Genomic DNA, 115000 nt, shown 5'->3' with positions numbered 1-115000 from the left:
GCACAACATGCAGTAATTACAAATATGTAGTTATCCACGGGTTGTCCACCGGTTGTCAACAGCTCACGCCCTCGAGAGAGGCCATTTTCCGCGGCTCGTTGCGAAGTTATCCACAGGCAGACGATTTCAAACTATTTTGCTTGTGGATAACACTTCGGCGTGTCGGTAAACCACTACATGTTGTGTTGCTGGAGACAGTCTTGCACTAGCCACCGACATTCCAGCGGATGCGGCGCGCGGGTAATTTTCGCGCCGAAACCGCGCTCGACCTGCGCTAAACCCGAGGCGGCGCGGTGGACTCGCGAACGATCAACTCCGGTGCAACGGTCGGCGGATCAGGAGACTCCTCGTCCTGCAGGATCGCCAGCAGCGACGCCATGATGTCGCGCCCGAGTGCACTGAAATCCTGTCTCATGGTGCTCAGCGGCGGGGTGAAATGTTCGGCTTCCGGGATGTCGTCAAAGCCCATCACGCTGACGTCGCGCGGCACCAGGAAGCCCCGCTGGGTGAGGGCGTGCATGAATCCGAGGGCCATCTGGTCGTTGCCCGCCAGCACGGCAGTGAACCCGGCGCTGTCGGGAGCCGTGACAGAGTCCGCGAGGATCGCGCCGAACCGGTATCCGCTGGCCGGTGTCCAGTCGCCCCACATCGCCTCGCGTGCGATGAGGCCGCGCTCATTCAACTCGTCGCGCCAGCCGCGAACGCGCTCGGTGGCATCCATTGAATCTGCCGGCCCTGCCAGATGCAGGATGCTCGTGTGCCCGAGCTCTGCCAGGTACCCAACGGCCGTTCGCGCACCGTGATACTGGTCGATGCCCACGCTGTGGAATCCGCTGCGTCCACTCGACTCGACGACGACAAGCGGCACCCCGAGTTCCACTCCCCTGACGGCGTCAAGCGCTCCCCGGTGTGCGGCGATCAGCACGATGGCTTCGACATTCTGCCGCAGCAACAGCTCGACGGCCGAGCGCAGTGACTCTGGGTCAGACTCCAGCATGCTGGCCATGCTCACGGCATACCGCGCCTGCCTGGCAGCCTCGTTGAACCGAAGCACCGTGCTCGACGGCCCGTAGTCAGGACCGCCCGTCGTGATCAGTCCGATGGTGCGGGAGCGCCGGGTAACGAGGGCTCTGGCTGCAGGCGACGGCCGGTAGCGCAGCTGCGTGATGGCCTGTTCGACGCGGAGACGTGTGGCCGGGCGCACATTGGGCAGGTCGTTGAGCACGCGAGACACCGTCTGGTGAGACACCCCCGCCAGCCGCGCCACGTCGAAGATGTTCGCAACGCGTACCCGTTCGCCGTCCGTACTCACCTGACTCATTGGCTCCTGCCGTGGCGCATGACACTACACATTGATGGCCTATTCTCCCGTGTCCGGCGCCCGACTTCGTGCCATTTCACTACTGATGCCACGTCGCAACCAGCAATGTCGCAACCGGCAATATCGCACCCGACCACGTCGCATCCGCTATCGCCGCCTTTTCGTCAGCACTTTCTGCAGGATGATGAACACCAGCAGCAGCACGCCGATGAATATGCGGGTCCACCACGAGCTCAGCGTTCCTTCGAAGGTGATGATGGTCTGAATGGTGCCGAGCACGAGCACACCGAGCACAGAGCCGAGTACGAATCCGTAGCCGCCGGTGAGCAGGGTGCCGCCGATCACGACGGCCGCGATGGCATCCAACTCGGTGCCGACGGCGGTGAGGCTGTAGCCGGAGAGCGTATAGAAGGTGAAGAGCACCCCCGCAAGGCCAGAGCAGAAGCCACTGATCACGTAGACCAGCACCTTCGTGCGGGCGACGGGCAAGCCCATCAGCATGCCGGACTGCTCTCCCCCGCCGATCGCATAGACGGTGCGGCCGAGGCGCGTGTAGTGCAACACATAGAAGGCGACGGCCACGACGACGAGCGCGATGATGACGCTGGCGTTGATGCTCATCCTCGGCCCGACAGGAATCCGGGTCTGTGCGAGAGCGACGAAGAACGGGTTGTCGATGGTGATCGAGTTGTTGCTGATCACGTAGCAGAGGCCGCGGGCCAGGAACATGGCCGCCAGGGTGGCGATGAACGGTTGGATCTTGAACACATGCACCATCAGGCCAACCAGGAAGCCAAGAGTCGACGTGACGACGAGGATGAGCGGGATCACCACGCCGGCCTCCCACCCAGCTTGCAACAGGCTGGCCGCGATCATGGTCGAGAGCGCGACGACAGCGCCCACAGAGAGGTCGATGCCGCCGGTGAGGATGACGAAGGTCATCCCGACGGCGAGCACGATCAGGTACGCGTTGTCGACGAAGAGGTTGAGGATGACCGGCCCCGACAGGAAGCCGCGGTAGCGACTGCCACCGAGCGCGAAGATCAGGATGAGCAGCACCAGGGTGACGAGTACCGGACCGTACTTCGGACTGGTGAACAGGCCCCGCACCGCGCTGAGGAATCGGCTGACGGGGCTTGCGGTTGCCCGAGGCGGTCTCGGAGTCGGGCCCTGGGCCGGAGTGGGTGTCTGGGTCAGGGTGCTCATGAGGTGGCCGTCTCCTTCCGGGAGGATGTCAGGGCATGGCGCCATCGCGCGAACGCTGCGTTGGTGGTCGGCGACTGCAGCAGGCAGACGATGGTGACCACCGCGGCCTTGAACACCATGGTCGCGATGGGCGGGATGCCGACGGTGTACACCGTGGTGACCAGCGTCTGGATGACAAGGGCTCCCACCAGTGTGCCGACCAGCGAGTAACGGCCACCGGCCAGGGACGTTCCGCCGATGACGACGGCGAGGATGGCGTCGAGCTCGATGAACAGGCCGGTGTTGTTGGCATCCGCTGCCGTCTGATTTGAGGTGAGGATGAGGCCGGCGATCGCCGCGCACAGGGCGCTGAAGGTATAGACGGTGAACACGAGGCCGCGCGAGCGCACACCGGCCTGGCGACTGGCCTCCGGGTTGATGCCGACCGATTCGATCAGCATCCCGAGCGCTGTACGCCGAGTGAGGAGGGCGGCGAGAGCGAAGATCACGGCGGCGATGACCGCGGCGATCGGCAGGCCGAGCACAAAGCCGGTGCCGAGCACCTTGAACGGCGGACTGTTCACCGTGAGGATCTGGCCCTCTGTGATGAGCATCGCAACACCGCGACCGGCCGTCATCAGGATGAGGGTCGCGATGATGGGTTGGATGCCGAGCACCGCCACCAGAAATCCGTTCCACATACCGAGCACAAGCGAGATCAGGATGGCGACGGTCACCGCGACGATGACCGTCGTGATGCTGCCTGGATTGTCGGACCCCAGGATGATCGAGCACGCCACCGCACCGGCAATGGCGCAGATGGCGCCGACGGAGAGGTCGATGCCACGGGTCGCGATGACGAGCGTCATGCCGACAGCGATGATCAGCGTCGGCGCCCCGTTGCGCACGATGTCGACGAGGCTGCCGAACAGGTGGCCGTCCTTGACCGTGATGTTGAAGAATCCGGGGAACGCAATGAGGTTGATGGCGAACAGCACCAGCAGCATCACGACGGGCCAGAACAGGCGGCTGGCGAATACTTTGCTCACGTTGTTGCTCCTGTCAGAGAGGAATTGTCAGACCCGTTGGTCGATGCTCGTGGTGCTTCGTCGGCGACGGAGCCGTCAGCGATGATGGCGAGCAGGCTGTCAACGCTCACATCGTCGTTGTTGATGTCGGCCACGAGGCGCCGGTCGCGCAGAATGCCGATGCGGTGGCTGAGGCGGAGCACCTCCTCGAGCTCGGCGGAGATGAAGATCACGGACATGCCGTTCTCTGCGAGGTTCACGACGAGCTTCTGGATCTCTGCCTTGGCACCGACGTCGATACCGCGGGTGGGTTCGTCGAGGATCAGCAGCCGGGGCGCGACAGCAAGCCACCTGGCCAGCAGCACCTTCTGCTGGTTGCCGCCGGAGAGATTCTTCACGAGGGCGTCGGGGTTGGCCGGGCGGATGTTCAACGCCTGGATGTAGCTGGCCGCGAGTTCATCCTGCCGCTTCTTCGGAATCGGGCGGAACCAGCCGCGGTCAGCCTGCAGGGCGAGAACGATGTTGTCGCGCACCGTGAGGTCCTCGACCACACCCTCTGCCTTCCGGTTCTCGGAGGAATATGCGACACCGCGGGCCAGAGCCGAACGGGGTGTGCGGAACTTGCTCTGTCGGCCGCCGACGGCGAGGCTGCCGGCATCCGGTCGATCAATGCCCGCGAGGATGCGGGCCAGCTCGGTGCGCCCCGATCCAAGCAGACCGGCAAGGCCGACGACCTCGCCCTCGTAAATACGGAGGTCGAACGGCTCGATGGCGCCTTTGCGCCCGAACCCGATCGCCTGCATGAATGGCACTTCGCCCTCGTCGTCGGCAACACTCTGGTCGTGCGTCTTCTTCTGCAGGTCGTCGAGGAGGGCGATTTCCTTGCCGATCATCTTCTGCACGAGGTCGATGCGCAGGATCTCGTCGGTGAGGTATTCGCCGACGAGCTTGCCGTTGCGAAACACCGTGAGCCGGTCGGAGATCTCGTAGACCTGGTCGAGAAAGTGCGACACGAAGAGGATGGCCACTCCTTCTTCTTTCAGCGAGCGGATGACGCGGAATAGCTCAGTGACCTCGTCGGCATCAAGGCTCGATGTCGGCTCGTCGAGCACGAGCACCTTGGCCTGCACGTCGAGGGCACGGGCGATGGCGACGAGCTGTTGCACCGCGAGCGAGTGCGAGCCGAGCAGTGACCCTGGGTCGATGTCGAGGTGGAGTCGCGTGAGCAGCTCAGCCGCGCGCTTGCGGGTGGCACGCCAGTCGATGCCGCCGAAGCGTCGGGGCTCGCGGCCGAGCATGATGTTCTCGGCAACGCTGAGATTCGTGAGGAGGTTGACCTCCTGGTAGACCGTGCTGATGCCGGCCTCTTGCGCCTGCGCCGGTCCGGCGAATGACACGGACGTCCCGTCGAGCAGGATGGTGCCACTGTCGACGGAGTACACGCCGGTCAGCGCCTTGATGAGCGTCGACTTGCCGGCGCCGTTCTCCCCCATCAACGAGTGCACCTCGCCGGGGAACATTCGGAAACTCACCTCGTCGAGCGCCTTCACGCCAGGGAACGAGATCGAGATGTTGGTCATGTCGACAACGGGTGTCTCTACGGTCATACCGGTTCTGCTTTCTTCAGTGAAAACGGATGCGGCCGAGTGAAGCGGATGCGGCGGGAACGGGTTCCGCGGGCCGGATGGTCGTGGTTCGACCACTCGGCCCGCGATCTCGCTTAGCGCCTAGTACTGGCGGTCTGGGAGCGCCTCGATGGCCTGCTCCTGGGTGAATGTCGTCTCTTCGGTGATGATGCGCTTCTCCGGGGTTTCGCCGGCAACGACCTGCTTGACGATATCGACCAGCTGCTTGCCGAGGAGCGGTGAGCACTCAACGATGAAGTTGATCTTGCCGTCGGCCAGGGCCTGCATGCCATCCTTCACGGCATCAACGGTGATGATCTTGATGTCCTGGCCAGGAACAAGTCCGGCCGCTTCAATCGCTTCGATCGCGCCGAGTCCCATGTCGTCGTTGTGTGCGTAGATCACGTCAACGTCGGGGTTCGACTTCAGGAGTGCTTCCGTCACCTGCTTGCCACCGGCACGCGTGAAGTCACCGGTCTGCGATGCCACAACCTCGAACTTCGGGTCTGCCGAAATCACGTCGGCGAACCCTTCTGCGCGGTCGATGGCCGGGGCGGCGCCCGTTGTGCCCTCGAGCTGGATGATCTTCACCGGGTCGGTCTGGTCCTTGTACTCAGCGACCAGCCAGTCGCCGGCCTTCTTGCCCTCTGCGATGAAGTCGGATCCGAGGAAGCTCACATACAGCGAGTCATCCTTTGAGTCGACAGCGCGGTCGGTGAGGACCACCGGGATCTCGGCATCCTGTGCTTCCTTGAGCACGGCATCCCAACCAGTTTCGACGACGGGCGAGAACGCGATGACGTCAACGCCCTGGGTGATGTAGGAGCGGATCGCCTTGATCTGGTTCTCCTGCTTCTGCTGGGCATCCGAGAACTTGAGTTCCATGCCGGACTCGGCGAATGCGTCCTGGATGTCCTTGGTGTTGGCGGTGCGCCATCCGCTTTCTGCGCCGACCTGGGCGAACCCGACCACGATTTCGCTCGGGTCTTTGGCTTCACCTGTCGAGCCGGCGTCCGTGCCTGAGCAGCCCGCGAGGGCGATGATCATGGCACTGGCGGCAACCGCAGTGATGAGTCTCTTCATCTGACTAAACCTCCTTGTTCAGCGTTCCCGGCGAAGACTGATGCTGCGATGACCTGGGGCCGGGCGGGCAGTTCATTCTGACCGTGATGGCATGCTAGCGCCGAATTGTGAGCGCTCACAATGGGGAGATCACATTTTGCGCCACATTCGTTATCTGTTCGTTGCATAGCGGATGCCGGCGCATTGTGAGCGCTCATAAAACGGCAGCGGATGCCGCGCGCGGCCTGCCTGCGCCGTCGACCTCCCGAGCCGGGCTCGTCGGGGCGGGCGGGCGGGGCGCGCGCAAGTCTGGGCGCGCGAAATCCCGGCAGGCGCGCGATAAACCGAGCGCCCAGCGGAAAACCGCGCGCCAGGATGTCTGCACCCAGCGCCTCATCGCGCGCGCGGCACCCCATGCGCAACGAGGAAGGCGTGAAAGCGACGCGGGGAGATCACCGTGTCCCAATCCCACCTGTCAAAGCTGTCGCAACCTGGGTCATGGCGCAGCGCATCCTCTCGTGCCTTTTCGGCCAAAAGAACCTCAGCAGGGTCGCGGTCACCAAGCACCGCACCGCGCGTGTACTTGTGCGTGCCGTCGAACTCGCCAATCTTACGAATGCGCCGCCAGTAGTAGTCGACCCAGTAGGTATGCCCGCCGACATTCGGGAAGCACACCTGCAGTTCGGGCACCTCGAACCCCAGCTCATACATGCGAACTCGACCAAGTGTCTCCCCGGGATTCGCCGACAAATCCGTTGCGAAGCCGATGGCCCGTTCTGCTTTCGCGCGGCGGGCGACGGAAAGGCCCGGCGCCAGCTCTGCATGCAGGTCAGCTTTCGTCAGGGTCACCGGTGCGCGGATGCCGCGCTTCTGCGCTGCATCCGCTCTTTCTCTCTCGCCACGGAGCGCGTGGTCAATCATGGTGACGGCGACAAGGAAACTTGCCGTTGTCGCCACATCAACGAGGGTTCGCGCCAGTGACGTGACGGCGATCGCGCCGATCTGCACGGTGTCAGGCGCAGACACTCTGCGGTGCCTGGTGATGAATCGCGCATTGCTCCCGCCCGATGCCGTCGAGTCGATCACATGAACCGTCTTCGGCCAGGCGCCGATTGTTGGCAGCCCATGCAACACTGCCGCGGATTCGTGCGACACGACGACGGGTCGCTGTGCAAGGTGGTGCGTCGCGCCCACGAACAGTCGGTAGCGCTCGTCGGCTTTCGCTGATGCCCAGCGCTCTCCATCGACGTAGACCCCCTGCCTGACCCGCACCAGTTCTCCCCGCTCAACAAGCGACTCCACCGTGTGCGTCGAGACGCCCAATCGCTTCAATGAGGCGGCGGGAATCAGTTCCGCGTTTTTGGCGGCTGCAGTCTCAAGAAAATCACGCATGCCTCACGGTGCACTCGCTGCACCATGCCGAGCGCTTGCAGCGCACGATCTGTGGACAGATCGCATCGGCATCCGCTGTGCAGGACTCTGCGTCACCTCGGCGCGAAGGCTGGGCGCGCGAAAACGCGGTGGGCGCGCGATAAAGCGCGCGCCCACCGGGAAACCGCGCGCCAGGATTGCACGAGCCACGCCGGGCACAGGCACGGGCTAACCCGCGCGTCGTCCGCATGGCTGCTCCACTGACAGCGCATGACCGCCACAGACACACAGAAGCCCCGCGGCCCAAAGGCGGCGGGGCTTCTGACGCGAACGATTCCCCCGAATCGCCCGCGGTCTGTGGCTGGGCTTAGCGACCGCCTGCGCGACGCTTGTTGTAGACGTCGAACGCGACGGCCAGCAGCAGCACGAGGCCCTTGACGGCCTGCTGCCACTCGATGCCGATGCCCATGATCGACATACCGTTGTTCAGCACACCGATGATCAGACCACCGATGATGGCGCCGCCGATGGTGCCGACACCACCCGTTACTGCAGCGCCACCGATGAAGGCCGCCGAGATGGCCTCGAGTTCGAAGCCGTCACCGGCCTTCGGGCCAGCCAGGTTCAGGCGAGCGGTGAAGATGAGGCCGGCCAATGCGGCCAGCACACCCATGTTGACGAACAGCCAGAAGGTGACGTTGCGGGTCTTGATGCCAGAGAGCTCAGCGGCGTGCAGGTTGCCACCGATGGCGTAGATGTGACGACCGAAGACGCTGCGGTTCATGATGATGCCGTAAACGAGAACCAGCACGGCGAGCACGATCAGCGTGACGGGGATGCCCTTGTACGAGGCAAGTGCCCAGCCGAACAGACCGATGGCCACGGCGATCAGAACGAGCTTGGCGACGAACCACACGAGGGGTTCGACGTCCTGGCCGTACTTGGCACGTCCGGCACGGGTTCGTGCCTGCTGAACGACAAGCGCGATGATCGCGATCACGGCAATACCGAGGGTCAGCGGGTCGAGCTCGAACTCACCGAAGACGTTGTTCAGGAAGCCGTTGCCGAGTGCACGGTACTGCTCGGGGAACGAACCGATGTTGGCGTTTCCGAGTACCGCGAGCGCAAGGCCACGGAAGATCAGCATGCCGGCCAGCGTCACGATGAACGCCGGGATGCCGACATACGCGATCCAGAAGCCCTGCCAGACACCCACGAGGGCACCGACGAGCAGCGACAGGATGATTGACAGCCACCATGGCAGTCCCCAGCTCACCGCGAACACACCAGACACGGCACCGACGAAGGCGGCAACCGATCCAACCGAGAGGTCGATGTGGCCGGCGATGATCACCATGACCATACCGATCGCCAGTACGAGGATGTACCCGTTCTGCACGATCAGGTTGGAGATGTTCTGCGGACGCAGCAGGATGCCGTCGGTCAGGAACGTGAACAGTACGACGACGACGATGAGGGCAATGAAGATGCCGTTCTTGCCGAGGTCGCTGACCACGTGGCTGAACCACGATCCGACTTTTGAGGCACTCGGGTTGACGAGGGCACCCGCGGCCGTCTCAACAGCCGGCTTGTTCTCGAGATCACTCATTGGTGTTTTCTCCTTATGTCTCACTAGCCGCGGGCTAGCGAGCCTTTTCCATGGTCATGTGCTTGATGAGGGTTTCCGGCGTCGCCGTCTCGATCGGGAACTCGCCCGTGATCGCGCCCTCTGAGATTGTGTAGACGCGGTCGCTGATCCCGAGCAGCTCAGGCAGCTCAGACGAGATGACGATGATGCCCTTGCCCTGCGCCGCGAGCTGGTTGATGATCGCGTAGATTTCGTACTTCGCGCCCACGTCGATGCCGCGCGTTGGCTCATCCAGGATGAGGACATCCGGGTCTGAGTAGATCCACTTCGACAGCACAACCTTCTGCTGGTTGCCGCCGGAGAGCTTGCCGGTCTTGGCGAGTACAGACGGAGCCTTGATGTTCATGCTCTTGCGGTACTCGTTGGCAACCTTGAATTCTTCGTTGCTGTCGACCAGGCCGCCGCGGCTGAGTTTGCCGAGCGACGCCATCGAGATGTTGCGCTGGATGTCTTCGATCAGGTTGAGCCCGTACTGCTTGCGGTCTTCCGTGGCGTACGCCAGTCCGTTGTCGATGGCCTCAGCTACGGAACGGGTCTTGATCTCGACGCCGTTCTTGTAGACGCGCCCTGAGATCCGGGTGCCGTACGAGCGACCGAAGAGGCTCATGGCGAACTCGGTGCGACCTGCACCCATGAGGCCGGCGATGCCGACGATCTCACCCTTGCGCACGTTCAGGCTGACGTTGTCGACCACGACGCGCGTGACATCCTGCGGGTGGTGGGCCGTCCATTCCTCAACGCGCAGGATCTCGTCGCCGATGTTCGGCGTGTGATCCGGGTAGCGGTGCTCGAGGTCGCGCCCGACCATGTCCTTGATGATGCGGTCTTCGGTGACGTCCTGCTTGGCGATCGTCTCGATCGTCTTGCCGTCACGGATGACGGTGACGGAGTCGGCGACCTTCTTGATCTCGTTCAGCTTGTGGCTGATGATGATCGACGTGATCCCCTGCTCCTTGAGGTGCTGGATCAGGTCGAGCAGGTGATCTGAGTCTTCGTCGTTGAGCGCGGCGGTCGGCTCGTCGAGGATGAGGAGCTTCACTCGCTTCGACAGTGCCTTGGCGATCTCGACCAGCTGCTGCTTTCCGACGCCGATGTCGAGGATGCGCGTGGTGGGGTTCTCGCGAAGGCCGACGCGCGCGAGCAGTTTCGCGGCTTCGTGGTTTGTCTTGTTCCAGTCGATGAGGCCGAAGGCACCACGCTGTTCGTTGTTCAGGAAGATGTTCTCTGCAATAGAGAGGTACGGGCTGAGGGCCAGCTCCTGGTGGATGATGACGATGCCCTTGGCCTCGCTGTCCGTGATGTCACGGAATTCGACGACCTCATCTTCGAAGACGATGTCGCCGGTGTATGTGCCGAACGGGTAGACCCCGCTCAGTACTTTCATGAGCGTGGACTTGCCTGCGCCGTTCTCGCCACAGATGGCGTGAACCTGGCCGCGGCCGACGTTGAGCGTGACATCCTGCAACGCCTTGACGCCGGGGAACGTCTTGGTAATGCCGCGCATCTCGAGAATGTTGGTGGTCACTTGCGTGCCTCTCTCAGTAGTGCAGTAGAGCTGGGGAGTGAGATGACTCACCGGTGGGGCACTCGCGTGCCCCACCGGATTGTCGCATTCGGGTGTTAGCCGTCGATCTCGGCCTGGGTCCAGTAGCCGCTGTCAACCAGCTGCTCCGTGATGTTGTCCTTGACCACGATGGCCGAGTCCAGCAGGTAGGAGTCAACAACCTTGTTGCCGTTGTCGTAGTCGGTCGTGTTGTTGACCTCGACCTCTTCGCCGTTCAGCAGCGCGAGGGTCATGTTGACTGCGACCTCTGCGAGCTTGCGGGTGTCCTTGAAGATGGTGGCGAACTGCTCGCCTGAGACGATTGCCTTGACGGAGTCGAGCTCAGCGTCCTGGCCGGAGATGATCGGCCATTCTGCGCCCACCGAGTATCCGGCGTCGGTCAGAGCGGAGATGATGCCTCGTGAGATGCCGTCGTACGGGGACAGAACGCCGTTGACCTTCGAGCCGTCGGAGTACGTCGACGTCAGGATGTTCTCCATGCGCTTCTGGGCGGTTTCGCCGTCCCAGCGGAGCGTGGCAACCGTGTTGAAGTCGGTCTGGTTGCTCTTGACGACGATCGTCTTGTCGTCGATCAGCGGCTGGAGGACATCCATTGCGCCGTTGTAGAAGAACGTGGCGTTGTTGTCGTCGGGCGAGCCGGCGAACAGCTCGACGTTGAACGGGCCAGCAGGAGCATCGGCGGTTGCGGTGCCGTCGAGCTCGGTCAGGCCGAGTCCGTTGAGCATCGACCATGCCTGCTGCTGTCCGACCTTGAAGTTGTCGAACGTTGCGTAGTAGTCAACGTTGTCCGTGTCGCGGATCAGGCGGTCGTAGGCAATGACGGGGATGTCGTTGTCTGCGGCTTCCTGCAGCACGCTGGTGAGCGTGGTGCCATCGATCGAGGCGATGATCAGGGCTTCTGCGCCCTTGGTGATCATGTTCTCGATCTGTGAGACCTGGGTCGGGATGTCGTCTTCTGCGTACTGCAGGTCAACCTTGAATCCCTGTGCCTCGAGCTGGTCCTTGACGGCGTTGCCGTCCTGGATCCAACGCTCTGAAGACTTCGTGGGCATTGCAACGCCAACGAGTCCGCCGTCGCCGGCGCCGTCGGCTGCATCGCCGGAGCCTCCGGAGCAAGCAGCCAGTGACATGATCATGGCACCAGCGGCCAGAGTTGCGAGAAGTGCTTTCTTCTTCACTGTGGTTCCCTTTCGAGTTTTTCTATCAACATTGATTTGTGCGAGTGGGTGGACAGATGTGATTACAGGCCCGGTGCCAAGGCATGGCGGGCCGGGTTCCAACGCACCTGATGCGTGATGTCACGCACGGTGGTGGCTTTATCGTTCACGAGAGCGCTCCCTGCGGAGCTTGTCCGTAGACGTTCTGGTAACGATCAAAAAGTGAGTCAATGGCGCTCTGCGGCAGCGGAACGAGCTCGCCGCCCTGCCGGGCGATGTGCACCGTGCGGGCGACGTCTTCGACCATGACGGCGGCCTTTACCGCGTCTTTGGCGTCCTTGCCGATGGTGAACGGGCCGTGGTTGGCCATCAACACCGCACGCGAGCGGTGCCCGGTCAGCGTCTCAACGATGCCGCGGCCAATGGAGTCATCGCCGATGATCGCGAACGGGCCGACCGGGATCTCCCCGCCGAACTCATCGGCCATCGCCGTGATCACACACGGGATCGCCTCAGCCCGCGCCGCCCACGCCGTGGCGTAGGTGGAGTGCGTGTGCACCACCCCGCCGACCTCCGGCATGTTGCGGTACACATAGGCGTGCGCGGCCGTGTCGCTCGACGGCGACCGGTCAGCCCCTGGCGTACCGGCAATAACAGCACCGTCGAGGTCGCAGAGAATCATGTTCTCCGGGGCCAGGTCGTCGTAGCTCACGCCAGACGGCTTGATCACGAACAAGTCAGCGCCCGGCACCCGGCCGGAGACATTGCCGCCGGTCCAGACGACCAGGCCGTTGCGGGTCAGCTCGGCGTGCAGGCGGGCGATGTCGGCGCGCACTCTGGCGATGGCGACTTCGATCTGGGGGCCGTAGGTGCTCATGCGCGTGCCTCGGCTCCGGCAACAACGCCGACGCCATCAGTCGATCGGAGATACAGCGCACCGTCGTTGCGCCCAGCGAACTGGGACGAGCGGGCGGACGTACTCACGAAACGACTCCTTTGTCTGACGCGTGGTGGTTACCTGGTGCGACATTGCGGGTGAACTTGCTGTGGTGCTAGGCGATGCTGTGGTGCGGTCGATGCTGGTTCACCAGAATGTGACCGTTCACATTGGCCGCCTGCCCATGTTAGTCGCATGGGGCATTTGCCTGTCAAGTTGGAAATGTCTCGGTTGTGTAACTGCCGCCTGACTGACGGCGGCGAAAGGCCAGAATCAGGGTCGTTTGGCGTCGGCGGAGCCCGCCTGCCTACTGCACAACCGCTCTCGGCACCGTCGTCGTGAGGCCTGCGGCAGGGGTGGCAACGGTCGCGCGCCGGCCGGCCGCAATGCTCAGCAGCCAGAACAGCGCGGCCAGTCCGAAGCAGCCGACGAACGGCCAGACGCCGCCGAGCGGGGCGAGGGAAATGAAGACGATGGCCGAGAGGGCGAGCGATGTTGATGAGCCGATGGCATCCGAAATTGAAATGGCAGAGCTCACGAAGCCCTGGCTGTCTGGCGTCGACGTTTGCAACGCCATCACCGATGTGCGCGGGTACATGATGCCCATGCCGGCGCCGGCCACGCCCCAGCCGACGATGAGGATCCAGGCCGATATGCCGAGGATGGGGACAACGATCGCCACCACAAGGGCAAAGCCGAGCAGGACAGACCCGATGCGGAAGCACAGTCGGTGGGTGAGCCGTGTCGCATAGCGTCCCTGCACCTGCGAGCTGGCGCCCCACATGACGCCGCCGACGGTCAGCGCCAGTCCGGCCATGGAGGCCGACAACCCGTACTGGTCTGAGAGCAGGTACGGGATGTAGATCTCGGCGCCGAAGAATGCGCCGGCAATGAGCCCGCGCAGCAGCACGACGCTCGGCAAGCCTCGTGCAGCGCGCAGCGTTCCGGTCGGCAGCAGCGGGCGGATCACGACGGCGAGCAGCACGATCGCGACGACAGGGACAACCCAGGAGATCCAGCCCTGGAGTCCGGCTGACAGGTTGAGCGCCAGCACGGCGACCGCGGCGCAGGATGCCAGGGCAATGCGCGCAACGCTCCACGACGGCGCCTCTGGGCCGGGCTTCTCCCCCAGTCCTCGCATCGCCGGTGCCACCATCGCCACGGCGGGAACGACGAGCGCAACGACCCCGAGGAATACCCACTCCCACCCGAACGTATCCGCGACGACACCGGCAATGAACGGGCCGATCAGCGAGGGAACCACCCACGCTGCAGCAAAGCCGGCGAAGATCCGCGGCTGCAAGTGCTCCGGGTAGACCCGCGCCACGATCACGTACAGGGCGACAGTGAGAGCGCCACCGCCGAATCCGTGAATGAGCCGGCCGACCACCAGCACGGCCATTGAGCTCGCCGTTCCCGCGACGATCAGGCCGATCGCGAACAGGACAACAGAAGCCAGCACTGCACCACGCGGCCCGCGCCGGTCAGACCAGTTGCCGGCTACGACCATCCCGACGACACTGATCGCCAGCGGCCCTGCGAAGGCGAGCGCATAGAGGGATTCGCCGCCGAGTTCGGCGCTGATACCGGGCATCACCGTCGTGACGGCAAGCGATTCGAATGCTGCAAGCAGGATGAGTGCGCACATTCCGATGCTGATCCAGCGATACGTCGGACTGAGTACCCCACCTCCGCCGTCGGACGTGTTCGTGCCCGCTGTGTCGCCATCGCTCATAGTGCCATTCTGCACGGTTCTGGTGTCGTCGGTCACCGCCCATGGCACACGCCACTACCGCAGCGGATGCCGCGCGCAACCTAGAAGGCGGCCCGCCCTGTCGACGACCTGACAACCAGTTCCGGCATGATCGCGCCACGATAGGGTTCGGTGTCTTCGCCGTCGATCTCGGCCAGCAGCAGTGCGATGCTGCGACGTCCGAGTTCGCCGAAGTCCTGTCGCACGGTCGACAGCGGCGGCCAGAAATGCGGCGCCTCTGGGATGTCATCGAATCCGATGATGCTGATGTCCCCCGGGATGCTGAGCCCCGCATCATGGATCGCATGCATGAGACCGAGCGCCATCTGGTCATTGGACGAGAAGATGGCGGTGAAGTCCCGCACCCGCAGCAGCTCCCGCCCGGCGTAGTAACCGAACTCGGCCGTCCAGTCGCCGAGGATGGGTGCCGTCGTCGGCACGTCCTGGGCACTCATCTCGTCGAGGAAGCCGCGCATCCTGGCCTCGGCCTCGATCCAGTCCTGCGGGCCGGCCAGGTGGTAGATGTTGGTGTGGCCGAGCTCGATGAGGTGCCGCGTCGCGAGTCGTGCACCCGCAATCTGGTCAACGGAGAGGGCTCTGTCGTTTAGCCGGCCAGCCGACTGCAGTGTGACGAGAGGCACCCCGATCGATAGCCGCTCAAGCACATCGAAGACGCGCACCTGCGGTGCGATGACGATCAGTCCCTCGACAGACTGGTCCATGAGATGCGCAACAGCAGCCTCAATCGACGGCTGGTCGACACTCGTGAGGTTCGCGGTGTTCACGTAGTAGCCGGCATCCCGTGCTGCGTCCTGGATCGCGGCAATGCTGCTCGCCGGGCCATACTCCGAACCCGACGACGAGAGCACGCCGATGGTGCGCGAGCGCCCCTTGACCAGCGCCTGGGCTGCACGATTGGGGCGGTACTGCAGTTCGTCCATCACCTCGAGCACACGCAGCTTGGTCGACTCGCGGATGCTCGGGTGGTTGTTCAGCACCCGTGAAACTGTTTGGTGGGATACCCCCGCGAGGCGCGCGACGTCGCGAATGCTCGGCGCGCGGCCAGCTGGTGGTTCCAAAGTCATAGGAGAAGATTCCGCTGCAATGTGCACGGTCACAAATGTGAACGCGTGTCAATTATGCATGGCAGACGCGCACGAGTGGGATCGGATGTGACTGTCACATTCCCGGAGGGATCATTTGCCACAGCCCCAGCGGCATGCATGCCCGCTGCGGCATGTATCCGTTTACTCGGCGACTACGCGTGCATCACTGCCCGATCGCGCGCGCTTCACGACGGCGACGATCACGGCAGCCACAGCGAGCACGCCGGGCACCAGCAGGTTCGGCCCGGCAAGAACCAGCAGCCCAATGGTGAGTACAACCGACAATGCTGCGAGCCACCAGCCAAATGACCACGTCTCAAGCAGCCGCACCGCTGCGATCATTCCGAGCACATAGATCGCCACCATCGAACTCGTGTGAATGAGGATGAACGGCGTGAGCCCCTGCCCGTTCAGCATCATCATCGTGAAGTACATGGCAGTGATGACGGCGACCACTCCCAGCGCACGCCGGGGAACCTCGCCGGAGCCAACGCCCCGCGACATCCAGCGAGGCAGGTCTCCATCGCGGCCGAGCGATGCGCCCAGCTTGGCAAACGCGCCGAGATAGACATTCAGCACGCCGAGGGCGACGATTGCGGCGATGACAGCCACCAGCACAGGACCGATACCCAGAGTGGATGTCGACACCAGGTCGAGCAGGGGAACCTGGCCGTCGCCCGCGCCAGCGCCCAGCACCGCGACGGTCACCCACTGCAGGGCCAGGTACGCGACGCCCACAACAACCAGCGCGATCGCCGTCGCGATCGGGATGACGCGGCGAGGGTTCTTGAACTCCCCAGAGATGTGGGTGCCGATCTCCCACCCGGCGAATGCCCACACGAACAGGCTGACAGCGGTACCGACGCCGCCCCAGCCGTTCGGCAGGAACGGCTCGAAGTTCGAGGGCTCTGCCGCTGGGGCAGCAACGGCGACGACGCCGATCACCACGAAGAGCAGTGCGCCGGTGAGCACCAGCTGCACCACGCCGGAGACGCGCACCCCGAGGAAGTTGATCACGAGGGGCGGGACGAGGATGGCTACCGCCACCCACACCACCACAGAGCGGTCTGCGCCGACGATGGCCACCACGTACTCCGCGCCGAGCATCGCGACGACGGGCGCGCCTGCACCCACCCCGAAGAAGAACCAGTACCCGGCCATCCGCGCCCACGTTTCGCCGAGCGCCTTGCGCACGTAGCTGGCAACACCGCCCGGGTCTGGGTAGCGCGCCGCCAGCGCAGCGAATGTGCCGGCCAGCGGGATAGAGAGCACGAACACCACGAGCACGGCAACCATTGACGCGGGCCCCGCCGCACTGGCGGCAAGCCCCGGCAGCACCAGGATGCCGGTGCCGAGCACCGCCGCGATGTACAGCGCTGTGCCCTGGACGAGCCCGAGGGATCCGGTGTGCGCGCCAGCGGCATCCGCTGGGTTGCGGATGCCGACGGGTGAGGCGAGCGATCCCTCGCGCGATTGGGGTGTCTTGGTTGTGCTCATGTCACCATTCTGTCGGCCGGCGAGCGACGACGAAATGGCAGAGTTGACATCCTTCGTTCATAAACTGCCACTTTGGGGCACGGGTGCCTGGATGGCTCGCGGTGATTTCGAGACGGCCTGGCGGCCTCCTCAATCAACGGAGGGAGCTACAGCCGGGCCAGCGCCCCGTCGATGTCAGCGATGAGGTCGGTGACGTCCTCAATGCCCACCGAGAGCCGCACAATGTTGTCTGGCACTTCGAGGTCGGTGCCGCGCACGGAGGCGTGCGTCATCTCTGCTGGGTAGTTCACGAGTGATTCGACCCCACCGAGCGACTCGGCCAGCTGGAACAGCGTCATCGATTCTGCGAAGGCCCGAGCTGCTGTCGCACCGCCGGCAAACGCGAGCGACAGCATGCCGCCGAACCCGCTCATCTGGGCAGCAGCCAGCTCGTGGCCGGGGTGCGAAGCGAGGCCTGGGTAGTACACGCCATCGAGCGCGGGGTTCCCCTCAAGATGCTCTGCGATGGCCTGCGCGTTGCTGCAGTGGCGATCCATCCGCACCGACAGCGTCTTGATGCCGCGCGTCGTGAGCCACGCATCGAGCGGCGCAGACACCGGACCGGCAGCGAACTGCAGGAAGGAGGCCTTCTGGGCCAGCTCGTTGTCGCGGCCGAAGATGAGCGCGCCGCCCAGCACGTCTGAGTGCCCCCCAAGGTACTTGGTCGTCGAGTGCACGACGACGTCGGCGCCGAGTGCCAGCGGCTGCTGCAGTGCCGGTGACGCGAACGTGTTGTCGACGACGACGGTGACGCCGTGACGGTGTCCGATTTCGGCGAGCGCGGCAATGTCGCTGATCTTCATGAGCGGGTTGCTCGGCGTCTCCACCCAGAGCAGCTTCGTCACGCCGGGGATGATGGCCGCCTCGACGGCAGCAAGGTCACTCATCTCGACGGTGCTGTTGCGGACACCCCACGGCCCGTGCACACGCTCGATCAGTCGGTGGGTGCCGCCGTATACATCGTTGCCGAGCACGATGTGGTCGCCCGGAAGAAGCGCGGCGCGCAGCAGGGTGTCTTCAGCGGCCAGCCCGCTCGCGAATGACAGTCCGATCTCGCCGCCCTCAAGTGCGGCCAGCAGCGTCTGCAGCGAGTCACGGGTGGGGTTGCCACCCCTGGTGTATTCGTAACCGCCGCGCAGGCCGCCGATGCCGTCTTGCACGAACGTCGAGGTGAGATAGACGGGCGGGATGACCGCGCCGGTTGTCGGGTCAAAGGCCTGCCCGGCGTGGATGGCAACGGTGTCGAAGTTCTGTGAGTCTGTCATGGCGATCCTTGCTCTGGTCTGTCTGTGTGGCTAGCTGTCTGTGTGTCAACCGCTGTGTTGGTCAGGCGCTCAGGTAGGTGAGCAGGTCATGGCGGGTGATGACGCCCAGCGGCTTGCCGCCATCCGTCACGAGCAATGCATCACTCGTGGTGAACGCTGCCCTAGCCGTGGCGACCGGTTCGTTGACGCCGATCAGCGGCAGCGCATCTCCGACGACGGATGTCACCTTGTCGGCGAGCTTGACCTCACCGGAGAACACCAGGTCCATCAGGCGTCCCTCGCTGAGCGCACCGACGACTTCACCCATCACCACGGGCGGCTTGGCCGCCAGCACGAGCAGCTGCGACACGCTCGACGACGTCATGGTCTCGATCGCGTCGCGCACCGTGTCGCTCGGGTGCACGTAGACGAAGGGCGGCAACGTACCGGTCTTCGACTCAAGCAGGTCGCCGACCGTGTGCCCGGCCGGCGCGTTTGTGAAGCCGTAGCTGCGCATCCAGCCGTCGTTGAAGATCTTGCCGAGGTAGCCGCGGCCCCCGTCTGGCAGCAACACAACGATGGTGTCATCCGCTCCCAGTTTCTCGGCAGCGCGGAGGGCTGCCACCACGGCCATGCCACTGGAGCCGCCGACCAGGATGCCCTCTTCGAGTGCGAGCCTGCGCGTCATCGCGAAGGAGTCGGCATCCGACACGGCGATGATCTCGTGAGGGACGCTCGGATCATAGGCGGTCGGCCAGAAGTCTTCGCCGACACCCTCAACGAGGTACGGGCGCCCTGTGCCGCCCGAGTACACCGAGCCTTCAGGGTCTGCGCCAATGATCTGCACCCGGTCGTTCGAGACCTCGCGCAGGTAACGGCCGGTTCCGGTGATGGTGCCGCCGGTGCCGACGCCCGCGACGAAGTGGGTGACGGTGCCGTCTGTGTCGCGCCAGATCTCGGGTCCGGTCGTCTCGTAGTGGCTGAGGGGGCCATTCGGGTTGGCGTACTGGTTCGGCTTGAACGCCCCTGGAATCTCGCTGGCCAGGCGGTCAGAGACGCTGTAGTACGACTCAGGGCTGTCAGGGGCAACGGATGTCGGGGTCACCACAACTTCGGCGCCGTATGCTGTCAGCACATTGCGTTTGTCCTCCCCGACCTTGTCTGGGCAGACGAAGATGCAGTGGTAGCCGCGCTGCTGTGCGACGAGCGCCAGGCCGACTCCGGTGTTGCCCGATGTCGGTTCCACGATGGTTCCGCCGGGCTTCAGGAGTCCGTCGCGCTCAGCGGCATCGATGATGCGCGTGGCGATGCGGTCTTTCGAAGATCCACCAGGGTTCAAGTACTCCAGCTTCACGAGCACGGTGGCGGAAACACCCTCCGTGACCTTGTTGAGTTTCACCAGCGGAGTGTTGCCGATGAGGTCGAGCACAGACTGGGCGATCTTCATAGAGAGTCCTTCGTTGAGTGTCGCTGTCACGCAAGACCTCGCGATGAGATCTTCTGCTGTGATATGTCATTGATACCACTCTCAACTATCCTGTGAAGCATCTGTGAGAGCAGGCCCGGAGGAAGCGAAGCGTGCCCGCATGCGTTCGTATTGAACAAGGACAACTACGAGAGGCCATCCAGTGACCCCCGCCCCGCCCCCCGGATCGAAATCCGGCTCCCCAGACCTCACTATCAAGCAGCAGCGCCAGGTTCAGCGCGAGAAGAAGCTTGAAGCATTCCGGTTGCAGGAGAAGCGCACCAAGCGCAACCGCAAGATCGGCATCATCTCCACCGCTGTCGGGGTCGTCGCCATCGTTGGGATCGTGGTCGCCTCCATCGTGCTGACCCCACAGGCCGCCAGCTACTCAGCAGGGGGCACCGGCGCAGAGATCGACGGCGTTGAAACGTTTACCAACACCTCTGAGCACGTCGAGACCTCGGTGACATACCCGCAGACTCCCCCGGCCGGCGGTGCACACAACCCGATGTGGCTGAACTGCGGCGTCTACACCGAGCAGGTACCGAGTGAAAACGCGGTGCACTCCCTTGAGCACGGCGCCATCTGGGTCACCTACGACCCGGCGCTTGGCGCAGACGAGTTGAAGACACTGAAGTCGAAACTGCCGTCGACGTACATCGTTCTCTCGCCGTTCGACGGCCTGCCAACCCCCATCGTGCTGAGCGGCTGGAACTCGCAGCTGCAGGTTGAATCTGCCGACGACCCCCGCATCCAGGAATTCCTTGAGGAGTTCTGGAAGAGCAACAACGTTCCAGAGCCCGGCTCTGCCTGCACTGGCGCATTCAATGCCCCAGGAAAGGTCTCCTAAGCCAGGCGCCGGTCGCCTCGCGATCCTCATCACCGCACTCATCACCGCGGTCGTTGTGGGAGCAATCGCGTGGTCGGCCGGTCGCCTCAGCACCATCAACGATCCAACCCCGACCGCGACGAGCGCAGAGGCCGGATTCGCCAGGGACATGCAGGTGCACCACGACCAGGGCGTTGAACTGTCCATGATCATCCGTGACCGCACCGACGACCCCGACGTCCGGTTGCTCGCATACGACATCGCGACCACGCAGTCGCAGCAGTCTGGGCAGATGTACGGCTGGCTGAACGAGTGGAACCTCTCCCAGGCTGCCAGCGAGCCATCGATGACGTGGATGACGCGTCCAGGCTCGTCAGAGACGGGTCACGACCACACGACCGCGTCAGGCGGGGCCGGTCACGCCCCCGGCGATCCCATGCCTGGCCTGGCCACCGCAGACCAGATCGCAGAGTTGACGGCGGCCTCAGACGTCGACGCAGAACGCATCTTTCTCACGCTGATGATCGCGCATCACCAGGGTGCGATTGAGATGGCGGATGCCGTGCTGGATCGCAGTGAGAATTCTGTGGTTGTCGCCTTTGCGACATCCGTTGTACAGAGCCAGAAGTCAGAGATCGACCTGATGCAGAGCATGCTGGCCAAGCGCGCGTAGCGTTCCCGCTATTCGCCGGGGCCGGAAAGCCCGTCAACGAACGGTGACGGGCTGACGGCAACCGGCGACGGCGATGCCCCCTGCTGGGAGTACAGCCGCGCGTATACGCCCCCGAAGGCGAGCAGCTGCGCGTGCGTTCCGTGCTCAACAATGCGGCCTGCGTCGACCACGAAGATGACATCGGCAGAGACGATCGTCGACAACCGGTGTGCGATGGCGATGGTGGTTCGACCCCTGGATGCCGTGTCGAGTGCTGCCTGCACGACGCGCTCCGAAATGGCGTCGAGTGCGCTCGTTGCCTCGTCGAGGATCAGCACCTCCGGGTTCTTCAGCAGCACCCGCGCGATCGCAATGCGCTGCTTCTCACCGCCGGAGAGCCGGTAGCCGCGTTCCCCCACCACCGTGTTGTAGGTGTCGGGGAACGAGGCAATGGTGTCGTGGATGTTTGCGGCCCGTGCGGCCGTCTCGAGCTCAGCATCCGTCGCATCCGGTTTCGCGTACCGCAGGTTTTCGGCGATGGTCGCGTGGAACAGGTACGTCTCCTGGCTCACGATGCCGATGTGGGACACCAGCGACTCCTGGCTCAGGTCGCGCACGTCGGTCCCTGAGAAGAGCACTCGGCCGCCAGATGCCTCGTAGAAGCGTGGGATCAGGTATGACACGGTGGTCTTGCCTGCCCCAGACGGGCCGACGAACGCCGCGAATTCCCCCGGCGCAATCGTGAATGACACGTCGTCGAGCGTCGGACGGGCATCGGACGTCGCATCGGGGTACGCGAACGAGACGTGGTCGAATGCGACCTGCCCAAAGTCGGGTCCTCCCTCTGGCACCGGAATCGCCGTCGGCTTGTCGCTGATGGCGGGCTTCAGGTCGAGGTACTCGAAGATGCGGGCGAACAGCGCGCTCGACGTCTGCAGGTCGAGTGCGACGCGCATCAAGCCGAGCAGCGGGAACATGAGCCTGGCCTGCACGGTGGTGAAGGCGACGATGGTGCCGGCCGTGACATCCGTTGCCCCATTGGTGATGAGCAGTCCTGAGACGAGGTAGACGATCGCGGGGATGCTGGCGAGGAAGATGTTGACCATGGCGAAGAACCACTGGCCACTCATCTGCTGGCTGACCTGCAGGCGAATCTGGTTGGCGTTCTCGTCGGCGTAGCGACCGATCTCCGTCTTCTGCCTGGTGAAGCTCTTCGACAGCAGGATGCCGGACACGCTCAGCGTCTCCTGGGTGATCGCCGTCATGTCTGAGAGCGATTCCTGCGTCTTGGCGGCGATCCGTGCCCGCACCTGGCCGACGCGGCGCTGCGCGATGACCAGAATCGGCATCAGGATGACGGCCACGATGGTCAGCTGCCAGTTGAGCAGCAGCATGGCGACGAACGCGGCGATGACCGTGACGGTGTTGCCGAGCACGCTCGAGATCGTGTTGGTCAGCACGCTGGCCACTCCGCCGACGTCGTTCTGCAGGCGTGACTGGATGACGCCGGTCTTGGTCTTGGTGAAGAAGCTGAGTTCCATGGCCTGCAGGTGCGTGAACAGGTTCACGCGCAGCGCGCCCATAACCTTGTTGCCCACCGTTGCGGTGAGCCAGGTCTGCCAGACGCCGAGCAGCGCCGACGCGATGAAGACCACCATCATCAGCCCGACGAGCCAGGCCAGGGTCGACAGGTTGGGTGTGCCAGAGGCGGGGAAGAGTCCGTCGTCGAATGCCCGCTGCGTCAGGAGCGGCGGGATGACCGAGAGCGTCGCACCGATCAGCACCAGGATGACGGTGACGACCAGCTGCGGTTTGTACGGCACGAACAGCTGCCAGATGCGGCCAAGCAGGTTGGGGATGCGCGGCGCCTTGGCATTCTCCGCGCGCTGCGCCTTGGCGTCGCCGCCGCTGATCCGACCGGCTCGGCGTGCAGGGCCTCCGCCTGTGCCGCCGCCACCACCTCCGCGGCTTCCGCCGCCGTGCATTCCGCTCATGGTTTCACTCTAAGCTCCGCGACTGACGTGACCGCACACACGTAATGGGCCGCCCAGCTGTGCTCGTCGAAATGCCGAAGCACGAGCAAAACCGGGCGACCCATACAGGTGGAGCGTGTTATCCCTTCGTGGAACCGGCCAGCAGGCCGCGCACGAAGAACCGCTGAAGCGCGAAGAACACCAGCAACGGAACCAGGATCGAGATGAATGCGCCCGCTGTGAGCAGGTGCCAGTCCTGGCCACGGCTACCCGTGATCTCTGCGAGCAGCTTCGTCATGGGAGCCACAGCCCCGTCGGCGAAGATCAGGGCGACGAGCAGGTCGTTCCACACCCACAGGAACTGGAAGATCGCGAACGAGGCCAGTGCAGGCATGGTCAGCGGCAGGATGATCCGGAAGAAGATCTGGCCGTGGCCTGCGCCATCCACTCGTGCGGCCTCAATCACCTCAGAGGGGATCTCTGACACGAAGTTGTACAGCAGGAAGATGGCGAGCGGCAGAGCGAACATGGTGTGCGCAATCCATACCTGCGCGTATCCGCCACCAGCGTTCAGGGATTCGACGACAGGGAAGCCGAAGATCGTGCCCTGCGAGAAGAGCTGAAGCAGCGGCACAAGGGCCATCTGCAGCGGCACAATCTGCAACGCGAAGACCCCGATGAACAGGATGTCCTTGCCCCTGAAGTCGATCCAGGCGAATGCGTATGCGGCGAGGCTTGCGATGATCAGCGGGAGCATGGTCGCGGGAAGCGTGATCGCGATCGAGTTGATGAACGCGCCAGCCAGGTTCAGCTGGCTGTTGCCCGCTGCGAGGACGTCGGTGTAGTTGTCGAGGGTGACACCCCAGTTGGCGAACATCGTCCACCAGCCGGTAGTGCGCACCTGCTGTGCAGGGCGGAACGACGAGACGAACAGGCCGAACGTCGGAATCGTCCACACGATCGCGATGAGGAGAGCCGCGATAGTGGCGCCACGGCTGGTCAGTCGCTTCTTGGTGCGCTTGGCGACACCGAGTTCGCTCTTCTTCTCACCGTTCCGCAGTTGCGCTTCGGTTTCAGGATCGACCGGCAGGTCGATAGGCAGCACGGCGCTCATCGGATCTCCCTCTGCTTTTTGATCTGTCTGGCGTTGTAGACCACGATCGGCATCACCAGGAGGAACAGCACAACGGCGAATGCCGCTGAGCGACCCTGTTCGAAGTTCTTGAACTGGGTGTACATCTCGTTGGCGATGACGCTGGTGTTGTTGGAACCGGCAGTCATCGTACGAACGATGTCGAAGACCTTCAGCGATGCGATCGAGATGGTCGTCAGCACAACGATGAGGGAGCCACGGATGCCGGGCACGATCACGTTGACGAAGCGCTGCCAACCGTTGGTGCCGTCGAGCTCTGCGGCCTCCAGCTGTTCACCGGGGACGCCCTTGATTGCCGCTGACAGCACGACCATCGCGAATCCGGTCTGAACCCAGATCAGCACGACGATGAGGAACAGGGTGTTCCACGGTTCAACGGCGAGGAAGTCGACGGGGGTTCCGCCCAGCCACACCACGATCTGGTTCAGCAGGCCGATCTGGTTCTGGTCTGCGGGGCGAGCGGTGTAGACGAAGCGCCAGATGATGGATGCGCCAACGAACGAGATGGCCATCGGCATGAAGACCAGGATCTTGAAGTACTTCTCGCCCCTGCTCTTGTCAATGAAGACGGCGTATGCGAGCCCAGCGATGGTGGAGACAAGCGGCGCCACGAGCACCCAGACGATGGTGTTGCCCACCGTGCGGATTGCCTCAGGCTGCGTGAACACCCAGATGAAGTTGTCAAAACCGACGAATTCAGTTCCGCGCGAGTTCTGGAAGGCCTGAACTGCGGTCTGGATCGTGGGGATGACCAACCCGATGGCCAGCAACAGCACGGCAGGTGAGAGGAAACCGACCAGCTGGAAGAGGTAGCCGGCTCCCTTGCGTGAGCGGAAGTCGAGAATGAAGAACAGCCCACCGAGAACTGCCGCGACGATGACGGCCCAGTCATAGGAACCGACCAGGATCAGCACCAGGGCCGGAGCCGCAATGCACACAGCCAAGCGGATGCCGGTGTACAGGCGTCCGGACCGCGGCGCTATCTCGACGAAGAAGAGGATCGCGGCGACGACCACCACGAAGGCCAGGATGATGATGGGCACCTGGACCAGGGGCGGCATCTGTCCGAGCCAGGCGAAGAATGCTGACATTGGAACCCTTTCGAGTGCGGCAGTGAACTCAACGGACCGTAAGAGCAATCAACCCGAGGGCGATAATCGGTATCGCCACGTTATACCAGTAATCAAACGTGGGCTGCTTCGCAGCGCGAAGTCAGCCCACGTTCATTGTGATTTTTTGTTGCGCGAGCGCGTGTTAGCTGGACGGCCAGCCGGCTTCGATGCTCGTGAGCACCTCGTCCGTCGGTGTTCCGTTGGTCCAGTTGACCATGCCCTTCCAGAACGTTCCTGCGCCTACGGCACCCGGCATGAGGTCGGATGCGTCAAAGCGGAAGGTCGTCTTCGGGTCCTGCAGGATGGTGATGGCCTGCTGCAGGATCGGGCTCTTGGCGTTCTTCGCGTCGAGACCCTTGTTGGCGCTGATCACACCACCGAGAGCGACGCGGCTGTTAGCCCAGTCAGCGCTCGAGAGGTAGGCCTGAACCTTCTGGGTGTCTGCATCGTCGGAGAATGCACCGACGATTTCGCCACCACCGGTGACGGCTGATGCGCCGGCTTCTTCACCGGGGGTGATGAATGCCCACACGTCAGCGTCGGGGCCGACTTCTCCGCCGGCATCCGTGATGAAGCCGTCGAAGAACGAAGCCTGGTGCGTCAGCGCGCAGGTTCCGTCGGAGATCGGCGTTGCAACGTCACCGAATGCGGTGCTGTTGATGGAAGCGACGTCACCGAAACCGGCGTTGACGTATGCCGGGTTCAACAGGATTTCGCCCACGGAGTCGAATGCGCCCTTGATGGCCGCATCGGTGAACGGAATCTCGTTCTTCACCCACTTGTCGTAGGTTTCAGCGCCTGACTGACGGAGGACGAGGTCTTCGACCCAGTCCGTTCCCGGCCAGCCTGTTGCATCGCCGGAGCCGAAGCCAGCGCACCATGGCGCCTTGCCGGTCTTCTCCTGGATGGTCTTCGTGACGGCGAGCAGGTCGTCCCAGGTCTGGGGAACTTCTACACCCCACTCAGCGAAGTTCTTCGGGGAGTACCAGACGAAGCCCTTGACGCTGGCCATCAGCGGTGCGCCGTAGAAGGTGCCGTCGACAGTGCCGTAGGCCTTCCAGTCTTTCGACCAGCCCTCATCGACGTTGGCTTCGACATCAGCGGATGCCGGCTTCAGGTAGCCACGCGTTGCGAGGTCGGCCAGCAGGCCGGGCTGCGGGAAGATCGCGAGGTCAGGAGCGTTGCCGCCCTGGGCGCGAATCGCGATCTGCGCTTCGAATTCCTTCGACGATTCGTACTTGATGTCGATGTTGTTGTCTTTTTCCCACTGGGCCCATGACTGCTCAAGCAGGTCGGCCTCGGTGTCGGCAATCGTGCCGTAAACGGTGACTTCACCGTCTCCTGCCGCGCCAGATTCTTCAGTCGTGGCGCCAGGGCCATTTCCGCAACCGGTGAGCGCGAGTCCGATGACTGCTGCGACGGCGGTCGGGATGATGAGTCGACGGTGCAATTTCACGCTCATTCGGTTCCTCCTCGTTGAGATAAAGAAAGCGCTCGTACGGCGACTGCCGGGGGCAGCGGCTACGTAGCAAGCGTTTACAGACCAAAGATACGGGCGGATAGAACCGGGAGCAACCAAAGCCCCGTGAAAGCGCTCTCTGATACTAAATCGTTATGTCTTCTGGCCCCTCATTGGTGAGCCTGCGGCCACATCTAGTGGGGCGCGTCGAGCCGTTCGGCGACATCCGGCGGAAAGCCGCCCGTGGCGATCGGACCCCAGCGCGTCGGCGTGATCCTGATCAGAGACTTGCCCTGAATCACCATCGCGGCCCGGTACTCATCCCAATCGGGGTGCTCCCCCGCAATGCAGCGAAAGTAGTCGACAAGCCCGTCGACCGACTCCGGTAAATGAAGCACCTCGGCCTCGCCGTCGACCTGCACCCAGGCGCCGTCCCAGTCGTCGGAGAACACGGTGACGGATGCCCGCGGGTCGCGCTCAAGGTTTCGCACCTTGGCGCGCGCGGGGTACGTCGAAATGACGATCCGTCCGGCGGCATCGACGCCACCGGCGACAGGAGACATCTGGGGCCGGCCGTCTGCACGCATGGTGGCCAGCAGCATCCGGTGCCGCGGGCGCACGAAGTCGAGAAGTTTTTCGAGGTCGACGCTGGTGTTGGTTGCGATGCTTCTAGCCATGATTCGAGGCTAGGGCACCGGTGGGTCGGAGCAGCGCGATCGGAGCAGCGCGATCGGAGCAGCGCGATCGGATCAACGCTGCGAACCGGCCAGAAGTGCCGTCACGAAGTAGCGCTGGAAGGCGAAGAACACGATCAGCGGGATGATCATCGACAGGAACGCGCCAGAGGACAACACGTCGATATTCGCGCCGAACTGGCGAAGCTGGCTTTGAATCGCCACCGTCACCGGCTGTGAAGAGGCATTCGTGAAGATCAGCGCCACCAGCAGGTCGTTCCAGACCCAGAGGAACTGGAAGATGCCGAGGGAGGCGATGGCCGGCATCCCGAGGGGAACGATGAGCCTGGTGAAGATGCGCCACTCGCTCGCACCGTCGAGCTTGGCCGCCTCCATGAGTTCGCTGGGTATCTGGGTGAAGAAGTTGCGCAGCAGGAAGATCGCGAACGGCAGCCCGAACGACACGTGGAAGATCACAACGCCAACGACGGAACCGAACAGGCCGAGGCTGCCGAACAGCCGTGCGATCGGGATGAGCGCAACCTGCACGGGCACCGCCAGCATCACGATGACAATGATCAGGAGCCAGTCGCGGCCGGGGAAGTCGATCCACGCGAACGCGTAGCCGGCCAGTGCGCCAATGATGATGACCAGAAGCGTCGCCGGCACCGTGATGATGATCGTGTTGACGAACGAGCTCATGAACTGGCTGTTGCCGAGCAGGTTGCCGTAATTCTCCAGGGTGAGCTGGGCCGGTGCGGTGAAGATCGTCCACCATCCGCTTTGGCTGTTGTCCGTGCTGTTGCGGAGGGACGCCACGAACAGGCCGACAGTCGGCACCAGCCAGAAGATGGCGATGAGTGCAAGCACGACGTTGACGACGCCGCGACCGAGGAAGCTCACGATGCGCCCGGCCACCGTGCGCTTCGGCTTGACGATCGACAGGTTCGCGGCGCTGGTTGCGCTGGCCAGCGGCGCAGATCCTGGCAGGTCTGGCACATCCGTCGCGTGTGTCATCGCTCTTTGTCCATCCGGAATCGACGCACGTTGATGATCATGAACGGCAGCACGAGCACCAGCAACAGCACGGAGAGCGCGCTGCCGAGGCCCTGGTTATTGCCGCCGCCGAACGAGACCGTCCACATCTGCACGGCGATCACCGTGGCATCGGGCAGCGATGATGGCGGAGGTATCACGTAGACCAGGTCGAAAATCTTCAGCACGTTGATGATGAGGGTCACGAACACCACGATGAGCACAGGGGACAGCAGTGGCGCCGTGATGCGCCTGAACACCTGCCATTCGTTCGCGCCGTCCATGCGGGCGGCCTCCTGCAGCGACCTGTCCATCGCTGAGAGACCGGATGCGATCATCACCATGGCAAAGCCGGCCCAGATCCAGACATAGCTGAGGATCACCACCGCCGTCACAAGGCCGGGCCCCAGCCACGACACTCCGCTGTATGGAGCGACGAAGTTGGACGCCGGCAACGACACCGTGTAGCTGCCTGAGCTCAAGCCCGCGAGCGAGTACGTGCCGTCGATAGCGGTGTGGGCGGTTGCGATCACCCCGCCCGACGGGCCGAGAGCCACCACTTCGACACCCGGCAGCCCCTTCTTGCCGTCGCCAACGGTGGCCGGTGTGCCACCGCCGCCCGGCACGAAGTCGAGCCAGACCGTACCGGTGATGGCATCCGGTACCGTCGCGGCCGCGACAGCGATGGCCGCACCCGACGGCACGGAGTCTGGCGGGATGCCGATAATGGGAAAGTCCTGCGTGCCGCCTGGCTCAACCACTGCGCCGCCGGACAGCCCGCCATCTGAGACGACCAGCCCTGCCTCCTCCCTCGGCCGAGCATTGGGGAAGGCGGAATTGCCGCCGAAGGCGTCGTGAATGGCGACGAGGGAGGCGTTGACCACACCCAGTTGCGGGTTCTCCTGGAACGCGGTGCGGAAAATCACGCCGGCCGCGACCATGGAGATCGCCATCGGCATGAAGACGATCAGCTTGAAGGCCAGGCCCCACTTGATGCGGTCCATGAGAACCGCGAAGATCAGCCCGAGGATCGTGACGGTGACAGGCACGACGGCCACCCAGATCACGTTGTTCCTGATGGCGGTAAATGTCGCCGGATCGGTGAACATCGTGACGTAGTTGTCGAGCCCGACGAAGGCGCCCCCTGCAGCGTCAAAGAAGGATCGCCACACCGAATAAACCACCGGGTACGCGACGAGCACGATCAACAGGAACAGAGCAGGCCCGAGGAAGGCTGCAGCGATGAGAAAGCGGCGACGCCTCGCGGCGCGGGAACCCTTCGAATGTTCCCCACTGTGCGGAGGGCCATCCTGTGGCACCGCCGCTGGCACTGCCGCTGGCACTGCCGCTGTCGCGCTCATCACGCGTCACCTCCCTCGGTCCGCCTGTGACTACTGCGCCCAGGCCGCCTGCGCGGCGTCCTCCAGTTGCTGTTGAGTTCCTGCGACATCCGTTGGGTTCTCCAGGAAGTTGATCAGGATCTGCCATTCGCCTGCGCCCTTGGTTCCACCGAAAGCACTCGGCGCGAGGTCGGACATGTCGAAGCGGAAGATCTTCGCATCAACCAGCGCCTCTGCGATCTTCTGGCTGATATCATCCGGGTACGCGTTGACGTCCACCTCCTTGTTTGGAGAGGTGAATCCGCCTTCCTTCACCCAGATGGTGGCAGCCTCCGGCGTCGCCAGGTAGCTCATCAGCGCGGCGGCGCCCTTGTTGTCCTTCAGCTGCACAGCGGCGTTACCGCCACCGACAACCGAGGGCTCTGAACCGTTGATAGACGGGAAGTCATAGAACTGCGCCGTCTTGCCAACCTCTGCCTTGGTGTCACTCTGGATGTTCCCGATCACGAAGTCGCCCTCGTACACGGTTCCGGCGGCCGGCGGGTCACCGAACACGGCAATCACGGAGTCACCGAAGGTGCGTTGCGCAGCCCCTGGCTGCATGATCGTGGTGTTTCCCCACAGCGTCCCGAGCATGGTGAGTGCCTCGGTGACGGATGGATCTGTCCACGGGATCTCGTGGGTGGCGAGCTTGTCGTACATGTCAGCGCCGGCGGAGCGCAGGTACACGTTCTCGAACCAGTCGGTGAGGGGCCAGCCGGCATCCGCTCCCACAGAGAGGCCGTAGACACCAGAATCTGAGACCAGCGTGAGCTGCTTGGTGAAGTCGTCCCAGGTGGCCGGTGCCGTTGCACCCGCCGTGTCGTAGACATCGGTGTTGTACCAGACAGTCGATTTGTTCGTGCCCTTGAACCAGACGCCGTAGAGCTTGCCGTCTGACGAGCCGAGGTCAACCCAGTCCTGGCTGTAGTTCGCCTTGACGGTGTCTGACGTTGCACTGTCCAGCGGGATCAGGCTGCCGGCCTTCGCCAGCGCGTCCAGTTGACCTGGCTGCGGGATGACGGCGACATCGGGCGGGTCACCGCCCTGAATCTTGGTGTTCAGCGTGGTGGCGACATCGGTGCCGTAGCTCGTGTAGTTGACGGTGGCACCGGTCTCCTCGGTGAATTGGGCGAGCACCTTCTCGAAGCTCGTCTGTTCGGCTCCCGACCAGTCTGCGGCCACATTCAGTGTGACGCCGTTCAAGTCGACCGCCGTAGCGCTCGTGGAGTTCGTGCTCGTACCGCTCGTGCATCCGGCGAGTACGAGGGCGGCTGACGCCGCGACGACCAGCGGGACGCTGAGGCGGCGAGTCCGTGTGGATCGCATTATTCCTCCTCGTTCAAAGCACGCGTTCAGGGTGAGAACGCGCACGGTCTGGAGGCCGGTTCACCGGGGTGAGCCGGTTTCCGTTTCCCAAATTAGGCGCGTTTTTCGCGTTCGACAACGGGGAGTGATGAGCCAGACATCCGGTCGGTTTGGCGCGCGGTTAAACGCCAAAAGGGCGCCGTCCCCGTAATGGAGACGACGCCCTTTTCTGGTGCATGCCTGCGCTTATCGAATCAACGACAAGCGCCGATCACGCCTCAAGAAGCACCCCTTGCGGGGCGAGATTACTTGAGGGTAACGGTTGCGCCGGCTTCTTCGAGAGCAGCCTTTGCCTTCTCGGCAGCTTCCTTGCTTGCGCCTTCGAGGACAGCCTTGGGAGCGCCGTCGACGACTGCCTTTGCTTCGCCCAGGCCGAGGCTGGTGAGCTCACGCACGGTCTTGATGACCTGGATCTTCTTGTCGCCAGCTGCTTCGAGGATGACGTCGAAAGCGGTCTGCTCTTCGACCTCTTCAGCTGCGGCAGCGGGGCCAGCAGCGGCTGCAGCAGCAACCGGAGCAGCGGCGGTGACCTCGAAGGTCTCCTCGAATGCCTTGACGAACTCGCTGAGCTCGATGAGGGTCAGACCCTTGAACTGCTCAAGCAGCTCTTCCGTTGAAAGCTTTGCCATGATTTTCTCCTTAGTTTTCGTAAATTACTCACCGCGAGACGAGGCTGATGCCTAGTTCGCGGACTCCTGCTTCTCACGCAGCGCGTCGACCGTGCGAACGGCCTTCGACAGCGGTGCGTTGAACAGATATGCGGCTCCGAACAGCGAGGCCTTGAAGGCGCCGGCAAGCTTGCCGAGCAGAACTTCACGGGACTCGAGGTCGGCGAGCTTGCCTACCTCTGCGGCGGTGAGCGGGCTACCGTCGAAGTAACCGCCCTTAATCACCAGGAGAGGGTTTGCCTTGGCAAAGGCACGCAGAGCCTTCGCGACGTTGACTGGGTCACCGTGCACGAAAGCGATAGCGGACGGACCAGCAAGCTCATCGTCAAATGACGTGATGCCCGCGTTGTTCGCCGCGATCTTGGTGAGCGTGTTCTTTACCACGGCGTACGTGGCGTCCTCACTGATGGATGTGCGCAGCTGCTTGAGCTGGGCAACAGTGAGACCGCGGTACTCGGTGAGCAGAACGGCGGTCGAGCTCTGGAATTTCTCCGTAAGCTCGGCGACCGATGCTTCCTTGTTCGCCATGGCGCTCCTCTTGATCTTGATCTTGAATTTGCATTCAGTGCCGGTAGCCCTTGGCGCAGACATAAAAAAAGCTCCAGCGCAAGGCCGGAGCGGTGAGCAGTTCTACAAGAACTGCTCTCAATACTTCGAATCCTGCGCGGGCCGTTCATGTACATGAACCTTCGATTGCTTCACTCATTTCTGAGCACGGCAATAACCGGCGGTCTTTGGCTTTGTCATACGCTACCGGATGCCACGCCGTTTGTGCAAATCGACCCCGGTGGGGCGGTTCCACGTGGGCGGCGGGCCGGTTAGCGCGCGAAGGGCAGCAGGTAGGTCGGCGAGCCGACGGCCACCGTGTCAACAATCGTCGCGGGGACGCCGGTCTCGGCATCGAGCGCGAACGTCACGACGGTACTCGACGCCTGGTTCGCCACCAGGAGCAGGTTGCCAACGAGCAGGTGATGGCGAGGGATGTGTCCGCCACACGGCGTGTCGGTCAAGGACTGCAGCTGGGCGCCGTCGGCGTACACGGTCAGGGTGGAGACGATGTCAGAGCCGCGTACCGTGACGTAGACGTGGCGGCCGGCGTCGTCCAGTGAGATCTCGGCTGCGGTGTCTCCGTCCTGGGCGCCACGCACGCTCGCTGGGACGCGGTCGATGACACTGAACCCGGCAGCGGCATCCGGTGCGAGCACGACGACCTCAACGGAGTATTCGGTCACGACGTACACGTGTCCGCTCTGGTGCAGCACCAGGTGACGGGGGCCGCTGCCGTACCCCAGCGGAATATCGGCGACGGCAACGAGGCCGGTGCCCGGCGTGACGGTCCATGTTCGAACCAGGTCGAACCCGAGGTCGGTGGTGATGAGCGAGCCATCCGGCAGGATCAGGGTTGCATGCGCCCGTGAAACGCGTGGCTCTGCGCCTGGCTGCACTGGGTACGGGTCGGTTGCGGCCGGCGCGACACTGCGACTGGCGAGTGCGCCGTCGGCGGTGAGCTCGTAGTAGAGAACGTCACCGCTCCCCCAGCACGTGACGACAAGGTATGCCCCGGCCGGATCGACGGCAACGTGGCAGGCTGCTTCGCCAGCCGGCCATGCGTCGCCGACCGGTTCGAGCCGCGGCGTCGCAGCGTCTGGCTCGACCACTCGATAGGCCTGCACCGTCGCGGTGACCTCACCGACGCCATATAAGAGGGGAAGCGTTGGGTGCCTGGCGAGGAACGAGGGCGAGTCCGCCTGCACGGCAACGCCGGCCCACCGGGTGCGCCCTGCGTCATCGATGCTCAGTGAGCCGATGCCATCACCCGCACCGGCCGTGCCCGTGTACGAACCGACCCAGACACGTTCGCGACTCGCGTTCATCACTCCCCCGATTGTCTTAGGCTGCGGCGGCGGCCAGCTGAGGAATCAGCCGCTCAACGACGGATGCCGTGTCTTCCCAGCCGGTGACGGCGATGCATTCGACGCCGAGCGCCTTCACCGGGTAGTCATTGCCGTCGGGGTCGAGGCGGTCGCCCACGAACAGCATGTCGCCCAGTGGAACGCCGCTCAGCTCTGCGAGGCGGCGCATGCCGTAAGCCTTGTCGATGCCGCGACGGGTGATATCAACGGACGTTGAGCCGCCAGATCGCACCTCGAGGTCGGCCAGTTGTGCCTGCACCGCTTCGCGAAGGGCGTTCTTCTTGGAGCCAGTCGGGTCCCATGCCACCTTCGAGGCGACGGGAGCAGCCTGGCCGAGTGCGGAGAACGTGATCTGTGAACCGCGGTCTTCGAGGATCGGACCCCAGGTCTCGCTCTCCCAGTAGCCCAGCTCGCGCGCAGACGCCTCAACGGCGGCCAGGGCGCGGGATTTCTCGTCATCAGTGAGGTTCTGGGCGTAGATCTGGGCCCAGTCACCCTGGGAGTGGCGGTAGTACTGGGTGCCACAGGTGGGCATCAGGTGCAGGCGACCGAGGGCTGCGCCATCGACATCCGTCAAGTTGTCAATGAGCTGCATCTGGAACTGGGCGATCTGGCCGCCCGAAATCACGCACACCTCAGCTACATCGAGCAGGCGCACCAGCAGTGCGGCCATACGCGGGTCCAGAGCGGACTTCGACGGAGCGAGGGTATCGTCCAGGTCGAAAGCAACAAGGCGGGGAATCGTAGTCACGTGGGTTCTTCCTCTTACTAGTACACAACAGCCACCCACCATACGGGTCAATGCCGAGAAGCACCAGAAAAGTAGTTGACACCTATCCACTATCGGTTTATAGTTGATATCTATCAATTACTAGCAGGAGTCAGATGTCACGCGCCACGCGCACTACAGAAGCACCACAACGCAAGGGCAAGAAGCCCCCGAAGTCCACCGTTTCCGCCGATGGAACCATGAGCAACCGCCAGGTTCTGGAATCCCTCTCCGGGCTTCTCCTGGGCATGTTCGTGTCGATCCTCGCCGGTACGGTCGTATCCACCTCATTGCCGCTGATCATTTCCGATCTGAACGGAAACCAGTCCGCGTACACCTGGGTCGTTACAGCGACCCTGCTCGCCACGACGGTCTCAACGCCGCTGTGGGGAAAGTTCGCCGACCTCTTCAACCGCAAGCTGCTCATCCAGCTCGCGCTCGTCATCTTTGTTCTCGGCTCGGCGCTTGCCGGCTTCTCGCAGAGCACAGACACACTCATCGTGTTCCGCGTGATGCAGGGACTCGGCGGTGGTGGCCTCGCCGCACTCAGCCAGATCATCATGGCCGACATCATCAGCCCGCGTGACCGCGGAAAGTACGCCGGCTTGTTCGGTGCCGTCATGGCCATCGGTACCGTTGGTGGCCCGCTGCTCGGTGGTCTCGTCACCGATGCAATCGGATGGCGCTGGAACTTCTTCATCGCACTTCCGGTGGCCGTTCTCGCGATCATCATGCTGCAGCTCACCCTGCACCTGCCGAAGCACCCCAAGCGCAAGGTTCACATCGACTACCTCGGTGCTGTGCTGATCGCTGCCGGAATCTCGCTGCTGCTCATCTGGGTCACGCTGGCTGGGAGCCAGTTCGAGTGGGCATCCGTTCCGTCGTTCCTGATGGTTGCCGGTTCTGCGATCCTCCTGATCGCCGCCGTTATCGTCGAGTTCAAGACGCCTGAGCCGATCATTCCGCTCACCATGTTCAAGAACCGCACGTTCACGCTCTCGGTCATCGCCAGCATCTCGGTGGGCGTGTCCATGTTCGGCACCTCGGTCTTCCTGGCGCAGTACATGCAGCTGGCCCGTGGCGCAACGCCGACGCAGTCTGGCCTGCTCACCATCCCGATGATGGGTGGATTGCTCATCGCGTCGACCTTCTTCGGAAACCTGATCAGCCGACGCGGTAACTGGAAGGCCATCATGGTCTCCGGTGGCGTTCTCATCATCGCCGGTACTGCACTGCTCAGCACACTCGACGCCGAAACCAGCCTCGTGCTCGTCGGTATCTACATGGCAATCCTTGGCGCAGGCCTCGGCATGCTCATGCAGAACCTGGTTCTCGTTGTGCAGAACTCCATTGAGGTCAAGAACCTCGGTGTTGCAACCAGCGCTGTGACGTTCTTCCGCAGCCTCGGTGGCACCATCGGCGTCTCAGTGCTCGGCTCCGTACTCGGCACCGCTGTGGCCCAGCACATCAAGGACGGCATTGCGACGCTCAGCCCAGCCGACCAGCTCACTGCGGCACAGACGCTCGGCAGCGGAACGATCCCCCAGATCTCGCAGCTGCCTCACGCCATTGCCGCCGTCGTTGAGGGTGCATATGGCTCCGGCGTCGGAACAGTGTTCCTCTGGAGCGTTCCGCTGGCGATCGTCACGCTCATCGCGGTGATCTTCCTGCCGAACGCAAAGCTCGGCACCAAGAACGCCGTGCAGCTGAAGGCCGCCAAGACGGGCGGAATCCGCACGATGACCGCCGGCATCAAGACGAAGACGGGCGCCGTAGGCACCGTTGGCGCTGCAGGCGCAGTCACGACGGCGACCGGTTCGGTTGCGACGCTTGACCGCGAGCGAGAGATTCAGGACATGGAGGACATCCTCATTGACGTGAGCACGGCCGCCGTTGGCCTGACTCCCGTTGGGCTGGCACACCCGACCGGGTCGATCAACGTGATCGACGCGGACGAGTTGGCAGCGACTGAGTTGTCAGCGGATGCCTCGGCATCGACATCCGCTGACCAGCCAGCAGACGACACTCACCGCTAATGGCAACGGTCGAAGAGCTCAGCACGGCTGAGGCAGTCCTCATGGTCGAAGAGCAGATGAGCATTCTCGCCGGACAGATCCGGTTGAGCGTGCGCAATGCGGCCCTGGCTGTCGATCCCGCGCTGCAGCCCTTCGGCCTGAAGCTGCTTCGGCTCATCATGCGATGCGGCCCGAAGCATGCGAGCGCTGCCGCTGAGTCGCTCTGCGTTGACCGGAGCGTCATCAGCAGGCAGGCAAAGCAGCTGGAAGAGCTGGGACTCATCACGAACCATGTCGATCCGTCAGATGGTCGTGCTCGGTTTCTCGAGATCACTCCCCATGGAACCGAACGGCTCTCAGAGGCTTTGATTTCCAACCCGATTGCACTGCACGAGCGTATGGCCAGTTGGTCGGCAACGGATCTGCTCGCCTTTTGCGGGTACATCGCTCGGTTGAACGAGTCGCCGTCGGCCTTGCCCTCAGTTTCGGCCTTGCCCTCGCAAGACGCCGCGTTGGTGTGAGGTGTCGCCCGCATGTGGTGTCGCCAGCTGTGGTGTCGTACGTGCGGCGACATACAGGCGGCACCGCCGGATTTCAGTCGTTACCAATCTTCATTTCAGTAGTCTGTGACTATGAGCGATGCAGCATCCGATGCGACGGAGAGAGTAAGAGGTCGCTCGGTGAACGACGAGGATGAGATTCAGCGGGCTATCGCCGATCTCGAAGAGCAGATGGCAACCCTGGTCGGCCGCGTCAGGCTGAACGTGCGAGATGCAGCCCTCGCGATTGACCCGATGCTCCAGCCGTTCGGGCTGAAGATGCTGCGCATGCTGTCTAAGTGCGGCCCCATGCACGCCGGAGCCCTCGCTGATGCTCTCTTCGTCGACAAAAGCGTCGTCAGCCGTCAGGCAAAGGCGCTGGAAGAACTCGGGTTCATCGACATTCAACCCGATCCGCATGACGGACGAGCCCGCATTTTCACCCTCACCCCTGAGACCGCCGGACGCATCGCAGCGGCACGAGCGAGCGACAAGGCAAAGACCTCACAACGCCTGAGGCAGTGGTCGGCGGATGACCTGCACCAGTTTGCGGAGTACATCGGTCGGCTGAACGCCGACTAGCTGCGCTTCTGGCTTCTGGCTTCTGGCTTCTGGCTTCTGGCTTCTGGCTGCGTACTCTGCCTTTTGGCTGCGCCTTCCTCGTCGCACCAGCTCCTCCACAGGCGTGTGTTGTCGCGGTCTGTCCACAGATTGCCTCCTTCCCGAGAATAAACTTTCGGTACTTGGGAAGATTGTGGTATGCGAAATTCGATCACAATTCTTCCCCCGGAGGCCATCTCGGCAGCCAGGGCAGCGGCCTTGTCGGCGGTGACGACATGACTCTGCTCACCGAGGATCCGCCTCCGACCGAACCCGCCGAGCTGCCTCCCCTCGTGGCAATCGCCGAGGCTCGTGAAGCGTTCGCCACAGCCCTGGCCAGACTCTCGCACTCCCAGCTCACCGACGAGGACGCGATCGCGGCCAGCTGCGAGATCGAAGCCGTCGGCCGCCTCGCCGACGGGGCCCGCGTCAGCTCCGCCGCCGACATCGAACACCGCTCGGAGAAATGGCTCGGCAAGGACTCGCTCGCCCGGAAGCTCGGCTGCAGCGACGGCACCGGGCTCCTCACCCTGGTCACCCGCGCATCCCGGCAAGACGTGAGCCGACGGCTCAAGCTCAGCGCCCAACTGATGCCCCGCCACGACCTGACCATGGTGCTGCCGCCGCTGTTCCCGGCTGTCGCCGACGCACTCGCCGCCGGGGACCTCGGACTGGAGGCTGCCGAGGCCATCGTGACCGGGCTGAACAGCATCCGCGCCCGCGTCGACCCGGCTGACCTGCACGGCGCCGAAGCAGCCCTGGTCGCCGCCGCAACCGGCGCAGTCACCGCTGAGACCGCTGACCTACCGAATGCAGGGTTTGCGTTCGACACGGACTGCATCAAGGGACAGGTCCAGGTATGGATTGCCCGCCTCGACCCCGACGGCGCAGCCCCGTCGGATGACAACCACGAGGCCCGCAGCAGCTTCGGCTTCGGCCGGCTCAAGAACGGCCTCTACCCACTCCGCGGCGGCGTCACCCCGGATCTTCGCGGTGTGATGGACGGCATCTTCAACACCTATCTCTCCGCCCATACCGAGACCCCCGGCAACGCCGGACCCGCCTACGACGCGAGGCACGGAATCTCTGGCGCGGGCACGGGCACTGGCCCTGGAACGGGCGCGGCCGAACCTGTACCCGGCGCGACCGCAGTCCACGCCTCCGGCCCGACGTTCCCGTCCGCCGCCGAACAAGCCGCGGAAGCTGCCGTCGACGCGGAACGGCAGGCCCGGATCGCTGCCGGCGAGGTCATCCCCGGTGCTGAACTTGGGTTTGACGACCGGTCAGGGGCCGAGAAACGCGCCGATATCCTCCGCGCCGTCTTCGACCACACCGCCCGCGACCCGCGCACCCCGACGATGGGCGGTGCGGCCCCGACGGTAATGGTGCACGTGAACGCAGCCGACCTCGCAGCAGATATCCGCGACGATAGCGGCAGCGGCAGCGGTGCGGACAACGCCCGCAACGGTGATGGCCGCAGCGTCGGTGTCGGCTGGATTGACGGCATCGACGCCCCGATCTCAATGCGCACCGTGAAACAGCTGATCTGCGCGGGAGGCTCCCAAACCATCGTCCTCGGAGCCCGCAACGACGTCCTCCACCTCGGCACCACGGAACGTTTCTTCACCCGGGCACAACGCAGGGCCATGGCCGCCCGTGACGGAGGTTGCGCGATCCCGGGATGCACCGTCCCACCGGCCTGGACCGAAGCCCACCACGTCATCCCCTGGTACCTCGGCGGCAAAACAGACATCGACAACGGAGTACTGCTCTGCTGGTACCACCATCACAGCATCGACACCTCGGGCTGGCAGATCCGCATGGTTAACGGGTCCCCAGAGATCAAGGCCCCAGCCTGGCTCGACCCGGATAGACGATGGCACCCCGGCGGACAACACCGCGCAACAACTCCCAGCACTCGCACTCGCACACGCACTCGCAACGCCGCGTAGCCGACCCGCGCTCACTCACGCCGGCGTTGCTACTCGAGCGGTAACTCCACCCGGAACTGCGTGTTCCCCGGCTCGCTGGTCACGGTGACACGTCCGCGGTGCGCTGCAACGACGGCCTGCACGATGGCCAGACCCAGGCCGCTGCTGCCGGTTCCCACACCGCGATACCGCGACGTGTCACCCCTGGCGAAACGTTCGAACAGGCGCGACTGGAGGTCCTCCGGAATGCCGGGCCCGTCATCCGTCACCGTGATGACCGCCTGGCTGTCCTCGGCATGCAGTGCGACGGTGACCGTGGTCCCTGCCGGGGTGTGCACCCGAGCATTCGCCAGCAGATTCGTGAACACCTGATGCAAACGCGCCGAATCGCCGACGGCCTGAATCGGTTCCTCTGGCAGGTCAAGATCCCAGGTGTGATCGGCGCCAGCTGCATGAGCGTCGCTGACGGCATCGATGAGCAGAAGGGTGAGGTCAACCGGTTCGCGCTCAAGTTCACGGCCCTCATCGAGGCGTGCGAGCAGCAGCAGGTCTTCGACCAGCCCCGTCATGCGCACCGACTCCGACTCAATGCGGTCGAGGGCGTGCACGGCATCCGGTGGCAGGTCCTGCCCTGAGCGGCGGGTCAGCTCTGAGTACCCACGGATCGAGGCGAGCGGCGTGCGCAACTCGTGACTGGCATCCGCTACGAATTGGCGAACCTTGCGCTCGCTCGCGTGCCGAGTTTCGAGCGCGATGTCCACATGATCGAGCATCCGATTGAGCGCAGCACCCACGCTGCCGACCTCGGTGCGTGGGTCGGCATCCTCGGCAGAGACACGCTCGACAAGTTCGACCTCGCCGCGGTCCAGCGGCAGTTCGGCAACCCTGGTTGCCGTTTCAGTCACCCGTGCGAGCGGACGCAGCGCAAGACGAACGATCCAGGCAGCGAGCACCGCAACGACCAGCAGGCCTACCAGTGATACGAGGGTGATGATGGTTGCCAGCTCGGCGACAGTGCCGTTGACGCTCGCCAGCGGCAATCCGATGATGTACGCGGTACCAAACGGCGTCACGCCGACTTCGATCCGGTAGTCGCCGAGGTCTCCCCCGAAGTTGACGCTGACGGGATGCGCCTGTCTGGCGTGGTCGATGAGTAGGTTGATCTGCGCCGCGGTGAGATCGGTAATCGCCCCCGTCTCGTCGGTGTACGCAGCCGTGATCGTCGCCCCGTCGAAGACGAGCGCGAGAGTTCCGAGCTGTTGAGACCGCCCGTTGAGGATGTCGTCGGCAGATGGCGCGGTAAATATCTCATTCTGGCTGCCAGGAACTGGCCCATCGAGCACGGCGCGAGACCGTTCAACGGCCGAATCAAGCTGGGAATCGAGCCCATCCAGCAGCGACGCTCGCAGGATTGTCACGCTCACCGCTCCGATCGACAGGCTGACCAATGCGAGCAGAGCCACGACGGCGACGACGAGGCGACGACGCAGGGTCCACGGGGCGCGCCGCCGACGCGTGGTTGTGGGCGTCGCTTCAGTCGCGGCAGGGGTGTCGTCGGTCACAGGCGTATCCGACTCACGCGCCTCGCCCGATGCCGGCTCATTCCGCTCGTCCTTGTCGATCACACCACTGCTTTCAGCATGTAACCCGCGCCCCGCACGGTGTGAATCATCGGCTCCCGACCCGCATCGATCTTCTTACGCAGATAAGAGATGTAAATCTCGACAACGGATGATTTGCCACCGAAGTCGTAGCTCCAGACTCGATCGAGAATCTGGGCCTTGCTCAGCACCCGTCGCGGATTGCGCATGAGGAATCGCAATAGCTCGAACTCCGTCGCCGTGAGCTCAATGGGTTCACCGGCGCGGCTCACCTCGTAGCTGTCCTCGTCGAGGGTGAGGTCACCGACGGTGATGATCGGGTCTGACGAGTCGGCCACCGCGAGCGTCGACCGGCGGATGAGTCCGCGCAGACGTGCCACGACTTCCTCCAGGCTGAACGGCTTCGTGACGTAGTCGTCGCCGCCAGCGGTCAGCCCCGCGATGCGGTCTTCGAGCGAATCCTTGGCGGTCAGGAAGAGCACCGGCGTCTCCTGGCCGTCTTCCCGCACGCGCTGCAGAACCTCAAGGCCGTCGATGTCGGGAAGCATGATGTCGAGAACGATCGCATCCGGTCGAAACTCGCGGGCTGCCTTCACCGCGTGCTGGCCATCGGCCGCCGTCCGGATCTCCCAGCCCTCGTAGCGCAGCGCCATGGAGAGCAGATCACGCAGCGTCGCTTCATCGTCGACGACGAGCACGCGCACGGCACTGCCGTCAGCCTTGGTCAGCTTGGGGGCGTGTCCTGGGCGTGATGCTGCTCGACTTGTCATGTCTCCAGTATCTGGATGTTCCTATGAAAAGCCTATAAGCAGGCCCTGCGCCTCCTGTGGGCCATCGATGGTGGGCGACACCCGAACTGAACCCCTTAGCCAACTCATAGGAATTCAATAGTGTCCCGATAAATCGCGCCCCTACCTTTGCTCGTGGCCGCCGTCATCCGGTCATAGCCAGCACTACTCACAGTTGGAGCGCAATGTTCATCACCTACCTACGCCGGGAGCTCGCGGGTCGTCGCAAGCAAACAGCAATCGTCGCGATTGGCATGGCCCTGGCCATCGCCCTCGTCATCATCGTGAATTCGGTCTCCAGCGGTGTCCAGGCTGCGCAGGCACAAGTTCTTGAGTCCGTCTACGGCGTCGGCACCGACATCACCGTGACGCAAACCCCGGCCGCGCCAACAGAGGGCGGAGCGAACACCGGGGGGCCGCAGCAGTTCGATTTTGGCGCCGCTGACGGTGCAACCACCGATGGCACCACCTCGGTCAACCAGTCGCGTCTTGAGGTTGCCAGAGGCACCGAAACCATGGCGGCTACCGCGCTGGGTACCGTGCAGGAACTCGATGGCGTCACGGCTGCCGCAGCTACCCTCACCCTCAACAACACGACGTTCGACGGCCAACTGCCCGATTTCTCGCAGATGCAGCAGGGCGGCGCACCGGGTGACGGCCAGACTCCTCCGACCGGTGGTCCAGACGGCGCGGGCGGTAGCTCATTCAACGTCGACTCATTCACGGTTCTCGGACTGGATCCCGCGCAGGATGCTGTCGGCCCCCTCTCGGCTGTCTCACTCACCGACGGACGCACGCTGAGCGAAGCGGATGCCACATCCAACGTCGCCGTGCTCGACTCCAGCTACGCCGCCACCGAGTCACTCGCGGTCGGCGACACCGTCGCGATCGCCGGCACCGACTTCTCGGTCGTCGGACTCGTCACCGCAAGCTCGTCATCGGCTGCAACGGCATCGAACGTCTACATCCCGCTGGCCGTTGCACAGTCCCTCTCCGGACTCACCGACCAGGTCTCAGACATCTATGTGCAGGCCGCATCCTCGACCGACATCGGTGCGGTGCAGTCGGCCATCGAGACAGCGCTTCCGGATGCCACAGTGAAGACCCAGGCCGACCTGGCCTCCAGCGTGTCAGGGTCACTCTCCAGCGCCGCGGACCTCGTCAAGAACCTCGGCCTCTGGCTCTCACTCATCGTGTTGGCTGCTGCCTTCCTAATCGCCATCCTGTTCACCATCTCCGGCGTCACCCGCCGCACGCGTGAATTCGGAACCCTGAAGGCAATCGGCTGGTCCAACGGCCGCATCGTGCGCCAGGTTGCCGGTGAGTCAGTGGTGCAGGGTCTGATCGGCGGTGTCATCGGCATCGCAGTCGGCCTGATCGGCATCCTGGTCATTAATGTGATCGCCCCCACGCTCACGGCGGGAGCGGCTGTGGCAACTGCCGGCGGCCCCGGCGGCGGCGCAGGTGGCCCAGGCGGAGCGGATGGCGGCGGCTTCGGCGGCGGCGGATTCGGCGAGGCCGCCCAGGCCGCAGCCACCTCAGACATCACGCTCTCGGCTCCCGTCACCGTCTCAGTGATCCTCATCGCTGTGGGACTCGCGGTGCTTGGCGGTCTCCTTGCCGGTGCCATCGGCGGCTGGCGCGCTGCGCGCCTTCGTCCGGCAGAGGCGCTCCGCAGCGTCGCATAAGCAGCAGATCCGACCGTCAAATTTCGCATCCATGCCAAGGAGCACGAATCATGTATGAACTGACCAATGTGAGCAAACGATACGACCAGGGAAAGCGCCAGGTCACCGCCCTCAACGGGGTCAACCTGTCGATCGCCGACGGCCAGATGGTCGCCATCCAGGGACCAACCGGCGGCGGCAAGTCAACGCTGCTGCAGATGCTCGGTGCGCTCGACCGCCCGACGAGCGGCTCCATCGAGCTGGGCTCAGCCAATCTGAGCCAGCTCGGCGACCACAAGCTGGGCGACATCCGGGCGAAAGAGATCGGTTTCATCTTCCAGGGGTTCAATCTGATCCCCACGCTGACGGCGCAGGAGAACGTGGAAACCGCGCTGGCGCCGCTCGGCGTCAGCAACGAGGAACGGAAGGCCAGGGCAGCAGCCGCCCTGGAATCCGTGGGCCTCGGCGAGCGCGGATCCCACCGACCGGCGGAACTCTCCGGCGGCCAGCAGCAGCGCGTCGCCATCGCACGGGCGATTGTCAAGGAACCGACCGTTCTGCTGGCGGACGAACCCACCGGCGCCCTCGACGAGGACACCCGCGACGAGATCATGGACCTGCTCGAACGCCAGTGGAGCGAACGCGGCCTCACCCTGATCGTGGTGACTCACGACTCTGCCGTGGCGAAGCGGGCCCAGCGCCGGCTGCACATCAAGCACGGCACGGTGAAGGAACTCGTCTAGAAACCGGCTTCACAACCCATGAGTCGCCCATTTTTGCTAGTGCGGGATGCCCGCCAACTAGCAAAAATGGGCGAGGTGAGCCGTTGAGTCGTCACATCAACCAGAAGGCCGGTATGTCCCCCCACCCCGACGTCGCCACCAGCCGGCTGACCGTCAGCCGACGCAGGGCGCTCAGCCTCGGTGGCTCGATCGGCCTCGGAGCGTTCCTCGCTGCCTGTTCGAGTGCAACGGATGTCGGATCAACAGACGCATCCATGGGCGCCGCGACACCCACCCCCTCATCCGGCGACATCGTCGCCAAGCTCGACTCCATCGGAACGTGCGGCCTGAAGACAGAAGAAGTAGCTCAGGGACCGTATTACTTCGACGTAGACACCATTCGCAGCAACCTGCGCGACGATCGGCCAGGCTCCCGGCTCGACCTTGCATTCCGCGTCTGGGATGCTGACTGTGCCCCGGTTCCGAACTGCGTCGTCGAGATCTGGCACTGCGATGCCGCTGGTAATTACTCCGGTTTCGAGAGCGCGTCCCTCGGCGCCGACACGGGTGGATCTGGCGCCACGGACAGCGCTCCAGCGTCTGTGATCGCCGCATTGGCCGCAATCCCTGCAACCGCGACACCTGGAGCGCCTGGCGGAACACCTCCCTCCGGAGCACCACCCGCCGGAGCACCCGGCCCCGGAGCAGGAGTCCCACCCTCCGGAGCACCCACTGCTGGCAACGGCGGCGGATTGTTTCCGTCCGCCGCTCCCGCCGCGCCCAGCGCACCCGCCGAGCCCAGCGTGGGAAACGACGCGGGCGAAGAAGCGCAGCCCACCTCCGGCGAGACCTCCAATGGCAACTACAGTTCTGGCGACGTCGAGGCCACACCAACGGATGCCGGCACCTACTTGCGCGGCGCCCAGGTCGCCGACTCAGATGGCATCGTGCAGTTCACCACGATCTGGCCCGGTTGGTCCGTCGGCCGCACTGTCCACATCAACCTCAAGGTGCATATCAATAAGAGGACCGTGCTCACCGGACAGGTTGGCTTCGATGACGACTTCACCACCGGCCAGGTATTCACGGCATTGCCGTACAGCACCCACATCGGCCGCGACACGTTCAATGGCGGCACCGCGGGGACCGGCACCGACACCGGCATCACGACCAAAGATCAACTGCTCACCATCGACGTGACGCCAGCGGGCTACCTTGCCTACATCAACCTGGGGGTAGGCGCGGTCTAGCGCTGACCGTCTCCACCGTCTGCCCGTTCCCGGGCGTTGGGATGAGAACTAACGTGGTTGGTCATAGTTGATTCTTTGGTTGCCGTCAGGCCTCTCAAAGGACGCAGCCGCAGTGTGGAACAAGCAAACAAAACAAGCAAGACTGCTGAAGGTTCGGGTCCCCTTCAGCCCCGTCCGAGGCCGACACTCCCGGCGTAGGCACTCCTGGTGTCGGCCTCGCGGCGCTTGCTTGTTTGCGTGCTGACTAGACCCGTTCCCAGATCGCAGCGAGGCCCTGCCCGCCGCCGATGCACATGGTTTCGAGCAGGTAGCGGCCATCCTGGCGGTGCAGCTGCCTGGCGCCGGTGGCCAGCATCCGTGCGCCCGTTGCGCCAACCGGATGCCCGAGCGAGATCCCTGAACCGTTCACGTTGGTGCGTTCCCAGTCAGATTCGGTGAAGCCCCACTCTCGGCCGACGGCGAGCACCTGGGCCGCGAACGCCTCGTTCAGCTCGATGAGGTCGATGTCGGCCAGCGCCAGCCCTGCTCGCTCCAGTGCTTTCGCTGTGGCGGGAACCGGTCCGATGCCCATGCGCGACGGTTCGACGCCGGCACGCGCCCACGAGACCAGGCGAACCAGCGGCGTGAGGCCGAGTTCGGCGGCACGCTCCGGCGTCGTCACGATGCAGGCAGCAGCGGCGTCGTTCTGGCCGCTGGCGTTGCCGGCCGTTACCGTGGCTGCGGCATCCGCTGAGAGCAAGACGGGTCGCAGGGCAGCAAGCGCCTCGAGCGAGGTCTGGCGCGGGGTTTCGTCGGCGTCGATGACACTCACCTGGCCCTTTCGGCCAGGCACCGACACGGGAACGATCTCGTCAGTGAAGCGACCCTCTGCCACGGCGCGTAGCGCGCGGTCCTGCGACCTGACGGCGAGCACATCCTGTTCCTCACGGGAGATCGAGTACTCGCGGCGCAGGTTCTCCGCCGTCTCGAGCATGCCACCGGGCACCGGATAGTTCTTGCCCCCTGCGGTCTCGCGTCCGCGGCCCAGGGCATCGCGCAGCACGAGCCCTGCGGTGCCACCGATCCCCCAGCGCGAATCAACGGTATAGAAGGGAGCCTGGCTCATGGAGTCAACGCCGCCGGCGATCGCCACATCGCTGATGCCGGTCTGCACCTGCATGACCGCGTCGAGCACGGCCTGCAGGCCAGCGCCGCAGCGGCGATCGACCTGAAGGCCACCGACCGTGACGGGCAGGCCTGCGTCGAGGGCAGCGACCCTGGCGATCGGCGGCGCTTCTGCCGTCGGATAGCCCTGGCCAAAGATCACGTCGTCAATGACAGAGCCGTCGATACCCGTGCGCGAGATCAGCGCGGCGATCACCGTGGCGGCGAGGTCGGCAGCAGGGACGTTCTTGAACACGCCACCGAAGCGGCCAATCGGGGTGCGCAGCGGCTCGCAGATCACCACCTCCCTCATGAGGCGACCACTTCGCTGAGCAGGGTCGTGATGGTGAGCGGCGCGTCGGTGACGATGAGGGGAACACCCGTTGCCGCCTGTACATCGGTCACGCTGAGTCCTGGCGCGATCTCGCGCAGCACCAGGCCGTCCGGCGTCACGTCGATGACGGCGAGGTCGGTGATGATGCGGGTGACGACGCGCTTGCCGGTGAGCGGCAGGCCGCACTCCGTGACGATCTTGTGCTCCCCGGTCTTGGTGGTGTGCTCCATGACGACGATGACGTTGTCGGCGCCGTGCACGAGATCCATGGCCCCACCCATGCCCTTGATCATCTTGCCTGGGACAGCCCAGTTGGCGATGTCGCCGGTGGCGGAGACCTGCATGGCCCCCAGCACGGCAACGTCGATGAGGCCGCCGCGAATCATCCCGAAGCTGGCCGCAGAGTCGAAGTACGCAGCCCCTGGATTCACGGTGATGGTCTCTTTGCCCGCGTTGATGAGCTTGGGATCCGCCTCCCCCTCCCACGGGTACGGGCCGACGCCGAGCACGCCGTTCTCAGAGTGCAGGATCACGTGCACCCCTGCGGGCAGGAAGTTCGGGATGAGCGTCGGCAGGCCGATGCCGAGGTTGACGTAGCTGCCGTCGGTCAGTTCCTGCGCGGCCCTGGCCGCCATTTCGTTCCTGGAGAGTGCCATGTCAGTTGCCTTCCGTGGGCTTCGGCCTGGTCGTTGTCTTTTCGATCGGGAGGTCTGCTGCTTCGTCCGGCGTGAGCTCGATGATGCGATTCACGTAGATGCCGGCCAGGTGGATCTCGTCTGGGTCGAGTTCGCCTGGCTCGACGAGTTCGTCGACCTCGGCGATGGTGATGCGCCCCGCCATGCCGGCCGGCGGGTTGAAGTTGCGTGCCGACTTCTCGAACACGAGGTTGCCGTGCTTGTCACCGCGCGCGGCGCGAATCAAGGCGAAGTCGGTGACGATCGCTTCTTCGAGCACGTATTCCTTCTCGGCGCCGAGGCCGGAGAACAGCCGGGTCTCCTTGGGTGGCGACTGCACGGTCACCTCGCCGTCGGGACCGTAGCGCCATGGCAGGCCGCCCTCAGCGACCATGGTGCCAACGCCACTCGCGGTGTAGAAGGCGGGGATTCCGCTGCCGCCTGCGCGCATCCGCTCTGCGAGCGTGCCCTGCGGCGTCAGCTCGACCTCGAGTTCGCCGCCGAGGTAGCGGCGGGCGAAGTCCTTGTTTTCGCCGATGTATGAGGCGATCACGCGGCTGATGCGCCCAGCGGCCAGCAGCTCACCGAGCCCCCACCCGTCAACGCCGCAGTTGTTCGACACCACCCGCAGGTCATCTGTGCCCTGGGCAAGTAGCGCGCGAATCAACACGATCGGCACGCCGACGAGACCGAAGCCGCCGACGGCCAGTGAGCTTCCGTTGGGGATATCGGCGATCGCTGCCGCGGCCGACGGATAGGTCTTGTCCATGGTCATGTGGTTTCCTCTTCTGGCAGTTGCAGTGCGGCGTCAGGGGCGGGTTCGACCGCCGCGTCGAGTGTTGCAAAGGTATCGCTGGCCACACTGAAGGCGGCGTTGGCAGCGGGCACCCCGGCGTAGATGCCGGTGTGCAGGATCGCTTCGCTGATCTCGGCACGCGATAGCCCGTTGGTCAGCGCAGCACGCACGTGCATGGCGAGTTCGTGCTGGTGGCCGCCGGTGATCAGGCTGGCGAGGGTGAGCAGGCTGCGACTGCGCCGGTCGAGGCCGGGACGCGTCCAGATCTCACCCCAGGCATAGCGCGTGATGAAGTCCTGGAAGTCAGCAGTCTCCGGCGTGATCGCGGCAATTGCACGATCGACGTGTGCGTCGCCGAGCACGGCCCTCCGCACCGCCAATCCGTCGTCGAAAACGGATGCCGTCGCGCGGGTCCTTCCCGGCCGCACGCCGGCCAGGTGCTCACCGAGCAACGCGGCGAGAGCATCCGGTCGCTCATAGGCCGGCAGGTGCGCCACCCCTGTCATGGTGACCAGCCGGGATCCCGGAATAGCCGCGGCCAGCTCGGCGAGCACGAGGGTCGGCGTCGGCAGGTCGAACTCGCCGGACACGCAGAGCGTCGGCGTCGTGATGCCGGCAACGGCATCCGTCTCGTCGAATTCGGCCAACGCCTCGCAGCAGAGCGCATACGACTCGTCGTCGACGTCGACCAGCTTCTTCAGTGCGCTGCCACCCGCCGCTGCATCACGCTCCAGGAAGCCGGGGGCGAACCAGCGCGCTGCGCTCCCGGCGACCAGCGAGGCCGTCCCGCTGGCACGCACCTGGGCTGCGCGGTCGATCCAGCCGTCGGCCGCGCCGATCTTGGCGCCTGAGCAGATGACGGCCAGGCTCACCAGGCGCGATGGGAACGCGAGGGCCAGCTCGAGCCCGATGGTGCCGCCGAATGAGATACCGGCGTAGTGGAACGAGCCGCCACCGACGGAATCGACGAGGGTGACGACGGCCGCGGCGAGCTCGGCGATGGTGAACGGCTCGCGGGTGGCCGGGCTCACGCCGTGACCGGGCAGGTCGAAGCACAGCACCCGATAGTTCGCGGCCAGCTGGTGCGCGACCTCTGCCCAGAGCGCCGTTGTCGTGCCGAGCGATGGTCCGAGTACGACGAGCTGCGCACCGGCGGCGCCGCTTCGAACCGGCAGCATCGTGCCGTGAATGGTTGGGATCGTCATGGCGTGTGGCTTCCTTCGCCGGTTGGGGAATGGGGTGCCGTCACGCATCGGTGACGTGCGAGAACGCGATCGATGGCGGCGTCTGACGCGCCGGTGTCTCCGCCGGCTTCGCAGGCCGCCCAGACGCGGGTGCGCAGTTCGTCGGACGAACCGTTGGCGGCGAGCTGGCCAGACAGCACGACCTTCAGCGGGCGGTGCGTCGCGACAGCCTCCGCTGCTGCTTTCTCGACCAAGGTGAATGCGGCCGATTTCCCCAGGGCATCGGTGAGGATGGCCGTGACCCGCTCGCTGTAGATGAGGCCATCCGTCGCCTCGAGGTTGGCGGCCATCCGTTCGACGTCGACATTGAGCCGCGCGGCGAGGGACGCCGCCGCTGTCACTGCAGAAATGGCGTGCCGTTCCAGGTCGCGAAGCGGCAGCCACTCGGCGTGCCATGCTCCCGATGGGCGCTGGTCTTCGGCCAGTAGGCTGCCGTGCACCGTGGCAAGCAGGCCGGGCACCTGGCGTGCGGCCGACACGATGAGCACTGCCGTCACCGGATTGCGCTTGTGCGGCATGGCACTTGAGCCGCCCTCCCCCGCTCCAAGCCGCTCGGTGACCTCACCGATCTCGGTGCGCGAGAGCACCGTGATGTCGAGGGCGATCTTGCCGACGACTCCCGTCACCTCCGCAAGCAGCGCCGCGAGTTCGGCGACGACCAGCCGGTTCGTGTGCCACGACAGCAAGGGAGTCGCGAGACCGAGCCGGTCGGAATAGGCGTTCACCACGGCCTCGACGCGTCCAGCCCCTGCCGCTGCCACCTCGCTGAGAACGGCCAGGTTTCCGACCGCCCCGCCGAGCTGGGCCGGCAGTTCTGCCCGCAGCGCCGTTGTCTTCTCGAGTGCCCTGAGCACCGCAGCGAGCCACCCGACAACGACGAAACCGAAGGTCGTCGGGGAGGCCTGCTGGCCCAGGGTGCGGCCGGCCATGGGTGTGGCACGGTGTTCGACTGCCAGCCCAGCGAGGTGCTGGGCGAGCGCACGCAGCTGGGTGCCAACTTCGTCGAGCACCCCGGCGGCGATAACCATCGCTGCACTGTCGAGGATGTCCTGGCTGGTCGCGCCAACGTGGATGTGATCGGAGGCTCCGGCGTGAGCTGCATCAGCGGCCGCGCTCAGGTGCTTCACCAGCGGGATCACCGGGTTGCCCCCGCTTCGCCCGCCGGTGGCGATCGCCGCAGCGGCGGTGTCGTTCAGCCAGGCGCGTTCAGCAAGCATGTCGCAAACGGCATGCATCCAGTCGGGTGCCAGACCCGTGTCGACAAGCGCCATGCTGAGAGCTAATTCGGCATCCACCATCGCGCGCAGCCAGGCCACGTCGCTCGTGAGCTCACTCTGACGGGTGCCGTGGCTCAGCGGATCGAGCAGGCTGTATTCCACTTCAGGCATGTTCACGTCCGGTGGCCGGACGCTCGGCCGGATGGTCTGCCGGCTCGATGCCATTGGCCGAGTCGAAGTCGAGGAACACCGTCTCGCCCTCACCCTGCATCCGAATATCGAAGCGATACGACGGCGAGCCAGCCACCAGGCCCTCCGCCGTTGCGATCAGCGTTGCGCTGCGCTCTGGCCCGACGGCCGACAGGACGCGGTCGTCGCGGTGCAACTCGGCATCCTCGGGGAAGTAGATGCGCGTGAACAGGTGGTGGGTGAGTCCGCGGGCGAAGATCGTGGCGAGGATGTACGGCGCTCCCCCGGCCACCGACCCCGGCTTCACCGTGGTGAATGTGTAGTGCCCGCCGAGAGTGAGAGGCGTGCGGCCGAACCCGGTGAAGGTGAAGCCATCGCGGTCGAGACTGCCGCGCTCCTGAACCAGTTCGCCAGCGGCATCCGCTTGCCAGATCTCCAACAGGGCATCCGGAATGACCGCACCAGCTCCATCCGTCACCGTGCCGTGCAGGCGAATGGCCTGCGGGTGATGGCCTGGCACTAAGTCAGGGCCACCATCGTATGGCAGGGCATAGCCGAAGAAAGGGCCAACGGTCTGCGACGGGGTCTGGATGAGCCTGGCTGTCGTTTCGCTCGTGTCACTCGGGCTGTCACTCATGAGCGTCCTCGCTTTCCATCCAGGTCGACTTGGAGCCGGTGAGCACGATGTCCCAGTTGTAGCCGAGTGACCATTCAGCGACGGTGTCATCGTGGTTGTAGGTGCCGATCAACCGCTGCCGGGCGGCGGGGTCCGTAATGGACTGGTAGATCGGGTCGAGGGCGAAGAGCGGGTCGCCGGGGAAGTACATCTGCGTGATCAGACGCTGCGTGAACTCGGTGCCGAACAGCGAGAAGTGGATGTGCGCAGGCCGCCAGGCGTTCTGGTGGTTCTTCCACGGGTATGGCCCCGGCTTGATCGTGGTGAAGCGGTACTCGCCGTTCTCGCCGGTGATGGCGCGGCCGACGCCCGTGAAGTTGGGATCGAGCGGGGCAGGGTGCTGGTCACGCTTGTGCACGTAACGCCCGGCGGAGTTGGCCTGCCAGACCTCGATAAGCTGCCCGCGCACCGGGCGACCTTCACCATCGAGCACCCGGCCAGACACGGTGATGCGCTCCCCGAGCGGTTCTGCCGCGTGCTGGATGGTCAGATCGCTCTCTAGCGGATTCACGTCGGTGTGCCCGAACGCCGGGGAAACCAATTCGATCTCCTCCGGGTCGGCGCGCACCAGCTCATGCGTCGGGTGCCGGAGCACCGAGCTGCGATACGGCGCGTAGTTGCGGCGGGGATGGATCTCCGGCGAGTGTCCGGCGAGGACGCGCGCACGCGCATCCGCTTCGATCGCGGTGATCTCCGCGCTGATCGTGTGCTGTGACTCCAGTGTCATAACTCTGCTTCCGGAAAGGACGGTCGTTGAATGGTGCGCGCGGGAATCGAGCTAGATGGGCAGGCCGGTGTACTGCTCGGCGAGCGAGCGCTGGGCGTGCAGCGAGTGCGTGACGTAGTCGAGCTGGCCGAGCTGGCTGCGGTAGTCGAAGGCGCTTGACTGCAGGTCACCGGGGTGACGGTGCAGCATCTCGGTCATCCACTGCGAGAACTGCTGGGTGCGCCACTGCCTGGCCAGCGCGGCGGCGCCGTAGCCCGAGAGCTCGGCGTCGTCGCCCGCATAGTGGTCGATGAGGCCGGCGGCGAGTTTGGCGACGTCTGAGATGGCCGAGTTCAGGCCCTTCGCTCCGGTCGGCGGCACGATGTGACCGGCGTCGCCCACCAGGAACAGCGAGTGGTAGTCGAGGCGGGAGGCGACGAAGCTGCGCATCGGCGTGATCGATTTCTCGGTGATCTCGCCTTCGTGCAGCGTCCAGCCCGCAATGCCGAGGCGCCGGTGCAGCGCATCCCAGATGCGTTCGTCTGACCAGTGGGTGATGTCGTCTGCCGGGTCGACCTGCAGGTACAGCCGAGACACACTCGGCGAGCGCATCGAGTGCATGGCGAAGCCCTCGTCGTGCAGGGCGTAGATGAGTTCATCGGTCGACGGGGCGACCTCTGCCAGGATGCCGAGCCAGGCGAACGGATAGCTGCGGTCGAACAACGTGATCGATTCGCGCGGAATGGCCGCGCGGCAGACGCCGTGGAAACCATCTGCGCCGACCACGAAATCGGCCTCGATCACATGCGCATCGCCGTCGTGGACGAAGGAGACGCTCGGGTGACTGGATTCGAGGTCGTGCACCGCGACATCCGCTGCCTCGTAATAGATGGTTGAGCCGGCGCTGGTGTGCGCGTCGGTCAGGTCTTTGACGACTTCCTGCTGGCCGTACACCGTGACGGTGCGTCCGATGAGGGCGTTGAAGTCGATGCGGTGTCGCTCCCCAGCAAACTGCAGGTAGATGCCGTCGTGCACGAGGCCCTCGGCAGCAAGGCGGTCGCCGAGGCCGAGACGGGTGAGCGTCTCGACGGAGCCCTGCTCGAGCACGCCGGCGCGGATGCGCGCACGCACATACTCCTCGGAGCGATTCTCGACGACGATCGCATCGATGCCTGCGTCGCGGAGGGCCCAGCTGAGCAGCAGGCCAGCAGGACCTGCGCCGACGATCGCGACACGAGTGGTTTCGTTCGGCACGGTGGACCTTCCTAGCAGCAGTGACAGGGTGGTCCCAGTGTGCGCGTGCACGCCGCGTCGTGCCTACCCTTTTCCACTGAGTGGAATATTGAGATGAGAAACGAGGAGAAGATTCCTACTGGCCAGCTCGCCGGTAGCCGAGCGCACGGCTCACGCCATGGGCGGCCGTGCGAACTGCCTGCTCCTGCTCTGGCCCGCGCGACGAGTGCGATGAAGCCGGCTCTGCGAGGTCCGCGGTTCTGGTCACTGTCGACACCGCGGCCACGACCTGCCCCGTGCGATCCCTGATCGGCGCAGCCACCGAGCTCGATCCCGCCGTCATCTCCTCCGACATGTGCGCGATGCCATGGGCGCGGATGCCGGCCAGTCGGTTCCGCAGGTCCTGCGGCGAAATCACGGTCTGCGGCAAAAAGCGCTGCAGCGGCGTGGCCAGATACGCCTGGACGACCTCGGTCGGCGCAAACGCCAGCAGCACCAACCCGACTCCCGTCGAGTGCAGGGGCAACCGCCCGCCCACCCTGGAGATGATCGGCACCGCACTGTGTCCAGAGAGTTTCTCCAGGTAGAGGGCGTCGTGGCCGTCGAGAATCGCCAGGTGCACGTGCTCACGCGAGCTCTCGTAGAGGTCTTCCAGGTACGGCAGGGCGATGGTGCGGAGGTTCCGCGCCGTCGGCGTTTGCACACCGAGCTCCCAGAGCCGCATGCCGAGCGCGTATCGCCCATCGTCCTGCCGGGTCAGCCCACCCCAGGTCACCCATTCCGCCACGAGCCTGTGCGTGGTCGAGAGCGGCAGGCCAGCCCGCTCTGCGATCGCACTCAGGCTGAGGGAGGTGGCGACAGTCGGCGTCGCGAACGCATCGGCGATCGCAAACAGGCGTGCAGCCACCGAACGGTCATCGACCGGGAGCGCAGCTTCGCCCTCGGGGACTCGTCGCTTCGCTGGCTTCCCTGACATCGCCACCACGCTACTGGAACTCTCGCCTCGCGGCCGGCGCGGCGAACCAATCATCCGGCACAAGGCACAATAGAGAGGTGACTGATTCCATGCTTACCCTCTTCGACGAGGGTGAGCTCCCGTCACTGGCCTACCTGCCCAGCGCAGTTGTGGCCCCTGCTGCCCCTGTTCCCCCGGCCGCCATCATCCCGCCGGCTCCCCGTCGCCTGGTCACGCGCACGCCACACGTGCAACGCATCGTCGCCGACTCCACCGACCGCGTCGCCTGGCTCCGCGCACGCAGCCAGGGCATCACGGCAACGGATGTCGCCAAGCTCGCGACCCCCAAATCCGTCCAGAACGCGGCGTACGACAAGATGCACGGCACCAGCTTCGGCGGCAACAGCTACACCGACCACGGGCGGGCCCGCGAACCGGAGATCGCCGCCTGGGTGCTGCGCAATTACGGCATCGAACCGAGTACCGCCCTGTTCCGCTCCGAATCCCACGCGCGGCACCTGGCCACGCCAGACGGGGTCGTGCTCACGCCGACCGGCGAGCTTGAACTCGCCGAGATCAAGACGACAAGCAAGGCGTGGCGCAGCATCCCGCGCTCGTATCTGCGCCAGGTTTGGTGGCAGCAATACGTACTCGGCGCCGAGCGCACCCTGGTGGTCTGGGAGCAGCACACCGACTTCGTGCCGGTGGGCGACGAACCAGAATGCCAGTGGGTCGACCGCGACGACGACCAGATCGCCATCCTGGTGGGGTTCGCCAACCAGCTGATCGATATCCTCGATCGCCAGGCGACGAGCAACGCCCGCACGCCCATGACCACCCAGTACCCGCCGCCAGACGACTACGACTACGGGTACTGAGCCCGGCTGAGCGGCAGCCAAGCTCGGCGGCACCCGCACTACGCGGGCGGCTGCAGCTTTCGGGTACGACTGGTCGCAATAAGCCCTGCGCCAACGGCCAGGATCACCACCGTGATCAGCAGCACGTAGAACACGACCCCGCGATACCCGCCAGGCTGGTCAGGGTTCAGGAACGGGTACGGATACCAGTCGACCAGCGCACCGCGGAACATCGTGTACACCGCCCACACCACAGGGAAGATCGCGATGATCCACAGTCGTCGCCAGTCAATCGGCGTGCGCCCAGGCGCAAACAGCCAGTCGAGCAACAGGTACAACGGCGCCCACAGGTGCAGTATCTCGTTCGACCAGCCGAGCGTCGTCTCCAGGTCGAGTGACACATCACGCAGCAGCAGGTTGTAGACGATCCCCGTCGTCACCATATAGGTGGCAACGGATGCCCGCACGAGCGTGAACCAGTCAGGGTCAATCCGCAATCTGAAGCAGAACCACCCGCCGACCAGCAGCACGATCACGGCGATGCAGTTGGACAGCACCGTGAAGAAGCTGAAGAAGTTCGTGAGGAACCGGCCGACATCCGCTGGCTGAAACGACAGGCTGAAGCTGAGCTGGGCGATCACCGCGACGGTGATACCGAGAGCCGCGATGATGCGTATCGATCCGTACGTCCGTCTCACGGGTCCAGAATAGTCCCATGGGAATCATGTCTGACCTGCCAGAAACCATGCGTGCGCTCGTCATTTATCGCACCGGTTCACCCGACGAATTACGCGTGGCTGAGGTACCCATGCCCGCTGTCATCACCGACGAGGTGCTCGTTCGCGTTGTGGCGGCCGGCATCAATCCCATCGACGCCAAGACGCGGGCAGGGTCTGGCGCATCCGCTGCCATCAGCGCGTTCCCCGTCGTGCTCGGCAACGACTTCAGCGGCGTCGTGGTGAAGTCCCCCTATGAGACGTTCCCCCTGCAGCCGGGCGATGCCGTCTACGGCATGGGTCGCACGCCCCGCACGCCGGGCACCTACGCAGAGTACGTGCCTGTGACAGGCATGAGCGTCGCGAAGAAGCCGGCCAACCTGTCGTTCACTGAGGCAGCCGGAGTTCCCCTGGCCGCGATGACCGCGTGGGGCATGGTGTACACCGTCGCCCAGGTGCAGCCGGGTCAGCGCGTACTGGTGCATGCCGGCAGCGGCGGCGTCGGACACTTCGCGGTGCAGTTCGCCCGCATCATCGGCGCAGAGGTCATCGCCACCGGCTCCGCAGGCAACCGTGACTTTCTCCGCGAGCTCGGCGCGACCGAGGTCATCGACTACACCGCAGAGCGCTTCGACGAGGTGCTCGCCGACAACAAGGTCGACGTCGTCATCGACCTCATCGGCAACGTGCACGACAACACCGGCAGCCGCTCACTCAGCGTCATCCAGCCCGGCGGCATCCTCGTGAATGCCCCGACCGGCAGCTGGCCGACGATGGCCGCAGAGGCTGAGGCAGCCGGCATCCGTTCGAGCAGCTTCAAGGTGCCAGCGGATGCTCGCACGCTCGAGAAGATCACCGCCCTCATCGAGGCCGGCGCCGTGCGCGTGAACATCGACCAGGTCTTCGACCTGGCAGAGGGAGCGGATGCCCATCGCGCGCTCGAGGCAGGTCACACCAGGGGCAAGATCGTGCTGCGGGTGTCGTCTGGCGCCTAGTTCGTGCCGCCAGCCTTGTCGTGCGAGCTGAGCGCTGCCGCGACGTCCGGAACATACCGACTGAGCTCCCGCGGCGGCCGCTCATAGTCCGTCGCCGGTGGCCGCTTCGGGATCTCAACGCGCGGAGGCTGGATGGCCTCGTACGGCACCTGTGACAGGAAGTGACTGATCATGTTCAGCCGCGAGGCCCGCTTGTCTTCGCTCTCGACGGTCCACCACGGTGCCTCAGGGATATCGGTGTGCACGAACATCTCATCTTTGGCTTTGGAGTAGTCCACCCACTTGGTGATGGAGAGCACGTCGGTCTCCGACAACTTCCAGCGACGCATCGGGTCGTTCAGGCGTGAGCGAAACCGCGCTTCCTGTTCGACGTCGGAGACGGAGAACCAGTACTTGAGCAGGATGATGCCGTCTTCGACGAGCATCCGCTCAAAGATCGGCGTCTGGTGCAGGAACTCGCGGTACTGGTCTGGCGTGCAGTAGCCCATCACGCGTTCCACCCCTGCCCTGTTGTACCAGGAGCGGTCCATGAGCACGATCTCGCCCTTCGTCGGCAGATGCTCGATGTATCGCTGGTAGTACCACTGGCCGCGCTGCCGCTCAGTGGGAGTGGGCAGCGCCACGATCCGCGCGAGGCGCGGGTTGAGGTATTCGGTGACCCGCTTGATCGCAGACCCCTTGCCTGCGCCGTCCCTGCCCTCGAAGATCACGACAACCCTGGCGCCCGATTCCTTGACCCATTGCTGCATGGTCACCAGATCGGCCTGCAAACGACGGAGCTCGGCCTCATAGAGCGCCTTGGGCACCCGCTTGAGGTGCTTGAGGTGCTTAGGCTTCTCCGGCTTCTTGGATTTCTCCGCCATGCTGAACTCCCTCGTTCGCGCCCAGCCTAGTTCGGCGCCGCATGTCAGAGGACGCTCAGCATGACGTGGTCATGGTGCAGCTCTGATCCGACAGCGAATGTCTTTGCCCCGACGACGGAGAATCCACTCTTCTCGTAAAAGCGGATTGCCCGGGAATTCTGCTGGTTGACGCCGAGCCAGACGCTCACCGCCTGCCGGTCACGGGCCACCTCAAGGGTTGCCGCCATCAGGGGCGCGGCAACCCCTGACCCATGGCGGTCGCCGAGCACGTAGACCTTGCTGAGCTCAACCGTTGGGCGGGCGGTGACGGCAGCTGCGGCATCCGCGCTCGAGGGTTCGCCGAAGACAAGCATCGTGTAGCCGGCGGCCACACCGTCGTGAATGGCCAGGCGGATGTCGCGCTCAGGGTCTGCCAGGTAGTGCTCGAACCGCTCCTCGCTGAGAGTGCTGGCAATGAAGTCTTCGATGTCTTCAGGGGTGGTCCCCGGAGGGCACGCCAGCGCGAAGGTTGCGGCGGCGACGGCGGCGAGCTCCGGGGCATCGGCGGGCACGGCCTGGCGAATCGTGACGGTCATGCTGCCAGCCTAGTTACCCGCTCAGAGGAATCGGGCGTACGCCCCGACGGTGAGGAATGTCGGGAATTCCGGCTCAAGTGCGGCAGCACGGAACACCTCCAGTGCGTCGTCGAAGCGATCACCCTCGGTGCGGGGCAGCGATTCGAATACCTCTGTCACCAGCGTCTCAACATAAGGCAGGTCTATCCGGCGGCCATCGGCCGTCTGGGAGTCGTTGTGGATCCACTGCCAGATCTGCGAGCGAGAGATCTCTGCCGTTGCCGCATCCTCCATCAGGTTGTCAATCGCTGCCGCGCCGACGCCGCGCAGCCACGATTCGATGTACCGCAGCGCGATCACGACGTTGCCACGCACCCCGGTTTCCGTGATGGTGCCGCCGATCGAGACGATATCGAGCAACTGGGCCGGCGAGACTGTGACGTCGCCCCTCAGTCGGTCGAGTTGGTTGGGCTGCTCCCCGAGAACCGCATCGAACTCGGCCTGCGCTGTTGGGATGAGGTCGGGGTGCGCCACCCAGGTGCCGTCGAAGCCGTCACCGGCCTCACGGTTCTTGTCTGCCGCTACCTGCGCCAGGGCGTTGGCCGTCACCAGCGGATCACGCCGGTTGGGGATGAACGCGCTCATACCGCCAATCGCGAATGCACCCCTCTGATGACAGGTCGACACGAGAAGCTCTGTGTACGCGCGCATGAACGGCACGGTCATCGTGATCTGCGTGCGGTCGGGGAAGACAAAGCGACTTCCCCGTGCCCTGAACGCTTTGATGATGCTGAAGATGTAGTCCCAGCGACCGGCGTTCAGCCCTGCGCAGTGATCCCGCAGTTCGTAGAGGATCTCCTCCATCTCGAACGCCGCGTGGATGGTCTCGATCAGCACGGTGGCCCGGATGGTGCCGCGCGCAATGCCGATCCGCTCCTCAGCGAAGCTGAAGATGTCGTTCCAGAGGCGCGCCTCGCGGTGGCTCTCAAGCTTTGGCAGGTAGAAGTACGGTCCGCTGCCCTGGTCGATGAGCGCCCGCGCGTTGTGGAAGACGTACAGGCCGAAGTCGACCAGGCTGCCTGACGCGGCCATCCGTCTGTTCGCCCTGTCGACGAAGGTGATGTGTTTCTCGACGAGGTGCCAGCCACGCGGACGCATCACGATCGTCGGCGTCGCTTCATCGGGGCCAGAACCGGTGACTTCGTAGTGCTTGCCCTCTGGGCTGGTGAAGCTGAGCTCCCCTCGCACGGCGTCGCGCAGCGTCAACTGTCCCTCTATAACGTTGGCCCAGGTAGGGCTGGTGGCATCTTCCTGGTCGGCCAACCAGACCTTCGCGCCAGAGTTCAGCGCGTTGATGGCCATCTTCGGGTCGGTGGGCCCGGTAATTTCAACGCGGCGGTCCTCAAGCCCTGGGCCAGCGCCGGCGACGCGCCACGACGGGTCGTTCCGAATGTGCGCGGTCTCCGGCAGGAACTTCGGGTCGCGACCGTTGGCCGCATCGACCCTGCTCTGCAGCCTGGCGGCCAGCAGGTCGTGACGGATGCCGGCGAACCTGTCATGCAGTTCGGCCAGGAAGTCGAGCGCCTCTGGCGTCAGGACCTGTGCGTATCGCTCACCGACATCACCGGTGACCTCGAGGTGTGGGCGAATGGTCTGGAAGCTGCCCGTAGCCGGGCGTTCCAGAGTCTCGGTTGCTGATTCAGTCATGATCTGTTCTCCTTCGAAAGTTGGGGTTCAGTGCCGCGTGCCTGGTTCTGTCTAGAACTGTTCGGACTCCGTGGAGCCGACCAGGGCGAGCGTTGCGCTGTTCGGGTTCAGTGCTGTTGCAATCCGGTCGAAGTAGCCGGTGCCGACCTCTCGCTGGTGGCGGGTCGCGGTGTAGCCGGCGCTCTCTGATGCGAACTCGGCTTCCTGCAGGTCGACATAGGCACTCATCTGGCGCTCGGCGTAGTCGGCCGCGAGCGTGAACATTGAGTGGTTGAGCGCGTGGAACCCGGCCAGCGTGATGAACTGGAAGGTGTATCCCACTGCCGCGAGCTCCCGTTGGAAGGCGGCGATCTGCTCGTCATTCAGGTGGGATTTCCAGTTGAACGACGGTGAGCAGTTGTAGGCGAGTTTCTTGCCTGGGAAGTCCTGGTGGATCCGTTCAGCGAAGCGGATGGCGAGCTCAAGGTCTGGCTCGCTGCTCTCGACCCAAAGCAGGTCGGCATACGGCGCATACGCGAGGCCGCGGGCGATGACGGTGTCGATGCCGTTGTTCACCTCATAGAACCCCTCAGCCGTGCGGGTGCCGGTGAGGAACTCCTGGTCGCGTGGATCGATGTCGCTCGTGAGCAGCGTGGCGGCGAGCGCGTCTGTGCGGGCGATGATGATCGACGGCACGCCGGCGACATCCGCTGCCAGCCGGGCTGCGTTCAGGGTGCGGACATGCTGGCTGGTCGGCACGAGCACCTTGCCGCCCATGTGCCCGCACTTCTTCTCGCTGGCCAGCTGGTCTTCCCAGTGCACGCCGGCCGCCCCAGCCTCGATCATCGACTGCATGAGCTCGTAGGCATTCAGCGGCCCACCGAACCCTGCTTCGGCGTCTGCGACGATCGGGGCCAGCCAGTCGCGAACGACCTCTGCTGTTCGGCCCTGCTGACCCTGCTGGCCCTGCTCGCTCTGCTCGATCTGGTCTGCGCGCAGCAGCGCGTTGTTGATGCGGCGCACGACCGCCGGAACCGAGTTCGCCGGGTAGAGCGACTGGTCTGGGTAGGTCTGACCGGAGAGGTTGGCATCCGCTGCCACCTGCCAGCCAGACAGGTAGATGGCCTTCAGGCCGGCCCGCACCTGCTGCACAGCCTGGTTGCCGGTGAGCGCTCCGAGCGCTGACACCCAGTGCGGGTCTTCAGGGGTGCCGCTGTCGTTGATCAGCTCCCACAGGTTCTCGGCTCCCCGGCGAGCGAGGGTGCGCTCCTCGCGGACGGTGCCGCGGAGCGCAATGACGTCTTCTGCGGTGTAGTCGCGACGGATGCCGTTCCAGCGGGGGTCAGCCGCCCACTCGAGTGCGAGCTCTGCAGCGGTCTGCGTCTGGTCACCTGGACGGGTGGTGTTCTGTGTGCTGCTGGCGTTTCGGTCCATGAGAGTGCCTCCATTGGCTTCGGTCTGAGTCCACTGTGCGGGCGGCCTGGAGGTGTTGATCCGGATTGGTCTGCAGAAATACCCGGCTATTTCTGTTTGCCAGAACAACCGGGCCATGTGAGCATGAATCATGATCATCGACGATCGATCCGCATCTCCCACGACGGATGCCGCGAATGGGCCAGCAGAGACCGACGCGCTCACGCTGGGCCGCCGCATCCGTGAACTGCGCACAGTGCGGGGTATGACGCTGGAGGAGCTGTCGAGCGCGGTCGAGCGCGCACCGTCGCAGGTGTCGATGATTGAGAACGGCAACCGCGAACCCCGGCTCGACATGCTGCGCTCCCTCGCCGCGGCACTCGGCACCACCGTTGACGACCTGGTGAAGGCCGAAGCACCCTCTGAACGTGCCGCCCTGGAGATCGCGGTCGAACGGGCACAGCGCGGACCGGTGTTCGAGGCGCTGCGCCTGCCGAAACTCCGCGTGAATAAAGGACTCAGCGACGAGAACCTGCAGACCATCCTCGCGCTGCACGGCGAGATCGAGCGGCTGCACCGCGAACGCGCTGCGACGCCGGAGGAAGCCAGACGGGCGAATGCAGAGCTCCGCGCCACGATGCGCGCACGCGACAACTACTTCCCAGAGCTCGAGGCAGAGGCACTGAAGCTGCTGACAGCCGTCGGGCATTCCGGCGGGCCGGTCTCGCAGCAGGTGGTTGCCGACATGGCGACGCACCTCGGCTATTCACTGCACTACGTCGGGGATCTCCCACATTCCACGCGCTCTGTGACAGATAAGAGGTATGGCCGCATCTACCTGCCGATGGAACGGTCGGAGTCCCGCGACTCGCGCTCCCCGATCGTGCAGGCGTTCGCCAGTCATCTCTGCGGCCACGAAGAGCCGAGAAGTTATGCCGATTTTCTGCGACAGCGTATCGAGACCAACTATCTGACCGCCGCCATCCTGTTGCCGGAGAAAGATACGGTGAAACTGCTCACCGAGGCGAAGAACCTCCGCCGCATCTCCATGGAAGACCTGCGGGATGCCTTCTCCGTGTCGTATGAGACAGCGGCGCACCGCTTCACCAATCTCGCCACGGCCAGGCTCGGCATCCCGGTGCACTTCATGAAGGTGCACGAATCGGGCACCATCATCAAGGCGTACGAGAACGATTCGGTCCGATTCCCGAGCGACGCCCTGGGAGCCGTCGAGGGCACGACGGTGTGCCGCAGCTGGACAGCGCGAACCGTGTTCGACGTCGAAGACCGCTTCAGCCCCTGGTACCAGTACACCGACACTCCCTCTGGCACGTTCTGGTGCACCTCACGGGTGGAGAAGGCCAGGGAAGGTGAGTACTCGGTGAGTGTTGGCGTGCCATTCGCCCACGTGAAGTGGTTCCGCGGGCGGGAGACAATCCATCGCGCCGTGTCGACGTGCCCCGACGAGCGCTGCTGCAAGCGGGCGCCCGACGATCTCGCCGAGCGCTGGGCCGGCCAGTCGTGGCCGGCGGCACGCACCCCAACCAGCCTGCTCGCTGCCGTGCGCGCACAGGTCAACTCGCCCACCTACCTCGCCGCCGTCTGGAGCAAACGCTCCTCTGCGCTCGTGCATCCGGCAAAGCTCGCCGCTGAACTCGCGCGCGCCGCCACGGAACTCGGTGTTGAGATCTTCGAGCACTCCCCCGTCAGCGCCCTCGACACGTCAGGCCTGAGCCCAGCGCAGGGCACGGCGGTGCGAACGGGCACAGCCCGCGTTCTGGCGAAGAAGACCGCGCTGGCGACCAACGTCTTCCCGTCACTGCTCAAGCGCAACCGCCTGTCGACGGTTCCGGTCTACGACTATGCGCTGATGACAGAGCCGCTGGATGCCGCGCAGCTCGCGGACATCGGCTGGGAGAACCGGCAGGGCCTTGGCGACCTGGCCAACCAGTTCCACTACTACCGGTTGAGCCGCGACAACCGCATCCTGTTCGGCGGCTATGACGCCATCTACCACTACGGTCGCCGGGTGCGCGCAGAGTACGAAGACCGCCCCACCACCTACAACACCCTTGGCCACCACTTCTTCACCACGTTCCCGCAGCTGGAAGGCCTGAAGTTCACCCACCGCTGGGCCGGCGCCATCGACACGTCGACCCGCTTCTGCGCGTTCTTCGGCACGGCACGCGGCGGACGCATCGCGTACGCGGCAGGCTTCACCGGCCTGGGTGTTGCCGCAACGCACTTCGCCGCAGAGGTGATGCTCGACAAGATCGAAGGAAAAGACACCGAACGCACTCGCCTGGCCATGGTGCGCGAGACCCCGCTTCCGTTCCCGCCTGAGCCTCTCGCATCCGTTGGAGTGCAGGTCACTCGGTGGTCACTCGACCGAGCCGACCACAACAAGGGAAAGCGCAACCTCATTTTGAAGACCCTGGATGCCGTCGGCCTCGGTTTCGACTCCTGAAGAAACGAAGGACAATGCTTGACACCTCGCTGAAAATCACCGCGACAGAACTCGGCATCGAGCTCGAGCCTGTTGCCGCGGAGCAACGCCTTGCGGGACATCCGCACACCGGGTCGGCCACGCTGGGTGAATTCGGCGGCAGCGAGATCGGTGTCTGGGAGATGACCCCAGGAGCCATGAGCGACGTCGAGGCCGACGAGATCTTCATCGTGCTGTTCGGCACCGGTTCCGTCGAGTTCGACGAGACCGGCGAAACCGTGCAGCTCGCTCCCGGCGACGTGATGCGCCTGCGCGCTGGCCAGCGCACGGTCTGGACGATCACGCAGACGCTCCGGAAGATCTACGTCGCGTAGCTGCGGCAGCACTGGCCTGTGCCTGGGCGCCGCGTCATAACACCGCCGCGTCATAACACCGCCGTGTCATAACAGGGATCGAAGCGGAGTCCACCCGATCGGCAACGGACCGCGAATATCGGCCCGTGCCCTGTCAGACGCGGCCGACCAGCCCTGGGCATCGTCGGCAGCGGAGTGGCGAACGGCCCCTCGAGCGACGCGGAAGCCGACATCCTCAAGGATCGCGTCTGGCGCACTTCCTCGGCGAACCGAGGCGCGGCAGCTCCACGATTGATCAGCCCAGCCTCCGCCCCTGAGCGCGCGGTAGTCGCCGTACCGCGCGGTGTCGGCATAGTCCCAGCACCACTCCCAGACGTTGCCGAGCGTGTCGTAGAGCCCCCAGGCATTCGGTGATTTCCGGGCAACCACCTGAGGCCCATCGACACCATCGGCGGCCGTCCATGCCACCTCACTCAGGGGCCCGTACGTTGGCGTGTCCGTGCCGGCCCTGCAGGCGAACTCCCACTCGGCTTCGGTGGGCAGGCGGTAACCATCTGAATCGACGTTCCACCGCACGCTGCGGCCGCCGATCGAGTACGCAGCGGGGATTCCGGCCGCGGAGGACGCGGCATTGCACCACTCGATCGCGGCGAACCAGGACACGGCGTGTGCGGGAACGTTGGATGAGCCGAAGCGCACCGGTGTCGTGCTGATCGTGAATGACCGGAGTGCAACGTCTCGCGAACCACCGGTGCGGGCGTCCCGCATCGTGATGAGCCCACCAGGAACCGGGGCGAAACTCACGGAATCGACGGTCATCAGTCGAGCGTACTGGCTTGTAGCGGTCGGTCATCGAAGCTAACCTGAGCAAAACTCGCATGCGCCAGGCGTGAGCCAGCGATGCGAGTCTTCCTGTTCCGTGACGCTTGGGAGGATCGCCCATGCCGCTGTATGACTTCCGCTGTCCAGACGGAACGTCGTTTGAAGCCGCGTTCCCCATGGCCACAGTGCCGGATGCCGCGGCGTGCCCAGAGTGCCATCAGCAGTCGCCCCGCCAGATGAGTTCGCCGCGGCTGTCGATTGCCACGAGCGCCGAATTCAAGCTCATCGACTCCACGCAGCGAAGCGCCCACGAACCGGAGGTGGTCTCCGGCCGCACCGGATCCTCCAGGCAGGGCACCAGGTACACCAGCAACCCGTTGCATCGAAAGCTCCCGCGCCCATGATCGGGCGCAAGATCCAATCCAAGTACAACGTCGTTTAAGGAGAAAACACCATGCCAGAAGTGATCTTCCCGCTCGATTCGACCAAGAAGTTCGAGGATCAGGCGAAGCTCGGCCACAACCGGTGGCACCCCGAAATTCCCCCCGTTGCCACGGTCAAGGCCGGGGACGTGTTCCGCGTCGATTGTCGGGAATGGTTCGACGGGGCCATCAAGAACGATGATTCGGCGCAGGACATCCTCGACGCACCGCTGCTGACCGTGCACAAGCTCTCTGGCCCCTTCGCTGTGGAAGGTGCCAGGCCAGGCGACCTGTTGATTGTCGACATCCTCGATGTTGGTCCGATTCCCCAGGAAGACACCGGCCCCCTCGCAGGGCAGGGGTGGGGCTACACCGGCATTTTCTCCCGCAACAATGGCGGCGGCTTCCTCACCGAACAGTTCCCCGATGCCTACAAGGCAATTTGGGACTTCACCGGGCAGGTCGCAACCTCCCGACACATTCCTGAGGTGTCATTCGAAGGCCTCATCCACCCCGGCCTGATGGGCACGGCGCCCTCTGCAGCGCTCCTCGCAACCTGGAACAAGCGCGAAGGCGATCTCATCGCCACCGACCCACACCGTGTGCCGCCACTTGCCCTGCCACCAGAGGCTGAGCATGCCGTGTTGGGCGGGGTGCCCCGCGAGCATTGGGCCCGCGTTGGCGGTGAAGCCGCTCGTACCGCACCGCCGCGTGAGAACGGCGGAAACCAGGACATCAAGAACCTGTCGAAGGGCTCCCGGATCTTCTATCCGGTATTCGTCGACGGCGCGAACCTGTCGCTCGGCGACCTGCACTTCTCCCAGGGAGACGGGGAGATCACCTTCTGCGGCGCGATCGAAATGGGTGGCTTCATAGACCTGCGGGTGGACATCATCAGCGGTGGCATGGACACCTATGGGGTTTCGGAGAACGCCATCTTCCTGCCGGGCAGGGTCGACCCGCAGTTCAGCGAATGGATTGCGTTCTCTGGCACCTCTGTCACCCTGGGCGGTGAGCAGCGCTACCTGGATTCGCACCTGTCATACCAGCGTGCCTGTCTCCATGCGATCGACTACCTCACGAAGTTCGGATACTCCCCAGAGCAGGCCTATCTGCTGTTGGGCGCAGCGCCGATCGAGGGCCGACTTTCCGGCGTGGTTGACATCCCGAACTCCTGCTCGACGGTCTACCTGCCAACGGCAATCTTCGACTTTGATGTCCGGCCGTCGGCCAGCGGTCCACATCAGGTGAAGTCCGGAATGGCTGCGCCTCGGGCGTCGAACAAGTAGGCCGCGGCGCTCGCGCCTAACCAGCGAATCAGGCTAGAGCCGGTGCGTCCTGATGCGCCGGCTCTTCCTGCTGTTCCGGCGCGTCCTCATCCACCAGCTCTGGCGACTTCCGAATGAAGAACGCACCAACGATCGCGAACAGCGAGATGATCGCTCCGACGAGGAATGCCATCCGCACCCCGCCTGCCGCCGCGACGTCCGGCGCAGCGCCCGCTACGAGCAGCGACGCGCTCTGCGACGCCATGATCGTGATGAAGACCGCCGTCCCAGCGGCACCGGCCACTTGCTGGACCGTGCCGAGAATCGCACTGCCGTGCGAGTAGAGCTTCGGCTGCACCGCTCCGAGCGCCGACGTGAAGAGCGGCGTGAACACGAGGGCAAGGCCGAGGCTCAGCACGATGTGCGCGCCGAGCACGTAGAACTGCGACGTGCTCTCGCTCACAATCGTGAGAGCCCAGAGCGCCGCGCTCACGATGATCGAGCCAGGGATCAACAGCGGGGCCGGGCCAACCCGGTCGTAGATCCGCCCGACGAACGGGGCAAGCACACCCATCAGCAGGCCACCGGGCAAGAGGAGCAGACCCGTGTTGACCGCTTCGAGGTGCAGCACCTGCTGCAGGTAGATCGGCAACAGGATGATCGTGCCGAACAGCGCCACCATGCTCACCGCCATCATCGCGATCGACACCGCGAAGGTCGGCGACCGGAATGTCCGGAGGTCGAGCAATGCCTTGTCAGTACGTTGCAGGATGAGCTGACGGATCACGAAGGCCGCGAGTGCCACAACGCCAACCCCAATGGATGCCCACACCTGTGTGACTGCCATGGCATCCGCTGCAGGCTGGCTGAGTTCGCCGACGCGGCTCAGCCCGTAGATCAGCCCACCAAAACCGAACGCAGACAGGATTACAGAGAACACGTCGATCGGCACCTTCTGCGGCACCGTGACATTCTCCACCCGACGGATGCCGATGATCAGCATCACGATGGCGATGGGCAGCACGAGCCAGAACATCCAGCGCCAGGTCAGGGTGTCGAGGATGATGCCGGAAATGGTCGGTCCGATTGCGGGAGCCACGGAAATGACGATGGAGACGTTGCCCATGGTCTTGCCGCGCGACGCCACAGGCACGAGCGTCATGATGGTCGTCATGAGCAGCGGCAACATGATTGCCGTTCCAGATGCCTGCACGACGCGGGCAAGCAGCAACATGCCGAACCCTGGCGCCAGCGCGGCCAGCAGCGTACCCACTGAGAACAGCGACATCGCGGCGATGAAGATCGGGCGGGTGTTGAACCGTTCGAGTAGGAACCCGGTGATGGGGATGACCACCGCCATGGTGAGCATGAATGCCGTCGAGAGCCATTGCGCCGTGGCAGCTTCGATGTCGAGATCGAGCATCAGGTCGCGCAGCGCCACGCTCATGATGGTCTCGTTGAGGATTACCACGAAGGATGCCGAGAGCAGCAGCCAGATCACCCGGCGGTTTCGCCGTGTGTGATCCAGCTGAGCGGTGGCGCTGGCCTGGGTCGATTCACGCTGGGTCGATTCACGCTGTGTCGATTCACTCACTGGCGATTCCATTCGTCGTCGGCGCGGCACGCTTTGCCACGTATCAGGGACGAAGAGAAGTAACCGAGAGCCAGCTCGGAGTATTCCGAGAAAATCCTGTTCTCTGACTGGTCGTTACGCGAACGCGTTCAGTCCGGTCAGGGCGCGGCCAATGACCAACTGGTGGATTTCATCCGTTCCCTCATAGGTGCGCACCGACTCAAGGTTGGCCAGGTGGCGCATCACGGGGAACTCACTCGTGATGCCGTCGCCGCCGAGGATCGTCCTGGCCTGCCTGGCGATCTCGATCGCTTCGCGCACACTGTTGAGCTTGCCAACGCTGATCTGTGCCGGGGTGAGTGCGCCCCGCTCCTTGAGCCGTCCGAGGTGCAGTGCCAGCAGTGTGCCCTTCTCGTACTCGACGAGCATGTCGGCCAGCTTCGCCTGCGTGAGCTGCATCGCTCCGATCGGCTTGCCGAACACGCTGCGCGTGCGTGAGCGTCCGATCGCGGCCTCAAGACATGTCCTGGCTGCGCCCATCGCTCCCCACACAATGCCGAACCTGGCTTCGTTCAGACAGCTGAACGGCGCCGACAAGCCGCGCGCCGCCGGAAGCTCTGCCCCTGCAGGCACCCGCACTGCCTCGAGGGTGACATCACACTGGATGGAGGCCCGCATAGAGAGCTTGGTGTCGATCGGCGTCGCGGTGAAGCCCGCCGCAGTGGTCGGCACAAGGAACCCGCGGATGCCGTCCTCGGTCGCAGCCCACACCACCGCGACATCCGCGATGCTGGCCAGGCCAATCCAGCGCTTTGAGCCGTCGATGATCCAGTCGCCGCCCTCCCTGCGCGCAACGGTCTGCATGGCTGACGGATCGCTGCCGCCCGTTGGTTCGGTGAGTGCGAAACAGCCCACGATCTGGCCGGCCGCCATGCCGGGCAGCCAGCGTTCCTTCTGCTCCTCTGAGCCGAATTTGGCGATGGCCGTCATGGCGAGGGATCCCTGCACAGACACGAAGGTGCGCCATCCGCTGTCTGCCGCTTCCAGCTCCTGGCAAACCAGCCCGTAGCTCACCGCGCTCGCCCCTGCTGCGCCGTAGCCGGTGAGGTGCATGCCCAGGAATCCGGCCGCCCCGAACTCGGCGACGAGCTCCCGGCGAAAGTGCTTGTCGTCGTAGTCCTGCTCGATGGTCGGCAGGATGCGCTCTGTCGCGAAGGTACGTGCCTTCTGCTGCCACGCGCGTTCCTCGTCGCTGAGCAGGGCGTCGAGGTCGAAGACCTCATTGACGTACAGCTCTGTGCCGGTGCCGGCACGGGTGAACTCGGTTGTGGTGGTGCCTGTTTCCGTCACTGCACGTCTGCTTTCAGGTGGGGGTGGTGGGCTGGGTGTGGTTGGGAAGCGCTGGACTGCGTGGGCTCGTGCCAGTCGGCGCCCGCGTGCTCACCGAGCGTTGGGGGCACCGATCGATACGCGGCAGGGGCACCAGACAGGTGGATCGGGTTGGCCACCTGCCGACTGACCTGGCCGCTGGCGTCCTGCAGGTCGACGACGGCAGCCAGTCCGAGGTCGGCGGCGAATGCGAATCCTTCGTCGATGGTGTTCACGACACCGGCTGGCACCCCGGCATCGGTCAGGGCTGCGACCCACGACGCGGCGGTGGCGGCAGCCAGGCATCCGTTCAGGGTGTCGCGCAGCTCTTCCCTGTGTGCGACCCTGCGCTCGTTGGTCAGATAACGCGGGTCGTCGGCGAGCGTCGGCGCACCGATGAGCCGAGCGAGGGTGCGGAACTGCCGGTCGTTTCCGACGGCGATGATGAGCTCACGATCCGCGGCTGAAAACGATTCGTACGGCGCAATGCTCGGGTGAGCGTTACCGTGCCTGGCCGGTGAGACGCCGGTGGCGAGGGTGCTCGATGCCTGGTTGGTGAGCGCGGCGAGCAGGGTGGTGAGCAGGTCGACCTCAAGGTGCTGGCCGGTTCCCGTCTGGTCTCGGGCACGCAGTGCGAGCAGGATCCCGCTGAACGCGTTCTGCCCCGTGAGCACGTCGACGAGTGCAACACCCACCTTGCTCGGCTCACCGTCGACCGGTCCCGTGATGCTCATGAGCCCGCCGACACCCTGCACGAGCAGGTCGTAGCCGGCCAGGTGCGCGCCTGCCCCGCTGCCGAATCCGGTGATCGAGCAGTACACGACGCCGGGGTTCTCGGCGCGGAGCGTGTCGAAATCAAGGCCGAAGCGTTCCATCACCCCCGGTCGGAAGTTCTCGACCACCACGTCGGCGCTGGCAGCCAGGCGTCTGGCCTCTGCCAGCCCCGCGGCTGTCGCCAGGTCGCACACGACAGAGCGCTTGTTGCGGTTGAGCCCCGCGAAGTACGTCGACCCGCCATGGGCATCGACGGGCGGCAGCCAACCCCTGGTCTCGTCGCCAGACGGGCTTTCGATCTTGATGACGTCGGCACCGAAATCGGCCAGCATCATGGTGGCGTACGGGCCGGCCAGCACTCGGGAGAAATCGGCGACGCGAATGCCGGCAAGCGGGCCCGCTGCTGCATCGTTGCCCTGTTCACCCCGCACTGGCTCGCCTCCTCGCGTCCAGTGCGATCCTATACCGGATGTTTTCCCCGATAGATTGGCACCATGGCGGCTGAGCGACTCCCCGGTGCACGCGAAGCCGTCTTCGCGCAGTTGAACGAGGCCGGCCGCTCAGAGCAGGTGGCACAACGACTCTCCGACGCGATCATCCTGGGCGTCCTGGCCTCCGGAGAGCGCCTGCCGACCGAACAAGATCTTGCGAAGCGCTTCGGCGTCGCCCTCATCACCGTGCGCGAGGGCCTCGGAATCCTGCGCGACGCCGAACTCATCGAGACCAGGCGCGGCCGCGAGGGCGGCAGCTTCATCACGACGAACCCGGCCCCGCACGGTGCGCTGCTCGCGGCGCGACTCCGCACGCTGGCCAGGGTCGACATCAGCGATATGGCCGTGTACTTTGCCACGATCGCGGCCGGGTCAGCGGAACGCGCAGCAACGCGGGCATCCATCGACGATGCGGCGCGCCTGGCCGCCTGGCTCGCCTCTGCGGACTTCAGCACGGCGGCTGCCGCCCGCACCAATGCGGGAGGATTCCACCTGGAACTCGCGGTACTCAGCCAGTCCCCCCGCCTGGTGCGCGAGCAGATCAGCCTGCAGGCAGATTTCGGGCCCCTGCTGCTCATGTCGATGATGGATGCGTCAGCCAGGGAGCGTCTCGCCGCCGAGAACGCCGCCATCGTCGCCGCCGTGGCTGTCCAGGACGCCGGGGAAGCGCGCTCACTCGTCACCGCCCAGATCCAGCACCTTGCCGAGTGGTTGCTCGCCGCCAAGTCAACGATCGAACGAGGAGGCCACCTCGATGACAGTGCCTGACCAGCAGATGACAGTGCCTGACGAGCACACGACGCCGACGATGGTGGCCGCCGATGTCGGCGAGCTCTTCGGGCGGATCTTCTCCCAGCTCGATGAGTGGCGGGATCGCATCAGCACCAGCGACGTGACCGGCGCGCCCGGCGACCTCGATGCGCTCGTCGAGACGCTGGTCGTTCCCGAGCTCGCGGGATCGGATCCACTGTTCATCGGTGCTGGTTTCATCGGTGCTGGTTTCGCACTCACCCCCGATGTGCACTTCTCCTGGTGGCTGGGACCGCAGGGTGGCAATCCGGTCATTGCCCGTACTCTCGAACCGACGAGACTCGACCTGGCTACCCGCATCCATACCGAGTACCTGCGCGATTTCCGCTCGCTCGAGTGGTACAGCATCCCGGAGTCAACCCGGCGCGCCCACGTCACAGGACCGTACGTCGATCACCTCTGCACCTTCGAGTACATCCTGACCATCACCGTGCCGGTTCCCGCGCAGGGCGACGACCGCATGGTCGGCGTCGTCGGAGTGGATGTCGCCGTGCGAACCCTCGAGGACCGCCTCCTCCGCCGCTTTCTCGACTGCAATGCTCCCCTCGCGTTGCTCAGCCACAGCGGACGGGTCATCTTGTCGACACACCCCGCTGTCGTACCTGGGTCGCTACTTGACTCCGCTGTCGGCGAGCGTGTCCCCTGCCAGGGGACCCCGTTCACGCTGGCGACACTGCAGCCGAAACTGTACGGCTCGTCCATTCCTACCGGAAGCTAAGGCCCCTAAGCTGGTGGCTCAATCTGCGTCGCATGAAGGAGCCCCCATGAGTGACTATGCCGTCATCAACCCCGCGACCGGGGAAACGGTCAAGACTTATCCCCTGATCACCGATGAGCAGCTCGACGCTGCGATCGCGTCCGCGGCGGCAGCTCATCGCGATTGGTCACGGGCCAGCACCGTCAAGGACCGTGCCGCACTCATCCGCCGGGTCGGCGAGTTGCACACAGAGCGTCGCGACGAACTGGCCGCGATCATCGTTCGCGAGATGGGCAAGCCCATCGAACAGGCTCTCGGCGAGGTCGACTTCAGCGCCGACATCTATTCCTACTACGCAGAGCACGCCGTCGACCTGATGAAGGATGAGGCGATCACACTGCGCGACGGTGATGGGTCAGCGCTCATCCGCCGCAGCTCACTCGGCGTGCTGCTCGGCATCATGCCGTGGAACTTCCCGTACTACCAGGTGGCCCGATTCGCCGGCCCCAACCTCATCGTCGGCAACACCATCCTGCTCAAGCACGCCTCACAGTGCCCGGAATCCGCCGCGGCCATCGAGCAGATCTTCCACGACGCCGGCTTCCCCGTCGGCGCATACGTCAACATCTACGCGAGCAACGACCAGGTCGCCAGGGTCATCGCGGATCCCCGCGTGCATGGCGTCTCCCTCACCGGCTCTGAGCGCGCAGGGGCCGCCGTCGCAGAGGTGGCCGGCCGCAACCTGAAGAAGGTCGTTCTCGAACTCGGCGGCTCTGACCCGTTCATCCTGCTCAGCACCGACGACCTCGACGCCACCGTCGAAGCGGCCGTCGCTGCTCGCCTCGACAACAACGGCCAGTCCTGCAACGCGGCCAAGCGGTTCATCGTGGCCGACAGCCTCTACAACGAGTTCCTGGAGAAGTTCACGGCAGCGCTCGGAGCGGTGACCCCTGCCGACCCCACCTCGCCGGACACCGTGCTCGGCCCACTGTCTTCAGAGCTGGCCGCTGAGCGCCTGCAGGACCAGGTCGATCGTGCTGTCGCCCAGGGCGCAACGGTCGCCGTCGGTGGCGAGCGCAACGGCACCTTCTTCCCGTCGACAGTGCTCACGAACCTCACCCCTGACAATGACGCGTACCACGAGGAGTTCTTCGGCCCAGTGGCCTCCGTGTTCCGTGCCACGTCGGAGGACGACGCGATTCGTCTGGCCAACGACACCCCGTTCGGGCTCGGCTCCTACGTCTTCACAACGGATGCCGACCAGGCAGAACGCGTCGCCAACCGCATCGAGGCCGGCATGGTCTTCATCAACCTCGTCGGAGCTGACGGTGCAGAACTTCCGTTCGGTGGTGTCAAGCGTTCGGGTTCCGGCCGCGAGCTCGGCCGTTTCGGCGCAGACGAATTCGTCAACAAGAAGATGATCCGCATCGGCTAAGGACCAGATGCCCGAAACCGGACGAAAAACCAATCATCCGGTTCTATAGCTTTACCGACACACCTTTCGCTATGTTTGGCTCACCACTGAAGGCTCCTGGCCGTACTGGCCGGGAGCCTTCTCGGATCCTTCCCCGAAAGGTCAGCCATGTCAGTAGATGTGCCAGCGCAGAACGGGCTCGAAGACAGCGAACACCTCAAGGTGCTCGGCTACGACAACTCCTTCCACCGATCTATGTCCCTCTGGGGCAACTTCGCTCTCGGATTCACCTATCTCTCCCCGCTCGTCGGCGTGTACTCGCTCTTCGCCCTTGCCATGGCGACGGGTGGTCCGCCCTCCATTTTCTGGTTGTTCATCGTGGGTGGCGGACAGCTGCTCGTCGCGCTCGTCTTCGGCGAGGTCGTTTCCCAATACCCGATCGCCGGCGGCATCTACCCCTGGACACGGCGACTCTGGGGCAAGCGGTACGCCTGGATGGCCGCGTGGGTCTACATCTGGGCGATGCTCGTGACCATCACGGCCGTGGCGGAGTTCGGCAGCGGCTTCCTCGCCAGCCTGGTCGATGCCCCGATCACGAAAGAGGTCACACTCGTCCTGTCGATCGTCTTCCTGGTCGTCGCGTTCGCCTTCAATTTCTCCGGCACGAAGATGCTCGCCAGGGTCGCCAGGATCGGCCTCGCTGCCGAGTTGGTCGGTGTCATCGCCGTCGGCCTGTACCTGCTCATCTTCCAGCGCCAGCAGGAGTTCAGCATCTTCTTCGACTCGATGGGCGTCGAGGGCGATGGCAGCTACGGTGCTGCGTTCCTTGGTGCAGCCCTCGCAGGGCTGTTCCTGTTCTACGGGTTCGAGGCCTGCGGTGACGTCGCCGAAGAGGTGGCAGACCCGGCCAGGCGCATTCCGAAGGCCATGATCATGACGATCCTCGTCGGCGGCGTCTCCGCGCTGTTCGCCTTCGCCGGCTACGTCATGGCAGCCCCCGATCTCCAGGCCGTGGTCGACGGAACGGATGCCGACCCGATCCCACTCATCCTCGAATCGACGCTCGGCACTGTCGGCGCGAAGATCTTCCTCGTGATCGCCATCACCGCGTTCCTCTCCTGCGTGCTCAGCCTGCAGGCCGCGGCCAGCCGACTGCTGTTCTCGTTCGCACGCGACGGGATGATTCCAGGGCACCGCTGGCTCTCGCACGTCTCGCCGCGCACCGCGGTGCCGATCAACGCGCTGATCGTCGCCTGCTCGATCCCGCTGCTACTCTGCCTGCTGATCTACATCGGCTCCGACGCCCTGCTCACCCAGATCACGGCGTTCGCGGTCATCGGCATCTACGTCGCATTCCAGGCGGTCGTCCTCGCCGCCCTCCGGCAGCGGATCAAGGGCTGGAAGCCCGCCGGCCCGTTCAGCCTCGGTACCGCCGGGTACATCGTGAACGTTGTCGCCCTGCTCTACGGCATCTTCGCGATCATCCTGCTCGCACGCCCAGGAACATCCGGTGTCTTCCTCGACGACTGGATCGTGCTGATCGGTCTCGGCATTGTCATGATCAGCGGCCTGGCCTACTTGCTGCTCGCCAAGCCAGACCAGCAGTCGAATGCGCCAGAGGGCGATGCCATCGAGGTCGCGGAGCGGCTGCGGTCGCACGCCACGAACACCAGAGTCTGACCCACGTCGCCATGGAGATTCTGCAGGTTGCCCAGCACGCCGACGATCTCGATCGGGCGGCGGCGTTCTACACCGACCTGCTCGGCAGTCCCCCTGCGGCTCGCTTCGAGCCGCAGGGGCTGCTGTTCTTCAACGTCGGCATCTCCCGGCTGCTGCTGGAGAAGGCCGCGCCATCCGCTCTGATCTACCTGCAAGTCACTGACGTGCGTGACACCGTCGAGCGACTCCGCGCGCGGGGCGTCGCCATCGTCGACGAACCGCACGTGATCTTCAGCCACACCAACGACACGCTCGGGCCGGCAGGAACAGACGAGTGGATGGCGTTCATCACCGACAGCGAGGGCAACACCGTTGGCCTGGTGAGCCACGAACCACGGCACGACCCGTAGCCAGCGACCCCTGAGCACTATCCCCCGCGCTGCTCCATGCCCATCCGGCGCAGCACGAGGTTCTCGGCCAGCTGGGCGAGCCCGTAGAGCAGCAAAGACACGATGGTGATCACCACGACGGATGACCACACCTCGAAGTTCTTCACCTGTGCGACGGCTGTCACGATCCCGTTTCCGAGCCCCTGGCCGGTGGCCAGCCACTCGGCGAGCAGGGCTCCGGTGATCGCGCCGGGAATCGAGATCTTGACGGCGGCGAAGAACGACGGCAGCGACCCGGGGAACGCCACCTTCCGCAGCACCGTGAATGCGTTGCCGCCATACACGGTCACCACGTCGGCGATCTGCGGCGACGGGCTCCGCAGGCCGAACGCGATATTCACGAGAGCAGGGAACAGCACGACGATTCCGCCCATTACAGCGGCAACGGATGCCCCGCGCCCGACGATCAGGATGATCACCGGCGCCAGCGCCACCAGTGGCACCGACCGCAGCAGCAGCGCCAGCGGCATGAGTGCACTCTCGATGCCGCGCGACAGCGTGAACACGGTGGCAAGCACCGTCGCCGCAAGGATGCCGGCGACGAACCCGATGAACGCGTCGTTCAGTGTGACGATGAGGTTGTCCCAGACGCCGGCCCGATTGTCGGCGGCGGCCGGCACCGTGAACAACCAGTTCCAGACGTCGAGCGGTCCCTTCGCGATGAACGGTGAGATGTTCAGCAGCAGGAGCAATCCCTGCCACACCGAAAGCACCACCACGAATGTGACGAGTCCGGTCAGCAGGCCCCTGGCCAACACAACGCCCATGCTCCGTGTTGCGTTCATCGTGCGCTCCCACCGCGTGACCACGGCGCCGCCGCGCGGGCGATGAGCCCGAAGAGAAGGTAACCGAGTCCGGCGACCAGGCCGGACACGATGGCGAGCCCCCAGACCCGATCCACGTTGGCCGACGATCCGGCGGTCAGCAGTGCGACGCCGAGGCCGCGTTCTGCCCCGCCCATGTACTCACCGAGCACGGCACCGAGGAAGGCGGCCGGCGCCGCGATCTGGAGGGCGGACAGCACGCTCGGCAGGCCGGCGAAGAGTCGAACTTTGCGTAACTGGGTAAGCCGGGTACCGCCGTAGACGGTGATGATGTCGAGACTGGCGGCATCCGCTGCCTTCAGGCCGACGAGGGATCCAACCACCGTCGTGAAGAAGACGGAGAGCGCGGCGAGGAAGACCGCGGTGCCGGAGATGCCACCGGCAGACGACGGGCCGATGACGATGTACGCGAGGGGCCCGATCGCGACGATGGGGACGCAGTACGTGATGACGGCCACCTGCATGGCCGTCTTCTCGATACGCGGAAAGATGAGCACGAGCGCGGCGAGGAGCAGCGCGAACGCGTTACCCCAGACGAACCCGATGCCGGCCTCTGTCGTGGTCGCGACGATGTGTGGCCAGTAGTACGCGAAACCATCGGTGACCAGCTGCCTGAGCACAGCACCCGGCGTGGGGATCGCGCCCCCTGGCACAGCACCAACGTTCTGGAAGACCGTGACGGCACCGCTCCACCACAACGCGATGATGACGATGCCGCCGATCGCTCCCGTCGCCCACTGCGGCAGGCGCCCGAGTGCGGCCATCAGTGTGCCACCGCCGCCTGGGCATCTCCGAAGAGCAGGTCGGACGCGCGGTCGTGCAACGCGTGAAACTCCGGCGTTCGCATGATGTCCGGATGCCGCGGGCGTGGCAGATCGACGTCGATGACCTCCTTGATACGTCCGGGCCGCGGGCTCATCACCGCCACCTGGTCTGAGAGGAAGATGGCCTCTGAGATGCCGTGCGTGACCATCAGCGTCGTGGCAGGCTTCTCCGTCCAGATGCGCAGGAGCTCGACATTCAGGCGCTGCCGCGTCATGTCGTCCAGCGCGCCGAACGGTTCATCGAGCAGCAGCACAGACGGCTTCAGCACCAGCGACCTGGCGATCGACACCCGCTGCCGCATCCCGCCGGAGAGCTGGGCCGGCTTGGCCTTCTCGAAGCCCTCCAGGCCGACGAGCGCGATCAGCTCTGTGACGTAGTCCTGGTCGACGGGCAGACCTGCGACCTCGAACGGCAGCTGAATGTTGGCGCGGACTCCACGCCACGGCAGCAGAGCTGCGTCCTGGAACGCGATTCCGAGTTCATGCTCTGAACGCAGTTGCTCAGGAGTCTTGCCGTCGACGAGCGTCGTGCCACTCGTCGCCTTCTCCAGGCCGGCCAGGATGCGGAGAATCGTGGACTTGCCACAGCCAGACGGCCCGAGCAGCGACAGGAAGCTGCCCTTCTCGGTGTGCAGGGTGGCGTTGTCGAGCGCGACCACCTGCTGCCGGCCAACCGTGAACGTCTTGTGAAGCTCGGAAATGTGGAGGCCGGTACCCGAGGTCGCCCCTCGGATACCGGCATCTGTGGTGCTCATTACTTGCTGTAGGCAATCAGGTCCGGGTTCTCCTTGTAGACCTCTGCGAGCAGGCTCATGTCGAAGAGCTTGTCTGCCGCAACGGTGATACCGGCAGCCTTCAACGTTGCGATGCTCTGCTTCTGCAGCTCAGTGGTGATCGTGAAGAGACCGTTCTTGGCCGTGTCTGCGCTGACGACGAGGTCAGTTGACTGCACGGAGGCCTGCTTGGATTCCTTGGCCATCGTCAGTCCGAGCTCGGTGCCATAGGTGTCTACGACGTAGGTCGCGGCGGCCTCAGGGTCGTTGATCGCGTCCGCCCAGCCCTTGATCTCTGCAATCAGCAGCGCTTTCAACTTGTCGCGGTCATTCGCGATGGAGTCATCCGACGCGATGAACGTCTCTGCGACGAACGGCAGGCCGTTGTCAGCCAGCGGGAGGTTGACGGGATCGAGGCCAGCCAGGTCGGCGTCAATTGCCTCGTTGGTCAGGTAGCCGAACCAGCCATCGACTTCACCGTTGAACAACGGGGTCGGGTCGTACTCAACGGGCACAGTTGTCACGTCACTGTCGGTGAGGTCGTTGACCGCAAGGAAGGCTTCCCACAGGTTCATGTTGCTGGCCTGTACGCCAACCGTCTTGCCCTTCAACGCGTCGACGGAGCTGATATTGCCGACGCCCTTCAGCGACAGGATGGTGAAGGGGTTCTTCTGGTACGTCGCGCCGATGATCTTGATGGGAGCGCCCTCGTTGGCGATGACAGTGCCCGTTGAGATGGCGTTGCCGAGTGCGATGTCGACGTTGCCGGCGATGACGGTGGCTTCAGCGGATGTCGGAGGCCCTGCGACCAGATCGACGCTGCCGAGTCCCGCCTCTGCGTAGTAGCCGTTCTTCTCCGCCAGGAATTCACCCATGAACTCGGCGTTCTTGATCCACGAGAGCTGAATGCTGGCATCACCCAGCGCTTCCTTGCCACCGTCTGCCCCAGAGGTTGCGCTGGTGTCTGCGGCGCAGGCGCTGAACGCCAGGGCGGCAACCGCTGCAACGGCCGCCAGCTTCCCGATGCGGAATGCCGACGAACGGGCGGTCTTCGAAGCTGATCTCATAGTCCAGTCTTTCTGTGTCGTATCCGATGTGTCGGCAGGGAGGTATCGCTGGTGCCGCCGCGCATCACACTATGAGGCTCACGTCACGCCATTGAATCGATCATGTTTCAGGCGCGTTGCGTGACCAACTCGTGACAATTACGGGCCCCCATCTGGGCTTTATCACCGCCATGAGCCGCCTGTGAACCACCGCGAAACACGCGAGAAACCCCGGCTTGCTAGAGTCCAATCCACGTACGAGAAAGGTGTCACCACCCATGTCACAGACTGTTCCGGATCGGGATTTCGTCACCGGCCTGCCCAAGAGCGAGCTCCACCTTCACCTGGAGGGCACGCTTGAGCCCGACCTGAAGCTTGCCCTCGCAACGCGCAATGGCGTGGACATCGGCCAGAGCACCGTCGCCGACGTGCAGCAGACCTATGTCTTCGATTCGCTCGCGAGCTTCCTGGCCGTGTACTACCCGGCCATGAACGTGCTCGTCACTGAGCAGGAATTCTATGACCTGGCCAACGCCTACTTCCTGCGCGCAGCCACCGACGGGGTTCGCCACGTCGAGGCATTCTTCGACCCGCAGGCGCACACCTCGCGCGGCGTGCCGATCGAGACCGTCATCACCGGCTACGCACGCGCTGCAACGGATGCCGCGAACTTCGGTGTATCCGCCGATCTGATTCTCTGCTTCCTCCGTGACTTCACCGCTGAGAGCGCCCTGGCGACCCTGCAGGAAGCGCTTCCGTACAAGGACCTCTTCATCGGTGTCGGCCTCGACTCTGATGAGCGGGACAACCCGCCGTCGAAGTTCGCAGAGGTCTTCTCCCTCGCACGGGCTGAGGGCCTGAAGCTCACCATGCACTGCGACATCGACCAGGTGGGCAGCATCGAGAACATCCGCCAGGTGCTCGAGGACATCAAGGTCGACCGTATCGACCACGGCACGAACATCGTTGAGAACCCCGCGCTCATCGACCTGGTGCGTGAGCGCGGCATCGGCCTCACCTGCTGCCCCGTCTCGAACAGCTTCGTCACGAGTGACATGAAGGCGTCCGAGATCATCGAGTTGCTTGCCAGCGGCGTGAAGGTGACCATCAACTCCGATGACCCTGCGTACTTCGGCGCATATGTGACCGACAACTACCTCGCACTGATCGAGGCCGCTTCCCTGGGCATCGACGAGGTCGTGACGCTGGCGAAGAACTCGTTCGAGGCGTCCTGGCTGCCAGAGAAGGACAAGGCAGAGTATCTCGCAGAGATCGACGCCTACGTCGCGGCATACACGGCATCCGCTTAAACACAAAAGGCCCGTCCAATGGACGGGCCTTTGCGTTGTTCCGAAGAACGGTGTTACGAAATTAGATGCTGTTCACATCGAGGGGGATGCCAGGACCGAACGTGGTCGAGACAGCACCCTTCTGGATGTAACGGCCCTTGGAGGAGCTCGGCTTCAAGCGCACGATCTCTTCGAGGGCAGCAGCGATGTTCTCCTGCAGCTGCTCTGCGTCGAACGAAGCCTTGCCAACGACGAAGTGCACGTTGGAGTGCTTGTCAACGCGGAACTCGATCTTTCCACCCTTGATGTCGGAGACGGCCTTTGCGACGTCAGGCGTCACGGTGCCGGTCTTCGGGTTGGGCATGAGGCCACGCGGGCCGAGTACCTTTCCGAGACGGCCAACCTGGCCCATGAGCTCCGGGGTCGATACGGCGGAGTCGAACGAGGTGTAACCAGCGGCTACCTTCTCGATCAGCTCTGCGCCACCGACCTCGTCTGCACCGGCTGCGATTGCAGCGTCGGCAGCGGGGCCCGTTGCGAAGACGATGACGCGGGCGGTCTTACCGGTACCGTGAGGAAGAATCACGGTGCCGCGGACCATCTGGTCTGCCTTGCGGGGGTCAACACCAAGCTTGAGGGCAACCTCAACGGTGGAGTTGAACTTGGCTGAACCGGTCTCCTTGGCGAGGGCGACTGCATCTGCCGGGGTGTAGAACTTGTCGGTGCCGATTTTCTCGGCCGCGGCCCGGTAGGCCTTTGACTTCTGTGCCATTTGATTCTCCTGTAATGCTACTGAGACTGTGGTGCGAGCCTGGCAGGCTCTTCCACGTGATGCCTGCGACTACTGTCGCCGGCTTTAGTTCTAGTGAACTCGTTCTGGTGAACGGGGAAGGACTAGCCCTCGACCGTGATTCCCATTGAACGAGCGGTGCCCGCGATGATCTTCGACGCTGCGTCGAGGTCGTTCGCGTTGAGGTCAACCATCTTGGCCTCGGCAATTTCGCGGACCTGAGCCTGCGTGAGCTTGGCAACCTTGACGGTGTGCGGGGTTCCTGAACCCTTTGCAACACCAGCTGCCTTCTTGATGAGCTCAGCTGCCGGCGGGGTCTTCAGGATGAACGTGAACGAGCGGTCCTCGTAAACGGTGATTTCAACCGGAACAACGTTTCCGCGCTGGGATTCTGTCGCAGCGTTGTACGCCTTGCAGAACTCCATGATGTTGACGCCGTGCTGACCGAGCGCCGGACCAATGGGCGGTGCTGGGTTGGCGGCGCCGGCCTTGATCTGAAGCTTGATCAGACCAGTAACCTTCTTCTTCGGTGCCATAGTTCTATTCCTTTTCGGTGATCGAGCCTGTCGAGATGCCTCGACGAGGTTCTCCCGCATCCCCGGCGAATCCGAGGCGCGGTAGTTGAGGGGAGTTGTTAGAGCTTGGTGACCTGGTCGAAGCTGAGCTCGACCGGGGTCTCACGCTCGAACAGGGAGACGAGCACGGTGAGCTTGCCGCTCTCCGGCTTGATCTCGCTGATCGAACCGGGAAGGCCAGCGAACGAGCCTTCCTTGATCGTGATGGTCTCGCCGATTTCGAAGTCGACCTCTGCGGGGATGACACGGGCCTGCGCCTTGCCAGGCTGTCCGCCACCTGCCTTGGTGACCGGAACGTCCTTGGGCTCGACCAGGCTCTTCAGCATGCCGAATGCCTCTTCGAAACGAAGCGGTGTCGGGTTGTGCGAGTTGCCGACGAAGCCGGTGACGCCAGGCGTGTGGCGAACCACTGACCAGCTGTCTTCGTTCAGGTCCATGCGCACCAGCACGTATCCGGGGATACGAACGCGGGTGACCATCTTGCGCTGGCCGTTCTTGATCTCGACGACATCTTCCATCGGAACCTCGACCTGGTAGATGAAATCTTCCATGGCCATCGACTGCTTGCGGTTCTCGATGTTCTGCTTGACGCGACGCTCGAAGCCGGCGTACGAGTGGATGACGTACCACTTGCCAGGCGCGAAACGAAGTTCCTTGCGGAACTCGTCGTAGGGGTCTTCAGAAGCTTCTTCTTCTTCGGCTTCTACAGCTTCAACAGCTGCTTCGGCTTCTTCGACGGAGTCGATGTCGAGCGCGTCGTCGACGAGTGCGTCGGCTTCGGGGTCGGTCGAGTCCGCGAGTGCATCCAGAGCGGCATCGAGGTTGTCTTCGACATCCTCGTTCTCGTCTTCGATGTGCAGCGCGACGTCTTCTGCAGCCTTGACTGCGTTCTCTTCGGCAGCCAGAACGTTTCCGGACTGGGCTTCGTCGTCTTCAGCGGACTGCTCAGCAGCGGTTGCCCAGTCGGCGTCGCCGTAATTCGTCTCAGACACTAAATCTCAATCCTTCTCTGTTGCATGGGCACGAAATCTTTACCCGTGCAGCGTTGCCATGTATGTCGCGCAGGTGCCAGCCCGACGGTGACGGCGGACTTAGCCGCCTGGCGTTCCGAACACCCAGGTGACGGCGAGTGCGAACACCCAGTCGAATAGCGATACGAGAGCCATCATGATGACCACGAAGACCAGCACGACGCCGGTGTAACTCAGGAGCTCCTTGCGGGTCGGCGTGACGACCTTCTTGAGCTCCGCAATAACCTGCTTGATGAACAGGGACATCCGAGCGAACGGGCCGCGCTTAGAATCGCGCGCCTGCTTCGCGTTGGCGACGATTTCCTCACTGGGTTCGTCGAGAACTTTTCGGGCCACCTATTACACCTTTCATGGGCCGGAGGAAACCCACCGACTTGCAGGGCGGACAGGACTCGAACCTGCAACCTGCGGTTTTGGAGACCGCTGCTCTACCAATTGAGCCACCACCCTATGGGCGAAATCTAAATGCTTCCTCGCACGTACCTATTCAATCAAATCACCTGGCATTTCACCAAAACGAGAAGCAAAAAAGGGCGCAAAAAAGCATGGCAGATTTCACTACCTGGATCTAGTGTAGGTCACTCAGGGGTGGCTGTAAAGCTGGGCCCCTGGCATCCGTTCACTCGATCATTTTCTTTCGGCGTACGTATTACAGAGTAGTCGCTCTGTGCACCAAACGTGTGCCCCCGTATGCTCGTACCGTGACCCACGAACTTCCACGAATCTCCCACCGCGTCGGCTCAATTGCAGAGTCGGCAACTCTCAAAGTCGATGGCAAGGCCAAGGCCCTGCAAGCTGCCGGACGCCCTGTCATCAGCTATGCAGCCGGCGAGCCGGATTTCGCGACGCCTGAGCACATCGTTGAAGCCGCCCTCGCTGCGGTGCGCGACCCGAAGAACTACCGGTACACCCCGGCAGCAGGGCTTCCTGAACTGCGTGAGGCTGTGGCCGCCAAGACTCTTCGTGACTCCGGTCTTGAGGTCTCCCCCAGCCAGGTGATCATCACCAACGGCGGCAAGCAGGCCGTCTACCAGGCGTTTGCCACCCTGCTCGACCCTGGGGACGAGGTTCTCGTACCCACGCCGTACTGGACCACGTACCCGGAGGCCATCAGGCTCGCAGGCGGCGTGCAGGTCGACGTCTTCGCCGGCAGCGACCAGGGCTACCTCGTCACGGTGGAGCAGCTCGAAGCCGCCCGCACCCCTCGCACGAAGGTTCTGCTGTTCGTCTCCCCGTCGAACCCCACCGGTGCCGTCTACTCGCCAGAGCAGACGAAGGCCATCGGCGAGTGGGCCGACGAGCACGGACTCTGGGTCATCACCGATGAGATCTACCAGAACCTCACCTATGACGGTGTGCAGGCCATCTCCATCGTCGAAGCCGTTCCCGCGCTGGCCGACCGCACCATCCTGGTGAACGGCGTCGCCAAGACGTACGCCATGACCGGATGGCGCGTTGGCTGGATGGTCGGCCCCTCCGACGCCATCAAGGCCGCAGGCAACCTGCAGTCGCACCTGTCGTCGAACGTGTCGAACATCTCGCAGCGCGCAGCGATCGCGGCGCTGAACGGCCCGCAGGATGCGGCCGCCACCATGCGCGACGCCTTCGACCGCCGGCGCAAGCTGATCGTTGCCGAGTTGAGCAAGATCCCCGGCATGATCACGCCGACACCACAGGGCGCCTTCTATGTCTACCCGGATGTCACCGGCTTGCTTGGCAAGACGTGGGGCGGAGTCACGCCGACCACCTCCCTTGAGCTGGCCGACCTCATTCTCGACCAGGCAGAGGTTGCCGTCGTTCCTGGCGAGGCATTCGGCCCGAGCGGCTACCTGCGCCTGTCGTACGCACTCGGCGACGCTCCCCTGCTCGAGGGCGTTGAACGCCTGCAGCGACTCTTCTCGTAGGACTGCAGATCTGACGGTCCGGCACTCGTGCGGCTCAGGAGTCAGGTATCCACCGATCAGTGGATACCTGACTCCTCCGTTTGGAGGCTTCACACTCGAGTCGCCGACTGAGAGGCTGAGACCATGAACGAGACATCCGCTTCACCGGTCGTGCGAGTACGCGACCTGCACAAGAGCTACGGCGGCGCTGTCGCCGTCGACGGCATCAGCTTTGATATTCAGGCTGGCGAGACTTTCGCTCTTCTCGGGCCGAACGGTGCAGGCAAGAGCACCACCATCGAGATCCTCGAGGGCTACCGCGATCGCACCAGCGGCGAGGTCAGCGTGCTCGGCGTCGATCCGGCCAGGGGCGGACTCGACTGGAAGGCGCGTCTCGGAATCGTGCTGCAGTCCAGCGGCGAGAGCGGCAACGTCACGGTGATCGAACAGCTCACGCACTTCGCCGGCTTCTACCCGCACCCGCGGAGCGTCCGTGAGGTGATCGAGGCCGTCGGCCTCACCGAGAAGGCCAAGACACGCATCAGCAAGCTCTCTGGTGGGCAGCGTCGGCGAGTGGATGTCGCGCTCGGCATCATCGGACGCCCAGAGTTCCTCTTCCTTGACGAACCGACGACGGGCTTCGACCCGGAGGCCAGGCGCCAGTTCTGGGACCTCATCCGCTCGCTCAAAGCCGAGGGAACCAGCATCCTGCTGACCACGCACTACCTCGACGAGGCCGCGCAACTCAGCGACAGGGCCGGGGTGATCGCGGGTGGTCGCCTCATCGACATCGGAGCCATCGACGAGATCGGTGGAGCGGATGCCCGTATCCCCGTCGTTCGCTGGCGCGACGCGTCTGGCACGGTGCGGCAGGAACGCACAGAGTTGCCAGCTATGCGCGTGGCCGCACTCGTGAGCGAGTACGGCGGAGAGCCCACCGATCTTGAAGTGATCCGGCCGAGCCTGGAGGACGTGTACCTCGACCTCGTGAGAGCCGCCAATGGTTCGCACGACACGACCAGCATGACGACCCAGGAAGAAGCCCGCGCATGAGCACCATCGCCCTCGGCGCATCGCGCATCGGCTACGAGACCAAGGTCTACTTCCGCGGCTTCGACACGCTCTTCTTCACGTTCCTGTTCCCCGTTGTCATGCTCGCGATCTTCACGAGTGCGTTCAGCACGGCCGGTAACGTCGGCACGGCGGCCGATGGCTCAGGCGGCATCAGCGTCGGTGCGTACTACCTGCCAGGCATGTTGGCTGCCGGCATGCTGCTGTCCGGCCTGCAGAACCTGGCCGTCGACATTGCGACAGAGAAGGGCGATGGCACGCTCAAGCGCCTGGGGGGCACCCCGCTGTCTCCGTTCAGCTACTTCATGGGCAAGATCGGGCAGGTGTTCGTAACCGGCGTGCTGCAGGCTGCGTTGCTCCTGGCTGTTGCCCACTACGCCTTCGACGTTGCACTGCCAACAGAGCCAGAGAAGTGGCTCACCTCCGCATGGGTGTTCGTGTTCGGCGTCATCACCTGCGCGTTCCTCGGCATCGCGCTCTCCGCGCTGCCCCGCTCCGGCAAGAGCGCGACGGCCGTTGTCATCCCCACTGTGCTGGTGCTGCAATTTATCTCCGGCGTTTACCTGCAGTTCTACCTGCTGCCGGAGTGGATGCAGAACGTGGCCAGCCTGTTCCCGCTCAAGTGGATGGCGCAGGGCATGCGCGGTGTCTTCCTGCCGGAGAGCTTCGCCGCGCTTGAGCCGTCTGGCAGCTGGGACTACGGCCTCATCGCGCTGAACCTCGTCATCTGGCTGGTCGTCGGTCTGGTCCTCAGCCGGGTGACGTTCCGCTGGATCCGCAAGGACGCCTGAGTCGGTGAGACACGGCGCCGGTGGGACACTGAGCACATGACGATGAAGCGCTGGTGGGACCTCGCCGTCGGAGGCGGACTCACCGTGATGGCGCTTGTCGCCGTGTTCGGCCACTCGGCGTCGACCGCGAACCGCATCGGAGCGGTCGTCACCCTTGCGGCGATCGGCCTCTGTTACGCACTGTGGGGTCGTCGCCGACTGGGCAGTGACCGTCCGTCGGTCGTGTTCTGCATCGTCATCAGCATTGGTTGCGGCGTCGCCACGTTCTTCGTTCCCAACATGGCGACCCTGCAGGCGTTCGTATTTCCGCTGATCTGGGTGCTGTCCGGCTCGGCTGCCGCCGGTATCGCACTCAGCGTGTTTTTCGCGACATCCATAGCGGTCGGCTTCGCGCTGGGTCTCGGCGGCGGGGCGGCCGTCATCCAGCAGGCCATCGCGATCGAGGGCATCTCGCTGGTGTTCGCCATCTCGCTCGGCCTGTGGATCAGCCGCATCATCGGTGACGGCGAGAAGCACCGCACGCTACTCGCCGAACTCACCGCGGCCCAGGGCGAGTTGGCTGCCATGCACCGGGAGGCCGGCAGTGCGACAGAGCGGGAACGGCTGTCACGCGAGATCCATGACACCATCGCGCAGAGCCTCACCAGCCTGGTGATGCTGGCTCAGCGCACGAGATCCGAGCTGGCTGCCGCAGGCGCAGAGGCATCACCAGCGGCCGAGACGATCGATCTCATCGAAGACACCGCGCGAGATGCCCTGACCGAAGCCCGCGCCCTCGTCGCTGCCATGTCACCGGCGAGCGTCGGAGACTCCACGCTCACCGAGGCCCTGCATCGGCTGGCCGAACGCTTCGAGCGTGAAACGGGCATCCAGGTGGATATGACCGTTGCCACACGCGAGCTCGATCGGGAGATCGAGGTTGTGCTGCTGCGGTGCACCCAGGAGGGTCTCGCCAACGTGCGGAAGCACTCACGGGCGGGAACGGCATCCATCTCCATTGCGCTGGCCGGTGACGATGACAGCATTGGCAATAGTGTGATCCTCACCGTGCTCGACAACGGGCGCGGACTCGGCGCGTACTCCCCAGACACTGCGACCGGATTCGGCCTGTCTGGAATGCGTGACCGCGTCGGATTGGTCGGTGGCGACCTGCGGGTCGGCGCTGGGTCTGCCGGCACTGGCACGGAACTGCGCATCAATATTCCGTTGGGAGAACCTTCGTGATCCGTGTGCTCGTCGCCGATGACCATCCCATCGTCCGCAGCGGCATCGTCGGCCTGCTCGGGGTAGCAGAGGGCATCGAGGTGGTCGGTGAAGCCTCCGACGGCCGCGAAGCTGTTGACCGTGCGGCCGCGCTCTCCCCAGACGTCGTGCTCATGGACCTGCGGATGCCTCATCTCGATGGCGTCGCTGCGACGGCACAGATCCTTGCGGCGACGCCCGGCATCCGCGTGCTGATCCTCACCACCTATGAGACGGATGACCAGATCCTCGGCGCGATTGAAGCCGGGGCAAGCGGCTATCTGCTGAAGGCAGCGCCGCAGGCGGAGATCATCGAGGGCGTGCGCTCGGTGGCCGGCGGCCAGACCGTGCTCGCACCCTCGATCGCCACCAAGCTCGTGCAGCGAGTTCGAACGGATGCGACGCCCGCGCCACGCCTGTCGGCCAGGGAACTCGAGGTGCTTCGGCTGGTGGCCGCCGGCAACAGCAATCCGGCAGTCGGGCGGGCGCTGTTCATTGGCGAGGCGACAGTGAAAACGCACCTGTTGCATGCCTTCGAGAAGCTCGGGGTGAGCGATCGCACGCGGGCCGTCACCCGGGCGATGGAGCTGGGGCTGCTGTAGGGCTGGGCTGCTGCTGCTGCTGCTAGAGCAGCTTGCGCTCCAGCGCCCAGGCGGTCAGCTCGTGCCGGCTCGACAGCTGCAGCTTGCGCAGCACAGCAGAGACGTGGGTCTCGACGGTCTTCGCCGAGATGAAAAGCGTGCCAGCCACCTCTTTGTAGGTGTAGCCGCGGGCGATCAAGCGCATGACTTCCTGCTCGCGTGCGGAGAGCCGGTCGAGCTCATCGGTGGTCTCCGCGGTCTCGCCGGACACCGCCCCGAACGCATCGAGCACGAAACCGGCCAGCTTGGGCGAGAACACGGCGTCGCCGTCGGCCACGCGGCGGGCGGCATCGGACACCTCTGCCCCCGATGAGCTCTTGGTGATGTAACCGCGTGCGCCGGCGCGGATGACGCGCACCACATCGTCGGCGGCATCCGAGACACTCAGCGCCAGGAACAGTGTGGCCGGCGCGAGCGGCGCTGCGTCGCGAATGACCTCGGCTCCCCCGCCGCCGCGACCGCCAGGCAGGTGCACGTCGAGCAGCACGACCCGCGGCTGCAGCTGCGTGACGAGGGCGATGGCCTCATCGACGGTCGCCGCCTCGCCGAGCACCGCGATTCCGGCATCGAGTTCGGTTCTGAGTCCAGAGCGGAAGATCGAGTGGTCGTCGACGATCACGACGGGCAGGGTCGCCGGTGGTGGGGTGGGCTCCGCCGCTGCGAGGTCGGTCATTCGGCATCCGTTTCTGGTGACTGTGATTCTGGAGGCTGTGTTTCTGGGCTGTGCGACGCGGGCAGCGTCAACAGGATCTCTGTGCCTGCTCCGCCAGGACCCGGCCGAACAGACGCCGTGCCGCCGACCCGTCGCATCCGCCCCAGGATCGACTCGCGCACGCCGAGCCGGTCTTCTGGGATGTCGTCGATGGTGAACCCTGGGCCGCGATCCGTGATGCTGAGTTCGATGCCGCGAGCGCCGCTCTCGAGGTAGACCGAGACCGCACCGCCGGCGTGCCTGGCCGCGTTGAGCATGGCTTCGCGGGCGGCGGCGACGAGTCCCTCAGGTGCGTCCTCAGGGCCGCTCCCTGCCGTGACGATCTCGAAGTGCACGGGGTGGTCCTCTTCGATGACCCCGGCGACCCGACGGAGTTCTGTTGCCAGGTCGACGCGCGTGGACTCAGCGCCGGTGAACAGCCATTCACGCAGCTCGCGTTCCTGTGCCCTGGCAAGGCGCGCGGCGTCGCTGTGCGGGCCGGCCTTCTGCTGGATCAGGGCGAGTGTCTGCAGCACCGAATCGTGCAGGTGGGCCGCGATCTCGGCGCGCTCCGCCTCGCGCACCCTGGCGGCGCGCTCATCGGCGAGGTCGCCGAACAGGCGAATCAGCCACGGCGCGAGCACGACAGCAACGCCGATGAGCACCGCAGCTGCGGCAACGACAACCGTCCAGACGTTCGGCTGCTCCCCGGTCACGAAGAAGAGCAGGATACCGACGGCGACCAGCACGAGGGCACCGAGGATGCGCACCAGGATCGCGGAGGTGCGGAGCGCTGCGCCGCTTCGCAGATCGGCGAACTGTCGCCAGGCGAGTGCAACACCGGCGAGCACCACGATGGCGGGGATGATGACCGCCAGCGGAATACTGGCGCCGTACCGGCTGGCGATCAGCGCGACTCCCGCCGCGAGCAGGGCAAGGCCGAGCAGGATCTCGGTGACAGGTGCGGTGCGAGCGGATGCCGTGGTCGTCGCGGCCGCGTCCGACGCGGCTCGGGGAGTCGTCGTCTGTGCTGGATCTGCCGGGGCGGGTGTCGCCCTCTCGGGAGTCGTCGTGGGGTCACACGTCGCCCCGGCCGGCGTCACAAGACTGGCCTTCGGCAGGGCGGCGGAGCGGGCGGCAGCGCTGCCGGCATCCGGTGTGGTGGCCCACAGCCAGGCGTAGAGAAGGATCCCTGCGCCGCCGCAGAACGCGAGGATGACCGTGGCCACCCGCACAACGTTCACGGGAAGACCGGTGTGCTCGGCGAATCCCGCGCACACGCCGCCGATGATTCGGAGCCGCGGCCTCGTCATCCGTTCGGTCTTCACTCCAGAATCAAAGCATGCCCGGGCTCTCTCCGGGAATCGGGGCGGGTAATTCAGGGACGAGCCAAACCTTTTCAGGGATGAGTCAGGGTGATCCCTGATAGCGAGCAACCCCGTGGCCGCGCCACACTCGAATCATGACCAACCACACCGACAACAGCTCGGGCGCCAGCCATGCCGATGGCTACGCGCAGATCACCCGATTCTTCAACTGGATCCGGTCGCTCGGCCTCGTTCGCGGCACAGACCGCTGGGCCGCCGGCGTCTGCGGTGCCATCGCCGCGCGCACCGGGCTCGACCCGCTGATCATTCGCGGCATCGTGATCGTGCTCGCCGTACTCGGCGCGCCGGCCATCCTGCTCTACGCACTCGCCTGGGCGCTGTTGCCAGACACCAGTGGCCGCATCCACGCTGAGCAGCTGGTGCACGGTGTCGTCGAGCCGGTGATGATCGGCATCCTGGCGCTGATCCTCTTCTCGCTCGCCCCGTTCAACCGCGGGCTGTGGTGGCAGGGCGCGCCCATCGCCTGGGGCATGCCGGACTGGCTCGCCACGACGCTGGCCGTCGGCTGGTTCCTCGCCGTAGCCGCCGCCGGCATCTGGCTGGTCGTCTACCTGCTGCGCCGCACGCCGGCTCCCGACTTCATGACGAAGCCGTTTGACTCCAGGCCGTACCAGACCACGCAAGCGGATGCCGCACCCGCCGGCTCCCCGACGGCCGCCTCATCCAGCGCGTACGCCTTCACCGCTGGCGCCGCCGGTGCCGCCGGGACGACAGTTCCCGCGCCACCGCCGGCCGAACCACAAGCAGCCACCGTTGGCGGAAGCACTGACGCCTACGCAGCAGCAGGGGCAGCAGGAGCGGCAGGGGCGGCAGCGACACCTCCGCGCAGCACCTGGGACGCCTGGCAGGAACAGAACCGCGCCTGGAACGAGCAGAGCCGCGCGTGGACTGAGCAGAACAAGCAGCGCCACCAAGGCAACAGCCTTCAGCACAGGCACCACCATCGTCACCCCGGTGCCGGCTTCTCCGCGATCGCGCTCGGCCTTGCCCTCGTGGCTGGTGCCGCAGCGGCTGGTTTCTTCACGATCAGCGTCGAGGGCGGGCTGTGGACCGGCCAGTCGCTCCTCATCGGACTCGCGTTCACCCTCGGCGTCCTCGCCATCGGGATCATCGTGTCTGGCATCCGCGGTCGTGACAGCGGAGCCATGGGCGGTTTCGCCTTCTTCGCCGCCCTCGCCCTCGTCTTTCTCGGAGTGTTTCCGCAGGGCACCCAGTTCTCGCCCTTCGGCTCACCGAACTGGACAGTGAGCTCGAACGATGTCGACGCCGTTCCCGGGTACGCGATCATCGCAGGGGCTCCGACAGTGGACCTCAGCCAGCTCGACGACGCACGACTGAACGACGGCCGCACCATCGACGTCTGGCTCGGATTCGGGGAGACCGAACTCATCCTGCCGTCCGATCGCACCGTCACGGTGCAGAGCAACCTGCTCGCCGGCGCCATCGAAGACGAGTCAGACCAGGGCAGCACCCGTGCCTCCAACGAGCGCGGCGGCGTCTTCCTCCACGACTCCCGCACCTTCAACTCGGGCGATGCCGGTGCCGCAACCGAGATCCGCGTCTGGTCGTTCGCCGGCCAGGTATCCATCGTCGATGCCGACACCGACCGCTAGGAGCATCCGAATGACAACCTCACCAGATTCGCCGACAGAACCGCAGCCCACCGATGGCCGGGCGGCCGATGCCCTGCCCACCGATGCTCAGCCGACAGTCCCTCTGCCGGCCGCAGACAAGGTCGGCGACGCCCGGCCCACAGACCCACTTGATGACCTCTTCGCGCCACCCGCCCGGCCTGCGCCGGCTCCAACCGACTCGGCCTGGGCACCCGCAAGCAGCGCCGCTCCGGCATCCGCTTCGGCACCTGCACCGGCACCCACCACCTGGCGTCCGCAGTTCGGCACCATCGTGTGGGGCGTTCTGCTGCTGGTCTTCGCCGCGTTCATGGTCGTCTGGACCGTCGTTCCGACGAGCCAGGACCCCACGCTGTGGCTTCTCGGTGCTGTGATCGTGACGGGCCTGTTGCTCGTGGTGGCCGGCATCGTGGCAGCGGCCAGGCGCGCGGGCTAGCTCCGCTCTCCTCTTACGTGCTGCGGTTGAACTGCCGAATCACCCGTGGCCGTAGGAGTTGGTCTGTCCCCACGTAGCCGACCAGTATCAGTACGGGCAGCCAGGCTGGCCAGTGCCCACCGAAGATGACAAACACGGCGAGGACGGCTGTTGGGATAGCTGTCACGAGCACGAGGTGCGGCGTCCGCACGCCGAACCGCCACGCGATCATCACGTTGGCGAGGTGGTAAACGGCGACCCCGCCGCCCAAGGCCACCACGGAACCATACGGGAGATGCGAGTCGTCTGCATGCTCGATAGCCGAACCGAGACCGGCCGCAATCCCAATAAGGCCGAGCACGATGAAGAAGTGGGCGACACCGATGACATCGCGTAGAACCGTCCCAGAGCTGTGACCCAGCATCGTGCTCGTGACAGGTATTCCCTGCTGGAAGTACTGCCACCAGATCGCGCAGATCAGCACGAAGCCCCCGGCAGTGATCGCCCAGGCAAGCGGCGACTGGTCCACGCGGACCGCGAGAACGAGCTCAAGGATCGACTCACCGAGCACGATCATGACGAAGAGGCCGACTCTCTCAAGAAGATGCCCAATCGCGAACGAGGCCTGTCCAAAGCCTGACGCACTGTAGACCACCTCGGCAACGACGAGACAGAGCCAAACCCAGGGGCGCACATCATCCGGAGAGAGAAGCGACCCAAGCCACAGCACAGAGATGCCCGGTCCGTGCATGGCCGCGCGGATTCCTCCGCCCCTGTGCGCTCTGAACCACAATGGCCAGACTGCGGTTCGAGCCACCGCGAGCCCCAGGACGAAGAGCGGGGCCGCACGGGATGTCGCCTCCGGTATCGATACGGCGATCAGCCCGACTCCGGCCATCGAGACCAGGAGAGGGATTCTCCAGTCACCGGCGCCATCACTCCAGAGGTTCACGAAACCGGTCACTGTCAGCCAGACGAGCCAGGCGACCGCAAGCAGACCGGCGACCGTGATGAAGTCGGTGAGTTCTGGTGCTCCGTGAAGCAGCCCCGTCAGCCGCAAGACGATGACGACGAAACCAAGGTCGAAGAATAGTTCGAGCCAGTCGACGTGACGGGTCGAGCTGACGTCGATCTCGGATGCCTCGGGGGCCGCCATGGTTCCTGCCCCTTATGCGGCTAAGCGCTCGTTCGCGGGTCGACGACGGAGGCTCACCCTTTCGATCGCCGGCGGGACGTAGGCCTGGTCGAGGGTGCCGATGTCCGTTCCGGGCGGGACGATCTCATCGATCCTGTCGAGGACGTCGTCGGAGAGGTGGACGTCCAGCCCCGCGAGGAGGTCGTCGAGCTGCTCAATGGTTCGTACCCCAAGCAGAGCGCTGGTGACTCCGGGGTGCGAGATAGCGAATGCCATTGCGAGGTGGGGCATGGTCAACCCGGCCTCCCCGGCGAGTGGGATCAGCTTCTCCACCGCGTCCAGGCGTCGCTCATCGCTGAACGCGGTGAAGATTTTCGCGCGAGTGACGTCGTTGGTCTGCCCACGGCGGACTCGACCGGTGAGCATCCCCTGGCCGAGCGGGCCCCACGCGAGAACGCCCATGCCGTACTCCTGTGCAACCGGAAGAACCTCACGCTCGATGCCGCGATTCAGGATCGAGTACGGCGGCTGCTCAGTGCGGAACCGATCCAGGCCACGCCGTTCGGCAGCCCAGTGTGCCTCCACGAGGTTCGACGCCGGCATCGTCGAGCTTCCGAACGCGCGGATTTTGCCGCTCCGGACGAGGTCCGTTAAGGCGGAGAGTGTTTCCTCGATATCCGTATCGGGGTCAGGACGCTGGAGCTGATACACGTCGATGTGGTCGACCTGGAGACGGCGCAGCGAGTTCTCGACCGCGGTCATGATCCACCGCCGGGAGGCGCCCCGCTGGTTCGGGTCTGTACCCATCGGGCGACTGACCTTCGTTGTCAGCACCACGTTGTCGCGTCGACCCTTCAACGCCAGCCCGACGACCTCCTCCGAGTCTCCGTACGCATCAGCGGTGTCGACCAGGTTGATGCCGGCGTCGAGCGCCTTGTGGATGATTCGGATCGAATCTTGGGGGTCGGAGTTACCGATTTGAGTGGCGAACATGAGCGCGCCGAGCCCGTACGGACTGACCTTGATTCCCGTTCTGCCGAGGTTTCGATAGTGCATGAGGTTCTCCAATTGTGTGTTTTCGAGATGCGGGAGTATCCCGTCCGGTCGTACTATGAAGAAACGGAATCTATTTCCAGTACTATACGGAACAGCGTTCCGCTAAGCAAGGGGTGCACCAATGGAACCAACCACCGTCCAGCCAGCCACGCAGCCTGCAGAGCTTGGCGGCACTACACGTCGCCGTCAGCGCGTTGACGCGCAACGCAATCTCAACGCCCTGCTCGAGGCAGCGAAGACTGTGTTCGCGAGCGCTGGCGTTGACGCGCCGGCGAAAGAGATCGCAGACCGTGCCGGTGTCGGCGTCGGGACTTTGTATCGGCATTTCCCTCGCCGCTCTGAGCTGATCGTCGCCGTTTTGCAACACGAGGTCGACGCCTGCGCCGATGCTGCGACAGCGCTGAGCGCCGAGCACGAACCATGGGACGCGCTCACGAAATGGATCGAACGGTTCACGGACTTCGTCGGAACGAAGCTCGGTCTCGCCGCTGCCCTCCACTCGGGTGACCCGGCGTTCAACGATCTCCCCCGCGTTCTCCTTGACCGCCTCGAGCCCGCGCTCGATGGACTTCTCACTACCGCACGAACCGACGGTCGGGTTCGACCAGACGTCAGCGCCAGGGACCTCCTGCTCACCGTTGCGCTGATGTGCCAGCCCGTTCCTGGCGAGGACCATCACTTTAATGAACGGATGATCCGCATCTTCATGGAAGGACTTGAGCTCAGGTGACACGGGAGTAGCTGCTGGGCGTTAGATGGCCGTGCGGCCGGCCGCGCTACTTGTAACTGCGTCTAGAGCGAGACCCCGATGAGCACGGGCTCCGGCTGCAGCACGACGCCGAACTCGGCTGCGACGCGGCCCTGCACGAAGCGCGCCAGCTGGGCGATCTCCTCTGCTGTTGCACCGCCCGTGTTGGTGAGGGCCAGGGTGTGCTTGCTTGAGATCGCAGCAAGGGAGCCCGGCAGGCGGAAGCCGCGCCTGATCCCCGCGTTCTCGATGAGCCACGCTGCGCTCAGCTTCACGAGGCGCACCCGTTCGATGCCGGGGACGGGCCCGACGCCGTAGTAGTCCTCCAACGGGATGACCCGGTCGGGGATGGCGTCTTCCTGCGTCCATCGCGGCGCGGATTCCGGCAGCGTGCGCGCGAAGCTCTCGCTGACGATCGGGTTCGTGAAGAAGGAACCGGCACTGGCGGTGTCTGGGTCGGCAGCATCCAGCACCATGCCCTTTGAGCGGCGCAGGGCGAGCACGGTGTCGCGCAGGTCCTGGATCGGCACCCTGTCTCCCAGCTGCACACCGAGAGACCCGGCCAGCTGGGCGTAGGCAACGGGCTGGCTGAGCGCGCTGCCCAAAACGGATGCCTCAGCCTGCGTGTCATGGAGGGCAAGTTCGATGGCCAGCACGATGCCCTCCAGCCCCTGCTTGAGCACCGACGTGCGGTAGCCGAGCTCGAGGTCGGCTGCGGTCAGCCGCTGCACATCGCCCGATTCGTAGTCGAGGAAGTCGATGGCCGTGAGGCTGGCCGCGATTTCCTGGCCGTACGCACCGATGTTCTGCACGGGGGCAGCACCGGAGGCGCCGGGGATTCCGGAGAGGGCCTCAAGCCCTGCCCAGCCCTGCGCGACGGTGTACGCCACCAGGTCGTCCCACGGTTCGCCGGCCTGCACACGCAAGCGCACGTGCTCCGAGTTATCGGATTCCAGCACCTCGATGCCGCGCGTCACCAGCTGGATGACCGTGCCGTCGAATGGGTCGTCTGACGCCAGCGTGTTTGAGCCGCCGCCCAGCAGCATCCACTTCTCGTCGCTTGCCCACACCTCGCGGGCGGCGTCGACCAGCTCTGCTTCGGTGGCGGGCGCCACCAGCCGACGCGGCACACCGCCGACGCGCAGGGTGGTGAGGTCGCTGAGCGGGATCGGTTCAGACACGCTTACGCCAGGGTGACGCGTGCTTGCGCCTTGCCGAGCACGGTCTGGTCGTTGTAGGTCACGGTGAGGTCGATGCGCGCGATGGCCGCATCGACATCGAGGGCGCCGACCTTGGCCGACACCGTGATGACTGCACCATCGGTACCGTCAACGGGAACCGGGCGGGTGAAGCGCACCTGGTAGTCAACGACGCGCGCGGGGTCGCCTGCCCAGTCGACGACGGGCTGCACGGCGATGCCCATGGTCAGCATGCCGTGCGCGAGCACACCGGGCAGGCCGACGGAGGCTGCTACGTCGTCGCGGTAGTGGATGGGATTGAAATCACCGGATGCCCCGGCGTAGCGCACGAGGGAATCGCGCGTCAGCGTGAAGCTGCCACCGGCGACGACATCGCCGACGGCCAGGGAATCAAGGGTGGGCGCTGGTGCGATTGTCATTCGTCTCCCCTGACGACGAGGGTGGATGTCGCGGTCACGACGTGTGCGCCGGTGGCGTCTGTGATGCTCGACTCAGCGGTCACCATGGAGTGTCCACCGAGCGACTTCACGCTGGCGACGGTGAGCGTTGCGGTCAGCTCATCGCCGGCCACGATCGGGCGGGTGAAGCTGAAGCGCTGGTCGCCGTGGACGACGCGAGTGAAGTCGATGCCGGCATCCGGTTCTGAGAGCAGCTGTGCGAGCGTCTGTTCCTGCACAACAACGGCGAAGGTAGGCGGGGCGACAACGTCGACGTGGCCCGCAGCGCGTGCGGCATCCGGCTCGAAGTGGATGGGGTTCGTCGCGAAGACGGCGCGGGCAAACTCGCGTATCTTCTCGCGTCCGACCATATATGGCGTTGTGGGCGGGAAGACCCGGCCCTGAAGTTCGGGGTTCACTGGCACCATTCGAGTGTACTTGGAGGCCAGCGGGCGAGCGCCAGCATTCACCTGCGCAGTGCAACTGGCAGGCTAACGCAACTGGCAGACTAGTGCGAGTGAAATTCGCACGTGTGGGCTTGAACAGCCCGGAAGCAGCTCGCCTCCTCGATGGACTCCGCTGGGAGTACGAGACCCGCTATGGCCCCGGCGACGCGGCAGATGATGTTCCGGCCATCGAGTTTGATCCCCCGTCTGGCACCTTCCTGGTGCTGCTCGACGGTGAGACCACTGTCGCGGGCGGCGGTATCCGTCGTTTCGACGAGACCACCTGCGAGATCAAGCGGATGTGGACCCACCCCGACTACCGTCGCCAGGGTCACGCGAGCAGCGTGCTCGGGCGTCTCATCGAGATCGCTCGCACGGAGCTCGGCTACAGCCGTTTGCTGCTTGAGACTGGGCCGGCCCAGCCGGAAGCGCTCAGAATGTATCGCGAGCTCGGCTTCCGCGAGATCGGCAGCTACGGCAAGTACGAGCACGCCCACGGCTTCGAGCTGGTGCTGAACCCGGCGCCGGCAGCTCCGTAACTCTTGTGTCTCCACGGGCGCCGGGTCGTGCGCGGGGTTGTGCGACGGGTTGTGGCTGCATAACTCCTGCAATTCGCCTGGCGGCCTGGCATCCGCCCCCGTATTTCCTGGGCTGTGGGCCGGGTCCGCCGAATTCTGCAGGAGTTATGCACCAGCAGCTCGGCTGAACGAAAGTTGTGCGGGTTCGAGGTCACGTCTGCGACGGCGGTTGGCTCGTCCGTGGTCTCGGGTTGTCACCGTCGCTCATAGGGCTTGTCAATCGGTAACGTCACGATCAAATTTGAGGGACGAATTGTTGCATTCTGACTCGATTTCGTGCATTGTGCACGGTCGCGCGCGGTGCGGCCTGAAGCGCCGATCAACGCGCGTACCCTCTACAGAGCGGATGGAGGATCATCCGCAGGGAAGTGGGCAGTAATGTACGAACGTTTCGTCGTGATGGGTGACAGTTTCAGCGAGGGAATCGGCGATGAACTCGCCGATGGCCGGGTGCGGGGCTGGGCAGACCTCGTCGCCGCCGGGCTGGCTGCTGCGTCAGAGGCGCCTGTCGGCTACGCGAACCTCGCGATTCGAGGCAAGCTTCTCGGACCCATCGTCGCCGAACAGCTGGAGCCAGCGCTGTCTCTCGCGCCAGACCTGCTCACGATCTGCGGTGGCGGCAACGATTTGATGCGGCCCAAGGTTGAGATCTCGTACGTGGTTGACCTGCTTGACCAGGTCGTGGAGCGTGCCCGTGCAGCTGGCGCCCACGTCGTGCTGCTGAGCGGCGCCAATCCGAGCGGTCATCTGCCCATGGGCGCGCTCATGCAGAAGCGCGGCGACAAACTCGCCGAGGTCGTGCGCCCGGCGTTTGATCGCCCCGGTGTCACCGTTGTCGACAACTGGGCAGATACAGAGTTGCACTCCAGCCGCTACTGGTCAGCAGACAAGTTGCACCTCAACGCGATCGGGCACACCAAGGTCGCGTCCAATGTGTTGCACGCCCTTGACATGCCTGTACCTGTCGCGTGGGAAGCGATCCTCGCTGACGCGAGCACCACGTCGCCCGGGCGCAACAGGAACTCCCCCGCGTATTACCGGGAGCACGTGCTGCCCTGGATCGGTCGGCGCCTCACTGGTCGCTCGTCTGGCGACGGCCGGCTGCCCAAGCGTCCGACGCTGGAGCCTGTCGTACTCGACTAGGTGACTCGCTTGTAGGTGACTCGCGTGCGGTTGACTCGCGTGGGGTTGACTCGCGTGCGCGGGGTCGCGGCGGCGGCCGGTGCCCGACGCTACACTCCCAAACATGACCGACACTCAGATTGATGAGCGTGCTGTTCTGGATGCACGACGCGCATGGTTCCTCGGCGGCTCGCTACTTCTCGCTTCGGTTCTTGTCAGCTACCTGATCCTCCTGCCCCTGATCCCTGGCGGGCGCACCATCGCCACTGCACTGTTCTCGGCAGCCCTCCTCGTGTTCGCCTTCGGCATCCGCGGATCTGGCAGCGTCACGTCGCGACGCCCGCTGGGGACGACGGCATTGGCCGCGCTCGGCGCCTGGGTGTTGGTGGGAACCGTGCTGCAGGACGTTGTTTACTCCAACTATTCCAACGACTCGCCGCCGGGAACCCTGCTCGCATTCGGATACGTCGATTCGTTTGTTCGGTTCGCACTGGCGCTGATCGCTGTCATTCAGATCGGTCGCACCAGCACCGTGCCCGCCCCGTGGAACTGGGGACCCGCCTGGATCGTCGGAGCGATATCGGCGCTCTGGCTGGTGCAGGCGATCATCTTTTCGGTACCGGCCTCGCAGAATGCACTTCCCCTGATCACGGCATTCTCTGCCGCGGACAATTTCATCCGCACTGGCGGCCAGATGCTCCTTGGCGTTGTTGCAATCCTCTTGGCGGACCGCACTGGGCGCTCCCTTGCCGTTGCCGAGAAAGGGAACACTGTCACTGAAGAGGAAGGGAACATTGTCGCTGAGGAGGGGAACTCCCGGTAGGGCGGCGAACGAATCATGGGCACAACTGTACGACTTAAATGAGGAAACCTCTAGCTTCTTTCGAAACTTTGATCTAGAATTGAAGCATGGATCCAGCGCTGGAACATCCCGAACGGCCGGTGAACACTCCCGCCACTTCACACTCCACGCGCTCGGTCTCCTCCATCCCCACAGCCTCGCTTCCTGCGGCTTCGCTCGCTGCATCGCTTCCTGCCGGCTCGCTTCCCGACCGCGTTCTCGCCACCGTTAGCCGGCTCGGTGCGGCGCAGACTAGACCCATGACGTTTGACTGGTCCTATGCCGAGTGGCAGCTCTCGGGGTGGGTCATTGAGTGGGACGTGCAGCTGGTGGCAGCGCAAGCTGCGGAAGAGGCCGCAGAGCAGGCGGCAAAGCAGGAGGCAATGCGGGCGGCTGAGGAGGAGCTTGCAGAGCAGATGGCTGCGGCCCAGGTCCTGGTCGGCGATGTCGGTGGCCCAGGGACGGAGTCCGCACATGGCGCGATCAACCTCGCGCTCCGAAAAGCGGAGACCGCACAGTCCACGACCGCCCGGTCGATGGCCGTGGAGGTCGCAGCTGCGGCGGAGGTCATACGCCTGGCCCGTAACAACCTCAGCATCTACTTGACGCCAGGCGGGATGAGCGAGCCCGACGCTTTGGACCTGGCCGAACGGAGCGCGGCCACCGACCTGAGTCTCCGTTTGCATCGCTCGCCCGATCAGGTGCGGACCATGGCCCACGAAGGACTGGTGCTCGCCGAGTCGCTGCCGCAGCTCTGGGCACTGTTCCAGGCCGGTCACACCGGGTACGCGCAGGCACGCGCCGCCGTCAACCATCTCACCGGGTTGACCGACCCGGAGGTCATCGCCCACTACGACACCGAACTCGCCCAGAAAGTCACCGAACTCACGCCGGAAGCATTCCAACGCAAAGCCCGCACCCTGCAGCAACGCCTTCTCGCCGAACCCCCAGAACTCCGCCACGCCCGCGCCATGGCCGACCGCAGAGTCATCATCGAGCCGGCCAACGATGGCATGTGCACGGTATTCGCCGTGATCAGTGCCGCGGACGGCATCCGGATCAACGCCAGACTCGATGCCACGGCGAAGAAGATCGTGAAGAAGGAAGCCAAGGAAGCCCGAGCTGCCGGCACTGGCCGGGACCGGTGCCGTACCCGGGCGCAGATCCGCACCGACTTGTTCGCCGGCTGGCTCGCCGGGGATGGCACACCGACCGCGGCGAAGGTACGGCCGCTGCTGTTCATCCCCGTCCATGGACTGCTCGGTGGCACGAACCCTGCCGGGCAGGTCGACCACTCCGGTCAGGCTAGCCAAGACGGGCACTCGGGTCACGAGGGCCACGAGGGCCACGAGGGCCACGCCAGTGCTACTGATCCAGCTGGTCAGCCTGGTCAGGCCGGCCAGCCGGTCCCATTCGAGCAGCCCGCAGTCCTGCAGGGCTACGGCCCCATCGACCCCGTCACCGCGGCGCAACTCTTCATCGATGCCCCGGCGTTCCGCCGGGTGGGCACCGACCCGTTCACCGGCGAGGTTCTCAGCTTCGACCGGACCCGCTACCGGCCCACGAAAGCGCAACGCGAATGGCTCGCCGTGAAATACGGCACCTGCGCACGAACCGGCTGCAACCGGCTCGCCGTCAGCTCCGACGTCGACCATCTCAAAGAATGGGTGCGTGACCACGGGCTCACCAACGAAGACAACCTGATCCCGCTCTGCCCATCCGACCACCGGTTGAAGACGCTGACGAAGATCCGATACAAACGAGACCCAGACGGCAGCGTCACCGTCACCACGCCCACCGGCTACGTCGGGATCAACGCACCACCCGATCCACTGCCCCGGCATCCGCTGCCCACGAATTCGCTGCTCACGAATTCACTGGCACGTTCGCCACTTCTCCGAAAGCTGCGGGAATCCCGCACACCACTGCCAGAGAACCCGCCGTTCTAAGACTGCTGGTCGGGCGCCGGCTCCGGCTCCGGCACCCAGCCGTGCTCGGCCAGCCAGGCTTCGCAGAGCGCGCTCCACGCTTCGAGGGGACCGAGGCCAGAGGCGAGGCCCTTGCCGTGTTCGCCACGTTCGAAGACATGCAGGTCGAAGGGAATGTTGTGCGCAGCCAGAGCACTGGCATAGCGCAGCGAGTGACTGACCGGCACGCCGCCGTCATCGGCCGTATGCCAGAGGAACGTCGGCGGCGTGTGTGCGTCGACCAAATACTCGGCGCTGAGTGCTCGCCGATTGTCGAGGGTGTCGTCATCGCCGAGAAGATTGGCCAGTGACTGCGAGTGCGGCTCATGGGTCATCGAAATGACCGGGTAGGCCAGAATCGACAGGTCGACCCGCCCCTCAGCTGCAACCGGAGCTGAGGCCACCCCCGTCGAGAGCAGGGCGGCTACATGGCCACCAGCCGAGAAACCAACCACGCCGATGCGCGTGCGGTCGATGCCAAGGTCCAACGCGCCGGTACGGGCGGCAATGAGCACATCCTGCACGCGCTTGAGCCCGGTCGGGTACCGGTTCGGGTCAACCGGGTAACGCACCACCAGGGCGTTCAAGCCGATCTGCGACAGCCAGTCGGCGATGGCCGTGCCCTCGTGGTCTGCATGTTCGCGGTACGAGCCGCCAGGGAGCACGAGCAGCAGGGGCGCCGGCGCCGAGGCCGGCGCCAGATCAGAGGCCGGTGCCAGATCAGAGGCCGGTACCAACCCCAAGGCCGACGTCGATGCTGCTGGCGCAGCCGCACGGAATGTCAGGTCCGCGTCATTCAGGGATGGTGCAGAGGCGGTGGAATCAGCAGCGTGAGACGTGTCGGTCATGCCGCCATCGTAGCCAGACTGGGAATAAGTTGCACGGGGCCACAAATGATTTGCGTGGAGCGCTCCCATGACTTACCGTTGGTGTGCAGGCGATTCATCGAAGCGCTTAGACAATGCCGAAACAATGGAGTTATTATGGCCAACATTAACGACGTAGCTCGTGTCGCTGGTGTCTCCATAAGCACTGTCTCCTATGCATTGTCGGGAAAACGCCCCATTGCCGCCGAGACCAAGACGCGCATCGCCCAGGCAGTCACCGAACTCAGCTACCGCCCAAACGCCGGCGCTCGCATGCTGGCCGGCTCGCGCACCAACATCCTGGCGCTCACCGCCCCGATGCACGCTGACACCCACCCGCCGGCACTCATGGCATTCGTGCTCTCCGTCGTCACGGCCGCCCGCAGCTTCGACTACGACGTGCTCCTGCTCACCGAGGGCGATGCAATTGCCGGCCTCCGCCGTGTGGCCTCCAGCTCACTTGTCGACGGCGTCATCATGCTCGACGTGACAGTCGACGACGAACGCGTCGCCGTCATCCGCGAACTGGGCCTGCCAACCGCACTCATCGGAATCCCGAATGATACCGACGGGCTCACCTGTGTCGACCTCGACTTCGAAGGCGCCGCACGCCTGGCCGTCAACCAGCTCGTCGCCCTCGGCCACACCTCGATCGGCCTGATGGGCCACGCCCGCAACCTGTACGAACGCGGCTCCAACTACGCCCCGCGCTTCCGCGACGCGTTCCTCGCCGCCGGAGCAGCGGCCGGTATCGACACCGCGTTCCACACCACCGACGCCACCAGGGCAGGCGTCGAGGAATCCTACGACGGCCTGCGCGCACAATTGCCTGCCATGACGGCCATCGTTCTCAACTGCAACGAAAACGTCCACGGAATTCTGCTCGAGGTACTGCGGGAACGCGAGATCGCGGTCCCCCACGAGCTGTCGATCGTCTCTGCCTGCTCCAGTTTTTCCACCGACCATTTTGTCCCGCCGGTGGACGTCATCCCGCTGCCAGCGCTCGAGTCAGGCCGCCGTGCCGTCGAACTCGTCATGCAGCAGCTGGGCGGATTCGCTAACCCGCACATCGAGCTGATCGATCCGGTCTACGTCCGCAAAAGTTCAACCGCCCGTCCATCACCCTCGTGATCGACTAGCGCGGCCCCTTCCCCCTAGCCCCACAGCCCCAAACGAAAAGGACGCCCTCACAATATCGAAACGCTTCGATGCCCACGAAGCAGCATGTACGCCAGTTCAAAAAGAGGGAACACCACGCGGTGTTCGCCTACAAGGAAGTAGTTTTGAAATGAAGAAAAGCAAATTTGTCACCGCAATCGCAGCCGTTGGCGTGAGCGCTGTACTGCTCAGCGGATGCTCCGCCGGCTCTGGCGGCAGCGATGAGAAGGTCACACTCGATTTCTGGTCGTGGGCACCGGGCACCCAGGAGATGGTCGACACCTGGAACGCGGCCAACCCCAACATCCAGGTCAAGTACACGGATGCCGGTGGAGGAAAAGACTCCTCCGCGAAGCTCCTCACCGCGAGCCGCGCCGGAAACGCCCCCGACATCGCCGCAGTCGAGTACCCAACGCTGCCGTCGCTGATCGTTGCCGACGTGCCGCTGGACATCACCGACCTCGTCTCAGAGGTGACAGACAAGTACGACGAGGGAACCCTCTCGCAGACCACCTTCGATGGCCACATCTACGGCCTGCCGCAGGACATCGGACCGATGGCGTTCTTCTACCGTTCCGACCTGCTCGCTCAGTACGGCATCCCCGTTCCCACCACCTGGGCTGAGTTCGCCACCGCAGCGGCAGCCGTTCGCGCCGCTGACCCGACCGCATACCTCGCATCGCTGCCTGCCGACCAGTGGGCGTTCTACGCCGGCGTCGCAAACCAGGCCGGCTCCAAGTGGTGGTCAGTCGAAGACGGCACCTGGACTGTCGGCATCGCCGACGACGCCTCCCTCAAAGTGGCCGACTTCTTCGAGGGCCTCGTCGACGCTGACCTGATCTCGACCGACCCGATCCTCACCCCTGAGTGGAACGCCAAGGCCAACAGCGGCACCATGCTGTCCTGGCCAGGCGGACTCTGGGCTCCCGGCGTCATCGAAGGCGTCGCACCAGACACCATCGGCAAGTGGTCAATGTCCAACTTCCCCGAGTGGACCGCCGGAGACCCGTCAGTCGCCTACCAGGGCGGCTCGGCGAACATCGTCACCAAGGACTCCGACCACCCCGAACAGGCTGCAGAGTTCATCTCCTGGCTGAACGCCAGCGAAGAAGGCGCCGACCTGCTGCTCACCGTGCAGAACGCATACCCGGCCGCCATCTCCGGCCAGGAAACGGCCAAGTCCAGCGCCCCGCCGGCACTCATGCCGCAGCAGACCGACTTCTACGAGCTCGCCGCGACCATCTCGTCCAACGCGATCCCTGTCACCTGGGGCCCGAACGTCAACGTGGCAGAAAGCGCCTTCACCGATGAGCTGAACAAGGCCATCACCGCTGGAACCTCATGGCGCGACGCATTCACCGCCGTGCAGAAGATCGTCGTCGCCGACATGAAGAAGTCCGGCTTCGAGATCACCAACAAGTAGTCCAGCGCCTCAGCAACACAGCAGCACCACGCTCACTCGCGGCGCCAGTCGCACTGAGAGGGTCGGCCACCGCCGACCCTCTCCTGAAGAAGGAAGAATCGATGACTGCCACCTCCGCCAGACCGGCGGCGCCACTCACGCGCACGGGTTCCGTCCCCCCGCGGAAGCGACCGCGTTCGCGCATCCGCTTCGCCCCGTACCTGTTCGTTGGGCCCGCGGTTGTGCTGTTTGTGCTGTTCATGCTCGTCCCGATCATCTACGCGGCGTACCTCAGCTTCACGGCGTACAAGATTCAGGGCGGCGGCATCCTCGGCACCAAGGCACTGGTCTTCGCCGGCTTCGACAACTACATCGCCGTACTCACCGACCCTGCCCTTGGCAGCGGATTCTGGCACCTCGCGCTGTACGCAGCGATCGCCGTGCCCGTCACCCTCGGCCTCGCACTGCTCTTCGCCCTGCTGCTCGACACCCCTGGCGTGCGCGCCAGCCGGTTCGGACAGACCGCCATCTTCATCCCATACGCAGTGCCCGGCGTCATCGCCGCCCTGCTGTGGGGCTTCATGTACCTGCCATCCACCAGCCCCTTCTCGTACATCACGCAGGCGCTCGGCTGGGGCACCATCCCGTTCCTTGAACCCGGTGGCATCTTCGGATCGATCGCCAACATCGCAATCTGGGGTGGCGTCGGCTTCAACATGATCATCATCTACACCTCGCTTCGCGGTATTCCAGGTGAGATCTACGAGGCCGCACGCATCGACGGCGCCAACGAGATCCAGATCGCCCTGCGCGTGAAGATCCCCCTCGTCGTTCCAGCGCTGCTCCTCACCGGAATCTTCTCCGTGATCGGCGCGCTCCAGCTCTACAGCGAGCCCACAACGCTGAAGCCGATGACCGACATCATCAGCCAAACCTGGGTGCCGCTGATGACCATCTACCGCAACGCATTCCTCACCGATGACCTCCCCGGCGCCGCAGCGCTGTCCGTGGTTCTCGCTGTCGGAACCGTCGCGCTGTCTGGAATCGTCATCTGGCTCAGCAACCGCCGCAACAAGGGAGAAAAGTCATGACCGCCGCCGCAACTCGCGAGACGGCCAAGCTGGCCACCAATCGCGGCAAGGTCTTGCCAACCACCATCCTGATGATCGGTGCGCTCTACTGCCTGGTTCCGGTGCTGTGGGTCTTCACCGCCATGTCGAAGTCGCCGAGCGAACTCTTCACGACCTTCTCGTTCATCCCCGGCAGCGGCCTGATGGATAACCTGGGCGACCTGTTCAGCTACGGTGGCGGCCAGTACGGCCTGTGGGCTGCCAACTCGATCCTCTACGCCGGCTTCGGCGGAGTGCTGTCGACGTTCGTCTCCACGATGGCCGGATACGGCCTGGCCAAGTACGAGTTCAAGGGCCGCACGGTCATCTTTTACTCAATCCTCGCCGGCGTCCTGATCCCCGGAATCACCCTGGCCATCCCGCAGTACCTCCTCCTCTCGCAGGTGGGCCTGGCCGGTGGAACCCTGTCGGTGCTCCTCCCGCTCATCATCAGCCCGTTCGGCATCTACCTCTCCCGCGTCTACGCCTCTGCCGCTGTTCCGCAGGAAACCATCGAGGCCGCGCGTCTCGACGGCGCCGGCGAGTGGAAGATCTTCCTCCGCATTGGCCTGCCCATGATGCTCCCCGGCATGGTGACGGTCTTCATGCTGCAGTTCGTCGGCATCTGGAACAACTTCCTGCTGCCGTTCATCATGCTCAGCGACCAGAACAGCTACCCGCTGACCGTGGGCCTGTACACGCTGCTGTCGAAGGGCTCAGGCACCCCGGCGCTGTACTCGGTGGCCATCACCGGCGCCGCGATCTCCATCATTCCGCTGATCGCGCTGATGCTCTTCCTGCAGCGCTTCTGGCGCCTCGACCTGCTCTCCGGCGGGGTCAAGGGCTAGGGAACAGATCATGTCAGCACATGTCGAGCACGAGGCGGCGGTCCGCACGGCACCGCGCACCCTCGGACCGGATGGCCCCGCGATCTCCCGGCTGTGCCTCGGCACCTCGTCCTGGTCGCGCGCCCGTTTCGGCGACGACCAGGTCGCGGTGCTCGAGGCCATGCTCGACGCTGCTGTTGATGCTGATGCTCCGGTCACCGCCGCCATCACCTTCATCGACACCTCGAACGAATACGGCGCTGGTGCCAGCGAAAGCTACATCGGCGATGCCATCCGTCGCCGCGGCGGACTTCCGGCCGGTGTCGTGCTGCAGACCAAACTCGATCGTGACCCCGTCACCGGTTCGTTCTCAGGCGAGCGGATGCGCCGAAGCCTCGACGAGAGCATCGACAAGCTTGGTCTCGACCGATTCCCCATGCTGTACCTGCACGACCCAGAGCTGATCGGTTGGGACGAGGCCTTCGCGGTCGACGGACCGGTACGAGCGCTCTTCGAGATGCGCGACCGTGGGCTGGTCGACCAGATCGGCATCTCCGGCGGCCCCGCACCGATGCTCCAGCGCTATGTCGAGACCGGCCTGTTCACCGCCGTCATCACCCACAACCGGTACACCCTCGTCGACCGTTCCGCCGAGGAACTGGTGATGGTGGCAGCAGAGAGCGGCGTCAGCGTCATCAATGCCGCGGTGCTCGGCGGCGGAGCCCTCGCCCGGTGGCCGGAGGTCCCACGCACCTACGCGTATCGACCCGCGTCATCCGCTATGGCTGATGCCATCGCCCAGATGGGTCTGGCCTGCCAGCGCGCCGGGGTGAGCCTCTCGGCGGCGGCACTGCAGTTCAGCACTCGTGACCCGCGGATCACCTCCACCATCGTCGGGGGCAACACCGTCGCACAGGTGGAGCAGACGGTGGCGGCCGACGCCCTCGATATTCCGCAGGAGCTCTGGGCAGAGCTAGAACAGCTCGTGCCAGACCGCTCCGTCTGGCAGGAACCGCCCGGAACTACCTGGCCTTGACCCCATTCGTTGCAAGAGAAAGTGACCCACCCATGACGGACTTCGTGTCCCGCTCCGCCGATGTACCGGTCGGAACCACCTTCCCCTGGATCGCTGACGGCTTCGCCCTCGGTGGCGACTACAGCCCAGAGCAGTGGCCAGAGTCCGTCTGGATCGAGGACATCGCACTGATGACCGAAGCCGGCGTGAACTCGCTGAACGTCGGCGTCTTCTCCTGGGGCCTGCTCGAGATCGCCGATGGCGTCTTCGACTGGGGCTGGCTCGACCGCATCCTGGACCTGCTCGCCGAGGCCGGCATCGGTGTCAACCTCGCCACTCCCACCGCAGCACCGCCCATGTGGCTGATGCAGGCGCACCCGGAGATCGCCACCGTCAACCAGCACGGTGTACGCAACTCACAGGGTGGCCGCCTGGGCTGGTACCCCAGCTCTGCCGTCTTCCGTCGCTACGCGCTGCGCATGGTCGAGGCCATCGCCACCCGCTACGCAACCCACCCCGCACTGAAGCTCTGGCACGTGAGCAACGAACTCGGCAACGAGAACGCCCACAGCTACGACGACGAGACCGGCCGCGCCTGGCAGGTCTGGCTCGAGAAGAAATTTGGCACCATCGAAGCGCTGAACGACGCATGGGGCTCCGCGTTCTGGGGACACCACTACACCGCGTTCACGCAGATCGTGCCGCCGCGGTACACCAGCACCAGCCACAACCCAGGCCTCCTGCTCGACTTCGAACGCTTCACCTCAGACGCGCTGCTCGACTACTACATGGCAGAGCGCGAGGTGCTGCGCCGGATCACCCCGAACATCCCCATCACCACCAACTTCATGGTGCAGAACCACCCCAACGGCCTCGACTACGCCCGCTGGGCCAACGACGTCGACCTCGTCGCCAACGACCACTACACGATGGGTCACGACCCGGAGACCTACGGAGAGCTGGCGTTCTCCGCCGACCGCGTGCGCGGTATGTCGGGCGGTGACCCGTGGCTGCTCATCGAGCACTCCACCTCTGCGGTGAACTGGCAGCCGCGCAACCGCGCAAAGGCCCCCGGCGAGCTCACCCGCAACAGCCTCGCCCACATCGCCCGCGGCGCAGACGGCGCCCTGTTCTTCCAGTGGCGCCAGTCGACGGCCGGCAGTGAGCAGTTCCACTCCTCCGTGGTGCCGCACGCCGGCGCACGCACCAAAATCTTCCGCGAGGTGACCGCGCTCGGCAAGACGCTGCGCGACATCCGCGAGGTGGTTGGCAGTCGCGTGCAGCCGTCGCAGGTCGCGATCCTGTTCGACTACGACTCCGCCATGGCGCTGAAGTCCGGTGCGAAGCCCACCGTCGACGTGAACTCGCTCGACGTCGCCCTCGCCATGCACCGCGAGCTGACGAGCAGGGGCATCCAGGTCGATGTCGTGCACCCGTCTTCCCCGCTCACCGGGTACAAAGCGGTGCTGGCGCCCACCCTCTTCCTGCTGACTGCAGCGGATGCCGCGAGCCTTTCCTCCTACGTCGAGGGCGGCGGCCACCTGGTCGTCACGAGCTTCTCCGGCATCGTCACCGAGCACAATCGAGTGATCGAGGGCGGCTACCCCGGCGCCCTGCGCGATCTCCTTGGCGTGCGCGTCGAAGAGTTCTTCCCGCTGTTCGAGGGCGACACCGTCGGCCTTGAGGGCGCCGTCACCGGCGACGGATCGTGGACGGGCGCCGTCTGGAGTGAGCTGATGGAGGCGACCACAGCATCCGTTGTCGCCCGCTACACCTCAGGAGAGCTCGCCGGGCTTCCGGCGATCACCCTCAGGGAAGTCGGCGCAGGGACGGCGCAGTACGTCTCGACCCAGCTCGACCGCCCCTCAACCGGCGCGCTTCTCGACCTGCTCATCGCGCGTGCGGGGCTCACCCCTGTCGCACGAGCCGACCGCGGCCTTGAGCTCGTTCGCCGCGTCGCTGGGTCTGCGGATGCCGGGTCCTCCACCACCTGGCTCTTTGCCATCAACCACTCATCAGGGCCGCTCGCTCTCGATGCAACCGGACTCGACCTCGTGTCGGGCGACCGGTTCACCTCTGGCGGTTCCGTTGCCGCCGGAGCCGTCGCCGTCATCCGAGAGGACACCGTATGAAGTTCACCGATGGTTTCTGGCAGGCACGCCCCGGCGTGACCGCCCTGTACGCCCAGGAGGCGTACGACATCATGCCCGACGGGGACAACCTCCGCGTCTACGCCCCCACCAAGGTCATCGCCACCCGCGGCGACACGCTGAACCGTCCCATGCTGACGGTGACGCTGTCGTCCCCGCTCGACGGCGTCATCCGGGTGCGGATTGAGCACCACAAGGGCAGGCGTCCAGCTGCCGGCTTCGACCTCGTTGGCGCCACAGAGGGTGTTGGTGTTGCAGAGACCCAGTCGGTCGACGGCGCCATGGCCTCTGGCACGCTGACCAGCGGAGGCCTCACCGCTCGCATCACCCCAGGCGCCCCGTGGAACCTCACGTTCGAGTCAGACGGCCGCGTGCTCACCTCGAGCAAGCACAAGTCGGTCGGCTACATGCGCCTCGCCTCCGATGCCCCCATCGCCGCCGAACCTGTGGGCGAAGTTGGCATCACCACGACCGGTCTCGCCCCGGCCAGCACCTACGTGCACGAGCAGCTCAGCCTCGGCGTCGGTGAACTCGTCTACGGCCTCGGCGAGCGCTTCGGCGCCCTGGTCAAGAACGGCCAGACCATCGACATCTGGAATTCAGATGGCGGAACATCCAGCGAGCAGTCGTACAAGAACATCCCGTTCTACATGACCAACCGCGGGTACGGCGTGCTGGTCAACCACAGCGAGCACGTCTCATTCGAGGTCGCCTCAGAGTCTGTCGAGCGCGTGCAGTTCTCCACTGCAGGCGAGGCACTCGAGTACTTCGTCATCCAGGGCCCGACCCAGAAGGACGTCCTCGAGCGCTACACGACCCTCACCGGTCGCCCGGCGAAGGTGCCGGCCTGGTCATACGGCCTGTGGCTGTCCACCAGCTTCACCACCGACTACGACGAAGCGACGGTGAACAGCTTCATCGACGGGATGCGCGAGCGCGACCTGCCGTTGTCTGTCTTCCACTTCGACTGCTTCTGGATGCGCGAGTTCAACTGGACAGACCTCGAGTGGGACGCCCGTGTCTTCCCAGACCCAGAGGGCATGCTTGCCCGCCTGCACGAGCGCGAACTGCGCCTGAGCGCCTGGATCAACCCGTACATCGCCGAGCGCTCCAAGCTGTTCGACGAAGCAGCGGATGCCGGCTACCTCGTTCGCCGCGCAGATGGCAGCATCTGGCAGTGGGACCAGTGGCAGGCCGGCATGGGCCTTATTGACTTCACGAACCCTGAAGCGACCGCCTGGTTCCAGGCCAAGCTGCGCGTGCTGCTCGAGCAGGGCATCGATGCGCTGAAGACCGACTTCGGCGAGCGCATCCCCACCGACGTCGTCTGGCACGATGGCTCTTCTCCTGAGGCCATGCACAACTGGTACACCCAGCTCTACAACCAGGCCGTCTTCGAGGTGCTCGAAGAGCACCGTGGGCAGGGCGAGGCTGTGCTGTTCGCCCGGTCAGCGACCACCGGCGGGCAGCGGATGCCGATTCACTGGGGTGGCGACAACTCGTCCTCCTACGAGTCGATGGCAGAGACCCTCCGCGGTGGGCTGTCCCTCGCTTTCAGTGGCTTCGGATTCTGGAGCCACGACATCGGCGGCTTCGAAGGCAAGCCAGACCCGGAGGTCTTCAAGCGCTGGGTCGCGTTCGGCATGTTCTCCAGCCACTCGCGTCTGCACGGCTCCTCCAGCTACCGGGTGCCGTGGGCATTCGACGAGGAGGCCGTCGAGGTCACGCGAAAGTTCTCCAAGCTGAAGCTCGAGCTGATGCCGTACCTGTACTCACTGGGCCTCGAAGCCCACGAGCGCGGACTGCCGTTCATGCGCCCCATGCAGCTGGAGTTCCCGAACGACCTGTCGTGCTCCTACCTCGACCGCCAGTACATGATCGGCGCCGACATCCTCGTCGCTCCGGTCTTCAGCGGCGACGGCAGCGTCGAGTACTACCTGCCGGCCGGCACCTGGACGAACTACCTCACCGGTGAGGTCGCCCAGGGATCGACCTGGCGCAGGGAAACCCACAGCGTGCTGAGCATGCCGATCTGGATTCGCGGCGGCGCCGTGCTCGCAACCGGAAACCGCACCGACCGCCCCGACTACGATTACCTCGACGGCCTGCTCGTCACGGTGTACCCGGGTGCAACAACGAAGTCCACCACCACCCGTGTTGTGAGTTCTGAGACGGGTGCAGAGGTCCTCGTCACTGTGACCACCAACACGGTGACCACAACCGGCACAACAGTAGAGGTGTCGACCACCGGCGCGGACATCCGTGTTCGCCTCGCCGGCGGCGACATCGTCACCACATCGAATGGAAAGGCCGTTCTCACCTATGTCTAACGCACCCACCACCACGGGCTCCGCAGCAGCATCCGTCGGCAACGCCGACTACCGCGACTGGGGACTGGAGTTCCCGGCTGACTTCATCTTCGGTTCGGCCACGGCCTCGTACCAGATCGAGGGAGCTGCCACCGAAGACGGCCGCGGCCCGTCCATCTGGGACACCTTCAGCCACACGCCAGGAAAGGTCTGGAACGGCGACACCGGCGACGTGGCGGATGACCACTACCACCGCCTCGAGTCCGACCTCGACCTGATGAAGGAGCTGGGGCTTCAGGCCTACCGCTTCTCCATCTCCTGGTCACGCATCCAGCCGACAGGAACCGGCCCGGCCAACGCCAAGGGCCTCGACTTCTACACGCGCCTGGTCGACGGGTTGATCGCTCGCGGCATCAAGCCCATCGCGACCCTGTACCACTGGGACCTCCCGCAGGCCCTTGAGGACGAGGGTGGCTGGACCAACCGCGCCACGTCATACGCGTTCGCTGAGTACGCCCGCATCATGGGCGAGGCACTCGGCGACAAGGTCATCACCTGGACGACGCTCAACGAGCCGTGGTGCTCCGCCTACCTCGGCTACGGCTCTGGCGCGCACGCCCCAGGCCTCACCGACGGCGCGAAGGCTCTCGCCGCAGTGCACCACTTGAACCTCGCGCACGGCCTCGCCGTCACCGCGCTGAAGAAGGTCGTCACCAACGACCCCGCCTTCTCGATCACCCTCAACCTGCACGTCATCCGCGGAGAGGGCGAGAAGGCTGCAGAGGCCGTGCGCCAGATCGACGGACTCGCCAACCGCGTGTTCCTCGGCCCTCT

General features: G+C 64.7%; 104 protein-coding genes and 1 tRNA gene (1 of these 105 only partly in view). 41 read left to right on the top strand and 64 right to left on the bottom strand.

Annotated features, from left to right (window positions below; genetic code table 11):
• Window positions 1-274: 274 nt before the first annotated feature.
• The 15 genes from AC25Y4_RS07085 to AC25Y4_RS07015 form a co-directional block, all read right to left on the bottom strand.
• Entirely contained in the window at window positions 275-1312 is a 1038-nt protein-coding gene (locus tag AC25Y4_RS07085) for a LacI family DNA-binding transcriptional regulator (RefSeq protein WP_488119692.1), read from the bottom strand.
• 156 nt (window positions 1313-1468) lie between these two features.
• Window positions 1469-2527, bottom strand: coding sequence for a galactofuranose ABC transporter, permease protein YjfF (yjfF, locus tag AC25Y4_RS07080; RefSeq protein ID WP_488119691.1), 1059 nt, complete (start codon window positions 2525-2527; stop codon window positions 1469-1471).
• Window positions 2524-3555: an ABC transporter permease gene (locus AC25Y4_RS07075; RefSeq protein ID WP_488119690.1), complete on the bottom strand. Its 1032-nt coding sequence runs from the start codon at window positions 3553-3555 to the stop codon at window positions 2524-2526. Before AC25Y4_RS07075 ends, yjfF begins: the two co-directional genes overlap by 4 nt.
• Window positions 3552-5141 (bottom strand): sugar ABC transporter ATP-binding protein, encoded by a 1590-nt coding sequence (locus tag AC25Y4_RS07070; protein WP_488119689.1) that lies wholly within the window; start codon window positions 5139-5141, stop codon window positions 3552-3554. The genes AC25Y4_RS07075 and AC25Y4_RS07070 overlap by 4 nt, the downstream gene beginning before the upstream one ends.
• Window positions 5142-5261: 120 nt before the next feature.
• Window positions 5262-6242 carry an ABC transporter substrate-binding protein gene (locus AC25Y4_RS07065; protein ID WP_488119688.1) on the bottom strand — a complete coding sequence of 327 codons (981 nt, stop codon included), beginning with the start codon at window positions 6240-6242 and terminating at the stop codon, window positions 5262-5264.
• Between the two features lie 372 nt (window positions 6243-6614).
• Window positions 6615-7613, bottom strand: a complete 999-nt coding sequence (locus AC25Y4_RS07060; protein ID WP_488119687.1) for a type IV toxin-antitoxin system AbiEi family antitoxin domain-containing protein — start codon at window positions 7611-7613, stop codon at window positions 6615-6617.
• Between the two features lie 346 nt (window positions 7614-7959).
• Window positions 7960-9201 (bottom strand): multiple monosaccharide ABC transporter permease, encoded by a 1242-nt coding sequence (gene mmsB / locus AC25Y4_RS07055; protein ID WP_488119686.1) that lies wholly within the window; start codon window positions 9199-9201, stop codon window positions 7960-7962.
• Between the two features lie 34 nt (window positions 9202-9235).
• A complete protein-coding gene (mmsA, locus tag AC25Y4_RS07050; protein WP_488119685.1) occupies window positions 9236-10765 on the bottom strand; it encodes a multiple monosaccharide ABC transporter ATP-binding protein in 1530 nt (509 codons plus the stop codon).
• A gap of 95 nt (window positions 10766-10860) precedes the next feature.
• Window positions 10861-11940, bottom strand: a complete 1080-nt coding sequence (chvE, locus tag AC25Y4_RS07045) for a multiple monosaccharide ABC transporter substrate-binding protein (protein ID WP_488120441.1) — start codon at window positions 11938-11940, stop codon at window positions 10861-10863.
• Between the two features lie 187 nt (window positions 11941-12127).
• The gene (locus AC25Y4_RS07040; protein WP_488119684.1) at window positions 12128-12838 is read right to left on the bottom strand and encodes an L-ribulose-5-phosphate 4-epimerase; all 711 of its coding nucleotides are present in this window, start codon (window positions 12836-12838) and stop codon (window positions 12128-12130) included.
• Between the two features lie 367 nt (window positions 12839-13205).
• Window positions 13206-14633, bottom strand: coding sequence for an MFS transporter (locus AC25Y4_RS07035; protein ID WP_488119683.1), 1428 nt, complete (start codon window positions 14631-14633; stop codon window positions 13206-13208).
• Window positions 14634-14713: 80 nt separating this feature from the next.
• A complete protein-coding gene (locus AC25Y4_RS07030; RefSeq protein WP_488119682.1) occupies window positions 14714-15736 on the bottom strand; it encodes a LacI family DNA-binding transcriptional regulator in 1023 nt (340 codons plus the stop codon).
• 162 nt (window positions 15737-15898) lie between these two features.
• The gene (locus AC25Y4_RS07025) at window positions 15899-17254 is read right to left on the bottom strand and encodes an APC family permease (RefSeq protein WP_488119681.1); all 1356 of its coding nucleotides are present in this window, start codon (window positions 17252-17254) and stop codon (window positions 15899-15901) included.
• A gap of 146 nt (window positions 17255-17400) precedes the next feature.
• On the bottom strand, window positions 17401-18558 hold the full coding sequence (locus AC25Y4_RS07020) for a cystathionine gamma-synthase (RefSeq protein WP_488119680.1): 1158 nt from the start codon (window positions 18556-18558) through the stop codon (window positions 17401-17403).
• Between the two features lie 61 nt (window positions 18559-18619).
• Window positions 18620-19984 (bottom strand): cystathionine beta-synthase, encoded by a 1365-nt coding sequence (locus tag AC25Y4_RS07015; RefSeq protein ID WP_488119679.1) that lies wholly within the window; start codon window positions 19982-19984, stop codon window positions 18620-18622.
• Between the two features lie 181 nt (window positions 19985-20165).
• On the opposite strand from AC25Y4_RS07015, the gene AC25Y4_RS07010 reads away from it, so the two are divergent.
• Both AC25Y4_RS07010 and AC25Y4_RS07005 read left to right on the top strand, forming a co-directional pair.
• Window positions 20166-20852, top strand: coding sequence for a thioredoxin-like domain-containing protein (locus AC25Y4_RS07010; RefSeq protein ID WP_488119678.1), 687 nt, complete (start codon window positions 20166-20168; stop codon window positions 20850-20852).
• Window positions 20830-21504, top strand: a complete 675-nt coding sequence (locus AC25Y4_RS07005) for a DUF305 domain-containing protein (RefSeq protein WP_488119677.1) — start codon at window positions 20830-20832, stop codon at window positions 21502-21504. The genes AC25Y4_RS07010 and AC25Y4_RS07005 overlap by 23 nt, the downstream gene beginning before the upstream one ends.
• 8 nt (window positions 21505-21512) lie before the next feature.
• Here AC25Y4_RS07005 and AC25Y4_RS07000 read toward each other — a convergent pair whose 3' ends face one another.
• The 12 genes from AC25Y4_RS07000 to AC25Y4_RS06945 all read right to left on the bottom strand — a co-directional run bounded on the left by AC25Y4_RS07000 (window position 21513) and on the right by AC25Y4_RS06945 (window position 34968).
• The gene (locus AC25Y4_RS07000; RefSeq protein WP_488119676.1) at window positions 21513-23477 is read right to left on the bottom strand and encodes an ABC transporter ATP-binding protein; all 1965 of its coding nucleotides are present in this window, start codon (window positions 23475-23477) and stop codon (window positions 21513-21515) included.
• A 118-nt stretch (window positions 23478-23595) separates the two neighbouring features.
• Window positions 23596-24570: a carbohydrate ABC transporter permease gene (locus AC25Y4_RS06995; protein WP_488119675.1), complete on the bottom strand. Its 975-nt coding sequence runs from the start codon at window positions 24568-24570 to the stop codon at window positions 23596-23598.
• Window positions 24567-25700, bottom strand: coding sequence for a carbohydrate ABC transporter permease (locus AC25Y4_RS06990; RefSeq protein WP_488119674.1), 1134 nt, complete (start codon window positions 25698-25700; stop codon window positions 24567-24569). Before AC25Y4_RS06990 ends, AC25Y4_RS06995 begins: the two co-directional genes overlap by 4 nt.
• A gap of 163 nt (window positions 25701-25863) precedes the next feature.
• Complete coding sequence (locus AC25Y4_RS06985; protein WP_488119673.1) at window positions 25864-27183, bottom strand: ABC transporter substrate-binding protein; 1320 nt, start codon at window positions 27181-27183, stop codon at window positions 25864-25866.
• A gap of 191 nt (window positions 27184-27374) precedes the next feature.
• Window positions 27375-27857, bottom strand: a complete 483-nt coding sequence (locus tag AC25Y4_RS06980; protein WP_488119672.1) for a PPOX class F420-dependent oxidoreductase — start codon at window positions 27855-27857, stop codon at window positions 27375-27377.
• Window positions 27858-27929: 72 nt separating this feature from the next.
• Entirely contained in the window at window positions 27930-28871 is a 942-nt protein-coding gene (locus AC25Y4_RS06975; protein ID WP_488119671.1) for a carbohydrate ABC transporter permease, read from the bottom strand.
• Complete coding sequence (locus AC25Y4_RS06970) at window positions 28868-30250, bottom strand: ABC transporter permease (protein ID WP_488119670.1); 1383 nt, start codon at window positions 30248-30250, stop codon at window positions 28868-28870. The genes AC25Y4_RS06975 and AC25Y4_RS06970 overlap by 4 nt, the downstream gene beginning before the upstream one ends.
• Before the next feature lie 30 nt (window positions 30251-30280).
• On the bottom strand, window positions 30281-31597 hold the full coding sequence (locus AC25Y4_RS06965; RefSeq protein ID WP_488119669.1) for an ABC transporter substrate-binding protein: 1317 nt from the start codon (window positions 31595-31597) through the stop codon (window positions 30281-30283).
• 284 nt (window positions 31598-31881) lie between these two features.
• Window positions 31882-32265 carry a 50S ribosomal protein L7/L12 gene (rplL, locus tag AC25Y4_RS06960; RefSeq protein WP_488119668.1) on the bottom strand — a complete coding sequence of 128 codons (384 nt, stop codon included), beginning with the start codon at window positions 32263-32265 and terminating at the stop codon, window positions 31882-31884.
• Between the two features lie 51 nt (window positions 32266-32316).
• Window positions 32317-32832 carry a 50S ribosomal protein L10 gene (rplJ, locus tag AC25Y4_RS06955; RefSeq protein ID WP_488119667.1) on the bottom strand — a complete coding sequence of 172 codons (516 nt, stop codon included), beginning with the start codon at window positions 32830-32832 and terminating at the stop codon, window positions 32317-32319.
• 290 nt (window positions 32833-33122) lie between these two features.
• Complete coding sequence (locus AC25Y4_RS06950; protein WP_488119666.1) at window positions 33123-34178, bottom strand: lactonase family protein; 1056 nt, start codon at window positions 34176-34178, stop codon at window positions 33123-33125.
• 16 nt (window positions 34179-34194) lie between these two features.
• On the bottom strand, window positions 34195-34968 hold the full coding sequence (locus AC25Y4_RS06945) for an HAD-IIB family hydrolase (protein ID WP_488119665.1): 774 nt from the start codon (window positions 34966-34968) through the stop codon (window positions 34195-34197).
• 218 nt (window positions 34969-35186) lie between these two features.
• On the opposite strand from AC25Y4_RS06945, the gene AC25Y4_RS06940 reads away from it, so the two are divergent.
• The 4 genes from AC25Y4_RS06940 (at window position 35187) to AC25Y4_RS06925 (ending at window position 40092) form a co-directional block, all read left to right on the top strand.
• The gene (locus AC25Y4_RS06940) at window positions 35187-37022 is read left to right on the top strand and encodes an MDR family MFS transporter (protein WP_488120440.1); all 1836 of its coding nucleotides are present in this window, start codon (window positions 35187-35189) and stop codon (window positions 37020-37022) included.
• Window positions 37022-37522: a MarR family winged helix-turn-helix transcriptional regulator gene (locus AC25Y4_RS06935; RefSeq protein ID WP_488119664.1), complete on the top strand. Its 501-nt coding sequence runs from the start codon at window positions 37022-37024 to the stop codon at window positions 37520-37522. The genes AC25Y4_RS06940 and AC25Y4_RS06935 overlap by 1 nt, the downstream gene beginning before the upstream one ends.
• A 111-nt stretch (window positions 37523-37633) precedes the next feature.
• Window positions 37634-38122, top strand: coding sequence for a MarR family winged helix-turn-helix transcriptional regulator (locus AC25Y4_RS06930; RefSeq protein WP_488119663.1), 489 nt, complete (start codon window positions 37634-37636; stop codon window positions 38120-38122).
• 254 nt (window positions 38123-38376) lie between these two features.
• On the top strand, window positions 38377-40092 hold the full coding sequence (locus AC25Y4_RS06925; RefSeq protein ID WP_488119662.1) for an HNH endonuclease signature motif containing protein: 1716 nt from the start codon (window positions 38377-38379) through the stop codon (window positions 40090-40092).
• A gap of 29 nt (window positions 40093-40121) precedes the next feature.
• On the opposite strand, the gene AC25Y4_RS06920 is transcribed toward AC25Y4_RS06925, so the two are convergent.
• Window positions 40122-41696, bottom strand: coding sequence for a sensor histidine kinase (locus tag AC25Y4_RS06920; protein ID WP_488119661.1), 1575 nt, complete (start codon window positions 41694-41696; stop codon window positions 40122-40124).
• Entirely contained in the window at window positions 41693-42442 is a 750-nt protein-coding gene (locus tag AC25Y4_RS06915; RefSeq protein ID WP_488119660.1) for a response regulator transcription factor, read from the bottom strand. Before AC25Y4_RS06915 ends, AC25Y4_RS06920 begins: the two co-directional genes overlap by 4 nt.
• 203 nt (window positions 42443-42645) lie before the next feature.
• On the opposite strand from AC25Y4_RS06915, the gene AC25Y4_RS06910 reads away from it, so the two are divergent.
• The 3 genes from AC25Y4_RS06910 to AC25Y4_RS06900 all read left to right on the top strand — a co-directional run bounded on the left by AC25Y4_RS06910 (window position 42646) and on the right by AC25Y4_RS06900 (window position 46099).
• Complete coding sequence (locus AC25Y4_RS06910) at window positions 42646-44148, top strand: ABC transporter permease (protein WP_488119659.1); 1503 nt, start codon at window positions 42646-42648, stop codon at window positions 44146-44148.
• Window positions 44149-44198: 50 nt separating this feature from the next.
• Window positions 44199-44870, top strand: coding sequence for an ABC transporter ATP-binding protein (locus AC25Y4_RS06905; protein ID WP_488119658.1), 672 nt, complete (start codon window positions 44199-44201; stop codon window positions 44868-44870).
• Window positions 44871-44953: 83 nt separating this feature from the next.
• Entirely contained in the window at window positions 44954-46099 is a 1146-nt protein-coding gene (locus AC25Y4_RS06900; RefSeq protein WP_488119657.1) for a dioxygenase family protein, read from the top strand.
• Window positions 46100-46343: 244 nt separating this feature from the next.
• Here AC25Y4_RS06900 and AC25Y4_RS06895 read toward each other — a convergent pair whose 3' ends face one another.
• The 9 genes from AC25Y4_RS06895 to AC25Y4_RS06855 all read right to left on the bottom strand — a co-directional run bounded on the left by AC25Y4_RS06895 (window position 46344) and on the right by AC25Y4_RS06855 (window position 55287).
• Window positions 46344-47555, bottom strand: coding sequence for an acetyl-CoA C-acetyltransferase (locus AC25Y4_RS06895; RefSeq protein ID WP_488119656.1), 1212 nt, complete (start codon window positions 47553-47555; stop codon window positions 46344-46346).
• Window positions 47552-48232 (bottom strand): CoA transferase subunit B, encoded by a 681-nt coding sequence (locus AC25Y4_RS06890; RefSeq protein ID WP_488119655.1) that lies wholly within the window; start codon window positions 48230-48232, stop codon window positions 47552-47554. Before AC25Y4_RS06890 ends, AC25Y4_RS06895 begins: the two co-directional genes overlap by 4 nt.
• Window position 48233: 1 nt before the next feature.
• Window positions 48234-49019, bottom strand: coding sequence for a CoA transferase subunit A (locus AC25Y4_RS06885; RefSeq protein WP_488120439.1), 786 nt, complete (start codon window positions 49017-49019; stop codon window positions 48234-48236).
• Between the two features lie 2 nt (window positions 49020-49021).
• The gene (gene pcaDC, locus AC25Y4_RS06880; protein WP_488119654.1) at window positions 49022-50251 is read right to left on the bottom strand and encodes a bifunctional 3-oxoadipate enol-lactonase/4-carboxymuconolactone decarboxylase PcaDC; all 1230 of its coding nucleotides are present in this window, start codon (window positions 50249-50251) and stop codon (window positions 49022-49024) included.
• On the bottom strand, window positions 50248-51732 hold the full coding sequence (locus AC25Y4_RS06875; protein WP_488119653.1) for a lyase family protein: 1485 nt from the start codon (window positions 51730-51732) through the stop codon (window positions 50248-50250). Before AC25Y4_RS06875 ends, pcaDC begins: the two co-directional genes overlap by 4 nt.
• Window positions 51671-52333, bottom strand: coding sequence for a protocatechuate 3,4-dioxygenase subunit alpha (pcaG, locus tag AC25Y4_RS06870; protein ID WP_488119652.1), 663 nt, complete (start codon window positions 52331-52333; stop codon window positions 51671-51673). The genes AC25Y4_RS06875 and pcaG overlap by 62 nt, the downstream gene beginning before the upstream one ends.
• Entirely contained in the window at window positions 52326-53099 is a 774-nt protein-coding gene (pcaH, locus tag AC25Y4_RS06865; protein ID WP_488119651.1) for a protocatechuate 3,4-dioxygenase subunit beta, read from the bottom strand. Before pcaH ends, pcaG begins: the two co-directional genes overlap by 8 nt.
• Before the next feature lie 51 nt (window positions 53100-53150).
• Window positions 53151-54332, bottom strand: coding sequence for a 4-hydroxybenzoate 3-monooxygenase (locus tag AC25Y4_RS06860; RefSeq protein WP_488119650.1), 1182 nt, complete (start codon window positions 54330-54332; stop codon window positions 53151-53153).
• Window positions 54333-54447: 115 nt separating this feature from the next.
• Window positions 54448-55287 (bottom strand): IclR family transcriptional regulator, encoded by an 840-nt coding sequence (locus AC25Y4_RS06855; protein WP_488119649.1) that lies wholly within the window; start codon window positions 55285-55287, stop codon window positions 54448-54450.
• 77 nt (window positions 55288-55364) lie between these two features.
• Here AC25Y4_RS06855 and AC25Y4_RS06850 point away from each other — a divergent pair, with 77 nt between their 5' ends.
• Window positions 55365-56144: a YqaJ viral recombinase family protein gene (locus tag AC25Y4_RS06850; RefSeq protein WP_488119648.1), complete on the top strand. Its 780-nt coding sequence runs from the start codon at window positions 55365-55367 to the stop codon at window positions 56142-56144.
• 38 nt (window positions 56145-56182) lie between these two features.
• Here AC25Y4_RS06850 and AC25Y4_RS06845 read toward each other — a convergent pair whose 3' ends face one another.
• Window positions 56183-56821 carry a Pr6Pr family membrane protein gene (locus tag AC25Y4_RS06845; RefSeq protein WP_488119647.1) on the bottom strand — a complete coding sequence of 213 codons (639 nt, stop codon included), beginning with the start codon at window positions 56819-56821 and terminating at the stop codon, window positions 56183-56185.
• A 17-nt stretch (window positions 56822-56838) separates the two neighbouring features.
• Between AC25Y4_RS06845 and AC25Y4_RS06840 the strand changes: the two genes are divergently transcribed.
• Entirely contained in the window at window positions 56839-57834 is a 996-nt protein-coding gene (locus tag AC25Y4_RS06840; protein ID WP_488119646.1) for an NADP-dependent oxidoreductase, read from the top strand.
• Here the strand turns inward: AC25Y4_RS06840 and ppk2 are convergent.
• Genes ppk2 through aceA form a run of 4 tightly spaced genes read right to left on the bottom strand, consistent with a single transcriptional unit; the run spans window position 57831 to window position 62371 of the window.
• Window positions 57831-58697 carry a polyphosphate kinase 2 gene (gene ppk2, locus AC25Y4_RS06835; RefSeq protein WP_488119645.1) on the bottom strand — a complete coding sequence of 289 codons (867 nt, stop codon included), beginning with the start codon at window positions 58695-58697 and terminating at the stop codon, window positions 57831-57833. The two genes, AC25Y4_RS06840 and ppk2, sit on opposite strands and share 4 nt — an antisense overlap.
• Before the next feature lie 44 nt (window positions 58698-58741).
• Window positions 58742-59272, bottom strand: a complete 531-nt coding sequence (locus tag AC25Y4_RS06830; protein WP_488119644.1) for a GNAT family N-acetyltransferase — start codon at window positions 59270-59272, stop codon at window positions 58742-58744.
• A gap of 21 nt (window positions 59273-59293) precedes the next feature.
• Complete coding sequence (gene aceB, locus AC25Y4_RS06825) at window positions 59294-60958, bottom strand: malate synthase A (RefSeq protein ID WP_488119643.1); 1665 nt, start codon at window positions 60956-60958, stop codon at window positions 59294-59296.
• A 51-nt stretch (window positions 60959-61009) separates the two neighbouring features.
• A complete protein-coding gene (gene aceA, locus AC25Y4_RS06820) occupies window positions 61010-62371 on the bottom strand; it encodes an isocitrate lyase (RefSeq protein ID WP_488119642.1) in 1362 nt (453 codons plus the stop codon).
• A gap of 130 nt (window positions 62372-62501) precedes the next feature.
• On the opposite strand from aceA, the gene AC25Y4_RS06815 reads away from it, so the two are divergent.
• Complete coding sequence (locus tag AC25Y4_RS06815; RefSeq protein ID WP_488119641.1) at window positions 62502-64817, top strand: FAD-dependent oxidoreductase; 2316 nt, start codon at window positions 62502-62504, stop codon at window positions 64815-64817.
• A 14-nt stretch (window positions 64818-64831) separates the two neighbouring features.
• Window positions 64832-65170: a cupin domain-containing protein gene (locus AC25Y4_RS06810; RefSeq protein ID WP_488119640.1), complete on the top strand. Its 339-nt coding sequence runs from the start codon at window positions 64832-64834 to the stop codon at window positions 65168-65170.
• 66 nt (window positions 65171-65236) lie between these two features.
• Here the strand turns inward: AC25Y4_RS06810 and AC25Y4_RS06805 are convergent, their stop codons facing one another.
• Window positions 65237-65968 carry a formylglycine-generating enzyme family protein gene (locus AC25Y4_RS06805; RefSeq protein ID WP_488119639.1) on the bottom strand — a complete coding sequence of 244 codons (732 nt, stop codon included), beginning with the start codon at window positions 65966-65968 and terminating at the stop codon, window positions 65237-65239.
• A gap of 122 nt (window positions 65969-66090) precedes the next feature.
• Between AC25Y4_RS06805 and AC25Y4_RS06800 the strand changes: the two genes are divergently transcribed.
• Window positions 66091-66375, top strand: a complete 285-nt coding sequence (locus AC25Y4_RS06800; RefSeq protein WP_488119638.1) for a zinc ribbon domain-containing protein — start codon at window positions 66091-66093, stop codon at window positions 66373-66375.
• Between the two features lie 50 nt (window positions 66376-66425).
• The gene (gene fmdA, locus AC25Y4_RS06795) at window positions 66426-67682 is read left to right on the top strand and encodes a formamidase (RefSeq protein WP_488119637.1); all 1257 of its coding nucleotides are present in this window, start codon (window positions 66426-66428) and stop codon (window positions 67680-67682) included.
• Window positions 67683-67710: 28 nt separating this feature from the next.
• On the opposite strand, the gene AC25Y4_RS06790 is transcribed toward fmdA, so the two are convergent.
• From AC25Y4_RS06790 to AC25Y4_RS06780, 3 genes are all read right to left on the bottom strand, one after another.
• Window positions 67711-69267, bottom strand: a complete 1557-nt coding sequence (locus AC25Y4_RS06790) for an MDR family MFS transporter (protein WP_488119636.1) — start codon at window positions 69265-69267, stop codon at window positions 67711-67713.
• A gap of 102 nt (window positions 69268-69369) precedes the next feature.
• On the bottom strand, window positions 69370-70527 hold the full coding sequence (locus AC25Y4_RS06785) for an acyl-CoA dehydrogenase family protein (RefSeq protein WP_488120438.1): 1158 nt from the start codon (window positions 70525-70527) through the stop codon (window positions 69370-69372).
• Window positions 70528-70580: 53 nt separating this feature from the next.
• Window positions 70581-71807, bottom strand: coding sequence for a CaiB/BaiF CoA transferase family protein (locus tag AC25Y4_RS06780; protein ID WP_488119635.1), 1227 nt, complete (start codon window positions 71805-71807; stop codon window positions 70581-70583).
• Between the two features lie 63 nt (window positions 71808-71870).
• On the opposite strand from AC25Y4_RS06780, the gene AC25Y4_RS06775 reads away from it, so the two are divergent.
• The 5 genes from AC25Y4_RS06775 to AC25Y4_RS06755 all read left to right on the top strand — a co-directional run bounded on the left by AC25Y4_RS06775 (window position 71871) and on the right by AC25Y4_RS06755 (window position 76857).
• Window positions 71871-72635, top strand: coding sequence for a FadR/GntR family transcriptional regulator (locus AC25Y4_RS06775; RefSeq protein WP_488119634.1), 765 nt, complete (start codon window positions 71871-71873; stop codon window positions 72633-72635).
• The gene (locus AC25Y4_RS06770) at window positions 72622-73395 is read left to right on the top strand and encodes a PDC sensor domain-containing protein (RefSeq protein ID WP_488119633.1); all 774 of its coding nucleotides are present in this window, start codon (window positions 72622-72624) and stop codon (window positions 73393-73395) included. Before AC25Y4_RS06775 ends, AC25Y4_RS06770 begins: the two co-directional genes overlap by 14 nt.
• A gap of 46 nt (window positions 73396-73441) precedes the next feature.
• The gene (locus AC25Y4_RS06765) at window positions 73442-74809 is read left to right on the top strand and encodes an NAD-dependent succinate-semialdehyde dehydrogenase (RefSeq protein WP_488119632.1); all 1368 of its coding nucleotides are present in this window, start codon (window positions 73442-73444) and stop codon (window positions 74807-74809) included.
• 147 nt (window positions 74810-74956) lie between these two features.
• Window positions 74957-76468, top strand: a complete 1512-nt coding sequence (locus AC25Y4_RS06760; protein WP_488119631.1) for an APC family permease — start codon at window positions 74957-74959, stop codon at window positions 76466-76468.
• Between the two features lie 11 nt (window positions 76469-76479).
• The gene (locus tag AC25Y4_RS06755; protein WP_488119630.1) at window positions 76480-76857 is read left to right on the top strand and encodes a VOC family protein; all 378 of its coding nucleotides are present in this window, start codon (window positions 76480-76482) and stop codon (window positions 76855-76857) included.
• Window positions 76858-76874: 17 nt separating this feature from the next.
• Here AC25Y4_RS06755 and AC25Y4_RS06750 read toward each other — a convergent pair whose 3' ends face one another.
• Genes AC25Y4_RS06750 through AC25Y4_RS06735 form a run of 4 tightly spaced genes read right to left on the bottom strand, consistent with a single transcriptional unit; the run spans window position 76875 to window position 80384 of the window.
• Window positions 76875-77681, bottom strand: a complete 807-nt coding sequence (locus AC25Y4_RS06750; protein WP_488119629.1) for an ABC transporter permease — start codon at window positions 77679-77681, stop codon at window positions 76875-76877.
• Window positions 77678-78484: an ABC transporter permease gene (locus AC25Y4_RS06745; protein WP_488119628.1), complete on the bottom strand. Its 807-nt coding sequence runs from the start codon at window positions 78482-78484 to the stop codon at window positions 77678-77680. The genes AC25Y4_RS06750 and AC25Y4_RS06745 overlap by 4 nt, the downstream gene beginning before the upstream one ends.
• The gene (locus AC25Y4_RS06740) at window positions 78484-79299 is read right to left on the bottom strand and encodes an ABC transporter ATP-binding protein (protein WP_488119627.1); all 816 of its coding nucleotides are present in this window, start codon (window positions 79297-79299) and stop codon (window positions 78484-78486) included. Before AC25Y4_RS06740 ends, AC25Y4_RS06745 begins: the two co-directional genes overlap by 1 nt.
• A complete protein-coding gene (locus AC25Y4_RS06735; RefSeq protein WP_488119626.1) occupies window positions 79299-80384 on the bottom strand; it encodes an ABC transporter substrate-binding protein in 1086 nt (361 codons plus the stop codon). Before AC25Y4_RS06735 ends, AC25Y4_RS06740 begins: the two co-directional genes overlap by 1 nt.
• Before the next feature lie 257 nt (window positions 80385-80641).
• On the opposite strand from AC25Y4_RS06735, the gene add reads away from it, so the two are divergent.
• Entirely contained in the window at window positions 80642-81673 is a 1032-nt protein-coding gene (add, locus tag AC25Y4_RS06730; RefSeq protein ID WP_488119625.1) for an adenosine deaminase, read from the top strand.
• Window positions 81674-81734: 61 nt separating this feature from the next.
• On the opposite strand, the gene rplA is transcribed toward add, so the two are convergent.
• The 5 genes from rplA to AC25Y4_RS06705 all read right to left on the bottom strand — a co-directional run bounded on the left by rplA (window position 81735) and on the right by AC25Y4_RS06705 (window position 84498).
• Window positions 81735-82424: a 50S ribosomal protein L1 gene (rplA, locus tag AC25Y4_RS06725; protein WP_488119624.1), complete on the bottom strand. Its 690-nt coding sequence runs from the start codon at window positions 82422-82424 to the stop codon at window positions 81735-81737.
• A gap of 122 nt (window positions 82425-82546) precedes the next feature.
• Window positions 82547-82978: a 50S ribosomal protein L11 gene (gene rplK, locus AC25Y4_RS06720; RefSeq protein ID WP_488119623.1), complete on the bottom strand. Its 432-nt coding sequence runs from the start codon at window positions 82976-82978 to the stop codon at window positions 82547-82549.
• A gap of 98 nt (window positions 82979-83076) precedes the next feature.
• Window positions 83077-84009 (bottom strand): transcription termination/antitermination protein NusG, encoded by a 933-nt coding sequence (gene nusG, locus AC25Y4_RS06715; RefSeq protein ID WP_488119622.1) that lies wholly within the window; start codon window positions 84007-84009, stop codon window positions 83077-83079.
• A gap of 99 nt (window positions 84010-84108) precedes the next feature.
• Window positions 84109-84384 (bottom strand): preprotein translocase subunit SecE, encoded by a 276-nt coding sequence (secE, locus tag AC25Y4_RS06710; protein ID WP_488119621.1) that lies wholly within the window; start codon window positions 84382-84384, stop codon window positions 84109-84111.
• Between the two features lie 41 nt (window positions 84385-84425).
• Window positions 84426-84498: transfer RNA gene (locus AC25Y4_RS06705), tRNA-Trp, on the bottom strand.
• Window positions 84499-84728: 230 nt separating this feature from the next.
• Here AC25Y4_RS06705 and AC25Y4_RS06700 point away from each other — a divergent pair.
• The 5 genes from AC25Y4_RS06700 (at window position 84729) to AC25Y4_RS06680 (ending at window position 89637) form a co-directional block, all read left to right on the top strand.
• Window positions 84729-85952, top strand: coding sequence for a pyridoxal phosphate-dependent aminotransferase (locus tag AC25Y4_RS06700; protein WP_488119620.1), 1224 nt, complete (start codon window positions 84729-84731; stop codon window positions 85950-85952).
• 123 nt (window positions 85953-86075) lie between these two features.
• Window positions 86076-86984, top strand: a complete 909-nt coding sequence (locus AC25Y4_RS06695) for an ABC transporter ATP-binding protein (protein WP_488119619.1) — start codon at window positions 86076-86078, stop codon at window positions 86982-86984.
• Entirely contained in the window at window positions 86981-87793 is an 813-nt protein-coding gene (locus AC25Y4_RS06690; RefSeq protein ID WP_488119618.1) for an ABC transporter permease, read from the top strand. Before AC25Y4_RS06695 ends, AC25Y4_RS06690 begins: the two co-directional genes overlap by 4 nt.
• A 36-nt stretch (window positions 87794-87829) precedes the next feature.
• Window positions 87830-89017, top strand: a complete 1188-nt coding sequence (locus AC25Y4_RS06685; RefSeq protein ID WP_488119617.1) for a sensor histidine kinase — start codon at window positions 87830-87832, stop codon at window positions 89015-89017.
• Window positions 89014-89637: a response regulator transcription factor gene (locus tag AC25Y4_RS06680; protein ID WP_488119616.1), complete on the top strand. Its 624-nt coding sequence runs from the start codon at window positions 89014-89016 to the stop codon at window positions 89635-89637. Before AC25Y4_RS06685 ends, AC25Y4_RS06680 begins: the two co-directional genes overlap by 4 nt.
• A gap of 22 nt (window positions 89638-89659) precedes the next feature.
• On the opposite strand, the gene AC25Y4_RS06675 is transcribed toward AC25Y4_RS06680, so the two are convergent.
• Entirely contained in the window at window positions 89660-90349 is a 690-nt protein-coding gene (locus AC25Y4_RS06675) for a LuxR C-terminal-related transcriptional regulator (RefSeq protein ID WP_488119615.1), read from the bottom strand.
• Window positions 90346-91680, bottom strand: coding sequence for an ATP-binding protein (locus AC25Y4_RS06670; RefSeq protein WP_488119614.1), 1335 nt, complete (start codon window positions 91678-91680; stop codon window positions 90346-90348). The genes AC25Y4_RS06675 and AC25Y4_RS06670 overlap by 4 nt, the downstream gene beginning before the upstream one ends.
• 149 nt (window positions 91681-91829) lie before the next feature.
• Here AC25Y4_RS06670 and AC25Y4_RS06665 point away from each other — a divergent pair, with 149 nt between their 5' ends.
• The gene (locus AC25Y4_RS06665) at window positions 91830-93368 is read left to right on the top strand and encodes a PspC domain-containing protein (protein ID WP_488119613.1); all 1539 of its coding nucleotides are present in this window, start codon (window positions 91830-91832) and stop codon (window positions 93366-93368) included.
• A 10-nt stretch (window positions 93369-93378) separates the two neighbouring features.
• A complete protein-coding gene (locus tag AC25Y4_RS06660) occupies window positions 93379-93822 on the top strand; it encodes a hypothetical protein (protein WP_488119612.1) in 444 nt (147 codons plus the stop codon).
• 13 nt (window positions 93823-93835) lie between these two features.
• Here AC25Y4_RS06660 and AC25Y4_RS06655 read toward each other — a convergent pair whose 3' ends face one another.
• On the bottom strand, window positions 93836-94957 hold the full coding sequence (locus tag AC25Y4_RS06655; protein ID WP_488119611.1) for a low temperature requirement protein A: 1122 nt from the start codon (window positions 94955-94957) through the stop codon (window positions 93836-93838).
• A 12-nt stretch (window positions 94958-94969) separates the two neighbouring features.
• Window positions 94970-95992, bottom strand: a complete 1023-nt coding sequence (locus tag AC25Y4_RS06650; protein WP_488119610.1) for an aldo/keto reductase — start codon at window positions 95990-95992, stop codon at window positions 94970-94972.
• Between the two features lie 121 nt (window positions 95993-96113).
• Here AC25Y4_RS06650 and AC25Y4_RS06645 point away from each other — a divergent pair, with 121 nt between their 5' ends.
• Window positions 96114-96722 (top strand): TetR/AcrR family transcriptional regulator, encoded by a 609-nt coding sequence (locus tag AC25Y4_RS06645; RefSeq protein ID WP_488119609.1) that lies wholly within the window; start codon window positions 96114-96116, stop codon window positions 96720-96722.
• A 62-nt stretch (window positions 96723-96784) separates the two neighbouring features.
• Here AC25Y4_RS06645 and AC25Y4_RS06640 read toward each other — a convergent pair whose 3' ends face one another.
• The 3 genes from AC25Y4_RS06640 to AC25Y4_RS06630 are packed head-to-tail and all read right to left on the bottom strand — an operon-like array spanning window position 96785 to window position 98801.
• A complete protein-coding gene (locus AC25Y4_RS06640; RefSeq protein ID WP_488119608.1) occupies window positions 96785-97921 on the bottom strand; it encodes a UDP-N-acetylmuramate dehydrogenase in 1137 nt (378 codons plus the stop codon).
• Window positions 97922-97923: 2 nt separating this feature from the next.
• Window positions 97924-98358, bottom strand: a complete 435-nt coding sequence (locus AC25Y4_RS06635; protein ID WP_488119607.1) for a MaoC family dehydratase — start codon at window positions 98356-98358, stop codon at window positions 97924-97926.
• Window positions 98355-98801, bottom strand: a complete 447-nt coding sequence (locus AC25Y4_RS06630; protein ID WP_488119606.1) for an FAS1-like dehydratase domain-containing protein — start codon at window positions 98799-98801, stop codon at window positions 98355-98357. Before AC25Y4_RS06630 ends, AC25Y4_RS06635 begins: the two co-directional genes overlap by 4 nt.
• 92 nt (window positions 98802-98893) lie before the next feature.
• Between AC25Y4_RS06630 and AC25Y4_RS06625 the strand changes: the two genes are divergently transcribed.
• From AC25Y4_RS06625 to AC25Y4_RS06610, 4 genes are all read left to right on the top strand, one after another.
• On the top strand, window positions 98894-99361 hold the full coding sequence (locus AC25Y4_RS06625) for a GNAT family N-acetyltransferase (RefSeq protein WP_488119605.1): 468 nt from the start codon (window positions 98894-98896) through the stop codon (window positions 99359-99361).
• 417 nt (window positions 99362-99778) lie between these two features.
• On the top strand, window positions 99779-100543 hold the full coding sequence (locus tag AC25Y4_RS06620) for an SGNH/GDSL hydrolase family protein (protein WP_488119604.1): 765 nt from the start codon (window positions 99779-99781) through the stop codon (window positions 100541-100543).
• Window positions 100544-100646: 103 nt separating this feature from the next.
• On the top strand, window positions 100647-101345 hold the full coding sequence (locus tag AC25Y4_RS06615) for a hypothetical protein (RefSeq protein ID WP_488119603.1): 699 nt from the start codon (window positions 100647-100649) through the stop codon (window positions 101343-101345).
• Window positions 101346-101623: 278 nt separating this feature from the next.
• Window positions 101624-103312 (top strand): HNH endonuclease signature motif containing protein, encoded by a 1689-nt coding sequence (locus AC25Y4_RS06610; protein ID WP_488119602.1) that lies wholly within the window; start codon window positions 101624-101626, stop codon window positions 103310-103312.
• Here the strand turns inward: AC25Y4_RS06610 and AC25Y4_RS06605 are convergent.
• Window positions 103309-104178 (bottom strand): alpha/beta hydrolase, encoded by an 870-nt coding sequence (locus AC25Y4_RS06605; protein ID WP_488119601.1) that lies wholly within the window; start codon window positions 104176-104178, stop codon window positions 103309-103311. The genes AC25Y4_RS06610 and AC25Y4_RS06605 overlap by 4 nt on opposite strands.
• A gap of 135 nt (window positions 104179-104313) precedes the next feature.
• On the opposite strand from AC25Y4_RS06605, the gene AC25Y4_RS06600 reads away from it, so the two are divergent.
• The 8 genes from AC25Y4_RS06600 to AC25Y4_RS06565 all read left to right on the top strand — a co-directional run.
• Window positions 104314-105327, top strand: coding sequence for a LacI family DNA-binding transcriptional regulator (locus tag AC25Y4_RS06600; RefSeq protein WP_488119600.1), 1014 nt, complete (start codon window positions 104314-104316; stop codon window positions 105325-105327).
• 157 nt (window positions 105328-105484) lie between these two features.
• Window positions 105485-106777: an ABC transporter substrate-binding protein gene (locus AC25Y4_RS06595; RefSeq protein ID WP_488119599.1), complete on the top strand. Its 1293-nt coding sequence runs from the start codon at window positions 105485-105487 to the stop codon at window positions 106775-106777.
• Between the two features lie 101 nt (window positions 106778-106878).
• Window positions 106879-107847 carry a carbohydrate ABC transporter permease gene (locus tag AC25Y4_RS06590; protein WP_488119598.1) on the top strand — a complete coding sequence of 323 codons (969 nt, stop codon included), beginning with the start codon at window positions 106879-106881 and terminating at the stop codon, window positions 107845-107847.
• A complete protein-coding gene (locus tag AC25Y4_RS06585; protein ID WP_488119597.1) occupies window positions 107844-108713 on the top strand; it encodes a carbohydrate ABC transporter permease in 870 nt (289 codons plus the stop codon). Before AC25Y4_RS06590 ends, AC25Y4_RS06585 begins: the two co-directional genes overlap by 4 nt.
• Window positions 108714-108723: 10 nt before the next feature.
• Entirely contained in the window at window positions 108724-109728 is a 1005-nt protein-coding gene (locus tag AC25Y4_RS06580) for an aldo/keto reductase (protein ID WP_488119596.1), read from the top strand.
• 32 nt (window positions 109729-109760) lie between these two features.
• Window positions 109761-111839: a beta-galactosidase gene (locus tag AC25Y4_RS06575; protein ID WP_488119595.1), complete on the top strand. Its 2079-nt coding sequence runs from the start codon at window positions 109761-109763 to the stop codon at window positions 111837-111839.
• Window positions 111836-114187, top strand: a complete 2352-nt coding sequence (gene yicI, locus AC25Y4_RS06570; protein WP_488119594.1) for an alpha-xylosidase — start codon at window positions 111836-111838, stop codon at window positions 114185-114187. The genes AC25Y4_RS06575 and yicI overlap by 4 nt, the downstream gene beginning before the upstream one ends.
• On the top strand, window positions 114180-115000 hold the 5' portion of the coding sequence (locus tag AC25Y4_RS06565; RefSeq protein WP_488119593.1) for a GH1 family beta-glucosidase. 670 nt of this gene lie beyond the right edge of the window; the window shows 821 of its 1491 coding nt (coding positions 1-821); its start codon is at window positions 114180-114182; its stop codon lies off the right edge, out of view. The genes yicI and AC25Y4_RS06565 overlap by 8 nt, the downstream gene beginning before the upstream one ends.

It is taken from the genome of Leifsonia sp. Y878 (assembly GCF_057669685.1).
Note: the sequence above shows the minus strand (reverse complement) of the source record. Positions and strands in the feature narration are given on the sequence as shown.

Bases quoted from the DNA above. Each gene is read 5' to 3' on its own strand.
- add (WP_488119625.1), top strand. From the start codon at position 80,642: ATGTCACAGACTGTTCCGGATCGGGATTTCGTCACCGGCCTGCCCAAG.
- AC25Y4_RS06840 (WP_488119646.1), top strand. From the start codon at position 56,839: ATGGGAATCATGTCTGACCTGCCAGAAACCATGCGTGCGCTCGTCATT.
- yjfF (WP_488119691.1), bottom strand. From the start codon at position 2,527: ATGAGCACCCTGACCCAGACACCCACTCCGGCCCAGGGCCCGACTCCG.
- AC25Y4_RS07060 (WP_488119687.1), bottom strand. From the start codon at position 7,613: ATGCGTGATTTTCTTGAGACTGCAGCCGCCAAAAACGCGGAACTGATT.
- AC25Y4_RS06660 (WP_488119612.1), top strand. From the start codon at position 93,379: ATGACAACCTCACCAGATTCGCCGACAGAACCGCAGCCCACCGATGGC.
- fmdA (WP_488119637.1), top strand. From the start codon at position 66,426: ATGCCAGAAGTGATCTTCCCGCTCGATTCGACCAAGAAGTTCGAGGAT.
- AC25Y4_RS06600 (WP_488119600.1), top strand. From the start codon at position 104,314: ATGGCCAACATTAACGACGTAGCTCGTGTCGCTGGTGTCTCCATAAGC.
- AC25Y4_RS07015 (WP_488119679.1), bottom strand. From the start codon at position 19,984: ATGAAGATCGCCCAGTCTGTGCTCGACCTCATCGGCAACACTCCGCTG.
- AC25Y4_RS06905 (WP_488119658.1), top strand. From the start codon at position 44,199: ATGTATGAACTGACCAATGTGAGCAAACGATACGACCAGGGAAAGCGC.
- AC25Y4_RS06895 (WP_488119656.1), bottom strand. From the start codon at position 47,555: ATGAGGGAGGTGGTGATCTGCGAGCCGCTGCGCACCCCGATTGGCCGC.
- AC25Y4_RS06800 (WP_488119638.1), top strand. From the start codon at position 66,091: ATGCCGCTGTATGACTTCCGCTGTCCAGACGGAACGTCGTTTGAAGCC.
- AC25Y4_RS06915 (WP_488119660.1), bottom strand. From the start codon at position 42,442: ATGACAAGTCGAGCAGCATCACGCCCAGGACACGCCCCCAAGCTGACC.
- AC25Y4_RS06760 (WP_488119631.1), top strand. From the start codon at position 74,957: ATGTCAGTAGATGTGCCAGCGCAGAACGGGCTCGAAGACAGCGAACAC.
- AC25Y4_RS07065 (WP_488119688.1), bottom strand. From the start codon at position 6,242: ATGAAGAGACTCATCACTGCGGTTGCCGCCAGTGCCATGATCATCGCC.
- AC25Y4_RS06790 (WP_488119636.1), bottom strand. From the start codon at position 69,267: ATGGAATCGCCAGTGAGTGAATCGACACAGCGTGAATCGACCCAGCGT.
- AC25Y4_RS07000 (WP_488119676.1), bottom strand. From the start codon at position 23,477: ATGAGCGGAATGCACGGCGGCGGAAGCCGCGGAGGTGGTGGCGGCGGC.
- AC25Y4_RS07035 (WP_488119683.1), bottom strand. From the start codon at position 14,633: ATGAGCGATGGCGACACAGCGGGCACGAACACGTCCGACGGCGGAGGT.
- AC25Y4_RS06635 (WP_488119607.1), bottom strand. From the start codon at position 98,358: ATGACAATCGCACCAGCGCCCACCCTTGATTCCCTGGCCGTCGGCGAT.
- AC25Y4_RS06995 (WP_488119675.1), bottom strand. From the start codon at position 24,570: ATGAGCGCCGTGCTGCCTATCGACCTGCCGGTCGATCCTGAAACCGAA.
- AC25Y4_RS06675 (WP_488119615.1), bottom strand. From the start codon at position 90,349: ATGACCGACCTCGCAGCGGCGGAGCCCACCCCACCACCGGCGACCCTG.
- AC25Y4_RS06805 (WP_488119639.1), bottom strand. From the start codon at position 65,968: ATGACCGTCGATTCCGTGAGTTTCGCCCCGGTTCCTGGTGGGCTCATC.
- rplL (WP_488119668.1), bottom strand. From the start codon at position 32,265: ATGGCAAAGCTTTCAACGGAAGAGCTGCTTGAGCAGTTCAAGGGTCTG.
- AC25Y4_RS06970 (WP_488119670.1), bottom strand. From the start codon at position 30,250: ATGAGCGCGACAGCGGCAGTGCCAGCGGCAGTGCCAGCGGCGGTGCCA.
- AC25Y4_RS06975 (WP_488119671.1), bottom strand. From the start codon at position 28,871: ATGACACACGCGACGGATGTGCCAGACCTGCCAGGATCTGCGCCGCTG.
- AC25Y4_RS06740 (WP_488119627.1), bottom strand. From the start codon at position 79,299: ATGAGCACCACAGATGCCGGTATCCGAGGGGCGACCTCGGGTACCGGC.
- AC25Y4_RS06770 (WP_488119633.1), top strand. From the start codon at position 72,622: ATGACAGTGCCTGACCAGCAGATGACAGTGCCTGACGAGCACACGACG.
- rplJ (WP_488119667.1), bottom strand. From the start codon at position 32,832: ATGGCGAACAAGGAAGCATCGGTCGCCGAGCTTACGGAGAAATTCCAG.
- AC25Y4_RS06965 (WP_488119669.1), bottom strand. From the start codon at position 31,597: ATGCGATCCACACGGACTCGCCGCCTCAGCGTCCCGCTGGTCGTCGCG.
- AC25Y4_RS07020 (WP_488119680.1), bottom strand. From the start codon at position 18,558: ATGACAGACTCACAGAACTTCGACACCGTTGCCATCCACGCCGGGCAG.
- AC25Y4_RS06645 (WP_488119609.1), top strand. From the start codon at position 96,114: ATGGAACCAACCACCGTCCAGCCAGCCACGCAGCCTGCAGAGCTTGGC.
- chvE (WP_488120441.1), bottom strand. From the start codon at position 11,940: ATGATCATGTCACTGGCTGCTTGCTCCGGAGGCTCCGGCGATGCAGCC.
- AC25Y4_RS06940 (WP_488120440.1), top strand. From the start codon at position 35,187: ATGAGCAACCGCCAGGTTCTGGAATCCCTCTCCGGGCTTCTCCTGGGC.
- AC25Y4_RS06670 (WP_488119614.1), bottom strand. From the start codon at position 91,680: ATGACGAGGCCGCGGCTCCGAATCATCGGCGGCGTGTGCGCGGGATTC.
- AC25Y4_RS06985 (WP_488119673.1), bottom strand. From the start codon at position 27,183: ATGAGCGTGAAATTGCACCGTCGACTCATCATCCCGACCGCCGTCGCA.
- pcaDC (WP_488119654.1), bottom strand. From the start codon at position 50,251: ATGACGATCCCAACCATTCACGGCACGATGCTGCCGGTTCGAAGCGGC.
- AC25Y4_RS06615 (WP_488119603.1), top strand. From the start codon at position 100,647: ATGACCGACACTCAGATTGATGAGCGTGCTGTTCTGGATGCACGACGC.
- AC25Y4_RS06595 (WP_488119599.1), top strand. From the start codon at position 105,485: ATGAAGAAAAGCAAATTTGTCACCGCAATCGCAGCCGTTGGCGTGAGC.
- AC25Y4_RS07030 (WP_488119682.1), bottom strand. From the start codon at position 15,736: ATGACTTTGGAACCACCAGCTGGCCGCGCGCCGAGCATTCGCGACGTC.
- rplA (WP_488119624.1), bottom strand. From the start codon at position 82,424: ATGGCACAGAAGTCAAAGGCCTACCGGGCCGCGGCCGAGAAAATCGGC.
- AC25Y4_RS07005 (WP_488119677.1), top strand. From the start codon at position 20,830: ATGCCCCAGGAAAGGTCTCCTAAGCCAGGCGCCGGTCGCCTCGCGATC.
- AC25Y4_RS06930 (WP_488119663.1), top strand. From the start codon at position 37,634: ATGAGCGATGCAGCATCCGATGCGACGGAGAGAGTAAGAGGTCGCTCG.
- AC25Y4_RS06750 (WP_488119629.1), bottom strand. From the start codon at position 77,681: ATGAACGCAACACGGAGCATGGGCGTTGTGTTGGCCAGGGGCCTGCTG.
- AC25Y4_RS06815 (WP_488119641.1), top strand. From the start codon at position 62,502: ATGATCATCGACGATCGATCCGCATCTCCCACGACGGATGCCGCGAAT.
- AC25Y4_RS06890 (WP_488119655.1), bottom strand. From the start codon at position 48,232: ATGGCACTCTCCAGGAACGAAATGGCGGCCAGGGCCGCGCAGGAACTG.
- AC25Y4_RS06935 (WP_488119664.1), top strand. From the start codon at position 37,022: ATGGCAACGGTCGAAGAGCTCAGCACGGCTGAGGCAGTCCTCATGGTC.
- pcaH (WP_488119651.1), bottom strand. From the start codon at position 53,099: ATGACACTGGAGTCACAGCACACGATCAGCGCGGAGATCACCGCGATC.
- AC25Y4_RS06650 (WP_488119610.1), bottom strand. From the start codon at position 95,992: ATGCACTATCGAAACCTCGGCAGAACGGGAATCAAGGTCAGTCCGTAC.
- AC25Y4_RS06950 (WP_488119666.1), bottom strand. From the start codon at position 34,178: ATGAACGCGAGTCGCGAACGTGTCTGGGTCGGTTCGTACACGGGCACG.
- ppk2 (WP_488119645.1), bottom strand. From the start codon at position 58,697: ATGGCGGAGAAATCCAAGAAGCCGGAGAAGCCTAAGCACCTCAAGCAC.
- pcaG (WP_488119652.1), bottom strand. From the start codon at position 52,333: ATGAGTGACAGCCCGAGTGACACGAGCGAAACGACAGCCAGGCTCATC.
- AC25Y4_RS06665 (WP_488119613.1), top strand. From the start codon at position 91,830: ATGACCAACCACACCGACAACAGCTCGGGCGCCAGCCATGCCGATGGC.
- AC25Y4_RS06580 (WP_488119596.1), top strand. From the start codon at position 108,724: ATGTCAGCACATGTCGAGCACGAGGCGGCGGTCCGCACGGCACCGCGC.
- AC25Y4_RS06590 (WP_488119598.1), top strand. From the start codon at position 106,879: ATGACTGCCACCTCCGCCAGACCGGCGGCGCCACTCACGCGCACGGGT.
- mmsB (WP_488119686.1), bottom strand. From the start codon at position 9,201: ATGAGTGATCTCGAGAACAAGCCGGCTGTTGAGACGGCCGCGGGTGCC.
- AC25Y4_RS06605 (WP_488119601.1), bottom strand. From the start codon at position 104,178: ATGACCGACACGTCTCACGCTGCTGATTCCACCGCCTCTGCACCATCC.
- AC25Y4_RS06610 (WP_488119602.1), top strand. From the start codon at position 101,624: ATGACGTTTGACTGGTCCTATGCCGAGTGGCAGCTCTCGGGGTGGGTC.
- AC25Y4_RS07070 (WP_488119689.1), bottom strand. From the start codon at position 5,141: ATGACCGTAGAGACACCCGTTGTCGACATGACCAACATCTCGATCTCG.
- AC25Y4_RS06585 (WP_488119597.1), top strand. From the start codon at position 107,844: ATGACCGCCGCCGCAACTCGCGAGACGGCCAAGCTGGCCACCAATCGC.
- AC25Y4_RS06575 (WP_488119595.1), top strand. From the start codon at position 109,761: ATGACGGACTTCGTGTCCCGCTCCGCCGATGTACCGGTCGGAACCACC.
- AC25Y4_RS06685 (WP_488119617.1), top strand. From the start codon at position 87,830: ATGACGATGAAGCGCTGGTGGGACCTCGCCGTCGGAGGCGGACTCACC.
- AC25Y4_RS07025 (WP_488119681.1), bottom strand. From the start codon at position 17,254: ATGAGCACAACCAAGACACCCCAATCGCGCGAGGGATCGCTCGCCTCA.
- AC25Y4_RS07040 (WP_488119684.1), bottom strand. From the start codon at position 12,838: ATGAGCACCTACGGCCCCCAGATCGAAGTCGCCATCGCCAGAGTGCGC.
- AC25Y4_RS06775 (WP_488119634.1), top strand. From the start codon at position 71,871: ATGGCGGCTGAGCGACTCCCCGGTGCACGCGAAGCCGTCTTCGCGCAG.
- AC25Y4_RS06910 (WP_488119659.1), top strand. From the start codon at position 42,646: ATGTTCATCACCTACCTACGCCGGGAGCTCGCGGGTCGTCGCAAGCAA.
- AC25Y4_RS06745 (WP_488119628.1), bottom strand. From the start codon at position 78,484: ATGGCCGCACTCGGGCGCCTGCCGCAGTGGGCGACGGGAGCGATCGGC.
- AC25Y4_RS06695 (WP_488119619.1), top strand. From the start codon at position 86,076: ATGAACGAGACATCCGCTTCACCGGTCGTGCGAGTACGCGACCTGCAC.
- AC25Y4_RS06875 (WP_488119653.1), bottom strand. From the start codon at position 51,732: ATGGCATCGAGCCGGCAGACCATCCGGCCGAGCGTCCGGCCACCGGAC.
- AC25Y4_RS06830 (WP_488119644.1), bottom strand. From the start codon at position 59,272: ATGACCGTCACGATTCGCCAGGCCGTGCCCGCCGATGCCCCGGAGCTC.
- AC25Y4_RS06980 (WP_488119672.1), bottom strand. From the start codon at position 27,857: ATGGCTAGAAGCATCGCAACCAACACCAGCGTCGACCTCGAAAAACTT.
- aceB (WP_488119643.1), bottom strand. From the start codon at position 60,958: ATGACTGAATCAGCAACCGAGACTCTGGAACGCCCGGCTACGGGCAGC.
- AC25Y4_RS06885 (WP_488120439.1), bottom strand. From the start codon at position 49,019: ATGGACAAGACCTATCCGTCGGCCGCGGCAGCGATCGCCGATATCCCC.
- AC25Y4_RS06765 (WP_488119632.1), top strand. From the start codon at position 73,442: ATGAGTGACTATGCCGTCATCAACCCCGCGACCGGGGAAACGGTCAAG.
- AC25Y4_RS06735 (WP_488119626.1), bottom strand. From the start codon at position 80,384: ATGAGATCAGCTTCGAAGACCGCCCGTTCGTCGGCATTCCGCATCGGG.
- yicI (WP_488119594.1), top strand. From the start codon at position 111,836: ATGAAGTTCACCGATGGTTTCTGGCAGGCACGCCCCGGCGTGACCGCC.
- AC25Y4_RS06655 (WP_488119611.1), bottom strand. From the start codon at position 94,957: ATGGCGGCCCCCGAGGCATCCGAGATCGACGTCAGCTCGACCCGTCAC.
- AC25Y4_RS06755 (WP_488119630.1), top strand. From the start codon at position 76,480: ATGGAGATTCTGCAGGTTGCCCAGCACGCCGACGATCTCGATCGGGCG.
- AC25Y4_RS06925 (WP_488119662.1), top strand. From the start codon at position 38,377: ATGACTCTGCTCACCGAGGATCCGCCTCCGACCGAACCCGCCGAGCTG.
- AC25Y4_RS06855 (WP_488119649.1), bottom strand. From the start codon at position 55,287: ATGTCAGGGAAGCCAGCGAAGCGACGAGTCCCCGAGGGCGAAGCTGCG.
- rplK (WP_488119623.1), bottom strand. From the start codon at position 82,978: ATGGCACCGAAGAAGAAGGTTACTGGTCTGATCAAGCTTCAGATCAAG.
- AC25Y4_RS06810 (WP_488119640.1), top strand. From the start codon at position 64,832: ATGCTTGACACCTCGCTGAAAATCACCGCGACAGAACTCGGCATCGAG.
- AC25Y4_RS06620 (WP_488119604.1), top strand. From the start codon at position 99,779: ATGTACGAACGTTTCGTCGTGATGGGTGACAGTTTCAGCGAGGGAATC.
- aceA (WP_488119642.1), bottom strand. From the start codon at position 62,371: ATGGACCGAAACGCCAGCAGCACACAGAACACCACCCGTCCAGGTGAC.
- AC25Y4_RS06990 (WP_488119674.1), bottom strand. From the start codon at position 25,700: ATGTCAGCATTCTTCGCCTGGCTCGGACAGATGCCGCCCCTGGTCCAG.
- AC25Y4_RS06690 (WP_488119618.1), top strand. From the start codon at position 86,981: ATGAGCACCATCGCCCTCGGCGCATCGCGCATCGGCTACGAGACCAAG.